The organism is Pantoea sp. BJ2, assembly GCF_040255075.1.
GTDB lineage: Bacteria > Pseudomonadota > Gammaproteobacteria > Enterobacterales > Enterobacteriaceae > Pantoea > Pantoea leporis.
In genome coordinates this window covers 2,013,563-2,128,905 of sequence record NZ_CP158292.1, presented here as the reverse complement: position 1 = coordinate 2,128,905, position 115,343 = coordinate 2,013,563, and the positions used below count along the sequence as shown (strand labels likewise).

Here is a 115,343-nt window from a genome sequence, read left to right as displayed (position 1 = left end):
CCTCCAAGCAGGGTAATATTTTTGGTATGAGCGGCATGGCGATTGCGCTGCTCGCTACCATTTTTGGCCCGAACACCGGGAACGTTGCCTGGATTCTGCTGGCGATGGTGATCGGCGGTGCGATTGGTTTGCGTCTGGCGAAGAAAGTCGAAATGACCGAAATGCCGGAACTGGTTGCCATTCTGCACAGCTTCGTGGGTTTGGCGGCGGTGTTAGTAGGCTTCAACAGCTACATCGATCACGCGCCGGGCCTCGCGCCGGTGATGGAAAATATCCATCTGACCGAAGTGTTCCTCGGCATTTTCATCGGTGCGGTGACCTTTACCGGTTCACTGGTGGCGTTTGGCAAACTGCGCGGCAAGATCTCCTCATCAGCGCTGATGCTGCCACATCGTCATAAAATGAACCTCGCGGCGCTGGTGATTTCCTTCCTGCTGATGCTGTGGTTCGTACAAACTGATAGCACCGGTGCGCAGGTGTTTGCGCTGCTGCTGATGACCGTCATTGCGCTGGTGTTTGGCTGGCATCTGGTGGCGTCAATTGGCGGCGCGGATATGCCGGTTGTGGTCTCGATGCTGAACTCTTACTCCGGTTGGGCGGCGGCGGCGGCAGGCTTCATGCTGAGCAATGATTTGCTGATCGTTACCGGTGCGCTGGTCGGTTCCTCGGGTGCCATCCTCTCTTACATCATGTGTAAAGCGATGAACCGCTCCTTTATTAGCGTGATCGCCGGTGGTTTTGGTACCGACGTAAGCGTGGGCGGCGAAAGCGATGAAGTGGGCGAGCACCGTGAAATTACGGCGGAAGAGACGGCAGAAATGCTGAAAGCCTCTTCTTCTGTAGTGATCACGCCGGGTTATGGCATGGCGGTGGCGCAGGCGCAGTATCCGGTAGCGGAGATTACCGAAAAGCTGCGCGCGCGCGGTATCAAAGTTCGCTTTGGTATTCATCCGGTTGCCGGTCGTTTGCCGGGTCACATGAACGTACTGCTGGCGGAAGCGAAAGTGCCTTACGATGTGGTGCTGGAAATGGACGAGATTAACGATGACTTCAGCGATACCGATACCGTTTTGGTGATCGGCGCGAATGACACCGTTAACCCAGCCGCACTGGAAGATCCGCGCAGTCCAATCGCTGGCATGCCGGTGCTGGAAGTGTGGAAAGCGCAGAACGTGATTGTATTTAAACGCTCGATGAGCACCGGATATGCGGGTGTCCAGAATCCGCTGTTCTTTAAAGACAATACGCAGATGCTGTTTGGCGATGCAAAAGCGAGCGTGGAAGGCATTCTGCGCGCGCTGTAAAAAAGCAGGGCGGTGATGTGATTCACCGCCCTGAGTAGAAATAAGTAGGGCGGCCATGGCGAGCCGCCCTTTTTTTAATCAATCGTCTTCATCTTCTTCGTCATCGTGATCAATCGGCGATTTGAAATCGTCTGGCTTGATCGCCAGCAAATCACAACGCAGATGATCAATCACCTGTTCCGCAGTGTTACCCAGGAACGCGGCTGACAAACCGGTACGGCCGATGGTGCCGAGCACCACAATGCCGGCGTCAAGATGCGAGGCAATATCCGGAATCACTTCCTCGGGCAAGCCTTTCGCCACGTGGGTGAACTCTTCACTGATGGAGAATTTTTGACGCAGCGCTTTCATCGCCACTAAATGCTGGCCGCGAATCGCGTCGTTGTAAACGCTGGGATCAAAGTCGGGCAGTTCGATAGCAATATTGATCGGGGTGATGGGGTAAGCGCCGACCAAATGCACTTCGGTGTGATTCACCATCTCGGCAAGCAGCGTGGTTTCACGAATCAGCTTCTGATTCAGCTCATCATGATGCGGCTCTTCGCTGGCTAAGTTGACCGCTACCACTGCTTTGCCGCCTTCGGGCCACGCCTGATCTTTCACCATCCATACCGGACATGGACATTTACGCAGCAGATGCCAATCCGTCGGGGTGAAGATGACCGCTTCGAGGCGATCGTGCTGGTGCGCCATTTTCAGCACTAAATCATGCTGATGTGCCAGAATTTCCTGGATGATGGCTTCATAGGGACGGTTATGCCAAACCACTTTGATTTCAATTTCAACGCCAGCCTCAATATATGCCTGGGCCTGTTGGCGGATCCATTCGGTACGTTGGCTGATCACCCCTTTGCGCATATTGGAGCGCTCGTCGGGCGACAGCAGCGTGGTCATTTCATATGAGAAGTCGTAAATAGGCAGGAAAGCTTTGATTTTTCCGCCAATACGTTGATTGAGATAAACCGCACGACGCAGCGCGGGCTGATCGTCCTGCTGGGCATCAATAGCCACCAGAATATTTTGGTACCGGGACATAAGCCGATCTCCTAAAACCAAAGCAAGTTGGGTTAAAGATAGCCTAAGTTTCGACAGGGCAGAAGCGGAAAAGTTGTTGCCGGATCAATAAAATAACTTTTATTAACCCGGCACAGAATCACGCGGCCTGTTCGGTCTGGCCAGCTAATTCTGCCAGCAGAGCGTGGTTCTCAATGGTGATATATTTGCCTTTTACGGCCAGCATGCCACTTTTCTGGAAGCGACCCAGCAGACGGCTGATTGTTTCTACGGTTAGTCCCAGATAGTTACCAATGTCGCCACGCGTCATGGTCAAACGGAATTCACGCTGTGAGAAGCCGCGCTGACCGAAACGACGCGACAGATTCCAGACAAATGCCGCCAAACGCTCTTCGGCATTTTTCTTCGACAGCAGCAGAATCATATCCTGATCGCCTTTGATTTCACCGCTCATCAAACGCATCATCTGCTGACGCAGCGCCGGCATTTTACCGGAGAGGTCGTCAAGCGTTTCAAACGGGATTTCGCACACCATCGCGGTTTCCAGCGCTTGCGCAAAGCTTGGATGTTTGGCACCAACAATGGCGTCAAAACCCACCAAATCGCCTGCCAAATGGAAGCCAGTAATTTGCTCGTCGCCTTGTTCAGTGATGGTGTAGCTTTTGATGGTGCCGGAGCGGATTGCGTAGAGAGATTTCAGTTCATCACCGGCTTTGAACAGCGTCTGGCCTTTCTGAATCGGCTTTTTGCGCTCAATGATGTTATCCAGCTGATCCAGTTCGTGCTCGTTCAGCGTGAAGGGAATACACAATTGGCTGATACTGCAATCCTGACAATGGATGGCACAACCGCCAGACTGAATACGTCGAATGCTGCGTTTTTCCTGGATCATATAGTTACGCTCGATGATTATTGACTGCGGTCAATTTTAACATTTTTCTAAGCGAAGGGAACTCATCCGAGCAGTAAATGTCCTTAAAACCCCACAAATGTCAGGTATTACGGGGTTTGCGCTGGTCTGATTGAAGCGCATTTATTGATCTGGAACGTTTTGTTGCCAGGTTTACAGCTATAGCGCGCTTAATACAGCGCAAAAAGTGACAGATGTTTTGCCCATAATCCTTTGCTACTCTTTTGCTTTAGCGTCGAATTGGACGCGCAGGCAAACACCAGGCGAGAGGAAACACCATGAACCTTGATGATGAAGACCTTTTCCGTGATGCCATGGGTGATGTGACACCATTAAAAAATTGCGCTAATACCCAATGGCTACGCGCACCTTCGCCTAAAGCGCCGCGTGCGCCGCAGGAAAGTGACGAGCAGGAAAATTTCCTCACGCGTGGCTATCTCGACATCGTTCCACTGACAACACCGCTGGAATTTAAAGTTGAAGGCGTACAGCAAGGCGTGCTGGATAAGCTGCGACTGGGCAAATATCCGCCTGAAGCCAGCCTTAATCTGTTGCGTCAGCCAGTGGAAACCTGTCGTCAGGCGCTGTTCAGTTTTATGCGGCAGGCCAATAAACATGGGTTGCGCAATCTATTGATTATTCATGGAAAAGGGCGCGACGATGAGTCGCACGCCAATATCGTGCGCAGCTATGTGGCGCGATGGTTGCCGGAGTTTGCAGAAGTGCAGACCTTTTGTACGGCGCAGCCGAAAGATGGTGGGGCGGGCGCGCTGTATGTTGGTTTACGAAAAACCGAACAGGCGCGCCTGGAGAACCGTGAGCGTCATGCAAAACACAGTCGCTAGCTGTGGAATTTGCGGATGGTCGCCATCAACACTTCGGCGCTCAGGCTTAATGGACTGCCGCTGCGCGTAATAATGCCCACCGGTTCGCCTGGCCCCGGCGAGGCGATCGGTAGCGCACACAACGCATCGTGATTCAAATCTTCTTTGATGGCGCCAGAAGGCACAAACCACACATAGTCGTAACGCAGTGCCAGCTGCCGCGCCAGCGATGTCGATGAGGTTTCAACGCAGTTTGCTGGCAAGGTACAACCTTGCTCATTCAGCATATGCTGCGCGATACGGCGCGGTGCGGTGCCTTCCGGCGAAATCACTACTGGCCACTGCATCGCGCGCGACAGCATAACGTTCTCGCTTAACAGCGGATGATCGGGGCGCACCACCAGTTTGAGTGATTCCAGAAACAGCAATTCATAAGTGAGTCCGGCCATCATATCGCTGTCCGCCATACGACCAATCCCGACATCAAACTCACCGGCACGTAAACCGGCCAACAACACGTTGTTATGCAATGTCGCAACCTGCACCGTGGTGTTAGGTTGCTGTTCATGGAAGCGATCGAGAATTTGCGGCAGCATGCCCATCGCCGCAGTCGTCAGCGCGCCGAGCCGAATCACCACCGGTCGGCCCGGCTGGGGCGCGTTGAAGCTCTGACCAGCATGATTAAGCGCATCCAGCACTTTCACCGCATGAACCAGAAACTGTTCGCCCAGCGTGGTGAGCTGCGCGCCGAGTCGTCCGCGCTCAAACAGTCGCGCGCCCGCCAACTCTTCCAGCTCATTCAGTGTTTTCGATAAAGCGGGCTGGCTCAGATTGAGCGTTTCAGCGGCACGACCGAGCGTTCCTTGCTGCGCCACCGCCACAAAGGTATGTAAATGACGCAAGCGAATGCGCTGATTGAAAAGGATATTTTTGTCCATACGCCCAACATAATGAGTTATGCCGAGGAGCAGCAATGAGGAAAAGTTAATTATGTTAACTTGCCTGCAAATTTATATTAACAAAAACACCGCTATGCAAGCTTTGCCGCTAACCTGATGTATTTATGGGTAAAGCTGAAAAAGACACTTTTTGCAGCATATTCGCGCGCTCTTAAATCAATAACATACAGCGTAAAAAGTTGAATAGTTCTCAATTACATTCAAAAAGAGTGCCTGTTATTGTTAACGATGAGCTATGATAAGCGCCGTTTTTTTTACTAAAACTGATGCCCTAAACGGTTAAAAGTGCAGGAGTCGTTACGTGACCAGCGTTGAAGCAGTAGACGTTCGCCAGCTTATCAATAAGAGTGCGCTTAGCAGCTGGCAGAAGCGCTTAATCGCGCTGTGCTTCGTGGTAGTGGCGCTGGACGGCATGGACATTGCGCTGATGGGCTTTATTGCGCCCACGCTGAAAGCCAGTTGGGGCGTCACGAATCATCAACTCGGCATGGTGATCAGCGCGGCGCTGATTGGTCTGGCATTGGGGGCGATGGTCGCTGGACCGCTGGCCGATCGCTATGGTCGCCGCGTGATGATCCTCATCAGCGTGCTGTTTTTCGGTCTGTGGACGCTGGCCACGGCGATGGCGCAAAACATCGAACAGATGATGCTGTTCCGCTTTCTCACCGGCTTAGGGCTTGGGGCCGCGATGCCCAACGTGGGCACGCTGGTTGCCGAATACGCGCCCGAACGTCGCCGCTCATTTATTATTACCGTGGTGTTCTGTGGCTTTACCTTTGGTGCCGCGACGGGAGGCTTTGCCGCTTCGTGGCTGCTGCCGCGCTATGACTGGCACTCCGTTATGCTGATGGGCGGCGTGCTGCCGCTGCTGGTGCTGCCTTTTTTAGTGCGCGGCTTACCGGAATCGGTACGTTTTCTGATTAGCCGTCGCGCGCCTGCCGCACGTATTCACGCCATCCTCGAACGTATGCTGCCCGGCAGCGTGCAGCCGGATAGCCATTATCAAAGCACTGAGTTGCCGACCGCGCGTAAAGGCTCGGTGGCGACCGTGGTGTCGCGCCGCTATCTGTTCGGCAGTTTGATGTTGTGGGGCGGCTACTTTATGGGGCTGTTCCTCGTTTACCTGATTGGCAGCTGGATGCCTTCATTGATCAGCACGCTCGGCATGTCGGTGACGGAAGCGGCGATTGTCACGGCGATGTATCAGGCCGGCGGAACCCTTGGCTCGCTGTTTGCGGGTTGGTTGATGGACCGCATCAACGCCAATCTGGCGCTGGCGGTAATCTATTTCTGCGGTGGCATTGCCATTGTGGCGCTGGGTTTTTCACCCGCGCAGGTCGGCTTAATGAGCGCCATCGCTTTCTGCAGCGGCTTCTGTTTTAACGGCGCCAATACCGGCATGAATGCGCTCTCCGCCAGTTATTACCCAACTCATGCGCGTGCCACCGGCTCCAGCTGGATGCACGGCATTGGTCGCATCGGCGCCATCATTAGCGCCTTTGTCGGTGCCGAGTTATTAACGCTTGGCTGGACGTTCAGTCAGATCTTCCTGCTGCTGGCGATTCCTGCCGTGTTAACCACCATCATGCTGGTGCTGAAATGTCGCTTTGGTGACCAGTCAAACCTCACCGAGTGACAAGGCGATCACAGTTCCACGAAATTGTTACCCGCCGCTAAAGGGTTGATCTACAGTAGCAACAACCCGTTAGCCCAAGGTGATGATGATGCCAAACTTTCTCAGCAGCGATGCCATCCGCACGCTGTTCTCGCAGGCAATGTCGACCCTGTATCAGCAGGAAGTGCCGCAATACGGCACGCTGACGCAGTTGGTCACCGCTGTTAATGAACGTACGCTGGAAGCCAATCCCGAGTTAAAAAACCGCTTGTCGGCCGCCGATGAACTGAGTCGCCTGAGCGTCGAGCGTCACGGTGCGATTCGCGTCGGAAAGGCTGATGAACTCAGCACGTTGCGCCAGATGTTCGCCGTGATGGGCATGGAAGCGGTGGGGTATTACGACCTGTCGCAAGCCGGTGTGCCGGTGCACTCCACGGCGTTTCGTCCGGTCAGCGATCGCGCGTTGCGCCATAATCCATTCCGCGTTTTCACTTCGTTGCTGCGTCTGGAACTGATTGATGATGCGGCGCTGCGCGAGAAGGCCGCTGCAATTCTCGCCGCGCGCGATATCTTTACGCCAGGTTGCCGCGCGTTGATCGCTAAGCATCATCAGCAGGGCGGTTTGAACGCCGCGGATGCCGCCACTTTCGTGCAGGAAGCGCTGGAAACCTTCCGCTGGCATGCGCACACCACCGTAGACAGCACCACTTATCGCGCACTGAGCCAGCAGCATCGTCTGATTGCCGATGTGGTGTGTTTCCGTGGTTGCCACATCAACCATTTGACGCCGCGCACGCTGGATATTGATCGGGTGCAAGCGCTGATGCCTTCACGCGGCATCGATCCCAAAACCCTGATTGAAGGCCCGCCGCAGCGTAAAGTACCGATTCTGCTGCGCCAGACCAGCTTCAAAGCGCTGGAAGAAGCGGTGCACTTTAACGATGGTACGCCGGGGACGCACACCGCGCGCTTTGGTGAGATCGAACAGCGCGGCGCGGCGCTCACCCCGAAAGGACGCGAACTTTACGATCGTCTGCTGGCCGAAGCCGGTACCGGCAGCGATAACCAGCATCACCAGCAACATCTTAGCGCGGTGTTTAGTGATTTCCCCGACGACGAAGAGTCTTTGCGCGAGCAGCAGCTGGCGTGGTTCCGCTATCGCCTGACCGAAAAAGGCGAGCATTTGCCGCCACGCGCGGGCGAAAGCGTGACGCAGTTGCTGGCTGAAGAGCGTTTGAGTGCCGAACCGATCGTTTACGAGGATTTCCTGCCGGTCAGTGCCGCGGGGATTTTCCAGTCGAATTTGGGCGACGTGGCGCAAACACGCAGCGCGGGTAATGCCAGCCGAGCGGATTTTGAAAGCGCGTTAGGTTGCGCGGTGCAGGATGAAATGGCGTTGTACCAGCAGATGCAGCAGCGCAGTCTGGATCGCTGCGGCGTAGCCTGAGGAGAAATGTTACAGCCGGCCTGAAATTCAGCAGACCGGCTGCTTTTCTTGTGGTTATTGCAAGCGCGCGTCACGCACCAGCGTGTACTTCCCGGCACCCAAAAACATAATGGCGAGCGCACCCAGCAGGTAAAGCGCTTCTGTCTCCAGCGCCCACGCACCGACGTCGGTGCGATGCCAGACAGCGCCCATTTTTACCAGCAGTGTCGCAACAATCATGTTCACCGCAATAATGAACGCCGCAGGGCGCGTCAAAAATCCGATGATCACCATTACAGGTGCCGCTATTTCCCCGATGTAAGCACCGTAAGCGATGAAACCTGGCATTCCTTTGACGGCGAGCATGTGCGCAATCCAACCCACGCCATGCACCACTTTGAACGCCCCATGAAACAGCAGCAATCCGCCAAACGTCAGGCGCAAAAGCAGTTTGCCAAGGTCCGGGTGATCGCACATCCGGTTGAACATTTGATTAATGCCACCAAACATGGTGTTTCTCCGTCGCGCCAGGTTAACTTACAACCTTAAAGCAAATGGCCTCGATGGGGTTAGCCAAAATATTTGATGGAGTTGTTCAAAGAATCGCGCCGCGTTTCGGCTTAATCTGCAAATGCTTTCAGAACATGGACATTCGTCCAAGGCCTGCAAATAATGGAACGATGCATTATCAGGGAACCCGAGATGAAAAATGAACGACGTCTGAGGATCATGACCGCAGAAGGGGAACTCAGAGGCCTGATGGACGAAGATCTTTTTGTCTTTAAAGGAATACCGTACGCAGCTGCACCTACTGGCGCTTTACGCTGGCGACCGCCGCAGCCGGTCCAGCCGTGGCAAGAGGTGCGTGATGCGACCGAATGGGGCGCAGCAAGCTGGCAAAATCGTGACTATTGCGTGGCCGCCGGCGGTGGCGATCCCGGTCGCTTTAGTGAGGATTGTCTCTACCTGAATATCTGGACGCCGGATGTTGAGCCTTCGCGGCCGTTGCCGGTGATGGTCTGGTTGCATGGCGGGGGATTTTCCATCGGCGCCGGTAATCTTGATCCTTATCGCGGTAAAGCGCTGGCGGCGCAAGGTGTGGTGGTGGTAACGCTCAATTATCGCCTTGGTCACTTCGGTTTCTTCTCTCATCCGGCGCTGGATGCGCAATACCCCGACGGGCGCGTGATCAACAACTTTGCCTTACTCGATCAAATTGCTGCTTTGCAGTGGATTCAGCGCAACATTCCTGCCTTTGGCGGCGATCGCCATAACGTGACGCTGTTTGGTGAATCCTCCGGTGCGCGTAGTGTGTTATCGCTGTGCTGCTCGCCGCTCTCCGAGGCGCTGTTTCACAAGGGCATCGTACAAAGCGCCTACAGCTTGCCCGACATCCCGCAAAAGCAGGCACAACAGATCGGTTTACAGGTCGCGGCGCATTTTGCGTTACCCGAAGATGCCAGCGCCGAGCAGCTGCGTGAGCTACCGGCCGAACAATTCTGGCCGTTAGAACGCCCGCTGGCGCTCGGCCCGGTGCCCATCAGCGGCGATGCGGTACTGCCGAAACCGATGTTAACCACGTTTATCTCCGGCAAGCAGCATCGCATTCCGTTAATGATCGGCAGCAACAGCGATGAAGCCAGCGTACTGGACTATTTTGGCGTGGATGCCACGGCAGTATTGCGACAGATGCGCAGCAAAAACCGCATCAGTTATCGCCTGATGAAGTGGCTGTACGACATTCATGATGATGCGCTGCTGGGACGTGCGGTGGCGCGCGATATGGCGTTCACGGTGTTACCGTTAATCATCGCTCAGGCGCAGCACAATATCGGCCTGCCCGCATGGCGTTACTGGTTCGATTACGTCTCCGAAAATGCGCGCGACCTCTATCCGCACGGAACATGGCACGGCAACGAAATTCCCTATGTCTTTAACACGCTGGATACGCTAGCGCCGCCAGCGGAACGCAGCTACAGCGAGCAGGATAAAGCGTTCGCCTCCACAGTCAGCGCTTATTGGGTCACCTTCGCGCGTGAAGCCAGCGAGTTCAGCTCGCACTTAGCGGGTGAAGTAGATTGGCCAGCCTGGCGACCGGGCGACGATCTGACGCTGGCGCTGGGCGATCAGGGCAAAGCCCAGGCGGTGGTGAAGGCGCGCTTTATGCGTGGACGGCTGCGTTTGTTCCGTTTGATGATGCGCAGCCACGTTAAGCTTTAATGAGCGTGCTAATGGTGTAATCTGGCAAATCAATTTATAAGGCAAATTTTCGCCTATCTTGCTGATAAATCTTAAAAGCGCATATTCCTCACCCGCGTCAGTAAGCAATTAATTAGCTTACAAAACCGTTACATTTTCCCAATCCGATGCCGATAAACGCAATATGCCCGATTTTATCGGGCCTCCTTCGCGTTTCACACCAAGGGATTATGTATGGGTATCTTAAAAAATTTCACCATCCGCGCCGTATTGCTCACCATTCTTGGGCTGTTTTGCCTGCTGTGGTGTGCCGTTGGGCTGTTTAGCGTCCACTCACTGAACGCCCTCGGCGAGGGCAACGAGATTGACCGCCAACTGGTCAATCAAATGACCATTTTAAGCAAAGGAAATGATCAATATTTTCGTGTGGTTACGCGTCTGTCTCGCGTGATGGAAGGCCGCGCCTCAGGCAGCGCAGTCGGTGCTGATGCTTTTACCCCGGTGCAACAAGCGCTCGACAATATGAAAACGCTGCTGGCGCAGTTTAAAACCATGGCGCCAGGTCCGATGGATGCGGAGACCGCCAATAGCGTCATCACCAACTGGCAAAAACTGCTCGATGAAGGCATCGCACCGCAGGTTTCGCTGGCGCAGCAGGGCACGCTTGAAGCCTATCGTGCGCAAGCCAATGACGTCACGCCGCCGCTTAGTCGTGCGTTTGGTGCCAGCGCGGAAGCTTTCAATAAAGCCGCAGGCAGCAAACTGGATGAGACGCGCGTCACCGTCGATAAGCTCACCAGCATCACTAAAGTCATTATTCTGGTGGCGGTGGTGATTGGCTTGTTTATCTTGCTGTTTACCGATCGCTATCTGGTGGCGATGCTGGTGAAACCACTGGAGCGTATCCGTAACCATTTCACGATTATTGCGCAGGGCGACCTCAGCCAGCCGGTGGAAGATTTTGGCCGTAACTGCGTCGGCAAACTGGTGCCGCTGCTGCGTGCCATGCAGGACAGCCTGCGCGAAGCGGTAAGCGCGATTCGCAGCGGCACTGAAAACATTTATCGCGGCGCAGCGGAGATCTCCTCCGGCAACAACGATCTCTCATCGCGTACCGAAGAGCAGGCGGCCGCGCTGGAGCAAACGGCGGCCAGCATGGAGCAGTTAACTGCCACCGTGAAGTTCAACGCCGACAACGCGCGTCAGGCCAGTTCGCTGGCCGAAACCGCTACCGGCACCGCACAGCAGGGCGGACGGTTGGTGGGCGAAGTGGTTACCACCATGCAAGGCATCTCCGGCAGCTCGAAGAAGATCGCTGAGATCACGAGCGTGATTAACAGCATCGCTTTCCAGACCAACATCCTGGCGCTGAACGCCGCGGTAGAAGCCGCACGCGCCGGTGAACAGGGCCGCGGTTTTGCCGTGGTGGCCAGTGAAGTGCGCAATCTGGCACAGCGCAGCGCCGGTGCGGCGAAAGAGATCGCCACATTGATCGAAGATTCCGTGCAGCGCGTGGAAAAAGGGTCGGCGCTGGTGAGCAGCGCGGGCAGCACCATGCACGACATTCTTAAGTCGGTGCAGGATGTAAATGAAATCATGAAGCACATCGCTGCGGCGTCAGAAGAGCAGAGCAAAGGGATTTCGCAGGTCGGTACCGCCGTCACCGAGATGGACAGCGTCACTCAGCAGAACGCCTCGCTGGTTGAGGAAGTTTCTGCCGCTGCCAGCGCGCTGGAGCGCCAGACGCAGGAGCTGCAGGCCTCGGTGGCGAAATTCCGTCTATCGGACAGCGCGCCGGTAAATAAGGCCGTGGTATCGCCAACCGCGCTGCGTCGGCCGGTGTTGACCGGCGCAGGCCTCGCACATCCGAAATCAGCCTCTGACGAATGGGTCTCGTTCTAAACCTCAGATAACCACGCCACCAGTTCCGGCAGGAACGGTGGCGCATCTTTTTCCGCCCGCTGTAACAGGCTGTAGCTTGCGCCGGTCGCCACACTGGTGGCAAACGGCGCAATCAGTCGCCCATTCACCACATCGTTCTGCACCAAGGTGACATCCGCCACCGTGACGCCAAATCCCTGAATCGCAGCGCTGATCGCGAGATCCATGGTGGCGAAATGCTGATTGCGCGTCATTGGCAACGCGGCATCCAGCCCGGCCAGCCAAAGCTGCCAGTCGCGTGAATCCGGCGTGGGATGCAGAAAAGTAAACTTCGCCAGTTCGCCAATCTGCGTGGGCGGCGTGACGCTGCTGGCCATCACCGGCGTTAAACGCTCCTCAAACAGGCAAATCGAACCGGCTGGCGACGGGCCAAACACAATTGCCGCGTCAAAGTTATCGAGCTGCGAGCCATGATCGAGTGTGGTGGTCAACGCTACGTGAATATCTGGCCGCTGCTGTTCCAGCGCCACCAGACGCGGCACCAGCCAGCGCATGGCGCAGGTAGGCGCTTTCAGACGAATCGAGGCGTTGCTGCGGCTGGCTTTTTCTGTGGCATTCACCAGCATGGCGAAACCTTGCTGCAATTCCGGCAGCAGCGCGGCACCTTGTTCGGTGAGATGCAGACCACGGGCGTGGCGGGTAAACAGCGCGAAGCCCAGCCAACTCTCCAGCGTGGCGATTTTACGGCTCACCGCGCCTTGGGTGATGCACAGCTCGCTGGCGGCACGCGTCAAATTGAGATGGCGCGCGGTGACCAGAAACGCGTGGATGGCATTGAGCGGCAGAGCAGAGCGGGACATAATAACCTCAAGCTATGATTTTTAATCATGGCTATTATGACAACAATTCGCTTGTCGACTCAAGCCGCACACCGTTGAATAGAAATCTACTTTCGATACGTGGTTATGCAACCTTACGAGGCACCGATGACCTTGAACAGCAGTGTTAACATCTCTTCCAAACAGCCCGATGTCGGCACGACGATTTTTAGCGTCATTGGCCAGCTGTCGGCGCAGCATAAAGCCATTAACCTGTCGCAAGGCGCACCCAACTTTCCGTGTGATCCCAAGCTGGTTGAGCTGGTCAGCCAGGCGATGCGTGACGGTCATAACCAATACGCTTCAATGACCGGCCTGCCGTCGCTGCGTGAAGCGCTGGCGGAGAAAGTTCACACGCTGTATGGCCAGCACTATGATGCCGGCAGCGAAGTGCTGATCACCGGCAGCGCCAGCCAGGGCATTTACATGGCGATTTCCGCGCTGGTCCACGCAGGCGATGAAGTGATCTTCTTCGAGCCGGCGTTTGACAGCTACGCGCCGGTGGTCCGTCTGCAGGGCGCTACGCCAATTGGCCTGAAGTTGCAGGTGCCGGATTTCGCCATCAATTGGGACGAACTGCGCGCCACCATTACGCCGCGCACCCGCATGATCATCATCAATACGCCGCACAACCCCAGCGCGCAGGTGCTGTCAGCTGCGGATCTGGATCAGTTAGCCGCGTTGACGCGCAACACCGATATTGTGGTGCTGTCTGACGAAGTCTATGAACACATCCTGTTTGATGGCCGTACGCACTGCGGCATGGCAACGCATCCGGAACTGGCGCAGCGCAGCGTGGTGGTTTCCTCCTTCGGTAAAACCTTCCATGTCACCGGCTGGCGCGTGGGTTATGCGCTGGCACCGGCAGCGCTGATGGAAGAGATCGTCAAAGTCCATCAGTTCATGATGTATGCCGCCGATACGCCGATGCAGGTCGGTTTTGCTCACTATCTGCAAAATCCGAAGAACTATCTGCAGCTGTCGCCGTTCTATCAGGAGAAGCGCGATCGCCTGCTGACCTTGATGCAGGATTCGCCGTTTAAACTGCTGCCGAGCGCCGGTTCGTTCTTTATGTTAGCCAGCTACGGACATTTCAGTGACGAAAGTGATAGCGAAATGGTAAAACGTCTCATCGTCGATCACGGTGTGGCCACCATTCCGTTGTCGGCGTTTTATATGGACGGCACTGACAATAAATTAATTCGCCTGTCATTCGCAAAAGACGACGCAACACTTCAGGCCGGTGCAGAAGCGCTCTGCCAGGTCAAAGGGTAACTTAGGGGTAAATATAATGAAAAAATTGAACGCACTGTTTGTCGCTTTGGGCATGCTGACTTCGGCGCACGCGCTGGCGCAGGAAACCTTACGCTATGGTCTTGAATCGCAGTATCCGCCATTTGAGAGCCGCAACGCGCAGGGCGAACTGGAAGGTTTCGATATCGAACTGGGTAAAGCGATTTGTCAGGTAGGCAACTTCGACTGTAAGTGGGTGGAAAGCAGCTTTGATGCGTTGATTCCGGCGCTGCAGGCGAAAAAATTTGATGCCATTAACTCTGCGATGAACATCACCGAAGCGCGGGCGAAAAGCATTGACTTCACTAAGCCGATCTACCGCATTCCGACTATGTTAATCGTGAAAGAGGGCGAGAAGCTGCTGCCAACCGCCGAATCACTGAAAGGGAAAAACATCGGGGTGCTGCAGGGTTCGATCCAGGAAACCTATGCCAAGAAACACTGGGAAGCGCAGGGCGTTACAGTGACCTCTTATCAGGATCAGAACCAGGTTTACAACGACATGGTTGCCGGTCGTCTTGACGGCACGCTGGTGATGTCAGCTGCCGGTCAATCGGGCTTCCTCGAAAAGCCGCAGGGTAAAGGTTTCGCCTTTGCCGGCAAGCCGGTAGAAGATGACACCATTCTCGGCACCGGTATCGGTTTTGGTCTGCGTAAAGGCGATGACAAATTGAAACAAGAGCTGGATGCGGCAATCACCAAGGTGCAAGCCGATGGCACCGTCACTAAGCTGGCGGCGAAATTCTTCCCTGGGATTGATGTTTCAGCGAGCAAATAACCTAAAAAAGGTCGCCATGAAGGGCGACCTTTTTTTATTTCGCGGCTAAATAACACAACGCTTCGGCCACCTGATACGACTTCACAAATGAGGGAACCGGCAAAAACTCAAAACGCGAATGGAAATTGTGCGCGCCGGTGAAGAAGTTCGGGGTCAATAATCCTTTCGCTGACAGCGCTGCACCGTCGGTGCCGCCGCGCATCGGGATCACCTTCGGTTCCACGCCCACTTGCTCTAACGCGGCAAAAATCAGGTCAATCGCACGACGATCTTCACCAATTGCATTACTGATATTGCTGTAAATATCGTTAATCGTCAGCGCTACATGGCCGGTGGGATAACGCGCGGCGATTTCATCGGCCACTTCCACCAGTTGCTGTTTCTTCGCATCAAAACCCTGCAAATCGAAATCACGAATCGAGGCTTTCAACACCGCGCGGCTGGCGTTGGCATTCATATCGTTGAACCAGATATAACCTTCGCGGCCTTCGGTATGTTCGGGGGTTTTTAAGCGATCGAAGCGGGAGATGAAGTCATGCGCCATCAGCAGCGGATTGACCAATACGCCTTTGCCCGACATCGGATGCGCCGGCACGCCGGTAAACACCAGCTCAGCGGCGGCAGCATTGAAGTTTTCATACACCACTTCACCCAGCTCGCAGCAGTCGATTGTCCAGGCGAAATCGACGTTAAAGCGCTGCTCCAGATCCAGCGCTTTAGCGCCGCGCAGGCCAATCTCTTCATCGGGCACAAACGCCACCACGATATCACCGTGATCGCCACGCAGGTTCTCCAGCAACGTCATCACCACCGTTACCGCCGCTTTGTTATCGGCGCCCAGCACGCTGGTGCCGTCGCTGAAGATAATCTCCTGCCCGAGATAAGGTTTGATCTCCGGATGTTCCGCCACGCGCAGCCAGATGTCCTGCGTGCTGTTAAGGCACAGATCTTCTCCGGTGAACCTGAGGGTTTGCGGGTGGATATCCGGCGACAAGCCAACATCCACGGTATCAATATGGGTGATAAAACCGATACGCGGCGCATCAGGGCGATTACCGGGTTTCACCGCAGTGACCGTGGCGTGCTGGTCAATCACGATATCCTGCAAACCCAGTTCGCCCAGCTCTTTTGCCAGTAACTCCGCCATCGCATGTTGGGACGGCGTACTCGGCAGCGTGGTTGATTTGGCATCGCTCTGGCTGGAAACCGCCAGATAACGGTAGAAACGCTGGGTCAATTGGCTGGCAAGTTGGTCTGTCATCACAATTCCTTATTAGCATTGCGGCGTCTGTAGTACGCGTGCTGGTTAAATCATGTTATTTATTAATCAGATGAACATTACATAACGAAGCAGACTCATGGAAGTCAATAAAAAGCGAGGATCATGATGAAAAAAATGATGGCAAATCTCACTCTCACTGCAATCGGTTTGGCGGTCGCGGGCGGGGTTTCGGCAAAAACGCTGGTGTACTGTTCAGAAGGATCGCCAGAGAACTTTAACCCGCAATTGTACACGTCGGGAACCAGCGTCGATGCCAGCGCGGTACCGATTTTTAACCGACTGGTGGACTTCACGCCCGGCACCACCGAACTGGTGCCGGGCCTCGCCGAGAGCTGGTATATCAGCCCGGATGGTAAGGTCTACACCTTCCATCTGCGCAAAGGGGTGAAATTCCAGAGCAACAAGCTGTTTAAGCCGTCGCGCGATTTTAACGCCGACGACGTAATCTTCTCGTTTATGCGCCAGATGGATGCCAAAAACCCCTACCACAATGTCTCCGGCGGTAACTATGCCAACTTCGAAAGCCTCGAGCTGGCGAAGCTGATCACCAGCATTGAGAAGGTCGATGACAATACCGTGCGCATCACCCTAGCTCACGCTGAAGCGCCATTCCTCGCCGACTTAGCCTGGTATTTTGCCTCGATCCATTCGGCTGAATACGCCGACCAGATGTTGAAAGCCGGCACGCCGGAGAAGGTCGATATGGAGCCGATTGGCACCGGGCCGTTTGAGCTGGTGCAGTATCAAAAAGATTCGCGCATTCTCTATAAAGCCTTCCCGGAATACTGGCAGGGCAAGGCGAAGCTCGATCGTATTGTCTTCTCGATCACGCCGGACGCCTCGGTGCGTTATGCCAAGCTGGAGAAAAACGAATGCCAGATTATGCCGTTCCCCAATCCGGCCGATCTGGAGAAGATGCGCACCAATCCCGATTTAACGCTGGAACAGAAATCGGGCCTGAATACCGGTTTTCTGTCGTTCAACACCACCAAAGCACCGCTGGATAACGTCAAGGTGCGTCAGGCGCTGGCGATGGCGATTAACAAACAGGCGATCATTGATGCCATCTTCAAAGGTACTGGCACGGTAGCGAAAAACATCCTGCCGCCGGACGTGTGGAGTGCGGATAAAGATCTGAAGGATTACGACTACGATCCGCAGAAAGCCAAAGCGCTGCTGCAGGAGGCGGGGATTAAGCCAGGCACCGAAATCGCCCTGTGGGCGATGCCAGTACAGCGACCGTATAACCCGAATGCGCGACGAATGGCAGAGATGATTCAGGCGGACTGGGCCAAAGTGGGTATCAAAGCCAATATCGTCAGTTATGAGTGGGGCGAATACCTCAAGCGCGTGAAAGGCGGTGAGCATCAGGCGGCGCTGATGGGCTGGACCACGGCGACCGGCGATCCGGATAACTTCTTCGGTCCGCTTTACAGCTGCACCTCGGCAAATGGCGGCTCCAACTCGTCGAAATGGTGTTATCAGCCGTTTGAGAAGATCATTACCGAAGCGCGCGCCGAGCAAAATCACGACAAACGCGTGGCGCTGTATCAGCAAGCGCAGCAGATTATGCATGATCAAATGCCAGCGGTGATGATTGCTCACTCAACCATCTTCGAGCCGGTGCGCAAATCGGTGACTGGTTATCAGGTCGATCCGTTCGGTAAACACATCTTCTACCCGGTGGATATCAAGAACTGAGTCACGGCTTCCAGCGCTGGCGCAGCGGTTCCTCTAACGCATCCAGCTGTTGCAGCAAAAAGGTGAGAAACACATTCAGGGCGGCACTGCGAGGTCGCCCTGATTGCGTCTGCAGCTGCAAGGTGCGCTGGCTCAGCTGATCGATGCCTACCGAGCGCAAAATCAAACCGTGCGTTTCCGCTTCCTGCAGCACGGTAAAGGCGCTGCAAATTGTCACCGCCTGCGGCGTGCGCAGCAGGAATTGAAACAACATCGAAAAGGTATCGCAGGTCATCACCGGCTCAACCAGGCTGCCATTCATATGGCTGGCGAGCTCAAACAGTTGCCGCACGGTGGTGTTTTGCTGCGGCAAGGCCAGCGGATAGTGACTGAGATCGGCGAGCGTGACCTGCGGCGCGTTGGCCAGCGGATGCGTTTGATGCATCACGATTAATACCGGTGCCGGCCACGAACCCATCACTTCCACACCGCGCTCAGCGTGAAGACTAAATTGCAGCGCCACGTCACACTCGCCGTTGCGCAGCGCTTCCGCCACGCCTTGCGTGCTGGCGACTTTCACATCAAACAGCACGCCCGGATTATCATTGCGAAAATCTGCGATCAAACGCGGTAGCAGCGTAAATGCCAGCCCATCGGTGCAGGCCACGCGAATCAACGTGCGGCGCACCGCTTTCAGTCCCTTAATTTCCGCCAGCGCATACTCCATATCCAGCAGGTTCTTTCGTACGTGATGTGCAAAAATTTCGCCCGCTTCGTTCAACACCATGCCGCGCGCGTGACGCGCAAACAGCGGCACGCCAACCTGATTTTCCAGCCGCTGAATTTGCCTGCTAATCGCCGACACCGCCACAAACAGCTGTTCGCTGGCGGCGCTGAGCGAGCCAGTATTAGCGACGGCGAGAAAATAGCGGATTTCACTGCTTAACATGCGGATGCCTCATGGTGGTGCATGCCTCGAAATCGGGCAGGCTAGCTTTGCTATAAAAGCAAATCTTACTCGATAAATTGATAATTGTGGCAAAGCAGTGTTTCCGCAAAGATGCCTTAACGACAAAACAATAAAAGACAGGGCAAACATGACAGCACAACGGGCGGTTCAACAAGCCACCGCTTATTTTGACAGCGGGGAGTTTCAACGAATTTTGGCGCGTCGCGTGGCGCAACGTACCGAAAGCCAGCGCGACGATCGTGACAACGAATTACAGCGCTATTTGCAGGATGAGATCGGTCCGCAGCTGATCGCTCTGGGCTTCACGTTGCATTTCATCGACAACGCGGAAGCCGCTAATCGACCGTTCCTCGTGGCGGTACGCATTGAAGATCCCATGCTGCCAACCTTGCTCAGCTATGGTCACGGCGATGTGGTGTTTGGTGATGATGAAAACTGGCGCGACGGCTTATCACCATGGCAGATGGTTGAAGAGGGCGATCGCTGGTATGCGCGTGGCAGCGCGGATAATAAGGGCCAGCACTGCGTTAATCTGGCGGCGCTGGAGCAGGTGTTTGCGTTGCGCGGCAGCAGCCTGGGCTTTAACTGCAAAATACTGTTTGAGATGGGTGAAGAGATCAGCTCGCCAGGGCTGGCGCAGTTGTGCCAGCAGCATGGCGAACTGCTACAAGCCGATCTGTTTATTGCTTCAGACGGTCCGCGCCTCAATGCAGTTCGTCCAACGCTGTTCCTGGGCTCACGCGGCGCGGTTAATTTCCGTTTGACCGTTAACGCGCGTGACAACGCCTATCACTCCGGCAACTGGGGCGGATTGTTGAGCAATCCGGGTACGCAGTTGGCCAACGCCATCGCCTCGCTGGTCAACGCGCAGGGCGTGTTGCAGGTTGAGGCGCTGAAACCCAACTCTTTGACGCCGCAGGTGCGCGATATTCTCGGCGATATCGAGGTGGGCGGCATGCCGGGCGATCCCGATATCGATGTGAACTGGGGCGAGCCGGGACTGACGCCAACCGAACGCCTGTATGGCTGGAACACGCTGGAAGTGTTGTCGTTTCTCACCGGCAATCCGGCGCGTCCGATGAATGCTATTCCGGGCAGCGCCACCGCCGTTTGTCAGCTGCGTTTTGTGGTGGGTACCGACTGGGAAAACCTCGCTCAGCATGTGCGCGCCCATCTGCATCAGCACGGTTTTGACTATGTGGAGGTGGAGTTTATGCGCGGATCGCCCGCGACACGCCTTGATCCCACCGATCCGCTGGTCAACTGGGTGCTGACCAGCATGGTGGAAACCAGCGGCAAGAAACCGGCGCTGCTGCCTAATCTTGGCGGCTCGCTGCCCAATGACGTGTTCTCCGACATTCTCGGTTTGCCAACCTTGTGGGTGCCGCACTCGTATCCAGCTTGCGGCCAGCATGGCGTCAACGAGCATATGTTGAAATCGATTGCCCGCGAAGGTTTGCAGATTATGACGCGTCTGCTGTGGGATCTCGGCGAGCAGGGAACGGAACTGGTGGCGCAGCATCGTGCGCACGTTGGAGGTGGCCAATGAGTACATTAAATACCACGATGCCGTTGAACGCAGCGAAGCCCAATCTGCACAAAACGCTGTTCGCGACCTGCATCGGTAACGCGCTGGAGTGGTTTGATATCGCCGTGTACGGCTTTTTTGCCAGCTACATTGCGCATGCCTTCTTTCCTACCAGCGATCCGTCGGTTTCAATGTTGCTCACCTTTGGCAGTTTTGGTGTGTCATTCCTGATTCGTCCGCTGGGCGCGATTGTGCTGGGCAACTATGCCGATCGTCACGGTCGAAAAAAAGCGCTGCTGTTATCGATCAACCTAATGATGCTCGGCGGCGCGGTCATCACCTTTATGCCGAGCTACAGCAGCATTGGCCTGATGGCACCGCTGCTGATTTTGCTGGCGCGTCTGGTGCAGGGTTTCTCTGCCGGGGGCGAATTTGGCAGCTCGACGGCGTTCCTGGTTGAGCATTTCCCGGAGCGCAAAGCCTTTATCGCCAGCTGGCAGTTCGCCACGCAGGGCGCCAGTACGTTGATGGCATCGGCGTTTGGCCTCGGACTGACGCAGATTCTCAGCGAAAGCCAGATTCAGGATTGGGGATGGCGTATTCCCTTCGCCTTCGGCCTGCTGATTGGCCCGCTGGGGATCTATATTCGACGTCACGTACATGAACCGGCGAGCTTTGCTGAGCACAAACCGGAAGCCGCGCCGCTGAAAAGCCTGTTTGGCCGCCAGAAGGAGTTGATGCTGTTGGCGATCGGCCTAATGGTGATTTCGACTGCGGTGAACTACATGCTGAACTATGTGCCGACTTACGCCACCAAAAATCTGCATCTGTCGGGCAGCGTGGCGTTTACTGCTACCTTGTTGGCGGGTGTGATTCTGACGGTGGTCACGCCCATTATGGGGTTATGGGCCGAGCGGGTGGGGCGCGTGCCGCTGATGTGGGGATCGTTGTTTTTGCTGATCGTCACCATCTATCCGGCGTTTAAGCTGGTGGTTGATCACACCACGCCGACTACGTTGATTTTGCTGGTGTGCTGGATGGCGCTGCTGAAGTCGATCTACTTCTCAACGGTGCCGTCGGTGATGGCGGATCTGTTCCCGATGGGTACGCGCGCCAGCGGCATGGCGATCAGCTATAACGTGGCGGTTACGGTGTTTGGTGGCTTTGCCCCGCTGATTTGTACACTGCTGATTAGCGTGACCGGCACCAGTCTGGCGCCCGGTTATTATCTGATGGCGATGTCCGTGTTAAGCGGCCTGGCGCTGCTGCGCAGCCAGAAGCGGGTTTCATAAAGGTTTCAGGGTTACAGGTCGCCACTTATGGCGTAATGCTTGTCCGTTAAGAAACCATTTTGCTTTAAATCTGGTGCGGGCTCTGACACATCTGCTGCGTCATGGGCCGTCCTCGCGCCGCTAACGCGGTGCCTTCGGCTTCCACGTCGTGCCAACGGACCGTTCGCGGATCGGCCGTCCTGGCCGCCCCGAACTGCCTCACGCATCCATGCGTGAGGCTCCTGGCCCAACGTAAAAGCCTCAGCGCTGCGGATAGCCCTTTTGCCGCAGCAGACGCGCCAGAGCCTCTGGCAAATGTGCCCTTTTCAGAAACACGCACTGAAGCTTTAAAGCAGGCCGGGGGCACTTTTGGGCAGGCAATCCGCAGCGCTGAACGAAGCGAGTAAGCCAGGAGAGCCCGCAGGACGCGGGCGAAAGGTGGAGCCGGGACAAGGACGTCCCGTCTCCACCGGTCCGTCAGGCAGACGAGCGAAGTGAAGGTACCGCGCTAGCGGCGCGAGGACCGCCGGACCAAAAGTGCCACCGGCCTGCGCCCTCGTCGTTGGCTTAATTGACAAGCATTACGCCATGAATGTCGATCCTACGAGAACTGCAAATATGCCACGTGCGTCTGCAAAAACTCTTCCAAACCGTGACGGCCATCAGCACCGCCAATGCCCGATTTACGCCAGCCCGCATGGAAACCTTGCATCGCCTCGAAGTTCTCGCGGTTGATATAGGTTTCACCAAACTTCAACTTACGCAGGGCAACCATCGCGGTGTTGAGGTTCTGAGTGTAAATCGATGAGGTCAGACCATATTCACAGTCATTCGCCAGCGCTATGGCTTCATCAAGGGTTTTAAAGGTCATCACTGGCAGCACTGGACCAAAAATCTCCTGCTGCATGATCTCCATATCCTGACGCACGCCCGTGATAATGGTTGGTTCAAAATAGAAGCCTTTGCTGCCTGCACGCTTCCCGCCTAGCACTACTTTGCCGCCATCCGCGACCGCGTTCGCCACTTTCTGCTCAACGCGTTCCAGCGCGGCCGCAGTGATTAGCGGCCCCATATCGATATCGTTTTGCTCGGCCGGATTACCAAACTTCACCTGCTGCATGGCGGTAGTCAGCGCGCTGATAAAGCGGTCGTAGATGCCTTCCTGCACGTAAACGCGCTCAGCACAGTTACACACCTGTCCGGTGTTGATCACGCGGGAGCTAACAATCGCTTTGACCGCCAGATCGAGATCGGCATCATCCATGACGATGGCTGGCGCTTTTCCGCCCAGTTCAAGCGAGACTTTGGTAACGTTTTTCGCTGCGGCTTCCATGGTGGCTATACCGGCGTTGACGCTGCCGGTCAGACTGACTAAGCCGACTTTCGGGTTGCCTGCCAGCTCCTGACCAATCTCCGGGCCATAGCCGTAAACAAAGTTGATCACGCCTTTCGGCAGACCAATTTCATGGATGATGTGCGCAAAAATCGCCGCATTGTTAGGCGTCAGCTCACTTGGCTTGATAACAATGGTATTGCCGGTTACCAGCGCGGGCGCGGCTTTACGTGCAATCAGGAAGAAGGGGAAGTTCCACGGCAGAATGCCGGTGGTGACGCCAATCGCTTTCCTGAACACAAAGATGTTTTCGTTGGGACGATCGCTATTAACGATCTCGCCATCATAACGGCGTGCCCATTCGGCCATGTACTCAAGATAATCAGCTGTAAACAGTACTTCAGTTTGCGCCAGACCCTGGGTTTTTCCGCCTTCGGCGACGATAGTGGCGGTCAATTCTGGTTCACGCTGACGAATAGCAGCGGCAATTTTGCGCAGCCAGTTGCCGCGTTCAACGGCGGGGAGCGCTTCCCAATCCGGCTGCGCCACTTCAGCAGCGTCGATGGCCTGCGCGGCGTCGTGTTTACTGCCTTCCGGCACGCGCGAAAGTAATGCCTCAGTTGCTGGGTTAATCACTTCTATCCACTTATCGTTCTGATCGGCAACAAACGCGCCATTAATATAATGTTGATGGTGTGTTGTCATGTGCAGGTTCTCCGCGATCGGTTTCGTTAAAGATTTGTGAATTGCAGAGTGAAACAGATCAGGGTGTAGCACCTTTTTGCTATTGCCAATGCGACTTGAGGGATGGCAAAGAAGGGAAGAACAGCACGACAGACGCAGCATTCCTGGCGAAATGCCGCGCTTTCAGCGGCTTAGTGGTGATTTAAGGTATGTTAAAAAATGTCAGGAACCTGGCATCGCCGCGCCGCTGACAATAAACCACGCCAAAAAACTGACGCCAGCAATGATGATGGCAATAGGGAAAAGCAGTCCGATTTTCATAGTCATCCCGAGAGTTAAGCGATCTGCACGATCGCGCGATGGGTTTTCATCATACTGAACAGCTGGAATTGCGTGGCGTCGTCGACCTGACGCAGATGCTCACCTTTCTGATAATGAATCGCATGAACGTGACCCAGCTGTCGCCACACCACAATCACCGAAGCCAGCAGGGCGCAATTCTCCTCGCTCTGCACGCAATCCAGCGTGGCGTAATGTGCTTCATCTAATCCATTAATAAAGACGTTCAGCGCCTGCGCCGGCACGATGGCCCGGATGTCATCCAGCATCACGCGGCTCACCGATTGTGACAGCAACAGCCGCAATCTTTTGGTATTCATCTCAATCCTTCGTCCTGATGATTTTCCCAACGTTATACGGATTAAACGCCTGCGGGGAAAGTCTGGTACGCGGCTTTGTGTGACTGCCATGTTAACTGTTGCAGTGGCAGTGAATCAAAAACTGTGCTGATCGGCACAGCATAATAGAAAAATATGTTGAAGAATAAGCCACTTATAAAAATCACCCCGTGACCTGCCTGCAAATGCGATTTTGTGATCCTTATGTTGACGACCCACCGAATTTTGCCAGCAACCTCCGCTTTCCGGCAGCCATCCAAAGGCTGACGAAAAGCTGCCCACCGTAGACTGCCGGTAATCGGGAAACCGCCGGTTTCCTGTTGGCCTCAACCTTACGAAGGAATAACAATGAACAGTGCCATCATTGCAGGTATTTTCTGGCATCTGGTGGGTGCCGCCAGTGCCGCCTGTTTTTATGCTCCATTTAAGCAGGTGAAAAAGTGGTCCTGGGAAACGATGTGGTCGGTAGGCGGCGTTATGTCGTGGCTGATTCTTCCCTGGGCAGTCAGTGCGGTATTACTGCCGAACTTCTGGGCGTATTACGGCAGCTTTAGTTTCTCTCAACTGATGCCAGTATTTCTGTTTGGTGCCATGTGGGGCATCGGTAACATCAACTATGGTTTGACCATGCGCTACCTCGGGATGTCGATGGGCATTGGTATTGCCATCGGTATCACGTTAGTGGTGGGAACCTTGATGACGCCGCTGCTGCAGGGCCGCTTTGTCGAGCTATTCAGCTCACCAGGCGGACGTATGACACTGCTCGGCGTGTTAGTTGCGCTGATCGGCGTAGGGATTGTATCGCGTGCCGGTCTGTTAAAAGAGCGGGCGCTGGGCATCAATGCCGAAGAGTTCAACCTGAAAAAAGGGCTGATTTTGGCCGTAATGTGCGGCATCTTTTCGGCCGGCATGTCGTTTGCGATGGATGCCGCCAAGCCGATGCATGAAGCTGCAGCCAATCTGGGTATCAATCCACTCTATGTTGCGTTGCCAAGCTATGTGGTGATCATGGGCGGTGGTGCGTTAATCAATCTGGCTTACTGCTTCATCCGTCTGGCGGTAAAAACCGATATTTCAGTACGCCGTGATTTCTCAGTCGCCAAACCAATGCTGCTGGCCAATATCGCGTTTGCCGTGCTGGGCGGCACCATGTGGTATCTGCAGTTCTTCTTCTATGCCTGGGGACACGCCAAAATTCCGGCACAGTATGACTTCATCAGCTGGATGCTGCATATGAGCCTCTACGTGCTGTGCGGTGGTTTGGTTGGTCTGGTACTAAAAGAGTGGAAATCGGCGGGTCAACGTCCGGTTCGCGTTCTCTCGCTGGGTTGTGTGGTGATTATCATTGCTGCCAACATCGTTGGATTAGGCATGGCAGCCTGATGTAAAGCCTGACGCCGCTACGGCACGTCAGGCCTTCACTTTCTCTGCTGAGAATTCACGCTGCGGCAGGAAACGCTGCCGCCACGCGCTCGGCGTTAAACCGGTTTCCCGCGTAAACACCACCGAAAAGTAGTTACTGTCATCGAAGCCGCAACGCGCGGCCACTTCACTGATTAAGCAATCCTGCGTCCGCAGCAGATATTTCGCCTGACACAGCTGTAGTTGCCGCAGATAGTGTCCCACGGTCATACCGGTTTGCTGGCGAAACAGTTGTTTCAACGCACGCTCGCTCAACTGATTCTGCTGGCAGAACACTGCCAAATCGAATGGACGGCTGATGGCACCTTGCAGCGCCGACATCAGCAGATCTAATTGTTCTCCTTCAGGTAATGCCCAGGGCCGATCGGCAGCATAACCGTGACGGCGCAGAATCAATGCTAATTGCAAAAACAGCGCCTCAGAGAGTTGAATCGATAGCGAATCACTTTTGCGGCTTTCGCGTTCCAGCTGGCTAATCACACCGCGCGCTAACGCCATCCCGCGGGTGGTCAAACGCCAGCAGCCCGGCGAATCTTCTTCTTGCGGCGGCAACAACTGACTCCAGTCAAGGCTAAGACGAAAGCGATCGCGGCAGTAAAGAATGTTATCCAGCGCCAGATCGTTGACGCTGTCATAGCTGTGGCAGTCGTTATCGTGAATGTAAAAAACGTCGCCGCAGGTTACCAACCATGGACGATCGTTCAACACATGCAGGCCGTTACCGCGCCAGACGATAACGATTTCACTGAATTCATGACGGTGCGGAGGAAAGGAGGGCTGCGGCATGCGCTCGGCCACCGTAATCGGCAGATTGGAGGCCGGAAAATAGTCTTCCCGCGTTAAGATCAGCGACATGAGGAAACGCTCCAGTTATAGCATCTGCTGGCGCTCCGCTCTGGGCGCACAGCCAAATTCCCGCCGGAACAGCGTGGAGAAGTGATTGCTGTCACCAAATCCACACTGGTAGGCGATGTCTGTTATGCGCATATCGCTATGACGCAGTAAATGCCGCGCCTGTAACAGGCGAAGCCGATTAAGGTAACGCTGCGGTGTATTACCGGTTTGCTGCTTCATCTGGCGGTGCAGAGTGCGCAGCGACAATGAAAAACGATCGGCTAATGCATCCCACACAATCTCTTCACTGTAGTGCTCATTGAGCCAGTCGAGCAACCGATGTAAGCGTGCTTCCTGATCCTGTAATTGATCGTTGTGAGCCGCTTCGCGCAACAACACCAGCAGTTGCAGAAAAAGTTGCTCCTGGCGTGCGTGACGTTCCAGTGACCACACATCTTGCTGCTTCATCTGTGTAACGATTTGCAGCGCCTGCGCCATCACCTTGTGATTAATGCGCCAGTGCGACGCGTAGTGATCCTCTTCTTCGCGCGGCAGGAGCGCCTGCAAACCCGAGAGAAAACGAAATGACGCCGGACTGCGATACAGCACGTTGGTCAGGCACAAATTTTCCGTTTGCTCATAAAGATGACGATCGTGATCGCGCACAAAGCATACGCATCCTGCGGATAAAGCTTGTGGCTGACCGTTAAACACATGAATGCCAGAACCGTGTTCCACCAACACGATTTCATGGAAATCATGATGGTGCTCCGGAAATGCCTGCTGCGGCACACGCGGCTCGATGGCGATGGCGTAATTCCCTTCAGGGAAGAAATCTGCGATATGTAGAACGGTCATGATTCGCCTCTTAATTAACTCAACCGTTGCCGAGTCTACGCAGGCGCCCCGCACCTTACCTTGAATTTTCATCTTAGTGACGCAGGAAAATGGCTAATTTTTCAAGATCTCACCGGCGATTGACAGAAATGCGGCAAGGCTCACATCTCGCCACTTGTGTGGTTCTGTGAGCTTTCTCACGAACTTCTTTGTCAGCCTGCCAGTGACTATTACGCACTGGCAGTAAGGGGAAGGTGGCAAAAAGCGGAGATTTCTAATCTGTAGTCATCTCATTACAGGAAGAACACGCCATGAGTATGCGTAACATTGTTGCCATTGATTTAGGCGCATCCAGCGGGCGCGTGATGCTCGCACAATGGAGTTCAGCGAATCAGCAGATCAGCCTGCGCGAAGTGCGTCGCTTCACCAATCAGCGTGTGCGCCGTGCAGATTATGATTGTTGGGATTTGGAGCGACTGGAGCAAGAGATTCGTTTAGGGCTGGCCCAGCTTGATGATGAAGGCATTGTGCCGGACAGCATTGGCATCGATACCTGGGGCGTTGATTTGGTGTTGCTGGATGCCAACGGTGAACGCGTCGGCGAGGCGGTAAGTTATCGCGATAAGCGTACAGAAGGGCACATGGCTCAGGCCATTAACGATCTCGGCAAAGGAGCAATCTATCAGCGCACCGGCATTCAATTCTTGCCGTTCAACACCCTTTATCAACTGCACGCACTGCATCAGCAGCAGCCAGATTGGCAGGAAAAAGTGCAGTATGCGCTGATGATTCCTGACTATCTGCACTATCGCCTTACCGGCCAGATGAACTGGGAATACACCAACGCCACCACCACACAACTGCTTAATATTCACAGCGGCGAATGGGACAGCGATTTGCTTGCGTGGGCTGGCGTGCCAGCTAAGTGGTTCGGCAAACCAACATCGCCAAGTAACACTGTCGGTTACTGGACCAGCGCCAGCGGCAACCACATTCCGGTGATCGCGGTTGCGACTCACGATACGGCGAGCGCGGTTTTGGCCACCCCGTTAATGCAGGATGATGCCGCTTATCTCAGCTCGGGAACCTGGTCACTGATGGGGATTGAGAGCTTGCAGCCTTGTGTCAGCACGGCGGCGCTCAATGCCAACGTAACCAATGAAGGTGGAGCAGAAGGCTACCGCGTTCTGAAAAACATTATGGGTTTGTGGCTGCTGCAACGTGTCTGCACTGAGCTGCAAATTACCGATCTCTGTTCGCTGATCAAAGAAGCCGCAAAAGAGCCCGCCTGTCGTGCGCTGGTTAACCCCAATCACAGCCGTTTTATCAATCCAGACAGCATGGTTCAGGAGATTCAAAACGCCTGCGCCGAACAGAACATGCCCGTACCGCAGACGCCGGCTGCGCTGGCTCGCACCATCTTCGACAGTCTGGCCTTGCTCTATCGCCAGGTGATTGGCGAACTTGGCACATTGCGCGCGGCACCGCTGCGTCAACTGCATGTGGTGGGCGGCGGCAGTCAGAACCCGCTGTTAAATCAATTGTGTGCCGATGCCTGCCAGCTGCCGGTATTGGCGGGGCCGATTGAAGCCTCGACGCTCGGCAACGTCGGCTGCCAGCTCATTGCTTTGGGCGAACTGCGTGACGTCAGCGATTTACGCCGCTGCATTAGCCAAAACTTCCCGTTAGAAAAATTTGAACCGTTGAACAACAGCGCCTTCGCTGCCCATCAGGCACGCTTTGCCGCGCTCAGCCAACCTGCTAAGGAACTTGCATATGACTAAGCTGATTGAACAGGCCTTCGAACTGGCCAAACAACGTTACGCCGCCATAGGTGTAGATGTGGAAAAGGTAATGGCGCAGCTGGATGGCATTCCGGTCTCGATGCACTGCTGGCAAGGTGATGACGTGCGCGGCTTCGAAAATCCGAACGGTGAACTGACCGGCGGTATTCAGGCTACCGGCAACTATCCGGGACGCGCCCGTAATGCTGATGAGCTGCGCTCTGATGTTGAAAAAGCGATGTCACTCATTCCGGGTGCTAAACGCCTCAACCTGCATGCGATTTATCTGGAGAGCGATAAGCCGGTCGATCGTGATGCGATTGAACCGAAACACTTCAGCAACTGGGTGGAATGGGCCAAAACGCACAAGTTGGGCCTCGATTTTAATCCAAGCTGTTTCTCCCATCCGCTGAGCGCCGATGGCTTTACGTTGTCACACGCCGACAAAGGGATTCGTCAGTTCTGGATTGAACACTGCAAGGCCAGCCGTCGTATCTCTGCACACTTTGGTGAGCATCTGGGTACCGCATCCGTCATGAATATCTGGGTGCCGGACGGAATGAAAGATCTCACCGTCGATCGTTTAGGACCGCGTCAACGCCTGGCGAGTGCGCTTGATGAAGTGATCAGTGAAAAACTCAATCCTGCGCACCACATTGATGCGGTAGAGAGCAAACTGTTTGGCATTGGCGCAGAGAGCTACACCGTGGGTTCCAATGAGTTCTGCCTGGGGTATGCCAGCAGCCGCCAGACCGCGTTGACTCTGGACGCCGGCCACTTCCATCCAACCGAAGTGATTTCCGACAAAATTTCCACGGCCATGCTCTATGTGCCGCGCCTGCTGCTGCACGTAAGCCGTCCGGTGCGCTGGGACAGCGATCACGTGGTGATTCTCGACGATGAAACCCAGGCCATCGCTACCGAGATCGCGCGCCACAAATTGTTCGACAAGGTGCACATCGGTCTCGACTTCTTCGATGCGTCGATCAACCGCATCGCGGCGTGGGTAATTGGGACACGCAATGCCAAAAAAGCGCTGCTGCGTGCTCTGCTGGAACCTACCGACCAGTTACGCAAGCTGGAGAGCGAAGGGGATTACACCGGCCGCCTGGCGATGCTGGAAGAACAAAAATCGTTGCCGTGGCAAGCGGTGTGGGAAGCCTGGTGTCTGCGCCACGATGTCCCTGCTGATGCCAGCTGGCTGAGCGAAGTCCGTCATTATGAACAACAAACACTGCGTCAACGTTAAGGGACACACCATGCAAAATATTCTCTCTTCCGCTTTTGTTCAGGGAATGGTTAAAGCGACCAGCGACATGTGGTTGAAGGGCTGGGATGAGCGTAATGGCGGCAACGTCAGCTTACGTTTACTGCCGGAAGAAGTTAAAGATTTCGCCGGTGATTTCTATGCCGAGCCGCGCTGTATTGAGCTAACCAAACCTGCTCCAGCACTGGCCAATGATTGGTTCCTGGTCACCGGGTCGGGTAAGTTTTTCCGTAACGTTCAGCTCGACCCGGCCGACTGTCTGGCGCTGCTTCAGGTGGATGACAAAGGCTTGTCATACAAAATCCATTGGGGTTTGAGTAACGGCGGCCTGCCAACATCAGAGTTGGCAGCTCACTTCCAGTCGCACAGCGTGCGCAAGCAGGTCTCAAACGGCGTTGATCGCGTCATCATGCATTGCCACGCCACCAACTTTATGGCGCTGAGCTATGTGGTCGATCTGGATTCCGCACGCTTCACACGCCTGTTGTGGGAAGGCAGCACCGAATGTCTGGTGGTGTTCCCGGATGGCGTAGGTATTCTGCCGTGGATGGTGCCCGGTACCGATGGAATTGGTCAGGCAACGGCAGACGCAATGGCAAATCACAGCATTGTGATGTGGCCGTTCCACGGCATCTTTGGCGCGGGTCCAAACCTCGACGAGACTTTCGGCCTGATCGATACGGCGGAGAAATCCTCCGAAGTGGTGGTAAAAGCGCTGTCAATGGGCGGTATTCGTCAAAGCATCACTACTGAGCAGCTGATCGCGCTGGGTGAACGCTTCAACGTTAAGCCGTGGCAAGCCGCGCTGCAGGCGGAGCGCAGCGATGTTGCGTAAAGCCTTTGTGATGCAGGTGCATGCACACTGCCACGATGAGTATCTGCGCCGTCATACGCCAATTTGGCCGGAGCTGGCTGAGACGCTAAAAGCGCATGGCGCGCACAATTACGCTATCTGGCTGGATGCTGAACGCAATCTGCTGTTTGCCAGCGTGGAAATTGAGTCTGAAGCGCGCTGGGAAGCAGTGGCAAAAACGGAAGTGTGTCAGCGCTGGTGGGCATCGATGAAGGATTTAATGCCATCGAATCCGGATAATAGTCCGGTGAGTGCAGCGTTGAAACCGATGTTTTTCCTGCCTTAACGCTCGCTCACCTCAGTATTTGTACGGAGGCAATAATTTTAGGCCGACACGGAAGTCGGCCTGAATTTTATTTGGTGCTCAATTCACAATATCCCGCCAGAGCGGGCCAGATTGCCATCTGCGTATCCACGATCTGGTCAAGGTCCTCACGATTAGCGCCTTCACGCGCACGCACCGACATTCCCTGCAGTAAACACGCCAGGTAGCGGGCTAACCTTGCACTATTGGCACATTGCGGTAACTCGCCGCGCTGCTGCCGGGTATCAAGAAATGCTTTTAACGCTGATTCCTGCGCGTGATGCTGTTGAGCCAGCATTTGCGCCACTTCTTCTGAGCCGGAAGAGAGCGCGCTCGAGGTACAAATAAAGAAACAGCCAGCAGGCTTATCACATGCGGTGAAGCATGCGGCGGTTGCGCGAAAATAGGCTTCAATGGCCGTTTTCACGTCTAAAGCATCATCATTTAGCACGGCGTTGCGTTGTGCGCTGAACGTTTCAATGTATCGCTGCATCGCCGCACGGAATAACCCTTCTTTATTTTCAAACTCAGCATAAAGGGTTGGGGCCTTAGCGCCGGTAGCGTTAACCAAATCGGATAGCGAAGTGCCTTCATAGCCATGCGCCCAGAACAACATCAATGCCTTGTCCAGGGCATCGTTGCGATCAAACACTTTCGGACGGCCGCGCGTTTTCCTGTTCACCACATCGATAACTTCTGTCATTGGGCACCTCAAAGCGTAGAAACACCCCATTAAATTACCGATCATTAAATAAATATGCAAGCGCAGCCCGGAATGAGTCTATCGTCTTTGCCCGTTTGTGCTTTTTGCTTGCGAAAGCACCCAAATGGATAAGTCAAAAAGGGCTGGGAAGCCCATAATCACGCCACTTCCGATTAAAATAATGATCGTTAATAAAATGATTGACGCGCGGGTCCATTCGGCAGTAGCATTTAATTAACGGTTGTTAACTTAATCGCGACCGACCCCAATTCACCCGTTTAAGAGAGCAAAATTATGAAAAGCATCAAACTGACTTTGGCCGCTGTAGCATTGTCTTCAATCGCGTTTGGTAGCATGGCTGCAGACTTAGTAAACGAAGCGCCGTTGAACCAACAACAGATTGGTGTGGTTAGCGCATCAGGTAGCACTAACCTGACATCGCTGGAGAATCAGCTAGCGGAAAAGGCCAGTGCTGCCGGAGCAAAGTCATTCCGCATCACTTCGACCTCTGGCAACAACAAGCTAAATGGCACAGCAGTAATTTATAACTAAGAGAATTGAGCGGAGGGCAATTAAGCATTCCGCAGGAAGTGAATAAAAGGCTTCAGAAGATAACCTTCTGAAGCCTTTTTTCTTATCCGTTAGAACGCAGCTGAGGATAGCGGCGGAAGATAGCGATACACCAGAACAGTGCGGCGAGGCCAATAATGCCGCCGACGTTACCGACATCCGACATTTGCATATGCAAACTGACCTGATTACCCAGCAGCGCACCCGCGCCGATACCGATGTTGTAGATACCCGAGAACAGCGACATCGCGACGTCGGTGGCATCCGGTGCCAGCGCCAAAACGCGCACCTGCATCGCCAGACCAATCATCATCATTGCCATGCCCCAAACGATGCACAACACGGTGATTGCAGCGGGACGTACTGCGGCAAACACCAGCAAGCCCATGCTTAGTGTGATCATCGCAATTGCAGCGATCAGCATCGCAGAAGGGAATCTATTGCCCAGCGTACTAAACAGCACGCTGCCGAGAATACCCGCTGATCCAAACAGCAGTAACAGCAGCGTGGTGAAATTATCATCGGCATTAGCCACCACCTGCATAAACGGTTCGATGTAGCTGTAAGCGGTGTAATGCGCCGTCACCACCACGGTAACCAGAACGTACATTGCCACCAGCGCCGGACGGCGGAATAGCATCGGAACGCTGCTCAGTGAACCCGTGTGCTCGCTCGGTAGACGCGGCAGTATGCGCATCAGCAAAATCAGCAACACCAAAGCAGACAAGCCGATCATGCCGAAAGTAGTGCGCCAGCCAAGATATTGACCGACGATACGCCCAATCGGCACGCCCAGCACCATCGCCAGCGCGGTACCGGTTGCCAGCATACTCAACGCCTGAGTTTTCTTGCCTGCAGGCGCCACGCGAATGGCCAGCGAAGCGGTAATTGACCAGAACACGGCGTGCGCTAAGGCAATACCGATGCGCGAGATAACCAGTGAGGTGAAATCCCATGCCAAAGACGAGAGCACATGGCTGGCAACAAACACAATGAACAACACCGCCAACAGCAGGCGACGCTCAATATTGCGCGTTAACAGCATCAACGGCAGTGACAATAGCGCGACAACCCACGCGTAGATGGTCAGCATAATGCCAACATCGGCAGTCTTCATGTCATAGCTGGCGGCGATATCCGACAGCAGACCGACAGGCACGAATTCTGTGGTGTTAAAGACAAAAGCAGCAATAGCCAGCAGTACAACGCGTAGCCAGGCCGTTTTACGGGAAACAGTAGTAGATTGCATGGAGTTCAAATCAGTCAGACGGCAAATGAAAGGGCAAAAAGCACCCCAGAAAGTGACCGGAGTCACAAATTGCCGCTATTGTGGAGCATTAATGAGCGGAGGGAAACCGTTTGTCGGGCTTTTATTACTGAATATTTTTTATCAAGAGTGGCGTAATTAATAGCCTGAGGTTTTTACGCTTTCTGTCATCAATACGAGAGCGAGCAAGATTAACAACGGGGGAGAAAGAGGCAACTGGACCTGACGCCACCTTGAGCGCCTTAAGGTCCAGTTATTATTACACTTAAATTTATAGTTATTATGAAACGCCGCAGTGCTGCTTAACAAAAGAGTTAGGTCTGCTGACCACTCTCACATCATGATTATCAGAGTCGCACCATGTGTTTTAGTGCCACACTATTTTGAGTTGTCATGTTTTTTTTTAACCCCACCGGACAGCAGTGCTCGCAGCCCAGCGCGCTGGCATAAAATTTACGCGCTTGCTGAATGGCGGCATTTGGCGTGTAGAAAGTCCCAAGGAAACGGCGTGCCTCATCGGCGGGTAGGTACGGGCATCCCGTTGCGTGTACTACATGGTTGTCGTTATAGCCGGCATGCTTATCGACGTAATAATAGAGTCCCATCTATCGTCCTCATTGCTGTGAAATAATAAAAGTCTAACTATTGTTGGAATGGAATGAATTATAGCGACGAATGGCCGTTTTGTTTTATCTGGGACTGTGAGATCACCGGATGGCGTGGACTTGATGAGAGAACGGGGCGCATTAGCCCCGTTTAACAGATGAAAGGTATTACAGTTTCCGGCACTGCAATCGCCAGCCGACCAGCAAAGCCATTAATAATAGCAAGCTAATGAATGCCGTAACGCCCATCCAGCCATAGCTGTGCCAGAACACGCCGCCCAATGTACCCGCCACGCTGGATCCAACGTAATAGCTAAACAGATAGAGTGACGATGCCTGGCCTTTAGCCCGACGCGCACGCGGGCCAATCCAGCCGCTGGCAACAGAGTGCGCCGCAAAGAATCCGGCGGTGAACAACATCATGCCGGGTAAAATCAGCCACAGTGAGTTAAACGCCGTCAGCAGCAATCCCGTCAGCATAATCGCAGTTGCGCCAATCATCACCGGACCGCGTCCAAAGCGGCTGGTCACCGCGCCGGCTTTCGGTGAACTCCAGGAGCCGGTCAGATAGACCACCGACAGCAATCCCACCACCGCCTGGCTCAGCGACCAGGGCGCACTCAGCAGGCGATAGCCGATGTAGTTGAACAGCGTGACGAACGCGCCCATCAGCAGGAAGCCCTCAGCGAACAGCAGCGGTAATCCTTTATCGCGCCAGTGCAAACGGAAGTTGATCAGCAAACTACGCGGACGCAGCGAAGCTGGACGGAAATGACGCGACGCAGGCAGGATTTTCCAAAACATCAGCGCGCCCGCCAACGCGAAACAGCCAATCACGCCCACCGCAACGCGCCACGAGAAGAAATCGGTCAATACGCCCGTCAACAGACGTCCGCTCATACCGCCAATTGAGTTACCACTGATGTACAGCCCCATGGAAAAGGCGATAACGCGTGGATGAATCTCTTCACTCAGATAGGTCATGCCAACCGCCGCTACCCCGCTCAGCGATAAGCCAATCAGCGCGCGCATCAGCAAAATCCCCTGCCAGCTGCTCATGGTGGCGGAAATCAAGGTACAGATAGCGGCGAGCAACAGCGCGGTAACCATCACCGATTTACGCCCAATCGCATCCGACAGCGGCCCGGTAAACAGCAATCCCAATGCCATTAAGCCGGTCGATAGCGAGAGAGAAATACTGCTTTGCGCTGGAGAAACACCAAACTGTTGCGATAACACCGGCAAAATGGGCTGCACGCAATACAGCAGGGCGAAAGTGGCAAGACCGGCAGAGAACAGCGCCAGCGTAACGCGCATAAACTGCGGCGATCCGCGTTCAATCCATTCTGAAGGGGTTGCAGCTGGAGCAGGCTTTACGGACAACTCGTCTTCATCGAGTATCACCGCCTGAGAAGAGCGACTCACGGAACATCCTCGTTTGAACAATCATGGCGTTACTGTAGGAAAGGGCGAATAGGTTGTACAATATATTAATAATCTCAAATGAGACGTTTAAAATATGAATGTTGAGTTGCGTCATTTACGCTATTTCATTGCCGTCGCGGAGGAGTTGCATTTTGGCCGCGCCGCGCAGCGCCTGAATATTTCGCAACCGCCGCTAAGCCAGCAGATTCAGCAGCTGGAGCAGGAAATTGGCGCGCAGCTGTTTACCCGCACCAATCGCAGCGTACAGATCACGCCCGCCGGCGCGCTGTTTTTGCAGGATGCGCGTGCCATTTTGTTACAGGTCGAACAGGCCGCCCGCCGCGCCGCACGCGTGCATAGCGGGCAGGAGGGCGAGTTGCGCATCGGCTTTACCTCCTCAGCGCCGTTTACCGGTCTGGTTTCTGACGCGCTGTACCAATTCCGCCAGCGTTGGCCAGAAGTACACATTCAGATGCAGGAGAACAACACGCGGCAGCAGCTTGCGCCACTTCATGATGCTCGACTCGATCTTGGTGTGATGCGCAATACGCCGCTGCCCAGCGATCTGCAGCACCGCGTGTTACTGCGTGAGCCGCTATGCGCGGTAGTGCATTGGGCGCATCCGCTGGCCGATGCAGAGTCGATTTCCATTCAGGCATTAGCCAACGAGCCGTTCGTATTTTTCGATCCGCAAGGCGGCACTGCGTTGTACGGTGAAATCCTGGCGCTGCTGCATCGCTATCAAATCAAACCTTTTATTACGCAGGAAGTGGGCGAGGCGATGACCATCCTTGGTCTGGTGGCGACCGGACTCGGCGTGTCGATTCTGCCGGCGTCATTCAGCCGTGCACGTCTGGCTGATGTGGTGTGGATCCCGTTGCAGGAGAGCGACGCGATTTCTGAAGTTTGGCTGGTCTGGTCAGCGACGCGAGAACCTACGGCGCAAATGACCAATATGATGTCGCTGATGCTGCAAAATGCAGAGAATTGAGTCCGCAGTTGAATGAGGGCCCAAACTTTATGTGCGATAAATCACATTTCTAATCAAATATTTGACGCTGCTGGTCAATCTGCATCACCATAGCTGCTGTTTATTTAGAAGCGCGAAAATAATGGGAGCTGGGCGTGAATCTGTACAGTCAACCTGGTCATATTGATCAGATAAAACAGACCAACGCAGGTGTGGTTTACCGACTGATTGACCTTTACGGCCCGATTTCGCGTATTGAGCTTTCTAAACGTGCCCAGTTAGCACCCGCCAGCATTACCAAAATCGTGCGTGAAATGCTCGATGCCCATCTGGTTCAGGAAACTGAATTTCAGGAGCCGGGCAGTCGCGGTCGTCCCGCGATTGGTTTGATCCTCGATACGCTCGCCTGGCACTATCTCGCCGTGCGCATTCAGCCCGGATTTATTACGCTGACGCTGCGCGATCTCAGCAGCCGCGCGCTGCAGGAAGATCGCCTGCCGCTGCACGCCAGCGCCGACAAACCACTGCTGCAAACCTTGCACGAGACAGTGAATGACTTCTTTATTCGCCACCAAAGCAAGCTGGAGCGTTTGACCGCCATCGCCATTACCTTGCCAGGATTGATCAACGCCGCTTCTGGCGTGGTCCATCGTATGCCGGGTTATGACGTGCAGGATATGCCGCTGGGAGAAACGCTGGCGCAGCGCACCGGTCTGCCGGTGTTCGTGCAGCATGATATTTCCGCCTGGACGTTAGCCGAAGCGCTGTTTGGCGCATCCAGTGGCGCGCAACATGTGATTCAGATTGTGATTGATGAAACCGTCGGCGCGGGCGTGATCAGCGGCGGACAACTGCTGCACAAAAATGGTCGTACGCTGGTGGAAATTGGTCATACGCAAATCGATCCTTACGGCCAGCAGTGTTATTGCGGCAATAATGGCTGTCTGGAAACCGTCGCCAGCATCGGAAGCCTGCTTACTCTCACCGCCCAGCGTTTGCCGTCGCAGCCGGACAGTGTATTGCATCAGACGCCGTTGACGATTGAGAGCTTATGCGCAGCCGCGCAGCAGGGCGATCGCCTGGCGCGTGATGTGATTGCGGGCGTCGGACACCATATTGGCCGTATGCTGGCGATGATGGTAAACATCTTTAATCCTCAACAAATCCTTATCGGTTCGCCGCTGAATCAGGCCGCCGATGTGCTGTTCCCTGCGGTGAGCAGTACCATTCGACAACAAGCCTTGCCCGCATATAGCAGTGAAATCCAGCTCACACCAACGGCTTTCAGCGATCCCGGCACCTTTGGCGGCGCCGCACTGATAAAAGACGCGCTCTATAGCGGCCATTTATTGGTAAAACTGTTGCAGGGATAATTACAGCTCACCTTAAGTTTGTCCTAACGCAATCTGCCCGTGAAAACATTTCCTTAAACTGCCTCCTTCGCACGTTACACATCGCTTTAATGAAGGAGGAGAATGGTGAAAACGCTTTTTGTCACCGGTACCGACACCGCGGTGGGTAAAACCGTGGTATCACGCGCGTTATTGCAATGCTTTGCCAAGGCGAATCTGTGCGCCGCAGGCTTCAAACCTGTCGCCAAAAGCGCGCAACTCACAACTGAAGGCTTACGTAATAAAGATGCCCTGTTATTACAGCAGGCTTCAGGTCTCGCTCTCGATTATTCCGCCGTCAACCCTATCGCCTTACAAGAGGATGAAATCAGCACCAGCGCGTCGCAGCGTATAGATTATCCGTTGCTCAGTCGCAGTCTAAACGATTTGCAGCAGCGCGCCGCGCGCGTGGTGGTGGAAGGCACCGGCGGCTGGCGCAGTTTAATGAACGACTTACAGCCTTTGTCCCACTGGGTGCGGCAGGAACATTTACCCGTTGTGTTGGTAGTCGGCATTAAAGAAGGTTGCATCAGCCACGCTTTACTGACCGCCGAGGCGATTGCGCAGGATGGATTGCGACTCGTGGGTTGGGTAGCCAACCGTATTAATCCCGGCCTGGCGCATTACGCTGAAATTATTGATGTTTTGAGAGAAAAGCTAGGCGCACCTTTACTAGGCGAGTTGCCTTATCTGCCGCGCGCAGAACAGCGGGAACTGAGTGGTTATCTGGATATTTCACTGCTCGATGAAAATATTACGCACGACAACAGTGCAAAGCCTGCGGCTTGATGAAACAAAAAGCCGCAAATGATCAATGGCTGAATCTAAGATTTCAGATTCAGCCCTCCTCTTTACTGAATTAATTGCCATAATATTCAATATCTTACTTGCAAATTTTAATAAACCCCTTGTTCTGGCGTGATTCATGCATCAGCAGCTCTGATGAATATCTTGCCGGAGCACCTGTATGTCGCAATCAGATGAGAAAGGTTTGTTGTATGGGCTGAATGACCGCATCGGTCCATTGCCTGCATTTTGTGCCGCACTGCAACATGTGCTGGCCAGCGTAGTGGGCATCATTACGCCGCCGCTGATTATTGGTTCCGTGTTGGGATTACAGGCATGGATCCCTTATCTGATCAGCATGTCGCTGCTCGTTTCCGGTCTCGGTACTTTCCTGCAGGCGCGCCGCTTTATGGGCATTGGCGCAGGCATGATCTGCCTGCAGGGCACCAGCTTTGCCTTTCTCGGGGTGATTCTGTCGGGCGGATTGATGGTCAAAGCGCGCGGCGGATCGCCAGAAGAGATCATGGCGATGATCTTTGGCTGCAACTTAGTAGCGGCGATGATTCCGATGTTGATCAGCCGCTGCATCGCGCCATTACGCAAAGTGTTGACGCCGGTGGTTACCGGCACCGTTATTACCTTAATTGGTATCAGCCTGATCAAAGTCAGCATCACCGATTGGGCTGGCGGCCATAACGCCAACGATTTTGGCGCGCCCGGCAATCTGGCGCTCGGTGCCTTGACGCTGCTGGTGATTATCGTACTTAACCGTTCGCAAAATCGCTGGACGCGGCTGGTTGCGGTGGTGGCCGGCATTGCTGCGGGCTGTATCGCCGCAGCGTTAACCGGCCATCTCACCCTTAAGCCAATGGATGATACGCCGTGGCTGGTAATGCCGGCGCTGTTCCGTTTTGGTTTTGCCTTTGACTGGACCATCTTTATTCCCATCGCGCTGGTATCGGTGATAGCCGTGATTGAAGCGGTGGGCGACCTCACGGCGAACTGCATGTTGTCGCAGCAGCCGATTGAAGGCGAAGCGTTTGAGCGCCGCATGCAGGGCGGTATTTTCGCTGATGGCATCAGCTGTTTGCTTGCCGCCCTGTTCTCTGCCTTTCCCAACACCACTTTTGCGCAAAATAATGGCGTCATCCAAATGACCGGCGTTGCCAGCCGTTATGTTGGCATGGTGATCGGCGTAATGCTGGTGCTGCTCGGTATGTTCCCGGCGATTGGCTATATGCTGCAGCAGATTCCACCGCCGGTACTGGGTGGCGCGACCATCGTGATGTTTGGGAGCGTGGTGGCGGCCGGCATCCGCGTGATGACGCAAACGCCACTTGGCCGTCGCGAGATGCTGATTGTTGCCGTGTCGTTTGGTATCGGTTTGGGCGTCGAAGCGGTACCTGAGGTGCTGAAACAGTTCCCGACGCTGATTAGCAACCTGTTTGGTCACGCAGTGACTACCGGCGGGATACTGGCGATTATTCTGAATGTCGTGCTGCCTTCTGAGCGCAGCGATGCAATGGCGGCAAAAACGGCTGAAGAGTCGCACTAACGTGCAGGGTGCATACGCAAGAAGAGGCGGCAGATCGTAAAGACGCCATAAACCATCCCTGGGGCTTGGCCCGCGCCATCCATGGCGCGGGACACTTTACTCCTCTGCCGCCTCTTCCTGCGTTTCAGGCATTGTGCGGTTTATGGATTCAACCGACGGCGCGTACGTCCAGAACTGAGATAATCGGCAATGTAATCCTGCGATATCTCGCCGCTATAACGACCTTCCTCATCGACGATCGGCATCCACACCGTGTTGTGCTCATACAGCTTCGACAGCACCACGCGTAGGTTTTCTTCCGCTTTGCCGGTCACTTTAAAGGTATGCAGCATCTCTTCGCAGCGGCCAGTGGCGCCGCGCGCTTCACGCCGCTTCACAAATCCCAGTGGCTTGCCATCTTCATCAACTACCGTCACCGAACGCATATCGTTATCGTCCATGGTGGCGAAGGCCTCCTGCAGTGGCGTATTACGCTGCACGGTGATGGTGGGCTGCTGATCGGTGACATCGCCGGCCTGCACCAGCAACAAACGTTTCAGCGTACGGTCCTGACCGACAAAGGAGCCAACAAAGTCGTTCGCCGGTTTGGCTAACAGCTCATCCGGGCTGGCGCACTGCACAATTTTCCCCTGACCAAACACCGCAATGCGGTCGCCGAGCTTCAGCGCTTCATCAATATCATGGCTAACCAGCATCACGGTCTTCTTTAACTGGCGCTGCATCTCAAGGAATTCGTTCTGAATCACTTCACGGTTGATTGGGTCGACCGCACCGAAAGGTTCATCCATCAGCAATACCGGTGGATCCGCAGCCAGCGCGCGAATCACGCCAATACGCTGCTGTTGACCGCCGGACATTTCGCGCGGATAGCGATGCAGGAACTTGGTCGGATCGAGCGCCACCATGCTCATCAATTCCGTGGCGCGTTCACGGCAGCGCTTCTTATCCCAACCCAACATGCGTGGCACCACGGTAATGTTCTCCTCGATGGTCATGTTTGGGAACAGACCAATCTGCTGGATGACATAGCCAATATTGCGGCGCAGGGTGACGGTATCTTGTCCGCTGGTGTCTTCACCGTTGATCAAAATCCTGCCGCTTGATGAAGGAATCAAACGGTTAATCATTTTCAGGGTGGTTGTTTTGCCACAACCCGATGGCCCGAGCAGCACGCACATCTCCCCGGCAGGCACTTCAAGGCTGACGTTGTCCACGGCATTGAGTGATGTGCCGTTCTTTTGCGTAAAGGTTTTCGTCAGGTTTTCCAGTTTTATCATTATCGAATCCCCTTAGGAGTCAGCGCCGACTGCAAACGGTGCAGCAGCCAATCAAGCACAATCGCGAGCAAACAAATCATTAAGGCACCGGCAATCAACATGCGCACATCGCTGCCGCTGATCCCGTCGAGCAGTTGCAGGCCCAAACCGCCCGCACCAATTACGGCGGCAATCGCCATCACGCCGACGTTCATCACCACCGCTGTACGAATACCGCCAAAAATCACTGGCAGCGCCATCGGAATTTCAACCCAGCGCAGACGCTGCCAGAAGGTCATGCCAATCCCGCGACCGGCTTCACGCAGTCCGGGAGACAAATTCTCCAGCGCGGTGTGGGTGTTACGCACAATCGGCAGCAGCGAGTAGAGGAACACGGCGGTGATAGCGGGAAGGGCGCCAATGCCCTGACCGATCATAGAAAACAATGGAATCATCAAACCAAACAACGCGATGGTGGGAATGGTTAACACAATGGTGGCGATGCCGAGCACCGGCGTGGCCAGCCACTTAAAGCGCACAATCAAAATGCCCAGCGGTACGCCAACGATAATGGCGAAACCGACTGCCACCAGCACCAGCCATGTGTGTTGCCAGGTGAGCGTTATCAAGGTGTGCCAGTTATTCATGATGTAATGCAAGGTATCCACAGCGCCTCCTTACAGCATGTTCTTGGATTGAAGGAAATCACGCGCCACCTGTTGCGGCGACTGATGATCAATATCGACACGCTTATTCATCTCGGTGATCGCTTCGTCATTAATCAACGCGGAAAGCTGATTAAGCGCCGTATCCAAACCCGGATGGCTCTCGAGCACATCCTGACGCACTACGGGCGTGACGTTGTAACTTGGGAAGAAGTGCTTATCATCTTCTAACACTTTGAGTTCGAACCCTTTCACGCGGCCATCGGTGGTGTAGATCAAACCGGCATCAACAAAGCCATCGCGAATCGCGTTGTAAACCAAGCCGGGATCCATCTGGCGAATCTGCGGACGATCGAGCGGCATGTTGTAGGCTTTCTGCAGTGGCTTAAGACCATCGGAGCGGCCCGAGAATTCCAGGTCCAAACCCAGTTTCCAGTTATGATCCGGATCGTTCTTGCGTACCTCTTCCAGCTTCGCCACCAGTTGCGACATGGTGTTGATGCCTTCTTTCTCCGCACGATCGCGTTGCATGGCAAACGCATAGGTATTGTTCATCGGTGCAGGATTGAGCCACACCAGCCCTAACTTCGCATCCAGCTGTTTTACCGTTTTGTACGCGTCTTCGGTCGACATCGGCTTATTGATGTGGTTAAAGATGATCAGCGAAGTACCGGTGTATTCCCATGTCATATCAATCTGTTTATTAATCATCGCGTTACGACCAATGGTGGTGGCGATGTTAGTCTTGGGAATCACCTGAAAACCTTTCTTCTGCAGCCAAATCACCGTCATCGCGGAGAGGATGTGCTGCTCCGTAAAGCTCTTAGTTGCCATGGTAATCGGTGTTGCAGCCGCGGCGCTTTGGCTGATTGCCAGCGTCGCGGTGAGTGCCAGCGCAGTACGTTTAACCCAGCGCGCCAGCTTATTGGCAGTGGCCATCACAAAACTCCTCGTGTTAAGCCGCAGAGTGCGGGCTGAGATAACGTCCCAATGCCGCGAGCAGCATGTCGAGCACCAGCGCAACCAGTGCGGTGGCCACAGCGCCGAGGATCAGCGTAGGGAAGTCGTTGAGGTAGATGCCGGGGAAAATCAGCTCACCAAAACTGCTGGCACCGATCAGGAACGCCAATGGCGCGGTACCGACGTTAATCGCCGTGGCGATGCGCACGCCTGCCAGAATCACCGGCAGCGCATTGGGAATTTCCACCTGACGCAAACGCTGAAACTTCGTCATACCTATACCGTTGGCGGCTTCAATCAGCGACGGCGGTACCGCGCTTAAACCGGCAAAAGTATTACGCACAATCGGCAGCAGCGAGGCGAGGAACAGAGCAATCAGCGCGGGACGATCGCCGATACCGACAATCACCATCGCGAGCGCCAATACCGCCAGCGGTGGCAGCGTGTTACCCACGTTGAAAATTTGCATCACGTATTCTGCCCAGCGACGGGCAAATGGACGGCTAAGCAGGATGCCGCTGGGAATGCCTACCAGCAGCGCAAAGAACATTGACCAAAACACCAAAAACAGATGCTGCTGCCCGAGATAAACCAAATCTTCCCGCCGGTCGCGCAGCGTGTTCAGCCCCAGCCCCCAAACCAGCAGGGCAAGCACCGCAACAATCGCGAGCAGAGCCAGCCCAGCGCGGCGGGCGAGCGATGCATTTTGCATAGCCAGTGTCTCCCTGATTCAAGAAATCGTTCGATAGGTAATGTCATTCCCAGGATGGCGGCGCAGTGTTAAAACGCACACATACGAAAATCCTTCACCCCGTTAAATTGCAGTTAAAATGACTGTTATCAGATGCTTTTTCAGTGAATATCTGGAAAGCACCGCTTAGACCTATAGCAATGCTTGTCGATAAGCGCTAGTTTTTGCGGCAAAATCAGACAGATAGAAATAATAAAAAACGCCATCTAACCCGCGTGGAATAAGGCATCATCCGACAATAAAAAATATTCATCGAAATAAGTGACGTCGTCACAGATAGGTCGCACGCAGAGGAAACTGGTCTGGCGAATTTTGAGCTAGCCTTGTTAGAAATTAAGGAGACGTATGACTGAAACTGCAGAATTGAACACGGAACATCGCCACTGGATTCTTATCGGCTGCATGCTCGCTATGTTTATGGCGGCGATTGAAGTCACCATCGTGGCCACCGCCATGCCGACCATTATTGCCGATCTTGGCGGCTTTTCGCAGTTTGGCTGGGTATTTTCAATCTATCTACTGACGCAAGCCGTCAGCGTGCCGCTGTATGGCCGACTGGCAGATATGTGGGGCCGCAAACGGCTATTGTTTATCGGTGTTTCGCTATTTTTACTGGGATCGATTCTGTGCGGATTTGCCCACAGCATGGCGTGGCTGATCCTGTTTCGCGCTTTTCAGGGGTTAGGTGCCGGGGCGATTATGCCGCTAACGTCCACCATTGTGGCGGACGTCTATTCGCCGCGCGAACGCGCCAACGTCCAGGGCTGGCTCTCCAGCGTCTGGGGCGTGGCGGCAATCATTGGTCCGCTGAGCGGCGCGTGGCTGGTGCAGCACTTTAGCTGGTCGGTGATTTTCTGGGTCAACGTGCCGATTGGCGCCATCGCCATACTGCTGCTGGCGCGTTTTCTTCCATCGCGCGAACAAAATCAGGCCACCACGCTCAATCTCACCGGCAGCTGCTGGCTGATGATCTGCGTAACGGCGTTGCTGGTCGCGCTGTTACAGGCAGAAGTGCTCGGTTTCTGGCTGGTGCCGTTCCTGCTGCTGGCGGTCATTGCTGCCTGGCGTTTAAAACAGCATGAACAGCGTGCTGATGCGCCGCTGTTCCCGCTGGAAATCTGGCGCAGCCGGCTTATCGTCGCTGGCAACATCGGCAACCTGATCATCGGTGCCAGTATGATGGGCATCAGCGCCTTTCTACCAACCTGGATTCAGGGCATCACCGGCGGCACGCCGCTGCAGGCCGGCAGCGCACTGGCGATGATGTCGATTGGCTGGCCGCTGGCCAGTACATTGAGCGGTAGGTTGATGCTTATCACCTCCTATCGCTTCACCGCGCAGTTGGGCGCGCTGCTGCTGATTGCGGGCAGCGCGTTGCTGCTGCTACTGCACAGCGACAGCTCAATCGTGCAGGCCGGATTCACCGCCTTTGTGATTGGCACCGGCATGGGCATGACCAGCACCACGTTTCTGGTATCGGTACAGAACCATGCGCATTACGATATTCGCGGCATTTGCACCGCCTCAATCATGTTCAGCCGCATGATCGGGTCGGCGATTGGTACCGCGTTATTGGGCGCGGTGCTGAACCTCAATTTGTCGCTGCGTCTGCCGCAGGCCGACGATCCGATGCAGAAAATCATGTCGCCTGAAAGCCGTCAGGCGCTGTCGGAGGCGACATTGCATGACTGGACCGGACAAATCGCCAGTTCTTTACATTGGGTGTTTGTAGTGTCGTTGCTGATTGCGCTGCTAACGTTGTGGGTGGCGTGGATAATGCCGCGGCAAAGGCCGGAAGTGGAGTAAAAGCAGGGCGGCCAGAGAGCCGCCCGAAAGTTTACTGCGCTGGCGTGTCCTGAGAGCTGCCCGCGCTGTCTGGCACAGTGCTGTCACCATCACGGCCATTTTTCTTGTAGACGATTTTCTGTGTGTCGTTCTCACAATGACCCACAACCTGGCCGCCGACCTGATCGGCTTGATCATTGGCCACGATATCCAGCGTGAAATCCGATTCGGCGACGCCGTTGTTAATGATTTTTTTGCTGATGTCCGCTTTGACGCTTTCACAAGAAGCTTGCGCCAATACCGGCAGCGACAACATCGCCATCAGCAGAACTGCATTACGTTTTTTCATCATTCACTCCTTTGGTCAGAAATCCTGTCAAAACTATAGCAGTGATAAACGATTAAGGTGCAATTGGACGTCCGGTGCGGCGGTCGAGGCAGCGCAGCGTATTCGGTTCCCAATAGGCGTTAACGTTGTAGCTCTTTTCGCAGGAATCGCGGGTATCAAAGGCTTTGTCCGCTTTATCGAACTCTTTCTCAACGCGCGTATTGACCTTATTACGCAGGTTTTTGGTATCGTTCCACTGCTCTTTGCTCTGGCGCGCGGCTTCATTACTGGAGGCGCTGCTGCCATCTTCAATAATCAGGCGATCGGTTTTGGCCGCAGCGATGGGCGCAGCCATTAACAGGCTCGACGTCACCACGGTAGCCAGCAGGGCGGAAAACAGTTTTTTCATCGTCATTTCCTTCAGTTAACACCAGCACAGCCGGGATCGCGGCTGTAACAACCATGGCCGCTAGTATATCATCGCTGCTTCTTTGCTCACCAGCGGTGAGCGCTTTGTTTAGCTTAGCGAGAGATTTTCTATGCTGGTCAAAACCGCCTTGCTGTTTTTTATCACTGCGATAGCGGAAATTGTTGGCTGTTTCCTGCCGTGGCTATGGTTGAAGAAGGGCATGACTGCGTGGCTGCTGGTGCCAGCCGCGGCAAGTCTGGCGCTATTTGTCTGGTTGTTGACGTTGCATCCCGCCGCGAGCGGGCGCGTTTATGCGGCCTATGGCGGCGTATATGTGCTGACGGCGCTAATCTGGCTGCGCGTGGTGGATGGCGTAAAACTGAGTACGTGGGATTGGGTCGGCGCGCTGGTCGCCTTGAGCGGCATGTTGATTATCGTAACCGGTTGGGGCCGCGCGTAATCATCGGCCACACCGGCGTGCGAGATCAGGGGAAACATCCCGATGCGGTCGTCGCGGCAAAAGCCGCCGGAGCGCCTCACAGGATGGTCGCCCCGGGTATTTCGATCAAACAGCGTGTAACCGCGATTAACCTTTATGCACCTTCAGTCCCGCGGTGGTTTGCGTCACCGGCATAATCTCCAGCGTATTGATGTTGACGTGCTTCGGCAGCGTCGTCACCCAATACACCGCTTCGGTGACATCTTCCGCCGTCAGCGCGGTGGTGCCTTCATAAACCTGGCCCGCTTTATCGTCATCGCCCTTAAAGCGCACGTTTGAGAACTCGGTTCCGCCCACCAAACCTGGCTCGATATCGGTCACGCGCAGCGCGGTGCCGTGCAGGTCGGTACGCAGATTCAGGCTGAACTGGCGCACGAACGCTTTGGTCGCGCCATACACGTTGCCACCCAAATAAGGCCAGCTACCGGCAATCGAACCGATATTCACGATATGACCAACATTGCGCTCAACCATTGCAGGCAGCACCGCACGCGTCATATACACCAAACCTTTATTGTTGGTGTCGATCATATTTTCCCAGTCTTCGATATTGGCTTTGTGCGCCGGTTCCACACCCAACGCCAGGCCAGCATTATTAACCAGCACATCAATATTGCGCCATTCAGCGGGCAGGGAGGCGATCGCTTCATCGATGGCGGCGCGATTACGCACGTCCAGCTGAACGGTATACAGATTGTCGCCCAACTCAACTTTCAGCTCTTTTAAACGCTCAGCGCGACGTCCGCTGGCGATCACTTTGTGACCTGTAGCAATGAAGCGGCGGGTGATACTTTGACCAAAACCAGCAGTTGCGCCAGTAACAAAAATAATCATCTCACTGTTCCTTAAACGATTTCAGGTTATCAGCCACACCTTAGCATTAACCTCGAACCCATGCTCATGAAAACCCAAAGCAGCGTGTTGCAGGATTTTTCCTGCACATTACGAGTGCAATGGCGCACCACAAAGACGCATCCCAACAGGCGATAATCACGCCATGCGCAGTAAAACTCGCCGCAATGTTAAATCGCAACCGTTTGCGATAGCAGGCAACCGGTTGCGCATACGTTTGCTCGTCAAGCTTGACACAAAAACGCATCGGAACAACCTATTATATTGAAAGTAAACAGTATTTTTTGTTCTTTGCATTGGCATGCGCTTTGCAAACTATCTTTAAGGCAATCACCTGCACTCATAAAAAAGCACCAAGGAACCATTATGCCTTACGCACCCGAAACGCTGCTGCGCGCCAGCTTCTTTGATTTCACCGCTCTGGCCGCGCAGCCAGACGACATCGCTGCCAATGCGCGCTATCTCGAAGATGGCTTGTTAACGCTGCGTGACGGCAAAGTGGTCAGCCTCGAAAGCTGGCAAATCGCGGAAGGGCGCGTTGATCCCACGCGCGTCACCGATCTGCGCGGCAAACTGATCGTGCCCGGCTTTATCGATACCCATATTCATTACCCGCAAACCGAGATGATCGGCGCCTTTGGCGAACAGCTGCTGGAGTGGCTCAACCAATATACCTTCCCGGTGGAGAGCCAATATCACTGTCCCGATCACGCGGCAAAAATGTCGGCGTTCTTCCTGCACCAGCTGCTGTCGAACGGCACCACCACCGCGCTGGTGTTCGGCACCGTGCATAAGCAGTCGGTCGACTCGCTGTTCAGCGCCGCGCAGCAGCTGGATATGCGACTGATCGCGGGCAAAGTGATGATGGATCGCAACGCGCCGGAATACCTGACCGAAACGCCGGAAGAGAGTTATCAGCACTCGCGTGAACTGATTGAGCGCTGGCATCAGCGCGGTCGCCTGAGCTATGCGCTCACGCCGCGCTTTGCTCCGACCTCGTCGCCGGAATTACTGGATACAGTGCGCCAGCTGCGCGAGGAGTTTCCTGATGTCTGGATGCACACGCACCTAAGTGAAAACCAGCAGGAGATCGCTTGGGTAAAAGCATTATTCCCGGAGCGCGCAGGTTATCTCGATGTTTATCATCATCACCAACTTACCGGCAAACGCAGCGTGTTCGCGCACTGCCTGCATCTGGAAGATCAAGAGTGGCAATGCCTGCATGACACCGATTCATCAATTGCCTTCTGCCCGACCTCAAACCTGTTCCTCGGCAGCGGATTATTCAACATCAAACGCTGCTGGCAGCAGGGCGTGCGCATGGGCATTGGCACCGACGTGGGCGCAGGCACCACCTTTAATCTGCTGCAAACGCTGGGCGAAGCCTACAAAGTCGGCCAGCTACAGCAATACAAACTCAGCGCTTGCGAAGCGTTTTATCACGCCACCTTAGGCGGCGCGCACGCGCTCGACCTGGATGACGTTATCGGCAACTTCAATCCCGGCAAAGAGGCCGATTTCGTGGTACTCGATGCGGCGGTGTCGCCGCTGCAGAAGCTGCGCAATGCCAACAGCAAAGACATCTGGGAGCGGCTGTTTGTAATGATGACGCTTGGCGACGACCGCAACATCGCGCAAACCTGGGTGAGCGGCAAGCCGGTTTGGCAACGCGAAAGTGAGGAACAAATCGCATGATCCAGTTCTTACTCAACGATCGTTTAATCACCGAACGTGAGCTTGATCCTAATCTCACCGTGCTTAACTACCTGCGCGGCCAGCAGCAGCGTCGCGGCACCAAAGAGGGCTGCGCGTCTGGCGATTGCGGTGCCTGCACCGTCACACTCGGTAAAGTGGTGGATGGACAGATGCAGTATCAGGCGGTGAATAGCTGTTTAACGCTGGTCAGCAGCCTGCAAGGCAAGCAACTGATTACCGTGGAAGATCTCAAACAGGGCCGCGAACTGCACAGCGTGCAGCAAGCGATGGTGGATTGCCACGGCTCGCAATGCGGCTACTGCACGCCGGGTTTCGTGATGTCGCTGTTTACTCTGCAGAAAAACAGCGCTGGCTGGGATCGACATCAGGCGGAACAGGCGCTGGCGGGTAATTTATGTCGTTGCACCGGCTATCGTCCGATCATGGATGCGGCGCAGCAGGCGTGTGAACAACCTGATGCAGATGCCTTCAGCGCCAATGCACCCGCACTAGTACAGCGTTTACAGGCGCTCAGCAACGATGAAGTACAGATCATCGAAGCCGCGGGCAGCCGCTGCTATCTGCCGAAAACAGTAGCGCAACTCGCCGAGCTCTATCAGCAATATCCTGAAGCCCGTCTGGTGGCTGGCGGTACCGATCTGACGCTGCAAATCACTCAGCAATATCAGCGCTTGCCGCTGCTGATCGCGCTGGAGCAGGTCGATGAGTTGAAGGTCTGCCACGAAGATGAAATGAATCTTTATCTCGGTGCTGCCGCCTCATTGCAGCATTGCTATCAGTTTTTAGCACAGCACATTCCAGCCTTTAGCAGCATGCTGGAGCGTTTTGCCTCATTGCAAATTCGTAATCAGGGCACGCTCGGCGGCAACATTGGTAACGCATCGCCGATTGGTGATTGCGCGCCGATGCTGCTGGCACTGAATGCGCATCTGGTTTTGCAGCAGGGCGACAAGCAGCGAGAAGTCCCGCTCGATCAATTCTTTACCGCCTATCGCCAAACGGTCTTGCTGCCGGGTGAATTCATTCGCAGCATCACCATCGCCAAAGTGACGGTGTCACCCAACTTTGCGGCGTGGAAAGTGGCTAAACGGCTGGATGATGATATTTCCGCGGTTTTCGCCGCTATCAATCTGCACATCGCGGAAGGGGTAATTGTGGAAGCGCGGCTCGCCTTTGGGGGTATGGCCGCCACGCCAAAACGCGCGCTGGCGGCTGAAGCACAACTGCTGGGCCAGCCGCTGCATCTCAGCGCCATCGAAAAAGCCTGCGCCGCGCTGAGTGTGGATTTCCAGCCGCTAAGCGACTTCCGCGCCAGCGCCGATTATCGCCTGCAGGTGGCGCGCAATCTGTTGCGCCGCTACTACGCACAAGCGTCTGGCGAGCTGACCATTACTGAGGTATCGCGCTATGTCTCATAACCGTCCGGAACTGAACGAAACGCTGCTGAAAGCCCAGTTTGCCACCGACATGCAAACGGGCGTCGGGCGCAGCAATAAACATGAAAGTGCCGACAAGCATGTCTCCGGTGAAGCGCTGTATATCGACGACAAGCCGGATCTGCCGGGATTGCTGCATCTCTGTCCGCGTCTGAGCGAGCATGCGCATGCGCGCATCACCAAACTGGATGTGCAGCCATGTTACGCGGTGCCGGGCGTAGTCAGCGTGCTGACGTGGCGCGATGTGCCGGGCCTCAACGATGTCGGTCCGCTCGAACCGGGCGATCCGCTGCTGGCGCAGGACACAATCGAATATTTCGGTCAAATCGTCATTGCCGTCGCCGCTGATTCACCAGAAGCGGCGCGTGCCGGCGCCGCAGCGGCGATCGTTGAGTACGAAGCGCTACCGGCGGTGCTCGACGTGCGTGAAGCGCTGGAACAGCGTTTCTTTGTGCAGCAGCCGCACATTCACCAACGCGGTGATGCTGACGCTGCGCTGGCGCGGGCGTCACGCCGTATTCAGGGCGAATTTCACATCGGCGGTCAGGAACATTTCTATCTGGAAACCCAGACGGCGCTGGTGATCCCCGGCGAAGATGACAGCTTGCAGGTGTTCTCTTCGACGCAAAACCCCACCGAAGTGCAGAAACTGGTGGCGGAAGTGATGGGCATCACCATGAACAAAGTCACCATTGATATGCGGCGCATGGGCGGTGGCTTTGGCGGCAAAGAGACGCAGGCGGCGGGCGTGGCGTGTTTGTGTGCCATCGCCGCGCGTCAGCTGCGAAAACCGGTAAAAATGCGTCTGGCGCGCCGCGACGATATGCAGATCACCGGCAAACGCCATCCGTTTTTTGTCCGCTACGATGTCGGCGTCGATGACAATGGTCGCTTCTGCGGCGTGAAGATCGATCTGGCCGGCAACTGCGGTTATTCACTCGATCTCAGCGGATCGATTGTCGATCGTGCGATGTTCCACGCCGATAACGCGTATTACCTCGGCGATGCACTGATTACCGGCTATCGCTGCCGCACACATACCGCCTCGAACACCGCGTACCGTGGCTTCGGCGGGCCGCAAGGCATGGTGGCGATTGAGCAGATCATGGATCACGTCGCGCGCGAAGTGGGAATAGATCCGCTCGAACTACGCAAACGTAACTATTACGGCAAAACCGATCGCAACATCACCCATTACCACCAGCAGGTGGAAGACAATCTGCTGGATGAGATGACGGAGCAATTGGAAACCAGCAGCGAATACGCCGCGCGGCGTCGTGACATCAGCGCATTTAACGCCAGCAACCGTTTTATGAAACGCGGACTGGCGCTGACGCCGGTGAAATTCGGCATCTCTTTTACCTCCAGCTTCCTCAATCAGGCCGGCGCGCTGATTTTGATTTACACCGATGGCACGGTGCAGCTCAATCACGGCGGCACCGAAATGGGCCAGGGCTTAAACACCAAAGTGGCGCAGATTGTGGCGGAAGTGCTGCAGATTGATATCAGCCAGATTCAGGTGACCGCCACCGATACCGGCAAAGTGCCCAACACCTCGCCAACCGCAGCGTCCAGCGGGGCCGATCTCAACGGCAAAGCGGCGCAAAATGCCGCACAAATCCTGCGCGATCGCCTTACCGAGATGCTGTGTCAGCAACATCAATGCGCGGCAGACGCGGTGCATTTCAGCAACGGAATCGTGCGAGTCGGCGAGAAACACTTCACCTTCGCCCAGGTTGCACAGCAAGCGTGGCTTAATCAGGTGCCGCTGTCGGCTACCGGTTTCTACAAAGTGCCGGGCATCCATTACGATCGCGCCGCCGGACGCGGCAAACCGTTCTATTACTTCTCGTACGGCGCGGCCTGCTGTGAAGTGCTGGTGGATACGCTGACCGGCGAATACCGTTTGCTGCGCGCCGACATTTTGCATGACGTGGGCGCGTCGCTGAATCCGGCGATTGATATCGGCCAGGTTGAGGGCGGTTTTGTGCAGGGCATGGGCTGGCTCACCTGCGAAGAACTGGTGTGGAACGACAAGGGCAAATTGCTCACCGATGGCCCGGCCAGCTACAAAATCCCGGCGATCAGCGATGTACCCAGTGATTTGCGCGTCACGCTGGTTGAGAACCGCAAAAACCCGCAGGACACGGTGTTCCACTCCAAAGCCGTCGGCGAACCGCCGTTCATGTTGGGCATCGCCGTGTGGTGCGCGCTACAGGATGCGGTTGCCAGCGTTGATAACTATCGTCGCCATCCGCAGCTGGACGCACCCGCCACGCCGGAGCGGGTATTCTGGGGGATTCAGCGCTTATCGGGAGCGGAACATGATTTATCATGACTGGATCGGCGTATTGCACAGCCTGCGGGAAAAACGCGAAAGCTGTGTACTGATTACCGTGCTCAGCGAGCGGGGCTCCGTGCCGCGCGATCGCGGTAGCAAGATGGTGGTCAGCGCCAGCGACACTTTTCTCACCATTGGCGGCGGCCATCTCGAATATCAATGCATTGCTCAGGCGCGAGAGATGCTGCAGCAGCGCTGCACTCAACCGCGCAGTGAAGAGTTTGCGCTGGCTGCACGTCTCGGCCAATGCTGCGGTGGTCACGCCACTTTGCTGTTTGAACCGCTGATGCAGCAGCAGCCGGAAATCCAGGTGTACGGTGCAGGTCATGTTGGCCAGGCGCTGGTGAATCTGCTTGCCACTTTGCCGTGCCGCATCACGTGGATTGATAGCCGCGCCGCGCAGTTTCGCGCCGTGCCGCCCGGCGTGACGGTGCGTCAGGTTGAGGATCCGATTGATTGCGTGCAGGAAGCCGCACCCGACAGCTATTTTGTGGTGATGACGCACGATCATCCACTCGATCTGGCGCTCAGCGAAGCGATCTTGCGCCGGGGCGATTTTCGCTATGCCGGTGTGATTGGTTCTGCCACTAAAGCCCAGCGCTTTCGCTATCGCTTAGAGGGCAAAGGCATTGCGGCAGATTCCCTCGCACGTTTGCGCTGCCCGATTGGTTTGGCGGATGTGAAGGGCAAGTTACCGGCGGAAATTGCCGTCGCGGTGGCGGGTGAAATCATCAGCGTCTATCAGCAGCAGGCGATAAGTTGTTGAGTGACGAGGAAACTGCCAGGATAGAACCATCCCGCCGCCACCGTGCGGCGTTGCTGATTATCAGGAGCGATAATGAATTCACGAGCCAATCCGTTTTTCACCGCCAGCACCTTGCCGTATCAAACCCCGCCATTTGACCAGATTCAGGAAGAGGATTTTCTGCCGGCGCTGGAGGCGGGGATTGAAGAGAAACGGCGCGAAGTGGCGGCGATCGCCAGCAATCCTGACGCGCCAACCTTCGCCAACACCTTTGAGGCGCTGGAGCGTAGCGGCCAGTTGCTGAAGCGCGTGAATCTGGTGTTTGGTGCCATGACTTCCGCCAACACCAGCGATCGCCTGCAGGAAATCGATGAACTGATTACCCCGCAACTCACCGCGCTCAATGATGAAATCTACCTGAACAGCCAACTATTTGCTCGCCTCGATACCGTTTACCAGCATCGCGGCTCGCAGTGCCCGGATGCCGAAGCGATGCGGCTTGCGGAAGTCACCTGGCAGCATTTCCAGCTGGCCGGTGCCAGCCTGAGCGACGCGGATAAAACCCAGCTGCGCGCCTGCAATCAGGAGCTGGCGAGCCTCAGCACCCGCTTCGGTAATAAGTTGCTGGCGGCCACCAAAGCCGGTGCTTATGTGGTGAGCAATGTTGCGGCGCTGGCCGGATTAAGCGAGGAAGAGTTGGCGCATGCCAAAGCGGCGGCCGAAGCACGCGGCTTGCACGGCGAATGGCTGATTGCACTGCAAAACACCACGCAGCAACCGGCGCTGCAGGCGCTGGAAGTGCGCGCCACGCGTGAAGCGCTGTTCCAGCAGGCGCTAACACGCAGCGAGCAGGGCGATGATAACGACACGCGCGACATCGTGTTACGCATGGCGCAACTGCGCGCGCAGCAGGCGAGTTTGCTCGGTTTCAAAACCTATGCCGAATGGAGCATGCAGGATCAGATGGCGAAAACGCCGGAGGCGGCTTTTGCCTTTATGCGCAATATTGTCCCTGCCGCGCGGGCTCGCGCTGAACGCGAAGCCGCCGACATTCAGCAGGCCATTGAAGCCGCGCATCACCGTTTTCCGCTGCGCGCCTGGGACTGGAGTTTTTATGCCGAGCAGGTGCGTAAAGCCCAATACGCGCTGGATGAGAGCCAAATCCGCCCGTACTTTGAGCTGAATAACGTGCTGGAAAAAGGTGTGTTCTGGTCGGCCAGCCAGCTTTTTGGCATTCGCTTTAGCCAGCGCCACGATCTGCCGGTTTATCATCCGGACGTTAACGTTTACGAGATTTTCGATGCCGACGACACGCCGCTGGCGCTGTTCTACACCGATTTCTTTAAGCGTGATAACAAAAGCGGCGGCGCGTGGATGAGTAATTTCGTCGACCAAACCACGCTGCTCGGCACCAAACCGGTAATCTACAACGTGTGCAACTACACCAAGCCGCAGGCAGGCCAGTCGGCGCTGCTGAGCTGGGATGAAGTGATCACGCTGTTCCACGAGTTTGGTCATGCGCTGCACGGTTTGTTCGCCACGCAACGCTATCCGAGCTTGTCGGGTACCGCCACGCCGCGCGACTTTGTCGAGTTCCCGTCGCAGATTAATGAGCATTGGGCCAGCAACGAAGCGGCATTTGCCAACTATGCGCGCCATTACAAAACCGGAGAGGCGATGCCGGCTGAGCTGCGTGACAAGATGGTGCGCGCCGCGAAGTTCAACAAAGGTTACGACATGACCGAACTGCTGGCCGCCGCGCTGCTGGATCTGCAGTGGCATTCACTGACCACGCACGACAATCCGCAGGACGTCAGCCACTTCGAGCTGCAGGCGCTGGCCGCCGAAAACATTGCGCTGCCGACGGTTCCGCCCCGTTATCGCTCCAGCTATTTCCGCCATATCTGGGGCGGCGGCTATGCAGCCGGTTATTACGCCTATATCTGGACGCAGATGCTCGCCGATGATGGCTATCAAGCCTTTGTTGAACGCGGTGGATTAACACGTGAAAACGGTCAGCAGTTCCGCGAACATATTCTGTCACGCGGTAACAGCACCGATTTGCAGCATCTGTGGCTGGCGTGGCGCGGCAAAGAGCCGGAGATCGGCCCAATGCTGAAAAATCGTGGATTAGAGTCGTAGAACCGCCATTGATGGCGACCTGGTTCAACCCAGCGGACCGCCTTCAATGGTATCGCACATGCCGGCCAGCACGCGCTCGCCGGTTTCGTTTTTCAAATCTGCATACCACGCCGCCGTCACTTCCGCGTCTTTAGCGTGGGTCACATCGCAGCGCTTACGGGCTTTCAACACCAAATCTTTGGTGCGATCCACACGACGGGCTTCATAGCGCAACAACGCATCCTCAATCCCTAAAGAGTGTGACGCCAGCGTCTGCGCCAGCACCACCGCATCTTCCATCGCCGCACAACCGCCTTGCCCGATATCCGGCGTGGTGCTGTGTGCGGCATCACCCAGCAACGCCACGCGACCTTTAACAAAACGGCTAAACGGTTCGATGTCGTGGATTTCCACACGGTTGGTGGTTTCCGGATTGAGGCGTTCAATCAGACGCTGCACCGGTTCGGCCCAGCCGCTGAAGTAGCCTTTGAGATCGTTTTTCAACGTTGCGCGATCTTCCGGCAAGCCTTTTGGCAGCGGAACATCAAAGAAGAAGTAGAAGCGGTTATCGCTGACCGGCATCAGCGACACGCGTTTGCCTTCGCCGACAAAAGTGGTCCATTGATCGGCGGGCGCAATCGCTTCATCAATTGTCACCAGGCCGTTCCAGTTGACGTAACCGGCGTAACGACGTTCCACGCTTTCACCCAGCACATAGTGGCGGATCACCGAGTGCGTACCATCGGCGGCAATCAGAAAATCACCTTCGGCCTGGCTACCGTCATCAAACCAGGCGGTGACGCCATGCTCGGTTTGCTCAACCTGCGTGACGCGTTTACCAAAGCTAATGCGCGAACGTCCGTAGGTATCGATCAGCATCGCCTGCAATTCGGCGCGCGCCACCGGATAGGGATATTCCCCCACCTGCTGCACCAGCGGTTTCATGCTGAAGCGGGTGAGCGTGCTGCCGCTGTGCGCATCGTTGTAGGCCATAAACGCCATGTTGCCGCCCAGTGCGCGCAGCGGCTCTTTCATGCCCAACGCGTTGAGACATTTCACGCCGTTGGGCCAGATAGAGATCGCCGCACCCACCGGCTTCATCTCTTTCACTGCTTCAAACACCGCGGTGTCAAAACCCGCTTTCTCCAGCGCAATCGCAGCACTCATACCGCCAATGCCCGCGCCAATCACAATCGCTTTCATATCCGTCTCCTTTGCTATGCATTGAAGACTGCAACTTTTGTACCAGGTTGGAAGATTAGCCGAATAGCGGCTAACTCATTGATTTAAAATCATCGAAGCAGCATCTGATCTTGCCGCTCTGCACTATAGTGGCGCACACCCATGCACTGCAGCAGAGCAACTTCTGCGAAAGAGTGAATCGATTGTTTCAGCATGGTAATTGGCACCGCAGCAGCCATACTCATTACACCCGTTCTGCGAGGACTCAATCATGAAATGGATAATGGCTTTTACCTTGCTGTTCAGCGCCAGCGTGCTGGCACAACCGCAATGGCAGCCGGAGCGAAAAGCACCGGTGGTGCAGCTGACGCCGATTGCCGCGAAGTGCGATGTTTCAGCCTGTCAGCAAAACTGCTATGTGCAGCAATCACAGTGTAAAAATGACAATAACGGCGGCTGCGGCTCGCTGGCACAAATTTGCGTACAAAACTGTGCCAGTCAGTGTCGTTAAATGAAATAAATCTGTCATAACCGAGTGCTAGCGTGTTTCCCCGGCAAGGTAATATTTTGATTACAGGGGAAAATAATGAAAACCCGCTTCACACTGATTGCAACGGTTATTCTGCTGGCACAGCAAGCACATGCGGTTTCACTGCCCGATGCGGCCGCATTGGCAGGCTTAACCTCTACCGGTTCCACCTCCGCTTATAGCGATCTCGAGCAGCAATCGCTACAGGCTGAACGTCAGGCGCTGCAAGGTGACAGCAGCACGTTGACGCGCGAGCAACTGGAAAAAGCCAAACAGACCGCGAAACAGGCAGACACGCAGTGGCTGAAAAACAGCGGCTACGATTTCAAAATGAAAGAGAACCAGCAGGCCGGAATTGCGCTGCTTTCAGGCTTTAGCACGTTGCCCGCTAGCGTGCTTGATGCCAGTCAAGCCACCGTTACCCACATCAATCTGAACGCCACGCTAAATGTGCGTCATCAGGCTCTGGCCGATGCAGAAGCCATCAGCTATCTCTATTTCCTCTCCGATGCGCTTGGTCCGCGCCTTGGCAAAGCCTTCCTCGCCGCTTACGACAAAGGTGAGATAGGTAAGGCCGCCGCGCTAATTAAAGCCAGTGAAGTCAGCACCAGCGCGGCGAAAAAGCACTTTAACTATCCGCGGCCGTTCCTGCGTGAAGGCAACAGCATCCATCTGGTGCCGGACGATGTAGCGGTGAAGGATAACGTGCGTTACACCGCCGACGGCGGCTCTTTCCCGAGTGGTCACACCAACACCGGTTATACCGATGCTTTGTTGCTGGCCGAAATGGTGCCGGAACGTTTTGAAGCATTGGTGACGCGCGGCGCACGCTACGGTTATTCGCGTTTAGTGTTGGGCGTGCATTACCCGCTGGATGTGATGGGTTCGCGCATGGTGGCGCAGCGCAACGTGGCGAATTATCTCAACGATGCGCGCTATCAGGCACTGTTTAGCGAAGCGCGTAATCAGTTGCGTGCCGCGCTGGAAAAAGAGTGCGGCACGTCGCTGGCAGAGTGTGCGCGCAGCAATGGCAAGGACGATCCGTATCGCTCACCGGCGATGAAGCAGTTCTATCGTTTCACTATGAGTTACAACCTGCCGAGAGCCAATGTGCAGAACGCGCCTGTCAAAGTCCCGCAGGGCGCGGAGATCCTGCTAAAAACCGCGTTGCCGCAGCTGTCTGATGCGCAGATTCGTAGCCTGATGGTGAAAAGCGCGCTGCCAAACGGCTATCCGCTGTCTGGCAATGATGCAGATCAGTCATTCTGGCAACGTGTGGATTTAACGGCGGCGTATGCTTTAGCGAAACCGGCGCGTTGATATTTTGCTTTAAATTCGGTGCGGGCGCAGACACATCTGCTGCGTCACGGGCCGTCCTCGCGCCGCTAGCGCGGTGCCTTCGGCTTCTACGTTGTGCCAACGGACCGTTCGGGGATCGGCCGTCCTGGCCGGCCCCGAACTGCCTCACGCATCCATGCGTGAGGCCCCTGGCCCAACGTAAAATCCTCAGCGCTGTGGATAGCCCTTTTGCCGCAGCAGACGCGCCAGCGCCTTTAGCAAATGTGTCCTTTTCAACAACTCGCACTGAAGCAATACCCTCGTCACGCTTTAATTCGGCGATCAAGCGCGAAGGGCGATGACGTGGCTTGTGCCAGAAGGGCCGCAGCGGCGGGGTGGTCGGGATTGAGAATGGCGTTGTCTTCGCCGGTCAAAATGCTGGGTACCGTTAATAGCAAAGGAAAGCCGCCTTGCACATCGAGGAATGCGGCGCCAATCGCCTGTGTCTCTTCTTGCTGCTGATACTTTTGCCAATCGTCGGGCAGTTTATTGCTGTCCAGCGCCATGATTTCGCTCTCAGGAATCGGCAGAGTAAAAATCACAAAGCGACTTTTCTCCAGCATCGCTTTACCGGCATGCACCACCAGTTCCAGCGTGGCGAGCGCCTTTGAACTGCTGAGGTAAACCGTCTTAATACCGGGCGGATTCCAGCGTCCGCCCCATTTTTCAGCGCCAGCGCCGCTAAATGCCTCGCTGGCGTACTCTTCTTTCACGAGTCGATAAAACAGCCGATAGGGAGCATCCGGTTCCTTCCGTTGCGTCATTACACAATTACTCCGTGTTCCAGGCGACCAATCAGCGTTAACACCGCATCACAACCCGCAGGCGTGCTCAGCATCTCCATCGGCAATGCATCATCCAGTGCCAACGCAGGTTGATACATCCAGTGCATGGCAGCGTCAACGTCACCGGCAAATAATTGCAATACGGCATCCAGAATTTCGAACACCTGATACACGCGCGCACCTTGCTCCACCGAAAGTTGCGATCCGGCTTTCTCGCGGCGGCGATAGGTATTGCGATCGATAGACACCATCTGGGCCACATCCAGCGGCGTTGCTTTCAGCACCGTGGCCGCGCGTTCAACGATGCCGACATCCAGACCTTCGGTGATCAACTGGTGCGCTTTCAGCGGATTACGCGGTAAGCCCATTTGATCCATAAACGATTGCTGAGCGTGCTGGATCAGCGTGGGATCGAAGACGCGTGCGGCATTGCCGTGATTGAATGGGGATGCAGTTGTCATAACAACCTCCTGAACAATGTTCATTTGAACATTTTGATAGCTCAAGTGTACATCACTGCGCAGGGGTTGTCATTTTTTATACGATCTTAAAACTAATGCATTGTTAATAAACAATAATCAACTGGCTTGCTGCCACATCTCGCGCATCGCCAGCTCCAGCTTTTTAAACACCCGATAACGTACGTCGTGAAACGCAACGCGCTCTGGTCGCGGCAACAATTTGCCGGGATTGATCTGCACCGCCTGCTTCGCGGCCTCGGCAAGATTGCGCCATGCGCCGACGCCCACACCGGCACACAAGGCGGCGCCCAGCGCGCCGGTCTCTTTGCACTCCGCCACGCGAATCGGTATGCCTAACACGTCAGCAAACATCTGCGGCCAGATGCAACTGCGCGCCGCGCCGCCCGACAAAATGGCCTGCGTAAAAGGGATGCCTGCCGCACGCAAGCGATCAATATGCGCCCGATGGGCAAAGGTCACGCCTTCAAACAGCGCAAACAGCATATCGGCGCGCGTATGCCAGCCGCCTAAGCCATAAAACCCGGCCTTGGCCGGTTCCGATTTGCGTCCGGAATAAAGATAAGGATGATAGAGCGGTAGCTGGGCATTGGGTTGCACGTGCGCCACGCTATCGCTGCTGCGCGCGGCGCCCTGACCGCCGCGACCATCGTCGAATTCGCGCAGGAACCAGTCGAGATTCGCCGCCGAGGTGGCGCTGGCCTCAATCGCCATATAACGGTCGGACTCAATAATGGAGTTCATAAATACCGGGCGCAGATAATCGGGTTTATCTACCACTACCTGATTGATGCTCCACGTACCGGCGACAATTGAGGCTTCACCGCTGTTCACCACGCCTGAACCCACGGCGCTGGCCACCACATCAAATATGCCCGCCACCACCGGAATGCCCGCCGGTAATCCGGTGAGCTGAGCAGCCCGGTCCGTGACATGGCCAACCACCTCGCAGGATTCATGCAGTGCGGGCAGCAGGGCGAGCGCGTCTTCGATGTCGTACAGCGCCATCAATTCACGGCTGTAGCTGCGCGCACGATAATCAATTAAGCCGGCACCGGCGGCATCTGAAAAATCAGCGCTAATCGCACCGCTGAGAAAATGGGCGATAACGTCTTTCGCTAGCAATAAATGTCCGATTTGCGCCCAGCGCTCGGGTTGATGTTGCTTAATCCAGCTGATCAATACCGGCGTTGCCGCAGGCCAGGGTTTTTGCAGCGAAATCTGGTAGATGCGCTTATCCGCGCCGCTCATTTCCAGCGCATGCACCTTGTCACAAGCTCGATGATCGATAGATTGAATACCAAACAGTGGCTGCTGATGCTTATCCAGCGCGTACAAACCGTTGCCGTGACCGGCCGCGCCAACCGCAATTACATCGCTGGCGGGCGTCTCCGCCTGCTGCAGACAACGGCTCACCGCATCGCTGACGCCATGCCAGATATCCGCCACCGGCCGTTCGGCGTAGCCTTCCTGCGGACGATGGGTTTCTCCCGCGCACTCGGCCACCGACAATACGCGACCGCTGAGATCAAACAGCACCGCTTTGATCATGGTGTTTCCGGCATCAATACCAACTATCTTCATATCCGACTCCGTGCAACTGGCGAAGACGGCGCACCGCTTAAGCGCCGGTGCAGGTAAGGCTTAACCCTGCTGATAGATTTCCAGGGCGTCCGCGCCGCTGGCGCCCTGATGAATAATCGCCATCAGCGCTTTCACCACGCGTGACGGATTATCGTGTTGATAAACATTGCGGCCATACACCATACCGCTGGCACCTTGCGCCATCAGCGCAGCACTTTTCGTCAGCACGCCAGCCAGTTCACCTTTGCCGCCGCCGCGCACCAGCGTGGGACAGCGCGCCGCTTCCACCACGCGATGAAAATCCTCCACGTTCTCAGTGGGATCGGCTTTGATGATATCGGCACCTAACTCACGCGCCAGCCGCACCAGCGGCACAATTTTCTCGACATCGCCGAGTGAGCCGTAAGCCGCGCCTTGTCCGGCGGGGGCCATCACAAGCGGCTCAATCATCAGCGGCATGGCGTAGCGATCGCAAGCCTGGCGCAAGCGGCCAATATTTTCGACGCACATGCGGAAAATGCCCGGTTCATCCGGGATCAGATAGAGGTTTACAACCACTGCGGCGGCGTCCATCTGCAATGCGGCAAGAATCGGTTCATCCGGATTGTGCAGCACCGCCCACATTTCCCGATGACGCGCCGCGTTGTAGGCATTGCCCACATCGGTGCGCAACACCAGCGCCGGTTTACGTCCCGCCACACGCTGCAGCAGATCGGCCTGACCGTAGTTGACCTGAATCGCATCCGGCTGCGCGGCGATCAGGTTATCCATCACGCCCTCAATATTCTCCAGTCCGATGAGAAAATCGGGCTCGTTGGCGATACCGTGATCAATGGCGACATCCAGACATTTACCGTGCTGAAACAGACGCTGCATGCGCACTTTATTGGTTACTAACATGTCGTGTTTCCTCCTGAAAAACCGTGGGGTAAAGGCCGGTAAGCCCGTGCAACCGTGCCAAATTGGCGCAACCGCGCTGCAGCTGCTGCGTGCGTTCGCTATCACTCCAGCCCAGCGTCGCGGCCATGATCTGCGCGATCTCCTGCACCAGCGGCGCGCTAAGTTCACCGCAAATCGCCAGCGAGGTGCGGCGCACCAGCAAATCCTCCAGCTGACAAACCTGCTCGTGCTCAATCAGATACCGCAATTCGACATCGCTGTAGGCGGCGTGATGCTGCAACATTTGCTCGCCGTGCTGCTGGATCAGCGCCAGCAGCGGCAGGGCGCGGCTGCCGTAACGTTTGGCGAGTTGCATTACGCGCGGCAGCGGCACGCCATAACGCTGCGCCAGTTGCGCCAGCCACGCGGTTTGTCCTGAAGGTTTGGGGAAATCACGTCCGCCGCCAATCGGCACATCACCGCTGGAGACCTGGCGTTTTTCGCCGAGCAGCCGCAGCACGCGATCCGCCGCCTCTTCACCAAACTGGCGGAAAGTGGTCCATTTGCCGCCGACTAAACAGAGCGTGCTCCAGGCGCGATTAGCGTCAGCCGGCAACACCACTAACGAGTGATTACGCGAGATTTGGCCGTTGAGTTTGGCCTCGCTGGCGGGCAGCGGACGCACGCCGCAGAAGGTGTAAACGATGGCGGAATCCGCCACCTCGATATGTGGGAAGACGAAGCGCAGTGACTCCAGGATATAACTCTTTTCCTCCTCTTCGCACACCACTGCATCGGGATCGTCCACGCGGATATCGGTGGAACCCACCAGCACCTTGCCAAACCACGGAAACATGATGCAGACGCGGCCTTCCTGGTTTTCGAAATAGACCATTTCGCCATCCAGCATCTGCAGCAATTCGGGATGGTCGAGGATCAGATGCGATCCTTTGGTGCCGCCAATCAGCTTGGGCAGATCGTTGCGTGAAGAGATGCGTTGGTTGAGCTGATCGATCCAGGCACCACCGGCATTCACCAGCACATGCGGTTGCAGGCTAAATCGCTCACCGCTCAACGCATCCTGCAAAATAACCGTTTCGCCCTCGGCGCTGACCAGCTGCAGATAATTGAGCGCCAGCGCCTCTGGACAGGCTTTTTCGGCATCATCAATCAGCTCAAATCCCAGCCGTTCCGGCGCGCTGATCCACGCATCGTAATAGCTGGCGCTGTATTTCACCCAGGGCGCGAATCCCGGCCAGCGGTCACGCGTGGCGGCTTCATTGCGCACCTGATGCTTCGGCATGGATCCATATTGGCGGGTGTAAATGTCATACAGGCTAAGCCCGGTTTTGATCAGCAACGCCCCGCGCCGCGTCGGTTTATCGCTCAGGCGTAGAAAACGGCGGGTAGCATTCACTAAACCGCCAGCGAGATTATCGATCGGCACCGTGGTGCGTAGGGGGAAAACATAGTGCGAAGCATTTCTCAGCAGGCGATCGCGCTCGGTGACCGACTCTTTGACCAGCGAAAATTCACCGGTTTCCAGATACCGCAAACCGCCGTGAATCATGCGCGACAGCGCACCGCTGGCGGCCTGACACCAGTCGCCTTTTTCCACCAGAATCGCCGGAATGCCCTGCAGCGCCAGCTCACGAAAAGTGCTGATGCCGTTGATGCCGCCGCCGACAATCAACACCGGTGTCGATGAACGCAGGCGCAGGGCGCTCAGGCGTTGTTCGCGGGTTTTAATGTTATCCATGAGATGCTCCAGTTCCAGTACGCCAGGATGAGATCGTAGTCGCTGGAGCCGCGCTGAAGGACGAAAGGTGAACGAATTGTTAATGGAAGGATTGAGAGTTGAGAGGTCGGTCACTTAACTCGTCTCTGAGAAACTGACAAATCTGTGTTAAGCGATGGCATTACTCGCTTTCAGAAGGAGAAGCGGGAAATAAGAGATTAAGGGCTGGCAACTTGAATTGCGTGAAGTTAACTTCACTCATCTTTATTTCATTTCAAGGAGATGGTTGATGCTTATCACGTTTAGTGGATTACCCGGCACCGGCAAAAGCACCATTGCGCGCTTATTAGCGCAGCAGATCGGCGCGGTGTATTTACGCGTCGATACTATCGAACAGGCGTTGCGATCGGGTGAAGAGAGCGAGAAAGCGATCGGGCCGGAAGGGTATTTTGTCATCTACGGATTGGCACGCGACAATTTGCTGCTCGGTTCCACCGTTATTACCGACTCGGTTAACGACCTGCAACTGATCCGCAACGCTTATCGCGATATCGCCTTGTTGAGCGGTGCGCCGCTGCTGGAAGTCGAAGTAATCTGTTCCGATCATAACAAACATCGCTTTCGCGTCGAAAATCGCGCTTCCGATATTAAAGGTTTGAAGCTGCCGGATTGGCAGGCAGTTGAACAGCGCGAATATCAAGCCTGGGAGCGCGATCATGTGCAGCTTGATAGCGCCTTACTCTCGGCGCAGCAGTCGGTGGATGCCATTCTGCAAGCGCTGCCTAAAACGTCACAATCCTGATCTTTCAGTGGTGGCGTAAAACGCGCCGCCACTTTCACCTGACACCCATTCTTCGATCTTAATGTGATCAACCTCCGGATTCGGCGGTTGCATTATTGTTTATTGCTGCGCATTTGTTATGAATGAAGTGTACTTTAGTTTCGAATGAAACGAGCAAGTTAACGAATCGGAGCATGTCATGAATCATACTTTCACTTCATTGCAACAACCTGATGATTTCAAACATAACGTTCGCCTGATGAAAAGGGTGTTAAGAGAGCAGATCGGCGATGTCGAAGGTCTGTTTGAACAAGTCAGAAGCAAAATCGTCAGCGAAATTGCCGCTGCTCGCGCGGAAGAGGCGCAAAATGGCAGCGCGTGGCCGCAGGTGAGTCAGCAGGATATTGCGGCGGGACGTATCACCGATGAGGTGAAGGATCATATTCGTCGACGCGGTTGTGTAGTGGTGAAGCAGACATTCCCGCGCGATCAGGCGCTGGCCTGGGATGAATCAATGCTCAAATACCTCGATGACAATGATTTCGACAACGTCTACCAAGGGCCGGGCGATAACTTCTTCGGCAATCTTGATGCGTCACGTCCGGAAATCTATCCGATTTACTGGAGCGATGCGCAGATGTCCGCGCGCCAGAGCGAGGCAATGGCCCAGACGCAATCTTTCCTCAATCGCTTGTGGACGTTTGAGTCGCGCGGCTCGCGCTGGTTTGATCCTGACGTCAGCATCATTTATCCCGATCGTATTCGTCGCCGCTTGCCGGGCACCACCTCCAAAGGTCTTGGCGCGCACACTGATTCAGGCGCATTGGAGCGTTGGTTACTGCCGGCGTATCAACAGGTGTTCAGCAAAATTTTCACCAACCAGTTTGATCAATACGATCCCTGGGATGCGGCGCATCGCACTGAAGTGAATGAGTATCAATCGGGGACTACCACCAAGTGCTCGGTATTCCGTACCTTCCAGGGCTGGACCGCGCTGTCGGATATGCAGATTGGTCAGGGCTTGCTGCATGTGGTGCCGGTGCCGGAAGCGATGGCCTATTTGTTACTGCGTCCGTTGTTGAAAGATGTACCGGAAGATGAGCTTTGCGGCGTTGCGCCGGGCAAAGTGCTGCCGGTTTCAGCGCAGTGGCATCCGGAACTGATTGAGGGCTTGTGTTCGATTCCCGCGCTGCAGGCGGGCGATTCGGTTTGGTGGCATTGTGATGTGATCCACTCGGTCGCGCCGGTAGAGGATCAGCAAGGCTGGGGCAATGTAATGTACATTCCCGCCGCACCGCTGTGTGAGAAAAATGCCGCCTACGCTACCAAAGTGGCGCAGGCGCTGGCCAGCGGTGCGTCGCCTGGCGATTTCCCGCAGGAGGATTATGAAACGCAGTGGCGCGATCGCTTCACCCTCGACGCGCTGAATGCCAATGGTCGCCGCAGTCTGGGATTGGGCTAAATTTCTGGTAAGCTTGACAAAAATTTCACAGCAGCGGGTGTTATGAACGCACGTCATCAGCAGATTATCCAATTGGTCAGCGAGCGCGGCAGCGTCAGCGTAAATGAGCTGGCGCACACCACCGGCGTCTCAGAAGTGACGGTGCGTCAGGATCTCAATCTTCTGGAGAAAGGCGGCTTTCTGCGCCGCGTGCACGGTTCCGCCGTGGCGCCAGAAAGTGATGATGTTGGCGCGCGTATGCAAACCCGCTTCGCGGTGAAGAAGCGTCTGGCCGAGTACGCGGCGTCGCTGGTGAACAGCGGTGAAACGGTGTTTATCGAAGGCGGCAGTACTAACGCTTTGCTGGCGCGTGAACTGAGTGAACGCAACGATATCACCATCATTACCGTGAGCCATTACATCGCCGGATTGCTGCGCGAAAAGGGCGGCGATGTGATCATCCTTGGCGGCCTGTTCCAGAAAAGCAGTGAATCGGTGGTGGGGCCGCTAACGCGTCTGTGTATTCAGCACCTCAATTTCCATAAGGCGTTTATCGGCATTGATGGCTGGGATGCGATCACCGGCTTTACCGGTCGCGATATGCTGCGCTGTGACGTGGTCAACGCCATCATGGAAAAACCTACACACACCATCGCGCTGACGGATTCCTCAAAGTTTGGCCAGATTCATCCGTTTGCGCTGGCACCGCTTCAGCCGTTTAACCAACTGATCACCGATGCCGAACTGGAGGCGAGCTATCAAAAAGCGCTGCGTGAGAAGGGCGTGGAAGTGAGTTTGGTCTAGCTCACGCAATCAGCTATTCAAGTGAAAAAGGATTGATGAACTGCCTGTGCCACAAGCTTTCCCGATCCACCTTGCTCAAATCGGCTTCATCACAAACATGATGCCAATAGGTTTCAATCGACGTTTTTAACAGCATGAAATGCGCATGCGCGTCAGCGCGACTCAAAGCAAAGTGATGAGCGGCATCCAGGCAGCTGCTTAAGCGACTAAGATTATTGTTGCCACTAATTAGCATCGCCTGTGAGGCTTCGTTGCCAGCACGACCTTGCGGGCAGATATCATAAGCAGGCGTAAGACTGAAGCTTTTACCATCCCAAAAGGCGGCATGATTGCGGGCATGGTCATCGGTGTTGCCGCTGAGAATATTGAAGCAAAGCCGTTTATACAGCTCTAGCAAAGTCTCTTTGGGCGAGGCAAAACGTTGACGAATAATTTCAGCGAGTGTTTCGTAGCTGGCATAGCGCGCCAGCATATCGTCGAGTTCAAATAGGGTCAGCGCCGAAAGCATCACTTTTCGCGTCCATCCATCGGCTTTATGTTCGCGGTCAAAGCGCTCAATCATGATCACATCGCGTCCGGCGGCTTTGACTAGCTTCACCGGAGCGACATGCAATCCTGCCAACTGCGCCAACCGCATCGCCAGGAATTCGCCTTTCACCACGTTCCAGATATCCGCACTGGCAGAAAATTTCGCGATGTATTTTTTTCCCTCGGCCTCGATCAGCGCTTTTGGCCGCGCGCCACCGATCGACGTCCCATGGAAAAGCGCCTGATCCAGTTCGGGTGTTAGCGGCACGCCTTTTTCAACCCGATCAGCCGACTCCAGTAATTCAGGAAGGGTGACATTCGCAGTTGAGCGCGGAATGTATTCCGTTGCCGAGTGCTGGAAATCCAGGGCACCAATGCGATCTGAACCGGACTCAATGAGATACGTCAGCTCATCGAGTATTCCGGTATCGACGTTGGCGCCTTTCCGTCCCATTCGACGGTTGATAATGACCCGGCGTCCCCAGGCATCAGGTGCGCTGTCACGGATACAGCCCGCAATGTTTAACCCATTCAGCGGCGGAATAACGCCAGTCCGCAGTGGAAGTTCATTGGGATTGAGCGGAATGCGGTTTTCTCGCTGCAGATAACTACGACCATAGTTGAAAAGCAGCGTACCGCCTTCAGCCTCAAGCCTGCCCGCCACCACTGGTGATGTTTCACCAGGCAGCCATATCCATACGTAAGCGTCTCTAAAACGCGCTTCAGAAGTCATCCTTCACCTTCCTGCTACTCTTTTTTTTACTGGTGTGTTTGGGTAACAGCTTGAGCTTTTCTTCAACACGATTTCGATGACTGACCAATGATGGCAAACTCACCTCTGCATCAAACAGGGGAATGCCCAATATGGCCGCAATCTCGAAATAACTGCCAATCTGACATTTCACGTCGCCTTGCTCAATGCGATGTAAAGTCCCACGCGAAATACCGGCTCTTTCTGCTAACTCGGATACTGGAATTTGCTTCTCGATACGTTCAGCACGAATCAAGGAAGCTAATAGGGCAATCGCTTCCTGAGCATAGCGTGAGGTGGGTGAAGTGAAAGAAGCCATGATTTGTTCCATACAGGGTACCAATAAACGTTATATGTACTATATATGGAACATCATAGCCTGGTGTGAAGGGTTTTATCAACGGCGCATCATGTCAGATATGTTCTCTATGTAATACCAATTACGCTTATTGGTATTACATAGAGAACATTTCATCACTATACTTCAATCCACTAATGCCTGTGCGGTGACCTCATCCGTGATCAAACCGGTCACCAGACCGCTGGCCAGCACTGCGCGAATCGCGGCGACCTTACTGGCGCCGCCCGCCAGGGCGACAATCTCTGCGCGATGCGAGAGATCGAGATCCACCGACAACGTGCGGGCTGTTAGGTTGGTGTGAATCATCTGTCCGTTGGCATCGAAGAAGTGGCCCAGCAGCTCGCCGACCGCGCCGGATGAGGAGATATCATTGATCTCCGCTTCATCAATCATGCCGGCTTCAACCAGCTGAGCCGCGGGTTCCACGGTGCCAATTCCCACCAGTTTGACTTCACTCTGCGCCGCCATGGCAAACACCTCGCTCACGCCGCGCTGCGCCAGTAACACTTCGCGATCTTCCTGGGTATTGGCAAAGAAAGGCACGGGCATCATGTAGGCCTGCGCACCGGTTTTCTCGGCGATGCGGTGCATAACGTCGTGAGGATTGAGCGCGTAGTTGCGGGTTAAACAGCCGAGCAGCGAGACAAAGCGCATATGCGGCGCATCAATACGTGGCAATTGATGGATGGCGGCGGAAAGGGTGCGACCATGCCCCAGACCTAAGGTGGTAGAAGGCGACGCGGTGATCAGGTTACGCAGGTAATCCGCGCCCGCCATGCCCAGCGTGCGCACCGGCAAGCCTTCTTCGCCGAGATCGGGTGCGACATGACAGAAGTTAAGCGCGAATTTCGCGCGCAGACGATCTTCTAATTGGACGCAGGCGACGATATCACCATCAATCGACACCTTCACCGCGCCTTCCGCCACCATGCGCGCAATCATGCGGTGCGTTTTCACCGACGGCAGCCCGAGTCGTTTCGCCACTTCCGCCTGCGTTAAACCGCCGACGTAGTGCAGCCAGGCGGCGCGCAGCGCCAGAGATTCGTCGCGTTCAGTCGAGGTTGGTGCCGGTTTCATGGGTTGTCCTTTGGTTTATATGGTGCGCTTAAGCCCTCATCCCAACCTTCTCCCACAAGTGGGAGAAGGGGCCGTTCGAGCAGCGTGCGCGGACAGTTCCCTCGCCCGCTTGCGGGAGAGGGTTAGGGTGAGGGGGAAACCGCGCCCCTCACTCCGCCAAATGCAGATCCTGCACGCCGGTATCAATGTGCCCGGCCCAGAAGGCGACGCTTTCGGCGATCTCCGCCACCACGTTGCTATCGGTTGGCTCGCGCTCTTTAAAGCTCAGCTCAAGGCAGATCTCATTATCCTGCGCTCCGCCGCGCGCCAGCGCGTCCAGCAGCGGCTGCGGCTGAATGCGGCCGCCGGCATTGTACTGCAATGTAAAAGGTCTGTGTCCGCCTTTATCCAGCATGCTCTGTTTAATATGGATAATCGGCGAGTAGCGCGGCACCGCTTCAGCCCACGCATAAGGATCGTAATCGCGCGGATCGGCGGAAGTGACATCTCCGTGATCGATATCCGCCATCATCCACATCGGCAGCGCCATTGGGGCAGCACTCAAACGCTGCTGCAGCGCCAGACAGGCCGGAATGGTTTCGCCGAACTCGCGGCCCACGCTCATGGGTTCCCAAAACAGGTATTTCAATCCGGCGGCTTTGGCGTGTTCGGCAACGTCGGCCCAGCAATCAATGGCAATGTCGATCAGTGCGTCGCGGCGCGCAACATCGTTGAAATCCTGCTGGGTAAAGATGGCGAACTGCGAACCTACCGCGTCGCCGCCCAGCTCGGCGGTGATATCAGCGAAGGTTTTAAACCAGCCAACATAATAGCGGCGTACTTCGACATCAGGATGACCAAAATGGTTGAGGCGACCATAGGGGCCGGTCATGCCGGAGGTCACGCGCACGCCGGTGGCGCGCAGCGCCTGCTGCATCTTGCGCGTCATGCGCGTGAGGGTCGCGGCAGGCCAGCCGGGATTGATAAATTCATGGGTGAGCTGCACATCACGGATGCGGATCTGCTGCGCCACGGTGGTAATCAAATCCTGCGGGTCGGCAAAGCGGTTCACCAACGGATTAGTATTCAGTGACAGCGTTAACGGCATGATTCACCTCTTATCCGGCATGCGCACGCAGCGGCGCGGGAGCAGCAAAGGTGGCGTTGAACCACAGGGTGAAAGCCTGTTGCTGCGCGTCATCGAGGTGCAACTTATGCTTGGTGCGGCGCCACAACACATCCTCGGCCTGCTGCGCCCACTCGTTTTCCACCAGATAACGCACCTCGGCTTCGTACAGCTGTCCACCAAAGTGGCGGCCAAGATCGCCCAGCGCATTGGCATGACCGATCAGCTTATCGATGCGTGTGCCATAAAGCCGCGCATAGTGTTTGCGCAGCGCCTGCGGTAGCCACGGCCAGCGCGCTTTGGCCTGCTCTAAGAAACTGTCGAAATCGGCATGTGGCATATCGCCGCCCGGTAAGGTGGCGCCCCGCGTCCAGTCCGCGCCCATGTTGGGGAAGAACGGCGCCAGTTTCTGTATCGCGTGTTCAGCCAGCTTGCGGAAAGTGGTGATCTTGCCGCCAAACACATGCAGCAGCGGGGCATTTTGTTGATCGTCGAGATCAAATACGTAATCACGCGTCACTGCCGACGGATTGCCTTTGCCGTCATCAAACAGCGGACGCACGCCGGAGAAGCGCGTGATCACATCACTGGCGCGCAGTTTCACCTTGAAGTAGCGATTCACCACGTCGATCAGGTATTGCTGCTCGCTGTCGTCGGCGGTAACCGCTTCCGCTTTGCCTTGCCACGGAATATCGGTGGTGCCGATCAGCGCTTTATCGCCTTCATACGGGTTGATAAAGATCACCCGCTTGTCGGTGTTCTGCACCAGATACGCCTGCTGACCTTCCCAGAATTTCGGCACGATGATGTGCGAGCCTTTGACCAGCCGCACGTTGCGACTGCTTTTGGTGTGTGTCACCTGATTAACGATATCCAGCACCCACGGCCCGGCGGCGTTGACCAACACTTTGGCAAACACGGTGCGTGAGGTACCGCTGGCATCCTGCAGGGTGATTTCCCACTTGCCGTTATGACGTGTCGCCGCTACGCAGCGGGTACGCGGCAGAATGGTGGCGCCGCGCTCGGCGGCATCCAGCGCATTCAGCGTCACCAGCCGCGCATCATCCACCCAGCAATCGGAGTACTCGAATCCTTTACTGTAACTGTCCAGCAGCGGCGCACCTTCAGGATCGCGGCGTAAATCCAGCGAACGCGTGCCCGGCAGTTTCTGACGGCCGCCAAGGTGGTCATATAAAAACAGGCCAAGGCGCACCAGCCACGCCGGGCGATCGGTGGGGCTATGCGGCAAGACAAACCGCATCGGCCAGATGATATGCGGTGCGGCGTTGAGCAGCACTTCGCGCTCGATCAGCGCCTCACGCACCAGTCGAAACTCGTAATACTCCAGATAACGCAGCCCGCCGTGCACCAGCTTGCCGGAGCGCGATGAGGTGCCCTGCGCGAGGTCATCTTTCTCGCACATCATCACCGACAATCCGCGACCGGCAGCGTCACGCGCGATACCGGCACCGTTGATACCGCCGCCAATCACAAACAGATCCAGCATGTGTTCACTCATGATTTACTCCTTAAAACTGTTTTAGCGCGTGCCAGGCGGCAGGAAGATCGTTACGCAGCTGCTGATAGGTGGGGAACAGCTGGTTGTAGCGCTGCATCAGTTCGCTCGCTGGCGCTTCGGGCGCATCCAGCAGCGGCATTACCCAGGTTTTGACGCAGCTCTCCATCGACGGATACGCGCCAATCGCCACCGCCGCCATCATCGCGGCACCGGCCGCTCCGGCTTCGTCGCGCTGGCTGATGCGCACCGGCGCACCAATGCAGGCAGATAAAATCTGGCGTAACGGCTGCGAACGCACCGCGCCGCCGGTTAAACGGATTTCTCCCGGCAAACTGCCCATCGCCTGATAGCAATCGCGCGCTGCAAAACCGATGCCTTCAATGACCGCCCGCACCAGATCGCCAAAATTGTGGGTGTAACTCAGGCCGGTAAAGCTGGCGCGCGCCTCGGCATTAACAAACGGTCCGCGCTCACCGGCAATCGAGATATACGGGTGATAGAGCAGGCTGCCGGGCTTCGCCGCATTGAGCCAGCGATCGATATGGCCCACCAAACGGGCATGATCGATTTCACAGCCAAAGCTGTTAAGCAGATCGCTGGCGAGATTCAGTAGCCAGTCAAGATTGAGCGTTGATGCCATATTGGTTTGCACCTGCGTGACATAGCCCGGCCACGGCAGCGGGATCACGTAGCCGGTTTGTGCCGGATTCAGCCACACCTCATCAATGGCGACGCTGCGCAGATGCACGCCGGTCGAGCCAACAATCGAGCAGGCGGTATTGGCTTCGCCGGTGTGCACGCCAGCGCCAAGCGCGGTCATCGCCATATCGACATAGCCGAGGCAGATTGGCGTGCCAGCCCGTAAACCGGTGGCCTGCGCGGCTTCCGCGGTTAACGGATGCGTGGTGTCTGTGCCTTCAATGATCTCCGGCAGCAGATGACGATGCTGTTCCAGGCCTAGCGCGGCAATCACCTGATCGTCATAGCGCTGGTGGCGGAAGTTGCCAAAGGTAAAGCTGGCCTCAGAAGGATCAGTGGCGCGGATGCCGGTGAGATTGAGGTAGAGCCAATCTTTGCAGTGCAGCGCCACTTCGCTGTTAGCTAACAGCTCGGGATAAAAGTGATCCATGTGCGCCAACTGCGATCCCTGCTGACAGGTGTTGAGTCCGGTGCCGGTAGCGCGAAAGCGGGCGGCGGCTAACGGGTGCTGATTGAGTTTTTCAACCGTTGGTGCCGCGCGCGCATCCAGCCAGATCCAGGCATCGCCGACCGGCTGATTGTTGGCACCCACCAGCCAGCTGCCGTCGCCTTGCGCGGTGACGGCCACGGCAACCACCCGCGCGGCCAGGTTGTCGACACGCTCGCCCAGTTTGCGTATCGCTGTGACCGCATCCTGCCAGGTTTGGCTCATTGACTGCTGCGCTGCGCCGCCTTCGCTGCGGTAATAACGGTTACGCACCGATGCGCATGCCAGTTGCGTGCCTTCCAGATCAAACGCCACCGCTTTAACCACCGAGGTGCCGGAATCCAGACCCAGAATGATATCGCCACTGTCCACATACACCTCCGAAAGAAGAAGAGTTCAATTCATCGCCGCCAACACCGAAAGGTGTTAACGGGATGTGATGAATTTGCTAAATAATGTCTTACACCACTTCTCACTGAGATAACATATCAACTGTATTATTTTTCGATAAAACCAATAAATTTCACCTGAAATAGCGATTGTGATCACGAATCAGGCGTCAAAACCTTACAGGTAGAAATGAGATAACACGGCGAACAGGCTGATAAGGCGGGGTTTATTGCGCTTTGTGATGGGGCCGACATCAATTAAGCGATCCAGATCGCTCTCCTGAAAAAATTGCGCGTCACCTGTTGACAATTTAGTCACATCAGCACAATCCTCATCACACAAGTTATCACATTTATAACATTATCGGCGCGATTATCGCAGCTGATGTCAGTGAGAGGTCACGTTATGTCCGATGTCTCAATCCAGGCCCAGCAAATTTCCCGCAAGCGCGTCCAGCGTTACGCCACCCTCGGCGTGGTGGTGATTGCGCTGATCGCGGCGATGGCGCTCGACACCAAGGTGGTAAAAATTGGCTCCGCCGATGATGCGCAGGAGCAAGGCTTCTCGCCCGAGAGTTACGGCCAGAAAACCTTCCCGACCATCCAGCAGGATGTGGCATCACGCGCAGTAGACGCCAAAACGTTAGCCGATGCGCTGCAAACTAATCAGCAGGAAGCGGTGCAGAAATATGGCGTTGGCGCACCGCTGCCGGTCTTTGCCGTCAAGTTCTCCGGCGTGGTGCAAGCCGGGCAGATGGGCATCTTCCCGCTGAAAATCGATGGATTAGCAGGTGATATGCAGGTGCGGCTGCAAACCGGTCCAGCGATCACTGGTACCGATCTGCGTGACGCTAACGGCAAGATCCAGTTCGGTGATTTCACGAACCAAATCGAATATCAAAATGCCGGTTCCGCCATCAATCGTGCGATGAAAAGCGCGGTGCTCGACAAGCTGGATCGTGATGCGTTGCCGGGAAAAACCGTGCAGGTGGTTGGCGTGTTCCGCTTACTCAACGCGAAAAACTGGATGGTGACGCCGGTCAGCATGGAGGTGAAATGAAACCGTTCAACCTCAATCCCGCCTTGCTGAAAGGCGAAGTGATCCTGCAAGCGCGCAACGTCAGCAAAGTGTACGGCTCCACGCACGCGCTGAAGGGCGTCAATTTCGAAATTCGTCGTGGCGAAGTGACCACGCTGTTTGGTGAAAACGGCGCGGGTAAATCGACGCTGATGAAAATTTTGTCTGGTGTGATTACGCCAACAACCGGGGAAATCTTGCTACACGGCGAGGAGAAGACCTTTCGATCCGCCACCGAAGCGCGTGACTGTGGCATCTCGATTATCCATCAGGAGCTGAATCTCGCGCCGAATATGAACGTGCGCGACAACATCTTTATGGGCCGCGAAATCATGAAGCCGGGCGGCGTCGATTATGCCGAAGAGGCGCGCGTGACGGCGCACCTGATGGCGGCGCTGGAGGAGGAGATCGATCCGCTGACGCCGGTGGAAAACCTGCGTCTGGGACAGCAGCAGATTGTGGAGATTGCCCGCGCGCTGTCGGTGAATTCGCAGATTTTGATCATGGATGAACCGACCTCGGCACTGAGCGCGGCGGAAGTGGCGGTGCTGTTTCAGGTCATCCGTGATTTAACCAGCCAGGGCGTCGCGATTGTCTATATCTCGCATCATCTGGAGGAGGCGCTGGAGATTACCGATCGGGCGGTGGTGCTACGCGATGGCGTAATGACCGCCTATGCCAAACGCGATGAGATCGATCTCGAATGGATCGTGCGCAACATGGTGGGCGATCACTTTGATCTGGGAACGCCGCCGCAGGGCTACGACTTCGGGCTGCCGGCGCTGACGGTGAAAGATCTGACGCTGAAAAGTAAAACCGGCATTCGGCTGGTGGACAACTTATCGCTGGCGGTGCAAGCCGGGGAGATTGTCTGCATTTACGGGCTGATGGGCGCGGGGCGCACCGAGCTGCTGGAGTGCATCGCCGGACGTCTGCAGCAAAGCAGCGGTCACATTCTATTGCAGGACACCGATATCTCCGCGCTTACCATCTCACAACGCATTCAAATTGGGCTGGCGCTGGTGCCGGAAGATCGGCAGCGCGATGGCCTGGTACAAACCATGTCGGTGGGTGAAAACCTGTCGCTGGCCAGCATCGGCGACTTTGTACGCGGACTGGTGCTCTCCAGAAGCCGGGAAAAACAGCTGGTCAACGACAGCATTCGTAACGTGACGGTGAAAACCGCTGGTGGCGATGCGGCGATTGGATCGCTCTCCGGCGGCAATCAACAAAAAGTGGTGATCGGCAAAATGCTCGCCACCCGTCCCAAAGTGATACTGCTGGATGAGCCGAGCCGCGGCATCGACATCGGCGCTAAAGCGGAAGTGTTTCGCCTGCTGGCGGAGAACGCCAAAAAGGGGCTGGCGGTGGTGTATACCACCTCGGAAGTGGGCGAATGCCTGAGTATTGCCCATCGCATTGTGGTGATGAGCAAAGGGCGCATCTCCGCCATCTTCGACGCAAGCGTCAGTAAAGAACGCATTATGGCCGCTTCAGGCGAGTCTCTGGTGGCATGACATGAAAAGTGGAGCAAAAGGTATGACTGACAGAACCCAAACGCTGGACACGCCGCCGGTGGTCAACAAGAAAAAAAGCGACAAGCAGCTGAATGTAACGCGTCTGCTGCTGGAAGGGCGCGCGTTTATCGCGCTGCTGGTGATTATTGCTACCTTCTCCATGTTGTCGCCCAACTACTTTACCGGCGCTAACTTTCTCACCATGGCGTCGCACGTGGCGATCTTCGGTTTGCCGGCGATCGGCATGCTGCTGGTGATCCTCAACGGTGGCATTGATTTATCGGTGGGCTCCACGCTGGGTCTCGCTGGAGTGATGGCCGGATTTATGATGCAGGGCATCAACCTCGAAGCGCTCGGCGTGGTGCTCTATCTGCCGGTGTGGGCGGTGGCGATTTTGACGCTGGTGGTGGGCGCGCTGGTGGGATTAGTCAACGGCGTGCTTATCGCCTGGTTCCGCGTTCCGGCCTTCGTCGCCACGCTCGGCACCATGTATGTGGCGCGCGGCATTGCGCTGCTGATCACTAATGGTCTGACCTACAACAAACTCTCCGGCAGCGAAGCGCTAGGGAATACCGGCTTCGACTGGCTCGGTTTTAATCGCCTCTTCAATATCCCGGTTGGCGTGCTGGTGCTGGGCGTGGTGGCGCTGGCGTGTGGTTTCCTGCTTAGCCGCTCAGCGTTTGGTCGCTGGCTGTACGCGTCGGGTGGTAACGAACGTGCGGCCGATCTGTCAGGTGTGCCGGTGAAGCGCATCAAAATCAGCGTCTATGTGTTGTCTGGCGTCTGCGCGGCACTCGCCGGGCTGGTGCTCTCCTCACAGCTCACCTCGGCCGGCCCAACTGCTGGTACCACTTATGAACTGACTGCGATTGCGGCAGTGGTGATTGGTGGTGCGGCCCTGACCGGTGGACGCGGCAACGTGCGCGGCACGCTGCTTGGCGCGTTCGTGATTGGTTTTCTCTCTGATGGCCTGGTGATTATCGGCGTCTCTGCTTACTGGCAGACGGTGTTCACTGGTGCCGTGATCGTGCTGGCGGTATTGCTCAACACCTTGCAATACGGACGACGCGCTCGCTAACTCACGCGTGCTGTTTCAGCAGCGCGCGGATATCCGTAAAACCTGTACCCCAAATAATAACGGAGCACCAACTATGTTCACTAAACGTCTCTTCATCGCGGCTGCGGCTATGGCTATCACCACTTTTGCTGCACCCACCTGGGCAGATAACGGGTTAATGACCATCATCGTTAACGATCCTTCCAACCCTTACTGGCTAACGGAAGGCCAGGTAGCGCAGAAAGCGGCGGAAAAGCTGGGCTACAGCGCCAAAGTCAGTGCGCACAAAGGCGATACCAATACCGAAAGTCAGCTGATTGATACGGCGATCACCAATAAATCGAAGGCGATTATTCTCGATCCGGCGAACGCCGATGGTTCGGTCGGCTCGGTGAAAAAGGCCATCGCCGCCAATATTCCGGTATTTATCATCAATGCCGAACTGAACCAGAGCGGGCTCGCCAAAGCGCAGTTGGTTTCTAACAACGCGCAGGGCGCGGCGGTTGGCGCAATGGAGTGGGTGAAGCAGGTGGGCGATAGTGCGAACTATGTCGAGCTGGTCGGCCCGCCGTCAGATAATAACGCCGCTACCCGCGCCAACGGTTTTGATACGGTGCTGTCGCAATATCCCACGCTGAAGAAAGTCGGTCAGGAAGTGGCTAACTGGGATCGCACACAAGGCTTCAACAAAATGCAGTCACTGCTGCAAGCCAATCCCAACATTAAAGGCGTGATCAGCGGCAACGACGAAATGGCGCTGGGCGCGATCGCTGCGTTGAAAGAAGCTGGCAAGCTGAATCAGATCAAAGTCGGCGGTTTTGACGGTTCACCGGATGCGGTTGACGCTGTGAAAGCCGGTACGCTGGCCTACACTGTGATGCAGCCGGTGGCGCAGTTCGCGCAGAAAGCGGTAGAGCAGGCGGATAGCTTCTTGAAAACCGGTAAGACCGGTGCGGCCTCGGAGAAGCAGCTGTTTGACTGCATCCTGATCACTAAAGAGAACGCCGGTAACTTTGCTTCACCGTTTGTTCTGAAGCAGTAAAAGTTGCGCAATAAATTGCGCCACTACGCTATGTGCGTTTTTTATAACAACCACCTTTGAAACGCACGTATCTGTAGCGGCGCGATTTATCACGCAGTGTAACGTTACCCGCAATTTGCCAAAATCCGTATTAAACGCTGTAATGAGTGCCGAAAACGCTTCTCGCTTCACTTTCCCGGATGAAATATGGCGCATAACCCGCAGGACTCTTCACTTGGCGTATTTATGGCCGAAACCTTACCCAGCGATAGCCGCCAGGCGCGTCAACTGGCCCGTCGCCAGTTAATCGCCGAAGCGGTGATGGCAGAAGGGGCGATCCGCATCGAAGACATCACCGATCGCTTCGGCATTAGTTTGATGACCGCCCATCGTGATATCGACGAAATGGTTGAGCGCGGCCTGCTGCATAAATCACGCGGCGTGGTGTCCGCGACGCCAACTAGTCTGGTTGAATCCAGCGATATCTATCGCGCCACGCGTCAGCTGGAAGAGAAACAGGCGATTGCCGATGTCGCCGCGACCTACCTCGAACCGGGACAGGCGATTTTCCTCGATGATTCCACCACCGTGCAGCAGATGGCGCGGCTGCTCTCGGCGCGCGCGCCGCTGACGGTGATCACCAACTCCCTGACCCTCATGAACGAGCTGCGCAATGGCCGCGATATCACTTTGATGGGCCTCGGCGGACAGTTCTATCACTGGTGCAATGCTTTTATGGGCCGCATGACGCGGGATGAAATTGCCAGCCTGCGCGCCGACGTGTTTTTCGTCAGCATGTCAGCGATTATCGATGATGCAGTGTTCCACCAATCCGCCGAAACGGTGGAGACTAAGCGCGCGATGTTTGATGCCGCGCAGAAGCGCATTCTGATGATGGATAACACCAAGTTTGAACGCCGGGCGCTGCACCGTTTTGCGCATCTGAGTGAATTCGATGTGGTAATTGTTAATCAGGGCACACCGGTGCCTATTTTGCGGCGGATGCAGGATTTAGGCGTAAATGTGGTGGTCGCCCCGATGAAAATAAATCATTCGGTTAATTCGTGAAAAGGCGGGTACCCTAAATGGCGACCTTTATATGGCATGCCAATCTTTACATTAATTTAAATATATCCCGCCTCGTTGATTTTTTTTACTTTCTTTAATCTGCTCAGCGTCTTATTCGGGGATTTCCTGGTTATGTACGCTGCGTAGTGCTCTATGGTTATTATTCGGCCCTGGTTCAGAATAATGAGGTATCTGATGCTGATTAAACTTAAACGCACACGAACGCATGATGAGGACAGGAATCTGGCAATGTGGCTTGCCACGGCCGCCGGCGTGCTCAATGCAATCGCCCTGGGGGCGTTTGGCTTTTTCCCCTCGCATATGTCAGGTAATACCTCTCAATTATCCAGTGAAGTATCGAACGTTAATTTCCGTGATATCACCTTTTTAGCCACCATCCTGTTTGCCTTTGTTTGTGGTGCGGTCACGGCGAGAATGGTGGTGATCAGCGGATTAGCCAATGGCAATCGCATTATATTCTGCCAAATATTGTGGGTTGAAGGGCTGGCCTTAATAGCGTTATCGCTGTTTGAAATGTTCTTTTATTCGTCGGCCAACAACCGGGAAGTTATTGTCATTCTGGGCTTCCTGATGGGCGTGCATAATTCAACCTCTACGCAGTTATCCAATGGCCGCGTACGTTCAACCCATATTACCGGCACGCTGACCGATGCAGGAATTTCGCTGGCATCGGTATTAGCCGCGCTGTTCCGCCGCGATCCGTCGAAACAGCTGTCGGGTCAGAAACGTCAGCTGTGGACGCATCTGACCACGATATTTTCCTTCCTGATCGGCGGGATTGTCGGCCTGATGATGTTTAAACATCTAGGTTTTAAAGCCATGTCGATGGTCGGCGGCATACTGCTGATTGTTGCCACATTGGCGATGGTGAGAACGGTGGCACGGGTAAAGCGAGCGGCTTCCTGACATGATGGAGCGTGTGCAAGGCGGCGACTTTTTCGCCGCCTCGCTAGTGCCACCCGCAAATAAGAATTTTTACCTTCCGTCTCATCATAAAACACCTTAAATTCACGCCGACGAGCAGTGCCAGTCACAACAGATTGGGTATTTTAACAACAATCAAATAAACACTTTTGCATGCCATCTATTCATGGCAGTGAGGCTTTGTATGCTTTTAAAACGCAGCTGTAATATTGCTATTGTCGTACTGGTCATGTTTTCTGTTACCGCGTGTGGCATGTCGCATCGTGGCAGAAATACCGCGATTGGTGCTGGTGTTGGTGCGGTAGGCGGTGCGGTACTTACCGGTGGTAGCACCTTCGGTACATTGGGTGGCGCGGCGATCGGTGGTTTAATCGGGCACGAAGTTAGCAGGTAAGGCAATATTCTCGCGTAACTATGAACTTTATTTCACTCTCATTTATGCTGCATAGGATATCAATACTGTTCCTACCGCAAAAAGAGGTGATGACATGGAGTTCCACCGTAAAAACTGGCATGAGAAAGCCTTCGATTTAGCGAATCGAGGTATTTCACTTGGTTCGCTGGGTGAGCATCAGGCTGCAGCCTGTTCATGGGGTGCAGCCGCTGAATTAGCCAAAGCGCATCTGCGAGATGACGATATCTATTTCTGGATTATGAGCGGCTATGGCGCAATATTAATCCAGTGTCAGCGCTATCAAGAAGCAATTGAAGCGGCGAAAGAAGCCCTCGATTGGGAAGCGCAACAAAACCAAATACTTTCCCGAATGACGCTTGCGCGTGCGCTCTATGCTCTGGGCGCAGTTGATGGCGCAAAATTTTATTTTCAGCAAATTTATGACATGCAAGGTGATGGCATTTTTGCTGCATTACCCGAATTCGAGCACGCCACCCTGAAGGATTTAGTCCGTTTCAGGAAATAACCGGAGAGGCTTTCTCTCCGGTTATCCTTCAGAAAACCAGCTGGACTTTAGCCGCACGCTCTTTATCCGCCGCCAGCTCCAGCGCGAATGCGGCATCCTGCATGGGCATTTCGGCTGAAAGCAGCGGCAGCGGATTGATTTTACCTTGCTCAAGCCAGCGTACTGCGGTGGTGAATTCGCTGGTGAAGCGGAAGGATCCGCGTAGCTGTATCTCTTTGACCAGCAACGGCCCGATGGGATAGTTTACCTCTGCCGCGCCCATGCCAAGCTGCACGATAATGCCGCCCGGACGGGTAAAGGCGACCAGCGAAGCCACCGCCGCGCCTGCGCCGGAAGCTTCAAAACAGACATCAAAATTGCCGCCATTTTCTGCCCAGCGCGCAATTTGCTGTTCGTCACGCGGATCCAGCGCCGCGCTGGCACCCATATTGATCGCCAACTGACGACAACGTTCGCTGATGTCGGTAGCCACCACTTCGGTGGCACCCGAAGCCAGTGCCGCCGCGATGACCAGACAACCGATTGGTCCGGCGCCGGTGACCAGCACGCGCTTGCCGGTCAGATCGCCTGCCTGGCGTACCGCATGAATACACACCGCCAGCGGTTCGGCAAAGGCCATCACTTTGGCATCCGCGCCATCGCTGTACGGTACGCACTGCACGGGATTAACCGCCACATATTGGGCAAATCCGCCGTTAACATGCGGGAAAAACTGCGCGCTGCCCATAAAGCGCATTGAGCGACAAAGATTCTGTTTTCCTTCCTGACACAGCGCGCACAGCTGGCACGGTTGGGAAGGATTGATCGCCACGCGCTGGCCAACCTTTAGGTCGCTGTTTTCTGGCACTTGCTCGATGATGCCAACAAATTCATGGCCTAAAATCATCGGCGCTTTCAGTACCGACATGCCCGCGCGGCCATGCTGGAAATAGTGAATATCCGAGCCACAAATCCCGCCACGCTCAACTTTGACTAACACTTGCTGCGCGTTCCACTCAATTTCCCGCGACTCACAGCGCACATCATGTGCGGCATTGACGATCACCGCGTTCACTGTTTTCTGCTGCATTATGCTTCTCTCTATGCGTTTGAAGGGGTTTCAAATTTCTTTTTATTTTCAGCCGGTTGTTGGCCGGGCGGCGTCATCACTTCAATTTTGCCAACCAGCAGCAGGTAGGCCAAAAAGCCCATCAGTGCGACGGCAGCGATGTACCACATCGCGTATTGGAAGTTGTGGGTGCGCTGCAAAATAACGCCGATGATGATCGGACTGACAATGCCGGAGAGATTGCCAAAAATATTCAGAAAGCCGCCGATGGTGCCGATTAAGTGGCGCGGAATCACATCGCTGCACACCACCCAGCCGAGATTAGAGAAGGCGTTGGCGAAGAAGGCGATAGAGAGAATAGCGATGGCAATTACCGGGCTGTCCTGGAAGAAATTCACTAGCGCAATCGAACAGGTGAGCAACATCCCCAGCATTACCGGCAGCTTGCGTGCAAAGGTGCGGCTGCGGCCACGCTTGAGCAGGAAATCACTCAGCGTTCCGCCGCACAGCACGCCAGCCATCGCCATTATATAAGGGAACATTGCGCCAATCCCCGCTTTATCGATCGACAGATGCAGCCCTTTTTCCAGATAGACAATAAACCAGGTCAGGAAGAAGTAGAGCGTCGATGAGGCCGCGAACTGCGCGATAAACAAACCCCAGGTGGTGCGCTGGCGCAGAATGTATTTTACCGACAGCCAGTTAACCTTGCCGTTTCCGGTTTGCTGATTCACTGAACCGTGGCCGCCGCCTTTGCGGATGATATCGAGTTCCGCATCATTCACTTTGCTGCTGTGCTGCGGGTCGCGATAGACAATCAGCCAGTAAATGCCGAACACAATGCCCACCAGGCCAGAGAGATAAAATGACATCTCCCAACCCCATTGAGAGACGATAAACGACAGCACTGGCGTCAGCAGCGCCAGACCAATGTATTGCGCGCTGGAATAGGTTGCCGTTGCACGCGCACGTTCATGGTCGGGAAACCAGGTGGCGATGATTTTGGTGTTGGAGGGAAAAGAGGGCGCTTCTGCTACGCCAATTAGCGCGCGGCACACCAACAGCATCATAAATGACGCGGTGGCGGTGGTGAAAAAGTGATGCGACGCCAATCCCATTAGCAGGGTAAACAGGCTCCACAGCACAATTGCGCTGCCGTACAGCCAGCGCGAACCAATACGGTCAAGCAGATAGCCGAGCGGAATCTGGCTCAGAGCATAAAACCAGGTAAACATCGAAAACAGTAAACCTAACTGCGTGGCGGATAAGAAAAACTCGCCCTGAATATGGGAACCGGCTACCGCCAGGTTAGCGCGATCCATATAGTTGATAGCGGTGACAATAAACAGCATGAATAAAACGCTTAAACGCGTGCGCGTGGGTTTCATGGTCATGACTTCATTCTCTATGAGTGTGCAGAGCGGGTTTGTGCCGTTGGCGTGCTCAGGCTACTAAAGGTGGTCAGTGCGGTGAGTAATACCGCCACAACCAGCGATCCGCCCATAAATACATAAGAGGCCGCTGGGCTGCCGGTCAGGCCATTGAGATAGCCCACAATCCATGCGCCGACGAAGGATCCCAACGCACCGAAGCAGACCACGAAGGACATCGCGCCCGCCACAACATTGCGTGGCAGCATCTCAGGGATCGCAGCGAAGAAGGGCCCGTACGGCGTGTACATCGCACCGCCCGCGATCACCAGCAGCACCCATGAGAGCCAGAAGTGCGTCGCACCGAGCGTAAAGGAAGCAATGAAGCACACCGCGCCCAGCCCAAGGAAAAGCAGCACGATGTTTTTACGCTGCTGGTATTTATCGGAGAACCAGGATGCGGTCAGCATCAGCGGCACGGCGAGCAGATAGGGCGCGGCTGAGAGCCAGCCGGTCGCGACAATACCCATGCCGGACGCGCTCTTCAGCATGGAAGGCAGCCACATGATGAAACCGTACATGCCGATATTCCAGAAGAAGTGGATAAACGCCAGCGCCAGCACTTTAGGCGAGCGGAAAGCTTCACGGTAATTCTTAACCGGTTTGATCGACTGCTGCTCTGCCGCCAGCGCGTTTTCCACCGCACGCTTTTCGGCCTCGTTCAGCCATTTGGCATCACGCGGTCGGTCGGCATAAATTTTCCACCAGATGAACGCCCATAAGATGGCAGGCACGCCTTCAATAATGAACATGCCGCGCCAGCCAAAGGCGTTCACCAGATAGCCGGAGAGAATCGACATCCACAACACGGTAATCGGATTGCCGAGGAACAGAAAGGTGTTGGCTTTGGAACGCTCCGCGCGCGTGAACCAGTGGCTGAGGAAGATCAGCATCGCCGGCATCACCACACTTTCTGCGACGCCGAGCAGGAAGCGGATCACCGCCAGCAACGCCACGCTGTGCACCATGCCGGTGGCGGTGGCCAATGCGCCCCACAGGATCAGGCTCCAGAAAATCAGCTTCTTCGCCGAGTGCTTTTCAGCGTAAATGCCGCCCGGCACCTGGAAACAGAAATAACCGAGGAAAAACAGTGCGCCAAGTAATGCCGAAATGGCGGGCGTGATATTGAGATCTTCAGCCAGACCTGCGGCGGCACCAAAACCGTAGTTGGCACGATCGAGGTAGGCGAGGCTATAGGTAATAAAGGCAATCGGGATGAGTTTTCCCCACCGACTAGCCGGTAAAATCCCTGCAATATTCTGGTTCATGCTATGACCTCAGGTCGCTTGAGTAGGATACAGCTGAGTCTTGATGCCCAGCTTAGGTCGTTTAAATCAGCCCGTTATAAGGTGGCGAGCCAGCCGCCATCCACGTAAATCATCTGGCCATTGACGTAATCGGAAGCAGAGGACGCCAGATAGATGGCGGTACCAACCAGTTCGTCGGGTTTTCCCCAGCGACCAGAAGGATTACTGCTGCAGACCCATTTGTTGAACTCTTCGTTTTCGACCAGCGCTTCGTTCATATCCGTTAGGATATAGCCCGGCCCAATGCCGTTGGTCTGGATATTGAACGGCGCCCATTCAGCCGCCATCGATTTGGTTAACAGCTTGATGCCGCCTTTTGCCGCAGTGTAGGGCGCGACGGTAGGGCGCGCGGCTTCGCTGGTCAGCGATCCGATATTGATAATTTTCCCACCGCGCTGGCGTTCCACCATGCGTTTGGCTGCAGCACGTGAGACGAGGAACGCGCTGGTGAGATTGATATCCAGCACCCGCTGCCAGTCGCTCAATGCCAGTTCCAGCATCGGTTTGCGGAACTGAATGCCTGCGTTGTTGATCACAATGTCGACGTGAATGTTCTCTTCATCAAGCTGCTGGAATACCGCTTCAATCGCGGCTTCATCTGCCACATTGAACAGAAATCCTCGGGCATCAAATCCTTGTAGCTGTAATTGCTCCAGCGCCTTATCCATGTGCTCCTGACGCGTGCCATTCAGGAGCACTTTTGCGCCGGCCTGCGCCAGGCCTTGTGCATAAGCAAATCCCAAACCGCGCGTTGAGCCGGTAATCAGGGCGGTTTTCCCGGAGAGGTTAAATAAGGTCTGCATAACAAAACGTCCTTCATGTAACATGACTAACAAGTTGGATGAGTTACTTTTACGTTATGCGCAGAAAGGCAGCAATTGGCAGGCGAGAGATTTGTAAGATATCTCACAAATTATTAATGTCATCATCAGAAGGTAATTATCTACCTTTGATGATTAACTTAATGAAAGTAATAGTTAAATTTCGGGGTTTTGCAGTATCGCTTTTGCTGCGCGAAAAATTGCTGCTTGTGTTGCAAGCAGTGACGCGTTAAAAAGCGGTAGACATGTAGGACAAGTGAGTAAAGCCGTGGCGCTGGAAAGTATCCAAAAACATAATGTGGTTGATGTCATCTACGAGCAGATGAAGCAGAACATTCAGGATGGTCTGTGGGAGCCGGGCTGTAAGTTGCCGTCAGAAGCGGAATTGACCGCAACCTTTCAGGTGAGCCGCGTCAGCGTGCGGAGTGCCGTGCAGAAGCTGCGAGACCTTGGCGTGGTGGTGACGCATCAAGGGAAGGGTACCTATGTTACCCGCGAAGTGGCGCGCTACGGATCGTTCAGCGATAACCAGCCCATTCTGCACCTTTCGCAGGAAGAGTTTGATGATATGCGGGTTTTCCGTCAGACCGTCGAGTTCAAATGTATGGAGCTGGCAGTGCAGAACGCCACCGATGAGGATGTCAAAGTGCTGGAAAGCGCCCTAAATCGCATGCTGGTGAGTAAAGATGACTACAAGAAGTACTCGCTGGCGGACTACGATTTCCATCTGGCGATTGTGAAAGCCTCGCACAACAAAGTGTTCATCCACGTCATGGAATCCCTCAAGGGGATTTATGTGCATTACCTCGAAGAGTTGAACCGCGTATTGGGCATTACGCTGGAAAGCGTTGAAGCCCACATTAAAGTCTTTATGGCGTTGAAAAACCGCGATGCCTCGCTGGCAGCCGAGACGCTTAATAGCGCGATGACACATAACGTGCACGCCATCGAGGATGTACTCCATAACTGAATAACCAAAAGCCCTGCACAGGGCTTTTTAATACACATAACATGTAGGACATCATACAGCATGTTATCCAGATACTGTGAGGATCATGATGAGTAACCTGAAAATTACCGATGTAAAAACCATCCTTACCGCGCCAGGCGGCATCGATTTGGTGGTGGTAAAAATCGAAACCAGCGAACCCGGTTTATACGGTTTGGGCTGCGCCACCTTTACTCAGCGTATCTACGCGGTCGCCGCCGCGATTGAAAACTACATGAAGCCGTTTTTGATCGGCAAAGACCCGGCGCGTATCGAAGACATCTGGCAATCGGCGGCGGTCAGCGGTTACTGGCGTAACGGTCCGGTGATGAATAATGCGCTCTCCGGTGTGGATATGGCGCTGTGGGACCTGAAGGGTAAAGTTGCCGACCTGCCGGTGTATGAGCTGCTTGGCGGCAAATGTCGTGATGGCGTGCCGCTTTATCGCCACTGCGACGGTGCCGATGAGATAGAAGTTGAAGACAACATCCGCGCGCGCATGGAGGAGGGCTATCAATATGTGCGCTGTCAGATGGGCATGTATGGCGGCGCGGGTACCGATGATTTGCGTTTGATCGCCGGCAAGCTGGCTAAGGCGCGCAATATCCAGCCGAAGGTGTCACCGCGTAATCCTACTCACGGCATCTATTTCGATCCGGATGCTTATGCGCGTGCCGTACCGCGCCTGTTTGATCATCTGCGCAACAAGCTCGGTTTTGGCGTTGAGTTTATTCATGATGTGCACGAACGCATCACGCCAATCGCTTCGATTCAGCTGGCAAAATCTCTCGAACCGTATCAGCTGTTTTTCCTTGAGGATCCGGTTGCGCCAGAAAATATCGACTGGCTGAGCAAATTACGCAGCCAAAGCAGCACACCAATTGCCATGGGCGAGCTGTTTACGCAAATCAACGAGTGGAAGCCATTAATTCAAAACCAGCTGATCGATTATATTCGCTGCCATGTCAGTACCATTGGCGGCATTACACCGGCGAAGAAGCTGGCGACTTTTGCGGAACTGTTTGGCGTGCGCACTGCGTGGCACGGTCCGGGCGATATCTCACCGATTGGTGTGGCGGCAAACCTGCATATTGATTTGAGCATCACCAATCTTGGCATTCAGGAGTACACGCCAGTGAATGAGGCGCTGCAGGAAGTGTTCCCAGGTTGTCCGGAGATTGATCGCGGTTATGCCTACCTCAGCGATCGTCCGGGGTTGGGCGTGGATATCGATCTGAAAGAGGCGGCAAAATATCCGGTATCGGGCGGTATTCCAGACTGGACTAACGCGCGTCTGCCAGATGGCACGGCGGCACGTCCGTAAACGTATTTAAGATTGGAGAGGAACCACTGATTAGTTCCTCTTTTATTTAGTTTTCAAAACGTCCTGAGGTTGCTTCGAATCGAACGTTTCCGCAAAGGCATCCGCAGGTGAAATGGCTCATGAATTTTATCCGTAATGATGATGTTGAGGCGAATATCCGAATTTAGCCGTTACAAACCAAAGGGCGCATAATGTATATTATGTTAAATGAAGTATCTCATTGCGCACTTCAACCATTATCCGCTCATCACCTGCCTTCTTTCACCTCCGTCACCAACAATCCGTAACCCGCGATCATCCCGGCGACGGATTGTTGAACGCACGTTGCCGTTATCTGCGCCCTTTAATCACCGACGCCTTCCAGTTGAAATCACTGACTTCGCTCTCTTTCAACGATTCAGGTTTCTTCCTGCGCGTTGGCGTTTTCTTTGACTTTTCAGCCAGCGCTTTCTCTTTGGCCAGTTTCGTCGTCATAATCTGCTGCCGGGCTTCCGCAGTGAACTCTTTCTCTTTCTTTGCATCCGGCTCTTTGCCAGTGCGCTGGCGATACTTCTCCATCAATCCCTTAAACGCTTCTTCTACTGCAACGCGTTCACTGAGATTGAACTGATCGATGGAAATCATTTTCTTGTCGTTCATAGCGTACCGTCCAATAGTGATTTTCTGGCAACAAGTGTACAGCATTTACCGGCAATGACGATCGCACCATTGCCGCTCGCGTGGCTTTCTTGTAACCTTTGCCGTCAACATTTTAAGGATTTCCTATGAACGATCATCGCTCCAAAGATCCCTTGCACGGCGTCACGCTTGAGATGCAAATTAATGCGCTGGTCGCCCATTATGGCTGGGCCGAACTGGGTAAGCTCATTAATATCAACTGCTTCAAAAGCGATCCAAGCGTTAAATCGAGCCTGAAGTTTTTACGCCGCACACCCTGGGCACGCGCTGAGGTTGAAGCACTGTATCTGGATTCACTGGATGATTTTGCTGCGGATAAGGCAGATGATTCCGCGCCAAATCCCTGGACTATGGGCAAAGATCAGTAATTTCTGGCGACAAAACCGGCAGCGCTACGTGAATTCTCGGCAACTTCCACCCTGCTCTTTTTGCAGAATTCACGTAGCGACGTCATATCAACTCCTCCTTTCTCTCCATTTCATAGCTTCCCAACCTTGCCCGCGTCATCACATTTTCCAATGACCGATCGTATTGTAAGTTTCCATGCTGCATGACAATATCGCTACATGTATATACATGTACCACCAAGAGAAACCACATCATACTAACAATAATTTCCCATCTTTAGCCGTTTTAGCGAGGAAACTATGTCAGCCGAATCACCTGCAGCAGATTACGCCGGCGCAGAGAAACAGCGCCTGTCAGAAACGCGATCCATTGATTACATTCCTCCGAGCGAACGCCACGGACATCCATTCAGCCAGTTCACCTTGTGGTTTGGTGGCAATTTGCAGATCACCGCCATCGTAACCGGCGCGCTGGCCGTGGTGTTGGGCGGCGATGTGGTGTGGTCGATCATCGGCTTGCTGGTTGGGCAAGTTGTGGGCGCGGCGATCATGTCACTGCATGCCATTCAGGGACCGCGTCTCGGATTGCCGCAAATGATTACCAGCCGCATGCAGTTTGGCGTATACGGTGCGGTGATTCCGTTGGTGTTGGTGTGCATCATGTATGTCGGATTCTCTGCCAGCGGCACGGTGTTGGCCGGACAGGCGCTCGCCAAACTGATTAATACCAGCAATGCGTCAGGCATGATCCTGTTCAGTGCGATTATCGTCGTCATCGCGGTGCTGGGATATCGCGTGATTCACAAGCTCGGTAAAGTAGCCAGCGTGATTGGCGTGCTTGCCTTTGTTTACCTGTTTATCACGCTGCTCTCAACCCATGATCTGTCCGCGGTGTGGCAGAACCAGCATTTCACGGTCGCTAACTTCCTGCTTGCGGTTTCGTTGTCGTCGTCATGGCAGATTGCATTTTGCCCGTATGTTTCTGACTATTCGCGCTATTTACCGGCTAACGTCTCAGCCAAAAAACTTTTCAGCTGCGTTTTCTTCGGCACGGTTTTAGGAACGCAGGCTTCAATGACGTTGGGTGTAATTGTCGCGGCGATTGCCGGAAAGGCTTTCTCTGGCAACGAGGTTGGCTATATTGTCAGTTTAGGCAGCAGCGCTACGATGGCGATGGTGATCTATTTTGCGATCTGCTTCGGCAAAATCACTTTCACCACGCTGAATGCTTACGGCAGCTTTATGTCACTCACCACCATCGTTTCTGGCTTCCGTCAGAAAACCGCATTAAGTCGTGGCGGCCGCATTCTGTTTGTGGTGTTGATGGTGACGGTTTCTTGTGTGATTGCGCTGATTAGCGAACCCGCTTTCCTGAAATCATTCACCCATTTCCTGCTGTTTTTACTGGCCTTTTTTGTGCCGTGGAGCGCAATCAGCCTGACCGATTTCTACCTGATCACCAAAGGTAAAGTCGATGTACCGGCACTCTCCCAGCCCAACGGACGTTACGGTCGCTGGAACTGGGCGGGCATAATTGTCTACTTCTGCGGCGTGCTGGTACAGTTGCCGTTCATTGATAATCCACTGCATCACGGTTCGTTAACCTGGATTTTTGCCGGTAATGATGTGTCGTGGATTATTGGCTGGATTGTCACCGCACTGTTGTGGTTAGCCGCAAGAAAGGTCGATCGTCGAGGGACATTGTCGCACTCTGCTTACCCCAATCAGTGACATTGTCACGCATGTCATATTAATGAATCGCGCTCACAAGTGCTTGCAACTTTGAGCGCATTATCATTCAGCCAGCCCACCGCTACACTTTAACCAATGAGAAATATAAGCAACTGTAAGGCGCACCTGGTCGCCATTAATGGCAATCCTTAGGGATTATTTGTAACTCACCACCGTCACCCAATTGGCATCACCGCCAGCCGGTGCTTCGCCAACGCGCTTCAGCGCCCCGCTTTCTTGATCAATGGCATAGCTGCCGGTCACCGCACTCTTTTCGCCGCTGGCAATCAACCAACGTCCGTCAGCGGTGATCGCGATGCCGCGCGGCTGTTTCTCAACTTGCCAGCTATCAATCAGCGTCAGTTTGCCGTCTGCTTTGTTAATCCGGTATCCGCTGATGGTGCTGCTGGTCCGCTCGCTGACATAGAGAAAACGGCCATCCGGCGTCAGACGAATATCGGCCGCCCAGATGCGCGGCGTGGTGTCGCTGTAGCCCGGCGGTCGCTCTTTGCCGTGTTGCAGCTGATATTTTTCCGCTACCGCATTTGGCGTCTCCGCCACTTTCACCAGCTCACCGCTGGCTTCACGACGAAACTGCGTAATGATGCCGCCCATCTCGCCGATGTTGTAGAGATAGCGATTATCCGGCGACAACACCGAATGGCGCGGTCCGTTTTCTGTCGCCGTTTTAACATAGCCGTTGCCTAACCCCGAAAGCTCTCCCTCGGCGCTCAGTTTCAATTGCAGCACGCGATCGGTGCCGAGATTGCCGACATAAGCCTGCTCGCCGCTCGCATCAACAATCACCGAGTGCGCGGCATGTCCGGTTTTGTAACTCCCGACCGGCGGCGCAATCAGCTTGCCGTCGCTATTGAGTCGATAAACGTGCACCACATCGCCATCATAGGAAGCGCCCAGCAGAAAACGACCCTGCGGATCCGTGCTGATGTAGGGATAACTGGCCGCAGCGGATACGCTATTCAACGGGCTGAGATCGCCCGTTTTGCTGTCGATGTTCCAGCTCACCAGTTGCAGCGGTTTACTGCGAATCGCGGCGTACAGATGTTTATGATCGGCGCTCAACGCCATCGGCATCACTTTGCCGCCGACCTGAGTGCGTCCTAATAGTTGCAATGCACCGGTTTGCTCATTCAGCGCGTAGCGCGCGATGGTGCCATCATCGGCTTCTGAAACGTAGACAAAAGTCTGCGCCAGCAACGGCGCGCTGGCGGCCAACGATGCTAAAAGCGTCGCCGCGCGTAATAGGTTCTTCATGCTGCTTCCTTAGCGTACCAATGACGGACGTTTGGCGTCATAGCGCCAGTTATCGATCAAAAACTGCATCCCCAGCGCATCGTTGCGATTTTTATCCGGCAGCGCGTTATATAGCGCATGCGCCTGTTCGATGCGATCCATATCCAGCTCGATGCCCAATCCCGGCCCCGGCGGTAACTCCAGATAACCATCGCGGATCTGCGGCGGTTGCTGCGTGAGCTGCTGACCGTCCTGCCAAATCCAGTGCGTGTCAAAGGCGGTTTGACGATCGCCCGGAGCGGCTGCACCAAGGTGCGCCACCATCGCCAGCGAAATATCAAAATGGTTATTGGAGTGGCAGCCGGTTGTCAGCCCCCATTCGTTGCATAGCTGCGCCACCACGTTGGCGTTACGCATCGTCCAGAAGTGCGGATCGGCGAGCGGAATATCAATGGCATTCAGTTGCAGCGCATGATGCAGCTGGCGCCAGTCGTTGGCGATCATATTAGTCGCGACCGGCACACCGGTGGCGCGGCGAAACTCGGCCAGCGTTTCCCGACCGGAATAGCCTTGTTCAGCGCCACAAGGATCTTCCAGATACGGCACCTTTCCCGCCAGCTGTTTGCCAAAGCGAATCGCCTCATCCAGCGACCAGCTGGCGTTAGGATCGACGGTGACGCGTGCTTCAGGGAAGCGCGACAGTAGCGCTTCCACCGTTGCCACTTCCACTTCGCCTGCCTGCACGCCGCCTTTGAGCTTGAAGTCGCGGAAGCCATATTGCTCAACTGCCGCTTCGGCCAGTCGCACCACGGCATCGCTGTCCATCGCCGCTTCATGACGCAGACGGAACCAGCCTTCTTGCTCATGCTCCCCTGATCGATAGTGCATATTGGTGCGCTTGCGATCGGCGATGTAGAACAAATAGCCCAGCACCGGAATGCGATCGCGCTGTTTACCGCTGGCAAGCAGATCCGCCACCGGCAGGTTAAACAGCTTGCCTTGCAGGTCCAGCAGCGCCGCTTCAATGGCGGCGGCGGCGTTATAAAACTTCTCCGGATTCATCTGCGGGATATGAATGTCGTTGGTGTGAGAGGTTTGTTGCTGACGTGCCTCGCTGCTGAACAGCTGGCTGAGTGTCGCGTTGAGACGCAGCAGCGAACTGCCTTCTATCAGCGGGCGAAACTGTTCCAGCAGCTGCAAGGTGGATGCATGACACGGCGTTTCGCCAACGCCGGTATGTCCGGCGGAATCGGTCAATATCACGATGATGCGCGTGAAGTAGCAGTTATGGGCGCCGCCAATGTTCAATAACATGCTGTCGTAGCCGGCAACCGGCACGATGCGCATCGATTTAATGACTGGACTGTCTGACATGGTTTCTCTCCGTGTGACCGAAAGCGGGTGGAACAGGTTTGCGACGCAGCAGCAAATAGAGTCCGGTAACCACAGACACGCTGGTTAGCGCGTAAAGTCCGCCGGTGGTGCTGCCGGTGTGCATTTCGAGGTAGCCGAATACCGTGGGCGCAAAGAAGCCGCCGAGGTTGCCAATCGAGTTGATTAGCGCAATGCCGGGCGCGGCAATCGAGGCGGGTAATTCACTTTGCGGCATCGGCCAGAAGAACGCCGCGCTCACTTTGGATCCGATGCAGGCCACAATCATCGCCACAAAGCCAAACCATGGTGTTCCCAGCGTGGCCATAAAGGTGCCGCACGCGGCGATCAGCATGGCGATGCCGAGCCCTTTGTCCAGTTTATCGCGATAGCGGTCGGTAGCTTTGCCGAGCAGAAACAGCGCGACGATAGCGAACAGCCACGGCACGGCGGTCAGCAATCCGGTTTCAAAGCTGTTGAAGCCCTGAATACGCTGAATGATTTGCGGCAGCCAGAACACTAACGTGTAGCCGGTCATGGTCATGGTGAAGAAGATCAGGCAGTAAGACAAAAGGCTGCGATCGCTGATCAAGCCCCAGCGGCCGTGTTTCACCGCGTGCTCTTCGCGCGCATCATCTTCCAGCGCTAACTGCTGCGCCAGCGCCTGTTTCTCGGCATCGCTCAACCATTTCGCGCCTTGCGGTTTGGATACCAGCACAAAGGCGGCCAGCAAGCCGATCACCATCGATCCGCCGCCTTCCACAAACATCACCCATTTCCAGCCCGCGATGCCGCCAACATCATGCATCATCAGAATGGCACCGGTGAGCGGACCGGAGAACAGAAAAGCGCTGGCGGTAGCGCTTAACACCATCGCGGTGGCGCGTCCGCGCCACGCATTCGGCACCCATTGACGAAAATAGAACAGCACGCCAGGGAAGAAGCCGGCTTCCGCCACGCCGAGCAGGAAACGCAGCAGATAGAAATGCAGCGGCGTACTCACAAAACCGGTAAGCACCACCACCATGCCCCACGTAATCATGATGCGCGTCAGCCACACGCGTGCGCCGAGTTTCTTCAGCATCATGTTGCTCGGCACTTCAAACAGCGCATAACCGATAAAGAACAGCCCCGCGCCTAAGCCGAAGGCGGCCGCACTAATGCCTGCATCCGTTTGCAGTTCGGCTTTTACGAAGCCAATGTTAGCCCGGTCAATCTGGTTCACAATTAACATCAGCGCCAGCATCGGAATGATGCGGCGGAAGAACTTGCCGATAGCCGAGGCGATATGCGCGTCATGATCGGGCGATAATACGTATTGTTGTTGTGTCATGCGTCACCTGTAGGGAGAAAAGCATCGCTATAGGTATACGCAGCAGAGTGTGGCCAGGTGTATGTGGCATTGCCCGAGACCGCTTAGGCAAATGCCCTATGATTGTTAAAATTCATGGTGTTATATTAATTCGCGTCGAAAAGTTTACGCTTGGTTTGTGCGCTGGCTCACTGGTATTTTACCAGGTGCGCATTAATGCGCACCCTACAGATGTTTCGTAAGGTCGCCATTAATGGCGACCTTACCCTCAAACTTGCCTTTTCCTCGTCTACACTTGCCTCACGTGGAAACGCTAATAGAGGTAAAAATGTCGCAATCTACTCAACGTAATCAAGCTTGGCTATTAGCTTCACGCCCGCATGGCGAACCGGTAAAAGAGAATTTCCGCCTGGTGGAGCAGCCCATTCCTGACGTGAAGGACGGCCAAATCCTGCTGCGCACGCTCTATTTGTCGCTTGACCCCTATATGCGCGGGCGCATGGATGACAGCAAATCTTATGCTGCACCTGCTGAACTCGACCAACCGATGGTTGGCGGCACGGTGAGCGAAGTGGTGGAATCTAAACACGCGGATTTCCAGCAAGGGGATGTGGTCCTCGCGCAAAGCGGCTGGCAAAGCTATGCGGTTTCGGACGGAAACGGCGTGGCGAAATTGGGCGATCTGCCCCATCCTTCCTGGGCGCTGGGCATTCTCGGTATGCCGGGCTTTACGGCCTATATGGGCTTGATGGATATCGGCCAGCCAAAACAGGGTGAAACCCTGGTGGTCGCGGCGGCTACCGGCCCGGTCGGTGCAACGGTGGGTCAGCTTGGGAAACTCCAAGGCTGCCATGTCGTCGGCGTTGCGGGGGGTGAAGAGAAGTGTCGTTATGCGATTGAGAAGCTCGGTTTCTCCGCCTGTATCGATCACCATCGTGACGACTTTGCGGAACAACTGGCGGCTGCCTGCCCAGACGGCATTGATATCTACTTCGAAAACGTTGGCGGCAAAGTGTTTGATGCCGTATTCCCGTTGCTGAACACCGCGGCGCGCGTGCCGGTGTGTGGCCTGGTTTCTGGTTACAGCAGCCGCGAATTACCGCCGGGACCGGATCGCACCCCGCAAATCATGGGCGGCATTCTTAAACGTCGTATTCGCATGCAGGGCTTTATCATCTTCCAGGATTACGGCGATCGTTATCCTGAATTCCTCAAAGCGATGACGCCGCTGGTGGAGCAGCAAAAAATCCACTACCGCGAGCACATGATCGACGGGCTGGAAAATGCCCCGCAGGCGTTTTTCGATATGCTGAAAGGCAAAAACTTCGGTAAAACCGTGGTGAAAGTCGCGCAGTAAACCGTTGTGTTAACGCTATTTTTCACTTTGCATAGCCGCAATTGAGATATGGCGCGCGCTGAGCGCATGAGAAGATATTTTCCCTACATCGTCATTATCGGGAGTTCTCATGTCGCTCAGCCAAACCCACATCCTGAAGGTCAATTCCCAACAGCCTGAAGCACCCGTTCCCTTACCTGCTGAACCGGCGCATATCATTCGTGATGATGCCGAAGCCATTGAGATTGCTCAACGTCTGGCCACAGAGTTTGCGCGTGACGCCGCACTGCGCGACCGCGAAGGCATCTTGCCGCTCAACGAATTGGATGCGTTCTCACAAAGTGGCTTGTGGGCGATGGCGATCCCTAAAATCTATGGCGGCGCGGGCGTATCCTGGGTGACGGTGGCGAAAGTCATCGCCATCATTTCGGCGGCAGATTCCGCGCTCGGTCAGCTACCGCAGAACCATTTAGCCGGCGTGGCGCATCTGGTGGCGGATGGCAGCGAGGCGCAGAAACAAGAACTGCTGGGCGAAGTGCTGGTTGGCTTGCGCTGGGGCAACGCTTTCTCCGAGAAGAATTCGCGCACCGTCGCCGATTTCCAGACGCGTTTTCAGCGTGAAGGTGATGACGTGGTGATCAACGGCGAGAAATTCTACGCCACCGGCGCACTGCTGGCGCATCGAATTCACGCAGTGGCGCTCGACGATCAGGATCGCGCGCATCTGATTGTGCTGGATCGCAACACGCCGGGCGTGACCATCATTAACAATTGGTCGAGCTTTGGTCAGCGCACCACGGCATCGGGCACCGTGCTGCTGGAGAACGTGCGCGCCCCGCTATCCCGCGTGATCCCGGCTTATCAGGCGTTTGAGCGCCCGACTGCCGCCGGTCCGATTTCGCAGATTATTCAGGCGGCGGTGGATGTGGGCATTGCTCGCGGCACTGTTGAAGACACGCTGCATTTTGTGCGCGAGCGGTCACGTCCGTGGATTGATAGCGGCCAGGAGCGCGCATCCGATGATCACTTTACGCTGGCGGCAGTCGGGGATTTGAAAATTCGCCTGCACGCCGCTGAAGCCTTACTGTGGCGCGCTGGCGAAGCGATTGATCTGGCGCTGCGGCAACCCGATGAAAGCACGGTGGCTGCGGCAACGGTCGCTACCGCTGAAGCCAAAGTGTTAACTACCGAAATCGCTATTCTGGCAGGTAACAAGCTGTTCGAACTGGCGGGTACACGCTCAACGCTGCAGGAGTTCAACCTCGATCGCCACTGGCGCAATGCGCGCACCCACACCTTGCACGATCCGGTGCGCTGGAAGTATTACCACGTCGGCAATTATTACCTAAATGGCACCCCGCCGCCGCGCCATGCATGGAATTAACGGTGGCGAAAACGTGCCGCTGGATGGTCAGCCGTGAGTCGCGGCTGACCAAACAACCGTTCGCGCAACGTCACGGCTTGCGCGGGCGTTTCACGGATAAGCCCTCGGCTACGCAGCACCGGCATCACATGCTGGATAAAATCCTCAAAGCTGCCGGGACTAATCGCCCACGCCAGATTGAAGCCATCAACACCTGACTCCGCGGCAAACTGTTCCAGCTGATCGGCGATACTCTCCGGACCGCCGATCAGCAGCGGATGCAATCCGCCAATGCCGATGTAGCGCGCCGCATCACGCAGCGTCCAGCGTTTTTGATCGTCAATGCGCGTCAGGCTGGCTAAGGCTGAGCGACAGGCATCGGTTTCACGAAACGCTAGCGGCGTATCCAAATCCTCCTGTGAACAGTCGATACCGGTCCACGCAGAGAACAGCGCCAGCGCGGCCTCTTCGCTGATGTACTGCTGATAATCGCGATATTTAGCCTGCGCGGCTTCATCACTCTCTGCGGTGATCACCGTGATAGCCGTGACGAAACGCAGCGAAGCCGCATTGCGCCCTTCTGCTGCGGCTAACTGGCGAATACGTTGGATATCCGCAGCAATGGCCTGCGGCGTAACGCCGCCGAGAAAAATTACTTCCGCGTTGCGTGCAGCGAATTGCGCCCCGCGACTGGAGGTTCCCGCCTGAAACAGCACCGGCGTGCGCTGCGGACTGGGCTCGCTTAGGTGCGCATCCGGTACCTGATACCAGCGCCCGGCATGTTTGATAGCGTGCACTTTGGCCGGATCGCTATACACGCTGTTTTGCTTATCGCGCCGCACCGCGTCCTCTTCCCACGATCCTTCCCACAACTTGCCGGTGATATCGAGAAACTCCTGCGCGCGATCGTAGCGTTCATCGTGCGGAATTTGCTGCGTCAGCCCCAGATTACGTGCCGCTGAATCCAGCATTGACGTCACCACATTCCAGGCGATGCGCCCGTTGCTCAGGTGATCAAGCGTGGTGAATTTGCGCGCAAGCAGATACGGCTGTTCGTAGGTGGTAGAAACGGTGATGCCAAAGCCCAGATGTTGCGTCACCGCTGCCATTGCAGAAACCAGCAATAGTGGATCGTTAACCGGCATTTGTGTCGCCAGACGCAACGCCGCGTCCGGCTTGTTTTGCCACACGTCCAACTGACCCAGCGCATCGGCGATGAACAGCGCATCAAACCCGGCGCGATCCAGCTGTTGGGCAATATCGGTCCAGTAACGCAATTCGGTATAGCGATGAGCCTGATCCTGCGGATGCCGCCACAATCCTGCGGAGATGTGGCCCGGCACATTCATCATAAAACCAAACAGTAAAAACGGTGCCCGGCTCATCTTTGACCTCTCTCAGCTGTGATGACGCGCGCGCAGAGCCCCGACGGCCAGCACAATGAAAATTAATCCGCCGGTGGCGACCTGTTGCCAGTAAAAATTCCAGCCGACCAGCAGCAAGCCGTTGGCGATAAAGCTCAGCAGCACCACGCCAAGCAGCGTGCCTAACACATTGGGCCGACGTGATGGCGCGAAGGTGGCGCCAATAAAACTGGCACCAATCGCATTCAGCAGATAGGCATTGCCCGACAGCGGCACCCAGGCTTTGACGTTGGCCGCCAGAATCAAACCGACGATACCGGCAATCAACGCCGCGAGAATAAACGCCAGCGCAGTGAGTCGTTTCACTGGCACGCCCGAATGCTGCGCAACGCTGTACTGCTCGCCCATTACCCGCAATGAACGGCCGGTGGCGCTGCGATGCAGCAACTGATAGAGCGCCAGCGCTACCAGGAACAATAGCCACAACGGCAGCGGAATGCCGAGCAGCGCGCCGTGACCTATCGCCGAAAAACCATCGGGCAGTTTCTGGCTCAGCAGATAAACCGGTTGTCCGCCATTTGACGACAGCTGCTGCACGCTTTGTCCGATAAACAGCGTGCCAAGCGTGGCGAGAAACGGCTCCACGCCTAACTGTGTCACCAAAAAGGCGTTAAACACGCCAACCAGCAGCGCGGCAATTAATGCCGCGAACAGCGCCACTGGCAAACTGACCTGATGCAGCACCAGTGTCACCAAAACCAGACAGGCAATATCGATCGCCGTGCCCACCGAGAGATCAATCGCGCCAATGCGTGTCACCAACGTCATCGCCAGGGCGACGATCGCCAGCGGCGCGACGTTATTGAGCAACACACTGCGAATATTGGAGACAGTGGCAAAAGCGGGCACCGCGATAATAAAGAACACGAGCAGCGCTACAAAGGTCAGCACGATGATGGCGCGCAGCCAGCCGGTCTGGCGCGGGCGTGGCGCGACAGGTGATAACAAAGAGTCAGACACCTTGCGTTCTCCTTGACTGGCGACGACGTAACAGCGCGGTTAACGCCACCACTAATAGGATCAACACGCCTTCGACGCCGTTTATCCAGTAACTTGAGACATTGATCAGCTGAAAGCCGTTGGCAATCAGGCTGAGAAATAGCGCGCTAATCAGTGCGCCGCCAAGTGTCGGCACCAGACGACGGGAAAACACCACGCCCAATAGCGCCGCCGCGATCACCATCAACAGATTGTCGTTGGCGCCAGGCGAACTGCCGCTTAGTAGCGACACCGACGCAATTGCCGCGATAGCCGCGCTGACGCCACACAACACGTAGCTCAAACCCTGATAGCGTTTAACGCCGATGCCCGCCGCATTCGCCGCCTGCGGATGGCTGCCCACCGCCTGCAAGCGCAGGCCAAAGGACGTCAGGCGGCTCAAGGCGATCATGCCAAACGCCAGCAGCAGAAACGACCAGCCCAGCCACGACACCGCTAAAGGGCCGTTGCTTAACAACAGATTTTGCAGATCGCTGCTGGCCGACACCGAGGCGTTGCTGGTCAGCACCATTTCCAGGCCGATAGCGATATTCATGCTGGTGAGCGTTGCCAGCAGCGGCAAAATCCCCAGCCAGACAATCGCCAGCGCGTTAAACAAACCCACAGCCGCACCGGTTAACAGCGTCAGCAGCAAGGCAATCGCGATGGGCTGACCGGCGTTGAGCTGGCTGGCAAACACCGCCGCACTTAGGCCAAGGTTGGCGGCAATCGACAGATCAATGCCGCCGGTAATACCCTGCAAGCCGCCGCCGCTTAAAACCAGTGTTAAGCCAAGCGCCAGCGTGCCAACCACCGCAGTCTGCTGCAGCACGTTGCCAAGATTCATCACCGTAAGAAAAATCGGCGACAACCAGGCAAAGACGGCTAAAACCAGCACAATAATCAGCAGCGAAACGTGTTGCAGCCACTGCTGACCACGCACGCTGCGCGGTGCTACAAGCGGTGCAGATTGGGTAACATCACTCATGAAGCACGCTCCGTTAACGCGCCGGTGCCCGAAGCCCAGGAGAGAATTTCCTGATGGCTGGTGTGCTGTGCCTCCAGCGTGGCGACATGTTCGCCGCGCGCCAACACCATAATGCGATCGGCCAGCGTTTGCAGTTCGAGTAAATCGGTGGAGAACACCAGAATCAGGGCGCCGTCATCAGCCAACTGCTGCAATGTGTGATAAATCGCCGCCTTAGCCGCAATATCAACGCCCACCGTGGGCTCATCCAGCAAATACAGACGCGCACCGGTGTTTAACCATTTGGCCAGCACCGCTTTCTGTTGGTTGCCGCCCGAAAGCTGACGCAGCGCCGCCAGCTGCCCCGGCGTGCGGATATCCAGTTGCTGAATGTTCTTCGCCACCAACTCGCTCTCCGCCTGACGCGAAACGCCGCCCCAGCGCAGCAAGCGCTGCACCGTGGTTAAGGTGACATTGTCACGCAATGACAAATTTAACGCGACGCCGTTGGCGCGGCGATCCTCCGGTACAAAGGCGATACCGCGCTTCACTGCGGCATGTGGAGAAGCCGGCACGCCGCTCACTTCGCCCAGCGTAACCTTGCCGCTAACGCCGTTTTCCAGCCCGAACAGCGCGCGAATCAGCGCTTTACCGCCGGAACCTAACAAGCCGGTGATGCCGATGATCTCGCCTTGTCGGCCGGTGAACGACACACTGTGAAAACTGCCGGGCGCGCTGAGCGCAGTAACCTGCAGTACTTGCGCACCGGCGCGGCGCGACTGACGCGGTGCCAGTTCATGACGCGCGTCGCCTACCATCGCCGCGATCAGTGCCGCCGGTGATAGTTGATCTGCGTTGAACTGCGCCACGTCTTTGCCGTCACGCAGCACCGTGACGCGTTGACACAGTTCCTGAATTTCATCGAGATAGTGCGAAACATAAAGCAGCGCGATGCCCTGCTGGCGCATGCGTTCAATTACCCGGAACAGAGCATGCACTTCATGGCGCGCCAGCGCGGCGGTCGGTTCATCCAGCACCACCACGCGCGGCGCGTTTTGCAGCACGCGACAGATTTGCACCAGTTGCTGCTCCGCCACGCTCAGCGTGGCGATCAACGCATCAGGATCGAGTTGCAAACCAAAGTGCTGCTGCAGCTGCTGCTCTGCCTGCTGGCGCATACGACGTCGCAGGATAAACGGCGTACCGGCTAAGCGCGGTTCGTTGCCAAGCCACAGCGCTTCCGCCACCGTTAGCGAGCCGGGCAACAATCGCTCCTGATGCACGATGGCGATGCCCTGGCGTTGCGCCTGCGCGGGCGTAGTGAGCGTAAGCGGCTGGCCATCCAGCTCGATGCTGCCGCGATCGGCGGCGTGAATGCCGCCTAACACTTTGATCAGCGTCGATTTACCCGCACCGTTATGGCCAATCAAGCCGTGTACTTCACCGGCATGCACGCTGAGCGACACCGATTGCAGCGCAGGCACGCCATCAAAAGCTTTGCTGATGGCGTGCAGTTGCAACAGCGGCGCGTTATTTACCATCCGTTTGACCCAGGGTTTTCTGCGCTTCGGCAGCGTTCTCTTTAGTCACCAGAATCGACGGCACATAGGTTGCGGGCGGCAACGAACGATCGCCAGCGAGGTATTTCGCTACGTTCTGCACCGCCGTTTGGCCAATCACATACGGCTGCTGCGCCACCACCGCTGCCGCGCTGGATTTGGGATCTTTAACCAGCGACACCACATCCGGACTGCCATCCACCGCGTACGTTTTGATTTCGTTGCGTCCGGCAGCGTCTACCGCCTGCGTGGCACCGATTTGCGGCACATCCCACGCCGCCCAAATCGCCTGCACTGAACCTTTCGGATATTTATTCAGTAATTGACTGATTTGCGCATACGCATCCTGCACGGTATTCGGGATGACATCGCGCAATTCAGGTTGGATAATTTTAATTTTCGGATACCACTTCAGCACGGCTTTTAACTGGTCGTAGCGCATTGCTACTACCGGCACGCCATAGAAACCGTTAAATACCAAAATATTGCCTTCGCCGCGCAGGTCGTTTACCAGTTTTAATGCTAACTGTTCGCCAATATAAAAATTATCCGATGTGGTGACGTTAATACTGGATGGGCTGGCGGTATCAACGGTAAATAAAGGAATGCCCGCTTCGCGGATTTTTTTCAGCCAGGGTTCCAGCACCGACGCTGTGCCGAGTGTTTCAATGATGGCATCCGGTTTTTGCGCAATAAGCGTCTGAATCTGCGCAATTTGCTGCGACTCTTTACGCCCGCCATCCAGCGCAATCGGCGTTCCGCCAAGGCGCTTCACCTCATCGATTTGTCCCTGATAAGCTTTCAAATCCCAGTAGTGATCGGTACCCGCGACGGTAATGCCAATGCGTTTACCCGCCAGCGACGGAATCAGTTGATCCTCGGCGTGCGCCATTCCTGATAATAGTGATAGAGAAGCCAATAACAGACCTGCCAGGCGGTGCTTTTTCATTCTTAATATCCCTGGAAACAATAAAATAATGTTGTGTGACGCCTGTTATCTGGCGTGTGAAATAAAAATTATCACAGCCATTTTTTATCCATAATGCTATTTTCTCCTTAGGCTAGCTGGCGATTGGTAATAGCCAATACGCACTAGTTCGGTGCGTTTTTTCCCGCTGCGCTTTGTCGGTTTTTTATGCACAGTTACGTAAAGATACTGGTAATCCATACAGATAAGGTTCAGGATGGTCACTCATCCTGGATTAGCACCCACGGCCATTCACCCTCTATCTGAGGGCTCGTAATGAACTTTTATTCAACTGAAACCGTTTGCGCCATTACCGGTGCCAACCGCGCCAATTTACGTCGCTGGTTGCGCGGTGGATTAATTTCTGAGAATCACGTCAATAAGGATTGGAGCCGACATCAGGTTGATGAAGTGCTCGCCATGATGGCATTGACCTCGGGTGGCGCCACGCTGTGGCAAATCTATCAAGGCCGACACTGCGGGCTCGATTACTCTTCGTCTGGTTGGGTGGCACGCCGCGGCGATCTGTTACGGCAGCTGGAGTTAGGCTCTGATCGAGAACTGGCGCGTACTGTGCGCAATCTGGCGGGCGATTACAGCAGCGACGATTTCGTCAATGTGCTGATGAAACCGCTCAACCGCTGGCTGCGTGATGATACGCGTCGCGGGGCATCACGCAGGTTAACGCGCTTTCATGAAGCGATCGTTCATCACAGCGACTGTGTAAAACGCGCTTCAGCCCGTCAGCAGCAGATGCCACTGTTACTGGAAGTGGTCAGCACCGGCGATGAAACGGAAGTGTGGCTGGAAGCCATTCGCCTTACCGGACAAGGGTTCTGCGTCGAGGTAGATCAAACCTCACAACCGATGCTGTACAGTTCAGAAAGCCGCCACGATCATCACCTGTTGTGGTGCGGTGCCGGGATCAGCCATGAACGCATGACCCAGTTCCAGCGCGGATTACGTTCCGGTAAACCGGTGATGCTGAGCGGACCCGATCGCAGCGTTCATCCGGCTGTCGCTGAAGCCAGAGTCGCTTAGCCGGTGCTTTATGCACCGGTCTCATCGCTTATCCCATTCCGCACTTTGCTTATTCAAAAGAAGTAGTTAGCCACGGCAACAACGGTTAAGTCACATCACTCTCTCTTCTGCTACGCTCTCGCCTCCCAATCAGGAGGATCCATGAGTTCATTAATCGATATTTTCACCAGTCATAAAAGCGATCGCAGTTTTACCGACCTTCCCGTTGCGGATGCGGTGCTGGATCGCATCATTTCGGCCGCCTATCGCGCGCCAACCTCGGTGAACTCGCAGCAGGTCTCTTTGGTGGTGACGCGCGATGCTGAAAGACGCGCACAAATCTCCCAGATTGCTGGCGGTCAGCCGTGGATTGCCAAAGCGCCGGTGTTTATTACCTTGGTGCTGGATATGCATAAATCGCGTCTGGCGATGAACGCTATCGACCGCGAGCAGATCGCGCAGCAGAGCATCGAAAGCATTGTGTCGGGCTCAACCGATGTGGGTATTGCGTTGGGTTCTATCATGGCGGCAGCGCGTGCAGAAGGTTTGGGCATTGTGCCGATTGGCGGTATTCGTCGCGATGCGCAGGCGTTAATCCGCTTACTGGATTTGCCGGAATATACTTTCCCGGTGGCGGGCGTGGTGATTGGCCATGTCGATCAGCCTGCGCATCAGAAGCCGCGTCTGCCGCTGGCCACCTTCCGTCATGAAGAGCGCTATCAACGTGATGGACTGGAGCAACACATCGCTGCCTACAATCAGGAGATGGTGCAGCACTGGAAAAATACCGGACGTGAGGATGGCGAGAGCTGGAGTGAAAGCGTTAGCGGTTATTATCACAAGATTTACTTCCCGCACGTGCTGGACGCGCTGAAGAAGCAAGGGTTTGGCAACGACAAGTGACGGTTTTTCCCCGCGCGCTGTGCGCGGGGAAAGAAAATTAACGCCCTTTCTTCTTACGACCTGGCTGGGCGAAACGCTGGCGATTAGCCGGTTTTGCCCCCGCTTTCTCACCCGGTTTAGCGCCAACCGTCGCGGGCTTTTTCGCCGCGCTGGCGGGTTTCTTTTTCGCCTGCGTCTTCTGCGTTTTTTGATCTTCGGATGATGAGTCTTCAATCAGTTTGAACAGATCGATCAGCTCGTCATCGGTCAAATCGCGCCACTCGCCGAGCGGAATCCCTTTCAGGCTGACGTTCATGATGCGCGTACGTTCAAGCTTGGTCACTTCAAAGCCGAAGTGCTTGGTCATTCGACGAATCTGACGATTCAGCCCCTGAACCAGAATGATGCGGAAGACAAAGGTCGACTCTTTTTTAACTTTGCACTTTTTGGTGACGGTGCCGAGCATCGGTACGCCCGCGCCCATTCCGGCAATAAATTCATCGGTGATCGGTTTATCAACGGTGACCACATACTCTTTTTCGTGGTTATTACCGGCACGCAGGATTTTATTCACCAGATCGCCGTGGTTGGTGAGGAAAATCAGTCCCTGCGAATCTTTATCAAGGCGACCAATCGGGAACACGCGCTTGCTGTGATTAACGAAATCACCAATGTTGTCACGCTCACCCTCTTCCATGGTGGTGATGATGCCCACCGGTTTGTTCAGCGCAATCAGCACTAAATCTTCTTCGTCACGCGGCTCAATCAGCTGCCCGTTCACTTTGACTTCATCCCCTGCAAACACCTGCGCACCGACGGCAGCGCGTTTACCGTTAATGAAAACGTTGCCTTGCTCGATGTAACGATCGGCATCGCGGCGTGAGCAGATTCCGCTCTCGCTGATGTATTTGTTCAGGCGTGTGGATGAGTTAGGCAGCATGGTTCCTCCGAAAAAAAACGGACTATACAGCAACCTTAGGCGTTGGTTAAGCCTCGCGACAATCATCAGCATTTCTCTTACCACGATATAACAGCACACTAACAATGTGGTTGTTGTCAGCGGATCGATCAGCGACAATTCGCACCCATCGTTTTTTCTTATGACAGAGTGATTTCGTAATGACAAATCAGCCATCGGTGACGTGGATAACCTCCGTGCGCACCTTTCTGGCCCGCCTTTGGCCTCATCCGTTACCGGGAGGCAGAAAGCAGATGGTCATCGCCAGCATTGGCGCGGGATTGGGTTTAATGATGACCAGCCTGACCAGCCACTGGCTGCTGGGTGGAGTGAATCTGTGGTTTGTCGCGCCGATGGGCGCTTCAGCGGTATTACTGTTTGGTCTGCCGAACAGTCCGCTGGCGCAGCCGTGGTCAATTGTCGGCGGCAATTTGGTGGCGGGCGTTGTTGGCGTCACCACCGCGCTGTGGGTTCCCCATCCCGCGCTGGCGTGTGGTATCGCGGCCTGTGTGACGATCGCGTTGATGTTTCAACTGCGCTGTTTGCATCCACCGAGCGGCGCGGTGGCGCTGACCGCAATTTTGGGCGGTAACGGCGTCCAGCAGCTGGGTTACCACTTTATTCTGACGCCGGTGCTGTTGAACTCGGTTTGCCTCGCGCTGCTGGCGTTGCTGTTTAACAATCTCGCCGGACGTCGTTATCCGCATCCGCTGGCGGCAACGGAAACCAAAGCGCCGCCTGTGGTGATCGACGTAGCGATTACGCGTGAAGACCTGCATCAGGCGCTGGAAAGCGGTGAAGTGCTGGATATCGATGAGGATGATTTGCAGCAGTTGCTGCAACGCGCCGAAGAGATTGCGACTCTTCGTCAGCGCGGGCAGATGCCGGCATCATCATGAGTGGTCGCCATAAATGGCGACTCGACACCATATTCTTTCACGATAACTTCATCGCCCTCAATTTCAACCACCGCAAACGGCACCTCTTCTGCCCCATCCAGCATCCCTTTGAGCGTATAGAAGCCTGTTTGACCGATGCGCGCAAAGCCGCCGCGATGATCGTGTCCAGAGAAACAGCATAGTATGTTGTAACTAGAAAGCAGCTCTGCCAGCGTGCTGCCGTTGAGTAAGTTGTGGCTGTTATGCGGCGCCAGCGGATAATGCCCAAACACCACCACTTTCTCCTCTTGCTGGCGGGCTTGCTGCAACTGCTGCTCAATCCACGCCAGTTGCTGCGTTCCTACCGCACCGTTCCAGGGTTTCGCCTGCGGCTGCTGGCGCGCGGTGAGGTCCACCAGCATCGCCTCCGCCTGCTTGCGATCGTCACCGTTCTGCGTGTTGCAATAGAGGCTGATGTCGTTGCCGTCATAAACAATAAAACGCCAGCCCTGCAGCCCAAAGGCGTAATAGCTTTTGGGTAGCGCAGCGGCTTCGTTGAGATGCTGCGCGATGGTCTGCGCATCGTGATTACCCAGCACCACCGCATGTGGATGTTCGAGGCGATCGTAAATCGGCAATATCGCCGCGTAGCTGTTCCAGTCGCGATCGACTAAATCCCCCAGCGTAACGACAAAATCCAGCGGCTGCTGATTCAACACCGCAATCGCCTGCGGCAGCTTATGCAGCGCGTGACGATAGTAGAGATTTTTCGCCATATCGGCGTCGATGTCGGCATATTGCGGATCGGCAATCAAACCAAAACGCAGCGTGCTGCTCAGCGGCGCGGAACGCACATCGGGCAAGGCATAGAGCTCGGCGACATCGCCCAGCAGTTCACGCTGCAGTTCAGTCAGCGGATGCGGATAAGACACGAAAATCACTCCTTAGCGAATACCAGCACGCATAAACGATTGAATAAACTGACGCTGGAAGATCAGGAACAGCACTAACAGCGGCAACGTCGTCATTAACGTAGCAGCGCCAATCAACGCCCATTGCACGCCCTGCTCCGGCGCCGAGAACAGTTGCAGGCCCACGGTGAGCGGCCGCACGTTGACGGAATCGGTGATCACCAGCGGCCAGAGGAAATCATTCCAGTGGAAGCTGATCGACACCAGCGCAAACGCCACATAAATCGGCTTCGCCAGCGGAATATAAATCTTGCGCAGAATGTAAAAGCGGCTGGCACCTTCCACAATCGCCGCCTCTTCCAATACCAGCGGAATACTTTTAAAGGTCTGGCGCAGCAGAAAGATGGCGAAGGCCGAGGAGAAATACGGCAGCGCGATACCGGTTAGCGTATCGCGGAAACCCAGCGCGCCGATGGTTTTGTAGTTATTCAGAATCAGCACGTCGGGGCTGATCATCAGCTGCAGCAGAATCAGCGCGAAGATCGCGCCGGAGAATTTCAGGCGGAAGCGCACTAATGCGTAAGCGGCCATGGTCGCCAGAATCAGCTGCACCACCACAATCATCAGCACCAGCAAGCTGGTATTGAGGAAGTAGCGACCAAAGGGCGCGGCGTGCCAGGCATTAACGAAGTTCTGCAAGGTCAGCGGCGAAAAAAGCGAAAAGCTCGCCTGATCGGATGCCGGATGAATCGCCACCCAGATCGCCACCAGAATCGGTAAAAACCACAGCAACGCGGCAAGCCCAATGCCCATATTCAGACACAGGCGACCAAACGTGATTGTCGGCTTCATTGGTAATGGGCTCGCTTGTCCAGCAGGTTGAATTTAAGCAGTGCAATCGTGGCGAGGATCACTAGCAGTACCACCGTCATTGCCGCTGCGGCGGGCATATCCCAGAAGCTGAAGGCAGTGCGATAGATGTAGAACAGCAGCAGGCTACTGCTGTTATTCGGCCCGCCGTTGGTCATCGCGATCACCTGATCGACGATGCGAAACGCATTCATCGAGGCATTGATCAGCACAAACAGCGTGGTGGGCATCAGCAGCGGCCACTGCACGCGGCGGAAGAAATAGCGGCGTGACGCCCCTTCTATCTGCGCGGCTTCGCTCAGGCGCGGATCGATCTGCTGCAAAGCGGCGAGATAAAAGATCATAAAGAAGCCCGCTTCGCGCCATACCGATACCGCCATCAAACAGTACAAGGCGCTACCCGGTTCGCCGAGCCAGTTCATCGCTGGCAGCGAAAACAGCGCCAGCAGCTTATTCAGCAAACCCAGCTGCGGCGTGTAGAAGAACAGCCACAGATTGGCGATGGCGATCATCGGCAGCAGCGAAGGAATAAAGAACGCAGTGCGCACCAGCGCATTGGCACGCATGTGACGATTGACCGCCAGCGCCATCAGCAGCGCCAGCGTGACCGCCAGCGGAATGGTGATCAACGCATACAGCAGGTTATTCCACAGCGACTGAATGAAGATGTCGTCATCCAGCAGCGCAAGATAGTTATCCAGCCCAACAAAATGGGCTGGACGACCGTTACGTGCTGCGCTGAACAGGCTTTCCCATACGGTCGCAACCGCCGGATAGTGCGTAAACAGCAGTAAAAAACTCAGTGCCGGTAAAATCAGCAGGTAGCCATACAGCTGCATCGACCATAACCGGGGACGACGAACCGGCGCGACGGTGAGAATCGTGCTCGTCATTATTGATAAGACTTCAGCAGACGATCGGCTTGCTTCTGCGCGTCTTCCAGCGCTTCGGCTGGCGTTTTCGCCTGCGTCACCGCCGCTTCTACCGCGTGATTGAGCGCATCCTGAATCTGCACGCTGTTGTAAGTCGAGAGTTCTGGCTGCGCATACTTCAGCTGTTCACGCGCCACCAATGCCTGAGGAACCTCTTTAACGTAATCCTTCATCACCGTGGTATCCCATGCCGCCGGAGAGGTCGCTACATAACCGGTGGCGATGCTCCAGCGCGCCGCCTGCTCGGGGGAGGTTACCCAACGGATAAACTCCATCGCCGCTTTCTGCTGTTCTGGCGAGGCATTTTTAAAGACATACAGGTTGCCGCCGCCGGTTGGGCTGCCGCGCTGGGTTTTCTCCGGCAGCATCGCCACACCGAACGGGAATTTCGCGTTATCACGCACGTTGGTCAGGTTGCCGGTGGTGGTCACCATCATGGCAGTTTTGCCGCTGATGAAGTCCTGCGGCGTGGTGCCCCACGCAATGGCACCCTTTGGCGACACGTCCTCTTTCTGGCCGAGATCGGTCAACCACTGCAGCGTTTCCACGTTGCCCGGCGTATTGAAGTGCACCGCTGTGCCTTTGCCGTTATCCAGGCGACCACCGTTGGTGGCGGACAAGCCCTGGAAGTTCCAGTAGCCGTTTGGTGTGGACGGAATCTCGATGCCCCATTGGCTGACGCCGTTGGCATCTTTGATCGTGAGTTTCTTACTGAACTCGACCACCTGCTGCCAGTTGGCCGGTGGCGTATCGGCATTCAAACCGGCTTTCTCAAACGCCTGTTTGTTCCAGTACATCACCACGGTTGAACGCTGGAACGGTACGCCCCACACTTTGCCGTCAATGTGACGCAGAAACGCCGGGTAGAAACCGTCGATCCATTTTTTGCCTTCCTCGCCCTGCGCTAAATCGCTGGCCGCCACAATCGCACCGGCATCAATCAGTGAATACGCTTCGATATCGCCGATCACCGCCAGCTGCGGTGCGTTGCCACCCCGAAAGGCGGTCAGCGCTTTGGTCACGGTGGTGGCGTAGTCACCGGTATACACCGGCTGAATACTCACGTCCGGATGCACTTTCTGGAAATCCGCCACCAGCGAATCCACGGTGTGGCTCACTTTGCCGCCCACCGCAATCGGGTAATACATTTGCAGCTTGACCGGTTCAGCCGCAAAAGCTGAGGTGGTGACGGCGAGAACTAATGCAGAAAGACGTGAATAACGAATCGCAGACATGATTTTCCCTTGAGCAAATGACAACGGTTAAACGGCGTATTTTTTCTGTGAAGCAAACATCTGTTGTTCGGCTGGCACGCAGCGCTTACCGCTCTCGCGATGAAACAGATATTGCCGCGCGGCGGACCACTGCAATCCCACTTCACTGCCATCGGTGAAGCGCTGCATGCCCGGCACTTTAATGGTCAGCGGTTCGCTGATGCCAGCAAGCAGGCACACCAGCAAGGTATCAGCGCCCATATATTCAGAACTGATCACCCGCGCGGTCAGCGCCGCCTGTTCTGCAGCGATCGGCTGGATATCTTCGGCACGCAATCCAAGGCTCAGCGGCGCGTCGCGGTATTCCACTACCGGCGCGGTGAGATGCAGCAGATAGTGATGCGCGCCATTGCGCTGCAGCGGCAGGATGTTCATCGGCGGTGCGCCAATGAACTGTGCGGCAAACACGCTGGCGGGATTGTTGTAGAGATCGTCTGGCGTGCCGTGCTGTTCAATGTGGCCATCGTTGAGCAGGATAATGCTGTCGGCCATGCTCATCGCTTCAGTCTGATCGTGCGTGACGTACAGCATGGTCAAACCGAGTTTTTTCTGCAGCGCGCGGATTTCACGGCGCATGCTTTGCCGCAGCCTGGCGTCGAGGTTCGACAGCGGCTCATCCATTAAACACAGCGTGTTATTGGCGATCACCGCACGGCCCAGCGCCACGCGCTGCTGTTGTCCGCCGGAGAGCTGTGATGGCAAACGATCCAGCAGCTTATCCAGCTCCATTAGCTTGCTGACATTATCCAGGCGGGCAGCAAACGACTGTTTCTCCTCGCCGCGCGCTTTCAAACCAAACAGCAGGTTTTCACGCACGTTGAGGTGGGGAAACAGCGCGTAAGATTGAAACACCATCGATAGCTTGCGTTGCGACGGCGGCAGATGGGTGATATCGACATGATTAAAGTGGATCGCCCCGCGATCGGCTGTTTCCAGCCCGGCGATGGTACGCAGCAGCGTCGATTTACCGCAGCCCGACGGACCGAGCAGCGCGACAAACGCGCCTTCTGCCGCGTCGAAGCTGATGTCGTCCAGGGCGATTTTCTCGCCCCAGGCTTTAGTGATGTGGTGAAGCGAAAGGTGGCTCATGCATCCGCAATCCAGAAATCAGAATGGCGGTAAGCTAGCGGAAGGAAATGAAGGTTTTATGTCATTGCGGTGACCGCGCGGTTAAAGGCCACCGAAGGGTCATCATTAATGACGACCTTCAAACATGAATCACTGATTAAAATAATGTTGATGCAAAATCGCAGCCCCATCATCAATCGCTTTCATCAATATCTTTTCACTGGTGACCGCATCGCCGGCCTGTAACGCTTCCAGCAGGTGATCATAGTTATGATGCCCATTCACCACCTCGGCCGGCTGCGGATAGAGATAGTTAAAGCACGGACCGATCTGCACCCAAAGCTGTTCGATCAGCGCCTCCAGCGTTGGCATTTGCGCATAGCCATAGAGCGTAAAACGGAACGCGCGATTGGCTTCTAACGCCGCCTCGGCATCACCGCTTTGTTTGGCTTGCATAAAGCGCGCGCAGAGTTTTTTCAGCTCGGAAATCTGTTTTTTTCCCAAAAATGGCGTCGCCGCCCTCACCGCTAAACCTTCAAGCTGCTTACGAATCAGCGTAATCTCATCAAAGCGCTGGCGCGTCATTTCCGGAACCAGAAACGCCGCAGCTGGCGTGGCGTCTAATGCTCCGGCAGAAACCAGTCGCAACAAGGCTTCACGCACCGGCGTGATGCTGGTACCCAATTGAGCCGCCAAATCGCGCGTCACCAGCCGTGCGCCAGGTTTTAACTTGCCAACAATCAGCGCGCTGCGCAGTGACGATTCGACCTGCGCGGTCAAACTCATGCGCTGCGCTTTATCCATTTCGATCATACGTTGAGGGCCTTCTACTGAATTTCGCAAATGGTAAGTTATTTTTAATGTTTTATTGCCAACTTGCCAGATTATAGGATATATCATGTATTACAAATAAGCACAGTCTTGATTCTGGCAGTATCCACTCTTTTCACTACCTTGCCGTTGGCAATTTTGGGAAACGTTATGAGATTACCTGCAGTGAAGTTTGCCACCACCGCGTTGCTATTTGCTCTGATGCCAGCCGTACAGGCAGCGGAATTGACCATTGGCCAACCCACGTCTGCCACGGCGATGGATCCCGGCTTTCTTAAAGAATCTGCCACCTTAGTCGACAACCTCTTCGATACCTTAGTGCGCCGCGCCGATGACATGTCATTACAGCCGGGCTTAGCCACTGAGTGGAAAGCGATTAACGACACCACCTGGCAATTTACCCTGCGCCAGGGCGTGAAATTTACCGATGGCGAGCCGGTGAACGCCGAAGCGGTGAAGTTCTCCATCGATCGTATTTTAGACCCCGCCAATCACGCACCGACGATTTC

Annotated in this window: 106 protein-coding genes (2 of these 106 running past the window's edge); 51 read left to right on the top strand and 55 right to left on the bottom strand. The window is 55.3% G+C overall.

Annotated elements, in window-relative coordinates; translation table 11 throughout:
* Nucleotides 1-1,304, top strand: the 3' portion of a protein-coding gene (pntB, locus tag AAF463_RS09820; RefSeq protein ID WP_137385846.1) for a Re/Si-specific NAD(P)(+) transhydrogenase subunit beta. Its footprint begins 85 nt before the window's first position; only the last 1,304 of its 1,389 coding nucleotides appear in the window; its start codon lies off the left edge, out of view; its stop codon occupies nt 1,302-1,304.
* Nucleotides 1,305-1,382: 78 nt separating this feature from the next.
* Here pntB and uspE read toward each other — a convergent pair whose 3' ends face one another.
* Together uspE and AAF463_RS09810 are read right to left on the bottom strand one after the other, a co-directional pair.
* Nucleotides 1,383-2,339 carry a universal stress protein UspE gene (gene uspE, locus AAF463_RS09815; protein WP_101764321.1) on the bottom strand — a complete coding sequence of 319 codons (957 nt, stop codon included), beginning with the start codon at nt 2,337-2,339 and terminating at the stop codon, nt 1,383-1,385.
* Nucleotides 2,340-2,457: 118 nt separating this feature from the next.
* On the bottom strand, nt 2,458-3,210 hold the full coding sequence (locus tag AAF463_RS09810; protein ID WP_008106391.1) for an FNR family transcription factor: 753 nt from the start codon (nt 3,208-3,210) through the stop codon (nt 2,458-2,460).
* A 296-nt stretch (nt 3,211-3,506) separates the two neighbouring features.
* On the opposite strand from AAF463_RS09810, the gene smrA reads away from it, so the two are divergent.
* Nucleotides 3,507-4,073 carry a DNA endonuclease SmrA gene (gene smrA, locus AAF463_RS09805; RefSeq protein WP_101764322.1) on the top strand — a complete coding sequence of 189 codons (567 nt, stop codon included), beginning with the start codon at nt 3,507-3,509 and terminating at the stop codon, nt 4,071-4,073.
* Here the strand turns inward: smrA and AAF463_RS09800 are convergent.
* Nucleotides 4,070-4,990: a LysR substrate-binding domain-containing protein gene (locus tag AAF463_RS09800; RefSeq protein ID WP_101764323.1), complete on the bottom strand. Its 921-nt coding sequence runs from the start codon at nt 4,988-4,990 to the stop codon at nt 4,070-4,072. The two genes, smrA and AAF463_RS09800, sit on opposite strands and share 4 nt — an antisense overlap.
* Before the next feature lie 322 nt (nt 4,991-5,312).
* On the opposite strand from AAF463_RS09800, the gene AAF463_RS09795 reads away from it, so the two are divergent.
* Both AAF463_RS09795 and AAF463_RS09790 read left to right on the top strand, forming a co-directional pair.
* Nucleotides 5,313-6,647, top strand: coding sequence for an aromatic acid/H+ symport family MFS transporter (locus AAF463_RS09795; protein ID WP_101764324.1), 1,335 nt, complete (start codon nt 5,313-5,315; stop codon nt 6,645-6,647).
* An 88-nt stretch (nt 6,648-6,735) separates the two neighbouring features.
* Nucleotides 6,736-8,073: a VOC family protein gene (locus AAF463_RS09790; protein ID WP_350260657.1), complete on the top strand. Its 1,338-nt coding sequence runs from the start codon at nt 6,736-6,738 to the stop codon at nt 8,071-8,073.
* Nucleotides 8,074-8,127: 54 nt separating this feature from the next.
* Here the strand turns inward: AAF463_RS09790 and AAF463_RS09785 are convergent, their stop codons facing one another.
* Nucleotides 8,128-8,562: a DoxX family protein gene (locus AAF463_RS09785; RefSeq protein ID WP_101764325.1), complete on the bottom strand. Its 435-nt coding sequence runs from the start codon at nt 8,560-8,562 to the stop codon at nt 8,128-8,130.
* 192 nt (nt 8,563-8,754) lie between these two features.
* Here AAF463_RS09785 and AAF463_RS09780 point away from each other — a divergent pair, with 192 nt between their 5' ends.
* Both AAF463_RS09780 and AAF463_RS09775 read left to right on the top strand, forming a co-directional pair.
* Nucleotides 8,755-10,272 carry a carboxylesterase/lipase family protein gene (locus tag AAF463_RS09780; protein WP_101764326.1) on the top strand — a complete coding sequence of 506 codons (1,518 nt, stop codon included), beginning with the start codon at nt 8,755-8,757 and terminating at the stop codon, nt 10,270-10,272.
* Between the two features lie 213 nt (nt 10,273-10,485).
* Nucleotides 10,486-12,153: a methyl-accepting chemotaxis protein gene (locus tag AAF463_RS09775; RefSeq protein ID WP_350260656.1), complete on the top strand. Its 1,668-nt coding sequence runs from the start codon at nt 10,486-10,488 to the stop codon at nt 12,151-12,153.
* On the opposite strand, the gene AAF463_RS09770 is transcribed toward AAF463_RS09775, so the two are convergent.
* On the bottom strand, nt 12,150-12,992 hold the full coding sequence (locus AAF463_RS09770; protein WP_210080703.1) for a LysR substrate-binding domain-containing protein: 843 nt from the start codon (nt 12,990-12,992) through the stop codon (nt 12,150-12,152). The genes AAF463_RS09775 and AAF463_RS09770 overlap by 4 nt on opposite strands.
* A 126-nt stretch (nt 12,993-13,118) precedes the next feature.
* Here AAF463_RS09770 and AAF463_RS09765 point away from each other — a divergent pair, with 126 nt between their 5' ends.
* Both AAF463_RS09765 and AAF463_RS09760 read left to right on the top strand, forming a co-directional pair.
* Nucleotides 13,119-14,285 (top strand): methionine aminotransferase, encoded by a 1,167-nt coding sequence (locus tag AAF463_RS09765; protein ID WP_350260655.1) that lies wholly within the window; start codon nt 13,119-13,121, stop codon nt 14,283-14,285.
* Nucleotides 14,286-14,301: 16 nt separating this feature from the next.
* The gene (locus AAF463_RS09760; protein WP_110866208.1) at nt 14,302-15,081 is read left to right on the top strand and encodes a transporter substrate-binding domain-containing protein; all 780 of its coding nucleotides are present in this window, start codon (nt 14,302-14,304) and stop codon (nt 15,079-15,081) included.
* 34 nt (nt 15,082-15,115) lie between these two features.
* On the opposite strand, the gene pepT is transcribed toward AAF463_RS09760, so the two are convergent.
* Nucleotides 15,116-16,342, bottom strand: coding sequence for a peptidase T (gene pepT, locus AAF463_RS09755; RefSeq protein ID WP_101764331.1), 1,227 nt, complete (start codon nt 16,340-16,342; stop codon nt 15,116-15,118).
* 126 nt (nt 16,343-16,468) lie between these two features.
* Between pepT and AAF463_RS09750 the strand changes: the two genes are divergently transcribed.
* Nucleotides 16,469-18,064 (top strand): ABC transporter substrate-binding protein, encoded by a 1,596-nt coding sequence (locus AAF463_RS09750; protein ID WP_350261988.1) that lies wholly within the window; start codon nt 16,469-16,471, stop codon nt 18,062-18,064.
* 1 nt (nt 18,065) lies between these two features.
* Here AAF463_RS09750 and AAF463_RS09745 read toward each other — a convergent pair whose 3' ends face one another.
* Nucleotides 18,066-18,992, bottom strand: coding sequence for a LysR family transcriptional regulator (locus tag AAF463_RS09745; protein WP_192233930.1), 927 nt, complete (start codon nt 18,990-18,992; stop codon nt 18,066-18,068).
* A 148-nt stretch (nt 18,993-19,140) separates the two neighbouring features.
* Between AAF463_RS09745 and AAF463_RS09740 the strand changes: the two genes are divergently transcribed.
* Together AAF463_RS09740 and AAF463_RS09735 are read left to right on the top strand one after the other, a co-directional pair.
* Nucleotides 19,141-20,562, top strand: a complete 1,422-nt coding sequence (locus AAF463_RS09740; protein WP_350261967.1) for a M20 family metallopeptidase — start codon at nt 19,141-19,143, stop codon at nt 20,560-20,562.
* Nucleotides 20,559-21,833, top strand: coding sequence for an MFS transporter (locus AAF463_RS09735; protein ID WP_350261966.1), 1,275 nt, complete (start codon nt 20,559-20,561; stop codon nt 21,831-21,833). Before AAF463_RS09740 ends, AAF463_RS09735 begins: the two co-directional genes overlap by 4 nt.
* Before the next feature lie 580 nt (nt 21,834-22,413).
* Here the strand turns inward: AAF463_RS09735 and aldA are convergent.
* The 3 genes from aldA to AAF463_RS09720 form a co-directional block, all read right to left on the bottom strand.
* Nucleotides 22,414-23,850, bottom strand: a complete 1,437-nt coding sequence (aldA, locus tag AAF463_RS09730) for an aldehyde dehydrogenase (RefSeq protein ID WP_217546558.1) — start codon at nt 23,848-23,850, stop codon at nt 22,414-22,416.
* A gap of 201 nt (nt 23,851-24,051) precedes the next feature.
* Entirely contained in the window at nt 24,052-24,150 is a 99-nt protein-coding gene (locus AAF463_RS09725; RefSeq protein WP_137385834.1) for a YoaK family small membrane protein, read from the bottom strand.
* Nucleotides 24,151-24,164: 14 nt separating this feature from the next.
* Complete coding sequence (locus AAF463_RS09720; protein WP_101764337.1) at nt 24,165-24,488, bottom strand: hypothetical protein; 324 nt, start codon at nt 24,486-24,488, stop codon at nt 24,165-24,167.
* 366 nt (nt 24,489-24,854) lie between these two features.
* Between AAF463_RS09720 and rhaT the strand changes: the two genes are divergently transcribed.
* On the top strand, nt 24,855-25,889 hold the full coding sequence (gene rhaT / locus AAF463_RS09715; RefSeq protein WP_101764338.1) for an L-rhamnose/proton symporter RhaT: 1,035 nt from the start codon (nt 24,855-24,857) through the stop codon (nt 25,887-25,889).
* 27 nt (nt 25,890-25,916) lie between these two features.
* On the opposite strand, the gene rhaR is transcribed toward rhaT, so the two are convergent.
* A complete protein-coding gene (gene rhaR, locus AAF463_RS09710) occupies nt 25,917-26,783 on the bottom strand; it encodes an HTH-type transcriptional activator RhaR (RefSeq protein WP_350261965.1) in 867 nt (288 codons plus the stop codon).
* A gap of 15 nt (nt 26,784-26,798) precedes the next feature.
* Complete coding sequence (gene rhaS, locus AAF463_RS09705) at nt 26,799-27,620, bottom strand: HTH-type transcriptional activator RhaS (protein ID WP_101764340.1); 822 nt, start codon at nt 27,618-27,620, stop codon at nt 26,799-26,801.
* A gap of 290 nt (nt 27,621-27,910) precedes the next feature.
* Here rhaS and rhaB point away from each other — a divergent pair, with 290 nt between their 5' ends.
* Genes rhaB through rhaM form a run of 4 tightly spaced genes read left to right on the top strand, consistent with a single transcriptional unit; the run spans nt 27,911 to nt 31,789 of the window.
* The gene (gene rhaB, locus AAF463_RS09700; protein WP_350261964.1) at nt 27,911-29,383 is read left to right on the top strand and encodes a rhamnulokinase; all 1,473 of its coding nucleotides are present in this window, start codon (nt 27,911-27,913) and stop codon (nt 29,381-29,383) included.
* Nucleotides 29,376-30,632, top strand: a complete 1,257-nt coding sequence (locus AAF463_RS09695; protein ID WP_350261963.1) for an L-rhamnose isomerase — start codon at nt 29,376-29,378, stop codon at nt 30,630-30,632. Before rhaB ends, AAF463_RS09695 begins: the two co-directional genes overlap by 8 nt.
* Before the next feature lie 10 nt (nt 30,633-30,642).
* Nucleotides 30,643-31,485, top strand: coding sequence for a rhamnulose-1-phosphate aldolase (rhaD, locus tag AAF463_RS09690; RefSeq protein ID WP_110866196.1), 843 nt, complete (start codon nt 30,643-30,645; stop codon nt 31,483-31,485).
* Nucleotides 31,475-31,789, top strand: a complete 315-nt coding sequence (gene rhaM / locus AAF463_RS09685; RefSeq protein WP_008108878.1) for an L-rhamnose mutarotase — start codon at nt 31,475-31,477, stop codon at nt 31,787-31,789. The genes rhaD and rhaM overlap by 11 nt, the downstream gene beginning before the upstream one ends.
* A gap of 67 nt (nt 31,790-31,856) precedes the next feature.
* Here the strand turns inward: rhaM and AAF463_RS09680 are convergent, their stop codons facing one another.
* Nucleotides 31,857-32,510, bottom strand: coding sequence for a TetR/AcrR family transcriptional regulator (locus tag AAF463_RS09680; protein WP_192411802.1), 654 nt, complete (start codon nt 32,508-32,510; stop codon nt 31,857-31,859).
* Nucleotides 32,511-32,804: 294 nt separating this feature from the next.
* Here AAF463_RS09680 and AAF463_RS09675 point away from each other — a divergent pair, with 294 nt between their 5' ends.
* The gene (locus AAF463_RS09675; RefSeq protein ID WP_101764345.1) at nt 32,805-33,062 is read left to right on the top strand and encodes a YdgH/BhsA/McbA-like domain containing protein; all 258 of its coding nucleotides are present in this window, start codon (nt 32,805-32,807) and stop codon (nt 33,060-33,062) included.
* Between the two features lie 82 nt (nt 33,063-33,144).
* Here AAF463_RS09675 and AAF463_RS09670 read toward each other — a convergent pair whose 3' ends face one another.
* The 3 genes from AAF463_RS09670 to AAF463_RS09660 all read right to left on the bottom strand — a co-directional run bounded on the left by AAF463_RS09670 (nt 33,145) and on the right by AAF463_RS09660 (nt 36,377).
* Nucleotides 33,145-34,329 carry a sugar transporter gene (locus AAF463_RS09670; RefSeq protein ID WP_101764346.1) on the bottom strand — a complete coding sequence of 395 codons (1,185 nt, stop codon included), beginning with the start codon at nt 34,327-34,329 and terminating at the stop codon, nt 33,145-33,147.
* 365 nt (nt 34,330-34,694) lie between these two features.
* Nucleotides 34,695-34,952, bottom strand: a complete 258-nt coding sequence (locus AAF463_RS09665; protein ID WP_101764347.1) for a hypothetical protein — start codon at nt 34,950-34,952, stop codon at nt 34,695-34,697.
* A gap of 168 nt (nt 34,953-35,120) precedes the next feature.
* Entirely contained in the window at nt 35,121-36,377 is a 1,257-nt protein-coding gene (locus AAF463_RS09660; protein ID WP_222233406.1) for an MFS transporter, read from the bottom strand.
* 94 nt (nt 36,378-36,471) lie between these two features.
* Between AAF463_RS09660 and AAF463_RS09655 the strand changes: the two genes are divergently transcribed.
* The 4 genes from AAF463_RS09655 (at nt 36,472) to AAF463_RS09640 (ending at nt 41,079) form a co-directional block, all read left to right on the top strand.
* Nucleotides 36,472-37,368, top strand: coding sequence for a LysR family transcriptional regulator (locus AAF463_RS09655; RefSeq protein WP_222233407.1), 897 nt, complete (start codon nt 36,472-36,474; stop codon nt 37,366-37,368).
* Nucleotides 37,369-37,502: 134 nt separating this feature from the next.
* Nucleotides 37,503-38,720, top strand: coding sequence for an ROK family protein (locus AAF463_RS09650; RefSeq protein WP_137385823.1), 1,218 nt, complete (start codon nt 37,503-37,505; stop codon nt 38,718-38,720).
* A gap of 102 nt (nt 38,721-38,822) precedes the next feature.
* Entirely contained in the window at nt 38,823-39,527 is a 705-nt protein-coding gene (gene bioD / locus AAF463_RS09645) for a dethiobiotin synthase (RefSeq protein WP_350261962.1), read from the top strand.
* A gap of 178 nt (nt 39,528-39,705) precedes the next feature.
* Nucleotides 39,706-41,079, top strand: a complete 1,374-nt coding sequence (locus AAF463_RS09640; protein ID WP_350261961.1) for a nucleobase:cation symporter-2 family protein — start codon at nt 39,706-39,708, stop codon at nt 41,077-41,079.
* Nucleotides 41,080-41,219: 140 nt separating this feature from the next.
* On the opposite strand, the gene osmV is transcribed toward AAF463_RS09640, so the two are convergent.
* Genes osmV through AAF463_RS09620 form a run of 4 tightly spaced genes read right to left on the bottom strand, consistent with a single transcriptional unit; the run spans nt 41,220 to nt 44,672 of the window.
* Nucleotides 41,220-42,356, bottom strand: coding sequence for an osmoprotectant ABC transporter ATP-binding protein OsmV (osmV, locus tag AAF463_RS09635; protein ID WP_101764353.1), 1,137 nt, complete (start codon nt 42,354-42,356; stop codon nt 41,220-41,222).
* Nucleotides 42,356-43,003 carry an osmoprotectant ABC transporter permease OsmW gene (osmW, locus tag AAF463_RS09630; protein ID WP_210080689.1) on the bottom strand — a complete coding sequence of 216 codons (648 nt, stop codon included), beginning with the start codon at nt 43,001-43,003 and terminating at the stop codon, nt 42,356-42,358. Before osmW ends, osmV begins: the two co-directional genes overlap by 1 nt.
* Before the next feature lie 9 nt (nt 43,004-43,012).
* Nucleotides 43,013-43,939 (bottom strand): glycine betaine ABC transporter substrate-binding protein, encoded by a 927-nt coding sequence (locus AAF463_RS09625; protein ID WP_008108905.1) that lies wholly within the window; start codon nt 43,937-43,939, stop codon nt 43,013-43,015.
* Nucleotides 43,940-43,955: 16 nt separating this feature from the next.
* A complete protein-coding gene (locus AAF463_RS09620) occupies nt 43,956-44,672 on the bottom strand; it encodes an ABC transporter permease (protein WP_222182139.1) in 717 nt (238 codons plus the stop codon).
* Between the two features lie 384 nt (nt 44,673-45,056).
* Between AAF463_RS09620 and AAF463_RS09615 the strand changes: the two genes are divergently transcribed.
* A complete protein-coding gene (locus tag AAF463_RS09615; protein ID WP_217546583.1) occupies nt 45,057-46,517 on the top strand; it encodes an MDR family MFS transporter in 1,461 nt (486 codons plus the stop codon).
* 31 nt (nt 46,518-46,548) lie between these two features.
* Here AAF463_RS09615 and AAF463_RS09610 read toward each other — a convergent pair whose 3' ends face one another.
* Together AAF463_RS09610 and AAF463_RS09605 are read right to left on the bottom strand one after the other, a co-directional pair.
* Nucleotides 46,549-46,845, bottom strand: coding sequence for a DUF1161 domain-containing protein (locus AAF463_RS09610; protein ID WP_110866185.1), 297 nt, complete (start codon nt 46,843-46,845; stop codon nt 46,549-46,551).
* 52 nt (nt 46,846-46,897) lie between these two features.
* Entirely contained in the window at nt 46,898-47,233 is a 336-nt protein-coding gene (locus AAF463_RS09605; RefSeq protein ID WP_101764357.1) for a DUF1283 family protein, read from the bottom strand.
* A gap of 130 nt (nt 47,234-47,363) precedes the next feature.
* Between AAF463_RS09605 and AAF463_RS09600 the strand changes: the two genes are divergently transcribed.
* Entirely contained in the window at nt 47,364-47,693 is a 330-nt protein-coding gene (locus AAF463_RS09600; RefSeq protein ID WP_192233901.1) for a YnfA family protein, read from the top strand.
* A 126-nt stretch (nt 47,694-47,819) separates the two neighbouring features.
* Here AAF463_RS09600 and ydfG read toward each other — a convergent pair whose 3' ends face one another.
* The gene (ydfG, locus tag AAF463_RS09595; protein WP_350261960.1) at nt 47,820-48,566 is read right to left on the bottom strand and encodes a bifunctional NADP-dependent 3-hydroxy acid dehydrogenase/3-hydroxypropionate dehydrogenase YdfG; all 747 of its coding nucleotides are present in this window, start codon (nt 48,564-48,566) and stop codon (nt 47,820-47,822) included.
* Between the two features lie 384 nt (nt 48,567-48,950).
* Here ydfG and guaD point away from each other — a divergent pair, with 384 nt between their 5' ends.
* The 5 genes from guaD to dcp all read left to right on the top strand — a co-directional run bounded on the left by guaD (nt 48,951) and on the right by dcp (nt 56,964).
* Nucleotides 48,951-50,279 (top strand): guanine deaminase, encoded by a 1,329-nt coding sequence (gene guaD / locus AAF463_RS09590; RefSeq protein WP_350261959.1) that lies wholly within the window; start codon nt 48,951-48,953, stop codon nt 50,277-50,279.
* On the top strand, nt 50,276-51,718 hold the full coding sequence (gene xdhA / locus AAF463_RS09585; protein WP_350261958.1) for a xanthine dehydrogenase small subunit: 1,443 nt from the start codon (nt 50,276-50,278) through the stop codon (nt 51,716-51,718). The genes guaD and xdhA overlap by 4 nt, the downstream gene beginning before the upstream one ends.
* Nucleotides 51,708-54,074, top strand: coding sequence for a xanthine dehydrogenase molybdopterin binding subunit (gene xdhB, locus AAF463_RS09580; RefSeq protein ID WP_350261957.1), 2,367 nt, complete (start codon nt 51,708-51,710; stop codon nt 54,072-54,074). Before xdhA ends, xdhB begins: the two co-directional genes overlap by 11 nt.
* A complete protein-coding gene (xdhC, locus tag AAF463_RS09575) occupies nt 54,061-54,843 on the top strand; it encodes a xanthine dehydrogenase accessory protein XdhC (RefSeq protein ID WP_350261956.1) in 783 nt (260 codons plus the stop codon). The genes xdhB and xdhC overlap by 14 nt, the downstream gene beginning before the upstream one ends.
* A 72-nt stretch (nt 54,844-54,915) precedes the next feature.
* Nucleotides 54,916-56,964, top strand: a complete 2,049-nt coding sequence (gene dcp / locus AAF463_RS09570) for a peptidyl-dipeptidase Dcp (protein WP_350261955.1) — start codon at nt 54,916-54,918, stop codon at nt 56,962-56,964.
* Between the two features lie 24 nt (nt 56,965-56,988).
* On the opposite strand, the gene hpxO is transcribed toward dcp, so the two are convergent.
* Nucleotides 56,989-58,146, bottom strand: a complete 1,158-nt coding sequence (hpxO, locus tag AAF463_RS09565; protein ID WP_110866178.1) for an FAD-dependent urate hydroxylase HpxO — start codon at nt 58,144-58,146, stop codon at nt 56,989-56,991.
* Nucleotides 58,147-58,396: 250 nt separating this feature from the next.
* On the opposite strand from hpxO, the gene AAF463_RS09560 reads away from it, so the two are divergent.
* Both AAF463_RS09560 and AAF463_RS09555 read left to right on the top strand, forming a co-directional pair.
* Nucleotides 58,397-58,636, top strand: a complete 240-nt coding sequence (locus AAF463_RS09560; protein WP_101764365.1) for a hypothetical protein — start codon at nt 58,397-58,399, stop codon at nt 58,634-58,636.
* 75 nt (nt 58,637-58,711) lie between these two features.
* The gene (locus tag AAF463_RS09555; protein ID WP_350261954.1) at nt 58,712-59,974 is read left to right on the top strand and encodes a phosphatase PAP2 family protein; all 1,263 of its coding nucleotides are present in this window, start codon (nt 58,712-58,714) and stop codon (nt 59,972-59,974) included.
* A gap of 281 nt (nt 59,975-60,255) precedes the next feature.
* Here AAF463_RS09555 and AAF463_RS09550 read toward each other — a convergent pair whose 3' ends face one another.
* From AAF463_RS09550 to AAF463_RS09530, 5 genes are all read right to left on the bottom strand, one after another.
* On the bottom strand, nt 60,256-60,756 hold the full coding sequence (locus AAF463_RS09550) for an RES family NAD+ phosphorylase (protein WP_350261953.1): 501 nt from the start codon (nt 60,754-60,756) through the stop codon (nt 60,256-60,258).
* Nucleotides 60,756-61,238 (bottom strand): antitoxin Xre/MbcA/ParS toxin-binding domain-containing protein, encoded by a 483-nt coding sequence (locus AAF463_RS09545; protein ID WP_154193487.1) that lies wholly within the window; start codon nt 61,236-61,238, stop codon nt 60,756-60,758. The genes AAF463_RS09550 and AAF463_RS09545 overlap by 1 nt, the downstream gene beginning before the upstream one ends.
* Before the next feature lie 117 nt (nt 61,239-61,355).
* A complete protein-coding gene (locus AAF463_RS09540) occupies nt 61,356-62,840 on the bottom strand; it encodes an FGGY-family carbohydrate kinase (protein WP_350261952.1) in 1,485 nt (494 codons plus the stop codon).
* 60 nt (nt 62,841-62,900) lie between these two features.
* Nucleotides 62,901-63,740, bottom strand: coding sequence for an aldolase (locus AAF463_RS09535; protein WP_350261951.1), 840 nt, complete (start codon nt 63,738-63,740; stop codon nt 62,901-62,903).
* Nucleotides 63,724-65,478 carry a glycerol-3-phosphate dehydrogenase/oxidase gene (locus AAF463_RS09530; protein WP_350261950.1) on the bottom strand — a complete coding sequence of 585 codons (1,755 nt, stop codon included), beginning with the start codon at nt 65,476-65,478 and terminating at the stop codon, nt 63,724-63,726. Before AAF463_RS09530 ends, AAF463_RS09535 begins: the two co-directional genes overlap by 17 nt.
* 268 nt (nt 65,479-65,746) lie before the next feature.
* Here AAF463_RS09530 and AAF463_RS09525 point away from each other — a divergent pair, with 268 nt between their 5' ends.
* From AAF463_RS09525 to AAF463_RS09515, 3 genes are all read left to right on the top strand, one after another.
* On the top strand, nt 65,747-66,259 hold the full coding sequence (locus tag AAF463_RS09525) for an AAA family ATPase (protein WP_350261949.1): 513 nt from the start codon (nt 65,747-65,749) through the stop codon (nt 66,257-66,259).
* 178 nt (nt 66,260-66,437) lie between these two features.
* Nucleotides 66,438-67,700 (top strand): DUF1479 domain-containing protein, encoded by a 1,263-nt coding sequence (locus tag AAF463_RS09520; RefSeq protein ID WP_192233879.1) that lies wholly within the window; start codon nt 66,438-66,440, stop codon nt 67,698-67,700.
* 42 nt (nt 67,701-67,742) lie between these two features.
* Nucleotides 67,743-68,483: a DNA-binding transcriptional regulator YciT gene (locus AAF463_RS09515; protein ID WP_350261948.1), complete on the top strand. Its 741-nt coding sequence runs from the start codon at nt 67,743-67,745 to the stop codon at nt 68,481-68,483.
* A gap of 13 nt (nt 68,484-68,496) precedes the next feature.
* Here the strand turns inward: AAF463_RS09515 and AAF463_RS09510 are convergent, their stop codons facing one another.
* The 6 genes from AAF463_RS09510 to AAF463_RS09485 form a co-directional block, all read right to left on the bottom strand.
* Nucleotides 68,497-69,744 carry a type II toxin-antitoxin system HipA family toxin gene (locus AAF463_RS09510; protein ID WP_350261947.1) on the bottom strand — a complete coding sequence of 416 codons (1,248 nt, stop codon included), beginning with the start codon at nt 69,742-69,744 and terminating at the stop codon, nt 68,497-68,499.
* A complete protein-coding gene (locus AAF463_RS09505) occupies nt 69,734-70,081 on the bottom strand; it encodes a helix-turn-helix transcriptional regulator (protein WP_192233872.1) in 348 nt (115 codons plus the stop codon). The genes AAF463_RS09510 and AAF463_RS09505 overlap by 11 nt, the downstream gene beginning before the upstream one ends.
* Before the next feature lie 165 nt (nt 70,082-70,246).
* Nucleotides 70,247-71,200: a sugar-binding transcriptional regulator gene (locus AAF463_RS09500; protein ID WP_350261946.1), complete on the bottom strand. Its 954-nt coding sequence runs from the start codon at nt 71,198-71,200 to the stop codon at nt 70,247-70,249.
* Nucleotides 71,201-71,348: 148 nt separating this feature from the next.
* Complete coding sequence (locus tag AAF463_RS09495) at nt 71,349-72,287, bottom strand: TIM barrel protein (RefSeq protein WP_350261945.1); 939 nt, start codon at nt 72,285-72,287, stop codon at nt 71,349-71,351.
* 10 nt (nt 72,288-72,297) lie between these two features.
* The gene (locus AAF463_RS09490) at nt 72,298-73,824 is read right to left on the bottom strand and encodes a glycerol-3-phosphate dehydrogenase (protein ID WP_350261944.1); all 1,527 of its coding nucleotides are present in this window, start codon (nt 73,822-73,824) and stop codon (nt 72,298-72,300) included.
* 10 nt (nt 73,825-73,834) lie between these two features.
* Complete coding sequence (locus AAF463_RS09485) at nt 73,835-75,382, bottom strand: FGGY-family carbohydrate kinase (protein ID WP_350261943.1); 1,548 nt, start codon at nt 75,380-75,382, stop codon at nt 73,835-73,837.
* Nucleotides 75,383-75,805: 423 nt separating this feature from the next.
* Here AAF463_RS09485 and AAF463_RS09480 point away from each other — a divergent pair, with 423 nt between their 5' ends.
* From AAF463_RS09480 to AAF463_RS09445, 8 genes are all read left to right on the top strand, one after another.
* Nucleotides 75,806-76,459, top strand: coding sequence for a DUF2291 domain-containing protein (locus AAF463_RS09480; RefSeq protein ID WP_217546620.1), 654 nt, complete (start codon nt 75,806-75,808; stop codon nt 76,457-76,459).
* Complete coding sequence (locus AAF463_RS09475) at nt 76,456-77,994, top strand: sugar ABC transporter ATP-binding protein (RefSeq protein ID WP_350261942.1); 1,539 nt, start codon at nt 76,456-76,458, stop codon at nt 77,992-77,994. Before AAF463_RS09480 ends, AAF463_RS09475 begins: the two co-directional genes overlap by 4 nt.
* A gap of 22 nt (nt 77,995-78,016) precedes the next feature.
* Nucleotides 78,017-79,072, top strand: coding sequence for an ABC transporter permease (locus AAF463_RS09470; protein ID WP_350261941.1), 1,056 nt, complete (start codon nt 78,017-78,019; stop codon nt 79,070-79,072).
* 73 nt (nt 79,073-79,145) lie between these two features.
* Nucleotides 79,146-80,093, top strand: a complete 948-nt coding sequence (locus AAF463_RS09465; protein WP_101764388.1) for a D-ribose ABC transporter substrate-binding protein — start codon at nt 79,146-79,148, stop codon at nt 80,091-80,093.
* Nucleotides 80,094-80,279: 186 nt separating this feature from the next.
* Entirely contained in the window at nt 80,280-81,140 is an 861-nt protein-coding gene (locus AAF463_RS09460; protein WP_101764389.1) for a DeoR/GlpR family DNA-binding transcription regulator, read from the top strand.
* Nucleotides 81,141-81,335: 195 nt separating this feature from the next.
* A complete protein-coding gene (locus tag AAF463_RS09455; protein ID WP_192411833.1) occupies nt 81,336-82,067 on the top strand; it encodes a YoaK family protein in 732 nt (243 codons plus the stop codon).
* A 202-nt stretch (nt 82,068-82,269) separates the two neighbouring features.
* Nucleotides 82,270-82,479, top strand: a complete 210-nt coding sequence (locus AAF463_RS09450; protein WP_061718879.1) for a glycine zipper 2TM domain-containing protein — start codon at nt 82,270-82,272, stop codon at nt 82,477-82,479.
* A gap of 94 nt (nt 82,480-82,573) precedes the next feature.
* Nucleotides 82,574-83,005 carry a hypothetical protein gene (locus AAF463_RS09445; RefSeq protein ID WP_110866155.1) on the top strand — a complete coding sequence of 144 codons (432 nt, stop codon included), beginning with the start codon at nt 82,574-82,576 and terminating at the stop codon, nt 83,003-83,005.
* Nucleotides 83,006-83,033: 28 nt separating this feature from the next.
* On the opposite strand, the gene idnD is transcribed toward AAF463_RS09445, so the two are convergent.
* From idnD to AAF463_RS09425, 4 genes are all read right to left on the bottom strand, one after another.
* The gene (idnD, locus tag AAF463_RS09440) at nt 83,034-84,074 is read right to left on the bottom strand and encodes an L-idonate 5-dehydrogenase (RefSeq protein ID WP_336767563.1); all 1,041 of its coding nucleotides are present in this window, start codon (nt 84,072-84,074) and stop codon (nt 83,034-83,036) included.
* 11 nt (nt 84,075-84,085) lie between these two features.
* Entirely contained in the window at nt 84,086-85,441 is a 1,356-nt protein-coding gene (locus AAF463_RS09435) for an MFS transporter (protein WP_350261987.1), read from the bottom strand.
* Nucleotides 85,442-85,458: 17 nt separating this feature from the next.
* Nucleotides 85,459-86,751 carry an MFS transporter gene (locus AAF463_RS09430; protein ID WP_350261940.1) on the bottom strand — a complete coding sequence of 431 codons (1,293 nt, stop codon included), beginning with the start codon at nt 86,749-86,751 and terminating at the stop codon, nt 85,459-85,461.
* 74 nt (nt 86,752-86,825) lie between these two features.
* Nucleotides 86,826-87,593 (bottom strand): SDR family oxidoreductase, encoded by a 768-nt coding sequence (locus tag AAF463_RS09425; RefSeq protein ID WP_350261939.1) that lies wholly within the window; start codon nt 87,591-87,593, stop codon nt 86,826-86,828.
* 286 nt (nt 87,594-87,879) lie between these two features.
* Between AAF463_RS09425 and AAF463_RS09420 the strand changes: the two genes are divergently transcribed.
* Nucleotides 87,880-88,581 carry a FadR/GntR family transcriptional regulator gene (locus AAF463_RS09420; protein ID WP_217547532.1) on the top strand — a complete coding sequence of 234 codons (702 nt, stop codon included), beginning with the start codon at nt 87,880-87,882 and terminating at the stop codon, nt 88,579-88,581.
* A gap of 88 nt (nt 88,582-88,669) precedes the next feature.
* Entirely contained in the window at nt 88,670-89,923 is a 1,254-nt protein-coding gene (locus AAF463_RS09415; protein WP_008104104.1) for an enolase C-terminal domain-like protein, read from the top strand.
* 330 nt (nt 89,924-90,253) lie between these two features.
* Here AAF463_RS09415 and AAF463_RS09410 read toward each other — a convergent pair whose 3' ends face one another.
* Nucleotides 90,254-90,562 (bottom strand): hypothetical protein, encoded by a 309-nt coding sequence (locus AAF463_RS09410; RefSeq protein WP_101764396.1) that lies wholly within the window; start codon nt 90,560-90,562, stop codon nt 90,254-90,256.
* A 125-nt stretch (nt 90,563-90,687) separates the two neighbouring features.
* Between AAF463_RS09410 and AAF463_RS09405 the strand changes: the two genes are divergently transcribed.
* The gene (locus AAF463_RS09405) at nt 90,688-90,969 is read left to right on the top strand and encodes a VF530 family protein (RefSeq protein WP_110866150.1); all 282 of its coding nucleotides are present in this window, start codon (nt 90,688-90,690) and stop codon (nt 90,967-90,969) included.
* 279 nt (nt 90,970-91,248) lie between these two features.
* Nucleotides 91,249-92,679 (top strand): cytosine permease, encoded by a 1,431-nt coding sequence (locus AAF463_RS09400; protein WP_350261938.1) that lies wholly within the window; start codon nt 91,249-91,251, stop codon nt 92,677-92,679.
* A 156-nt stretch (nt 92,680-92,835) separates the two neighbouring features.
* Here the strand turns inward: AAF463_RS09400 and AAF463_RS09395 are convergent, their stop codons facing one another.
* From AAF463_RS09395 to AAF463_RS09385, 3 genes are read right to left on the bottom strand one after another with little or no spacing between them, the layout of a single operon-like run.
* Nucleotides 92,836-93,954, bottom strand: coding sequence for a beta-propeller fold lactonase family protein (locus AAF463_RS09395; protein WP_192233847.1), 1,119 nt, complete (start codon nt 93,952-93,954; stop codon nt 92,836-92,838).
* A gap of 9 nt (nt 93,955-93,963) precedes the next feature.
* Entirely contained in the window at nt 93,964-95,307 is a 1,344-nt protein-coding gene (locus AAF463_RS09390) for an enolase C-terminal domain-like protein (protein ID WP_350261937.1), read from the bottom strand.
* Nucleotides 95,285-96,637, bottom strand: a complete 1,353-nt coding sequence (locus AAF463_RS09385; protein ID WP_110866146.1) for an MFS transporter — start codon at nt 96,635-96,637, stop codon at nt 95,285-95,287. Before AAF463_RS09385 ends, AAF463_RS09390 begins: the two co-directional genes overlap by 23 nt.
* 307 nt (nt 96,638-96,944) lie before the next feature.
* Here AAF463_RS09385 and AAF463_RS09380 point away from each other — a divergent pair, with 307 nt between their 5' ends.
* Nucleotides 96,945-97,973, top strand: a complete 1,029-nt coding sequence (locus AAF463_RS09380; protein ID WP_101764403.1) for an NADP-dependent oxidoreductase — start codon at nt 96,945-96,947, stop codon at nt 97,971-97,973.
* A 109-nt stretch (nt 97,974-98,082) separates the two neighbouring features.
* On the top strand, nt 98,083-99,336 hold the full coding sequence (locus AAF463_RS09375; RefSeq protein WP_350261935.1) for an SfnB family sulfur acquisition oxidoreductase: 1,254 nt from the start codon (nt 98,083-98,085) through the stop codon (nt 99,334-99,336).
* Here the strand turns inward: AAF463_RS09375 and AAF463_RS09370 are convergent.
* From AAF463_RS09370 to AAF463_RS09350, 5 genes are read right to left on the bottom strand one after another with little or no spacing between them, the layout of a single operon-like run.
* Nucleotides 99,333-100,700, bottom strand: a complete 1,368-nt coding sequence (locus AAF463_RS09370) for an LLM class flavin-dependent oxidoreductase (RefSeq protein WP_350261934.1) — start codon at nt 100,698-100,700, stop codon at nt 99,333-99,335. The two genes, AAF463_RS09375 and AAF463_RS09370, sit on opposite strands and share 4 nt — an antisense overlap.
* 12 nt (nt 100,701-100,712) lie before the next feature.
* Nucleotides 100,713-101,699, bottom strand: a complete 987-nt coding sequence (locus AAF463_RS09365; RefSeq protein ID WP_271459791.1) for an ABC transporter permease — start codon at nt 101,697-101,699, stop codon at nt 100,713-100,715.
* A complete protein-coding gene (locus AAF463_RS09360; protein ID WP_350261932.1) occupies nt 101,692-102,705 on the bottom strand; it encodes an ABC transporter permease in 1,014 nt (337 codons plus the stop codon). Before AAF463_RS09360 ends, AAF463_RS09365 begins: the two co-directional genes overlap by 8 nt.
* Nucleotides 102,702-104,225 carry a sugar ABC transporter ATP-binding protein gene (locus AAF463_RS09355; RefSeq protein ID WP_350261931.1) on the bottom strand — a complete coding sequence of 508 codons (1,524 nt, stop codon included), beginning with the start codon at nt 104,223-104,225 and terminating at the stop codon, nt 102,702-102,704. Before AAF463_RS09355 ends, AAF463_RS09360 begins: the two co-directional genes overlap by 4 nt.
* Nucleotides 104,215-105,192: a sugar ABC transporter substrate-binding protein gene (locus AAF463_RS09350; RefSeq protein WP_350261930.1), complete on the bottom strand. Its 978-nt coding sequence runs from the start codon at nt 105,190-105,192 to the stop codon at nt 104,215-104,217. The genes AAF463_RS09355 and AAF463_RS09350 overlap by 11 nt, the downstream gene beginning before the upstream one ends.
* A 294-nt stretch (nt 105,193-105,486) precedes the next feature.
* Here AAF463_RS09350 and AAF463_RS09345 point away from each other — a divergent pair, with 294 nt between their 5' ends.
* Nucleotides 105,487-106,251 (top strand): hypothetical protein, encoded by a 765-nt coding sequence (locus AAF463_RS09345; RefSeq protein WP_110866144.1) that lies wholly within the window; start codon nt 105,487-105,489, stop codon nt 106,249-106,251.
* Nucleotides 106,252-106,392: 141 nt separating this feature from the next.
* Nucleotides 106,393-107,133, top strand: coding sequence for a nitroreductase family protein (locus AAF463_RS09340; RefSeq protein ID WP_101764410.1), 741 nt, complete (start codon nt 106,393-106,395; stop codon nt 107,131-107,133).
* A 37-nt stretch (nt 107,134-107,170) separates the two neighbouring features.
* Here AAF463_RS09340 and rluF read toward each other — a convergent pair whose 3' ends face one another.
* Complete coding sequence (gene rluF, locus AAF463_RS09335; protein ID WP_101764411.1) at nt 107,171-108,052, bottom strand: 23S rRNA pseudouridine(2604) synthase RluF; 882 nt, start codon at nt 108,050-108,052, stop codon at nt 107,171-107,173.
* 179 nt (nt 108,053-108,231) lie between these two features.
* Here rluF and AAF463_RS09330 point away from each other — a divergent pair, with 179 nt between their 5' ends.
* Nucleotides 108,232-108,969 (top strand): HPP family protein, encoded by a 738-nt coding sequence (locus tag AAF463_RS09330; RefSeq protein WP_350261929.1) that lies wholly within the window; start codon nt 108,232-108,234, stop codon nt 108,967-108,969.
* Here the strand turns inward: AAF463_RS09330 and AAF463_RS09325 are convergent.
* The 6 genes from AAF463_RS09325 to AAF463_RS09300 all read right to left on the bottom strand — a co-directional run bounded on the left by AAF463_RS09325 (nt 108,939) and on the right by AAF463_RS09300 (nt 114,816).
* On the bottom strand, nt 108,939-109,880 hold the full coding sequence (locus tag AAF463_RS09325; protein ID WP_350261928.1) for a metallophosphoesterase: 942 nt from the start codon (nt 109,878-109,880) through the stop codon (nt 108,939-108,941). The two genes, AAF463_RS09330 and AAF463_RS09325, sit on opposite strands and share 31 nt — an antisense overlap.
* Nucleotides 109,881-109,892: 12 nt before the next feature.
* Nucleotides 109,893-110,711 (bottom strand): carbohydrate ABC transporter permease, encoded by an 819-nt coding sequence (locus AAF463_RS09320; RefSeq protein WP_110866140.1) that lies wholly within the window; start codon nt 110,709-110,711, stop codon nt 109,893-109,895.
* Nucleotides 110,708-111,622: a sugar ABC transporter permease gene (locus AAF463_RS09315; protein WP_350261927.1), complete on the bottom strand. Its 915-nt coding sequence runs from the start codon at nt 111,620-111,622 to the stop codon at nt 110,708-110,710. Before AAF463_RS09315 ends, AAF463_RS09320 begins: the two co-directional genes overlap by 4 nt.
* A complete protein-coding gene (locus AAF463_RS09310) occupies nt 111,622-112,896 on the bottom strand; it encodes an ABC transporter substrate-binding protein (RefSeq protein WP_336767550.1) in 1,275 nt (424 codons plus the stop codon). Before AAF463_RS09310 ends, AAF463_RS09315 begins: the two co-directional genes overlap by 1 nt.
* A gap of 27 nt (nt 112,897-112,923) precedes the next feature.
* Entirely contained in the window at nt 112,924-114,024 is a 1,101-nt protein-coding gene (locus tag AAF463_RS09305; RefSeq protein ID WP_350261926.1) for an ABC transporter ATP-binding protein, read from the bottom strand.
* Between the two features lie 129 nt (nt 114,025-114,153).
* Nucleotides 114,154-114,816: a GntR family transcriptional regulator gene (locus AAF463_RS09300; protein ID WP_101764418.1), complete on the bottom strand. Its 663-nt coding sequence runs from the start codon at nt 114,814-114,816 to the stop codon at nt 114,154-114,156.
* Nucleotides 114,817-114,984: 168 nt separating this feature from the next.
* On the opposite strand from AAF463_RS09300, the gene AAF463_RS09295 reads away from it, so the two are divergent.
* A protein-coding gene (locus tag AAF463_RS09295; RefSeq protein WP_110866135.1) for an ABC transporter substrate-binding protein crosses the window boundary here: on the top strand, nt 114,985-115,343 show its beginning. It continues 1,132 nt past the right edge of the window; 359 of the gene's 1,491 nt are visible here — the first part of the coding sequence; its start codon is at nt 114,985-114,987; its stop codon lies off the right edge, out of view.

Excerpts from the sequence above, each read along its gene's own strand:
- uspE (WP_101764321.1), bottom strand. The coding sequence starts at position 2,339 with ATGTCCCGGTACCAAAATATTCTGGTGGCTATTGATGCCCAGCAGGAC.
- AAF463_RS09810 (WP_008106391.1), bottom strand. The coding sequence starts at position 3,210 with ATGATCCAGGAAAAACGCAGCATTCGACGTATTCAGTCTGGCGGTTGT.
- smrA (WP_101764322.1), top strand. The coding sequence starts at position 3,507 with ATGAACCTTGATGATGAAGACCTTTTCCGTGATGCCATGGGTGATGTG.
- AAF463_RS09800 (WP_101764323.1), bottom strand. The coding sequence starts at position 4,990 with ATGGACAAAAATATCCTTTTCAATCAGCGCATTCGCTTGCGTCATTTA.
- AAF463_RS09790 (WP_350260657.1), top strand. The coding sequence starts at position 6,736 with ATGCCAAACTTTCTCAGCAGCGATGCCATCCGCACGCTGTTCTCGCAG.
- AAF463_RS09785 (WP_101764325.1), bottom strand. The coding sequence starts at position 8,562 with ATGTTTGGTGGCATTAATCAAATGTTCAACCGGATGTGCGATCACCCG.
- AAF463_RS09780 (WP_101764326.1), top strand. The coding sequence starts at position 8,755 with ATGAAAAATGAACGACGTCTGAGGATCATGACCGCAGAAGGGGAACTC.
- AAF463_RS09775 (WP_350260656.1), top strand. The coding sequence starts at position 10,486 with ATGGGTATCTTAAAAAATTTCACCATCCGCGCCGTATTGCTCACCATT.
- AAF463_RS09770 (WP_210080703.1), bottom strand. The coding sequence starts at position 12,992 with ATGTCCCGCTCTGCTCTGCCGCTCAATGCCATCCACGCGTTTCTGGTC.
- AAF463_RS09765 (WP_350260655.1), top strand. The coding sequence starts at position 13,119 with ATGACCTTGAACAGCAGTGTTAACATCTCTTCCAAACAGCCCGATGTC.
- AAF463_RS09760 (WP_110866208.1), top strand. The coding sequence starts at position 14,302 with ATGAAAAAATTGAACGCACTGTTTGTCGCTTTGGGCATGCTGACTTCG.
- pepT (WP_101764331.1), bottom strand. The coding sequence starts at position 16,342 with ATGACAGACCAACTTGCCAGCCAATTGACCCAGCGTTTCTACCGTTAT.
- AAF463_RS09750 (WP_350261988.1), top strand. The coding sequence starts at position 16,469 with ATGAAAAAAATGATGGCAAATCTCACTCTCACTGCAATCGGTTTGGCG.
- AAF463_RS09745 (WP_192233930.1), bottom strand. The coding sequence starts at position 18,992 with ATGTTAAGCAGTGAAATCCGCTATTTTCTCGCCGTCGCTAATACTGGC.
- AAF463_RS09740 (WP_350261967.1), top strand. The coding sequence starts at position 19,141 with ATGACAGCACAACGGGCGGTTCAACAAGCCACCGCTTATTTTGACAGC.
- AAF463_RS09735 (WP_350261966.1), top strand. The coding sequence starts at position 20,559 with ATGAGTACATTAAATACCACGATGCCGTTGAACGCAGCGAAGCCCAAT.
- aldA (WP_217546558.1), bottom strand. The coding sequence starts at position 23,850 with ATGACAACACACCATCAACATTATATTAATGGCGCGTTTGTTGCCGAT.
- AAF463_RS09725 (WP_137385834.1), bottom strand. The coding sequence starts at position 24,150 with ATGAAAATCGGACTGCTTTTCCCTATTGCCATCATCATTGCTGGCGTC.
- AAF463_RS09720 (WP_101764337.1), bottom strand. The coding sequence starts at position 24,488 with ATGAATACCAAAAGATTGCGGCTGTTGCTGTCACAATCGGTGAGCCGC.
- rhaT (WP_101764338.1), top strand. The coding sequence starts at position 24,855 with ATGAACAGTGCCATCATTGCAGGTATTTTCTGGCATCTGGTGGGTGCC.
- rhaR (WP_350261965.1), bottom strand. The coding sequence starts at position 26,783 with ATGTCGCTGATCTTAACGCGGGAAGACTATTTTCCGGCCTCCAATCTG.
- rhaS (WP_101764340.1), bottom strand. The coding sequence starts at position 27,620 with ATGACCGTTCTACATATCGCAGATTTCTTCCCTGAAGGGAATTACGCC.
- rhaB (WP_350261964.1), top strand. The coding sequence starts at position 27,911 with ATGAGTATGCGTAACATTGTTGCCATTGATTTAGGCGCATCCAGCGGG.
- AAF463_RS09695 (WP_350261963.1), top strand. The coding sequence starts at position 29,376 with ATGACTAAGCTGATTGAACAGGCCTTCGAACTGGCCAAACAACGTTAC.
- rhaD (WP_110866196.1), top strand. The coding sequence starts at position 30,643 with ATGCAAAATATTCTCTCTTCCGCTTTTGTTCAGGGAATGGTTAAAGCG.
- rhaM (WP_008108878.1), top strand. The coding sequence starts at position 31,475 with ATGTTGCGTAAAGCCTTTGTGATGCAGGTGCATGCACACTGCCACGAT.
- AAF463_RS09680 (WP_192411802.1), bottom strand. The coding sequence starts at position 32,510 with ATGACAGAAGTTATCGATGTGGTGAACAGGAAAACGCGCGGCCGTCCG.
- AAF463_RS09675 (WP_101764345.1), top strand. The coding sequence starts at position 32,805 with ATGAAAAGCATCAAACTGACTTTGGCCGCTGTAGCATTGTCTTCAATC.
- AAF463_RS09670 (WP_101764346.1), bottom strand. The coding sequence starts at position 34,329 with ATGCAATCTACTACTGTTTCCCGTAAAACGGCCTGGCTACGCGTTGTA.
- AAF463_RS09665 (WP_101764347.1), bottom strand. The coding sequence starts at position 34,952 with ATGGGACTCTATTATTACGTCGATAAGCATGCCGGCTATAACGACAAC.
- AAF463_RS09655 (WP_222233407.1), top strand. The coding sequence starts at position 36,472 with ATGAATGTTGAGTTGCGTCATTTACGCTATTTCATTGCCGTCGCGGAG.
- bioD (WP_350261962.1), top strand. The coding sequence starts at position 38,823 with ATGGTGAAAACGCTTTTTGTCACCGGTACCGACACCGCGGTGGGTAAA.
- AAF463_RS09640 (WP_350261961.1), top strand. The coding sequence starts at position 39,706 with ATGTCGCAATCAGATGAGAAAGGTTTGTTGTATGGGCTGAATGACCGC.
- osmV (WP_101764353.1), bottom strand. The coding sequence starts at position 42,356 with ATGATAAAACTGGAAAACCTGACGAAAACCTTTACGCAAAAGAACGGC.
- AAF463_RS09625 (WP_008108905.1), bottom strand. The coding sequence starts at position 43,939 with ATGGCCACTGCCAATAAGCTGGCGCGCTGGGTTAAACGTACTGCGCTG.
- AAF463_RS09620 (WP_222182139.1), bottom strand. The coding sequence starts at position 44,672 with ATGCAAAATGCATCGCTCGCCCGCCGCGCTGGGCTGGCTCTGCTCGCG.
- AAF463_RS09615 (WP_217546583.1), top strand. The coding sequence starts at position 45,057 with ATGACTGAAACTGCAGAATTGAACACGGAACATCGCCACTGGATTCTT.
- AAF463_RS09610 (WP_110866185.1), bottom strand. The coding sequence starts at position 46,845 with ATGAAAAAACGTAATGCAGTTCTGCTGATGGCGATGTTGTCGCTGCCG.
- AAF463_RS09605 (WP_101764357.1), bottom strand. The coding sequence starts at position 47,233 with ATGAAAAAACTGTTTTCCGCCCTGCTGGCTACCGTGGTGACGTCGAGC.
- AAF463_RS09600 (WP_192233901.1), top strand. The coding sequence starts at position 47,364 with ATGCTGGTCAAAACCGCCTTGCTGTTTTTTATCACTGCGATAGCGGAA.
- ydfG (WP_350261960.1), bottom strand. The coding sequence starts at position 48,566 with ATGATTATTTTTGTTACTGGCGCAACTGCTGGTTTTGGTCAAAGTATC.
- guaD (WP_350261959.1), top strand. The coding sequence starts at position 48,951 with ATGCCTTACGCACCCGAAACGCTGCTGCGCGCCAGCTTCTTTGATTTC.
- xdhA (WP_350261958.1), top strand. The coding sequence starts at position 50,276 with ATGATCCAGTTCTTACTCAACGATCGTTTAATCACCGAACGTGAGCTT.
- xdhB (WP_350261957.1), top strand. The coding sequence starts at position 51,708 with ATGTCTCATAACCGTCCGGAACTGAACGAAACGCTGCTGAAAGCCCAG.
- xdhC (WP_350261956.1), top strand. The coding sequence starts at position 54,061 with ATGATTTATCATGACTGGATCGGCGTATTGCACAGCCTGCGGGAAAAA.
- dcp (WP_350261955.1), top strand. The coding sequence starts at position 54,916 with ATGAATTCACGAGCCAATCCGTTTTTCACCGCCAGCACCTTGCCGTAT.
- hpxO (WP_110866178.1), bottom strand. The coding sequence starts at position 58,146 with ATGAAAGCGATTGTGATTGGCGCGGGCATTGGCGGTATGAGTGCTGCG.
- AAF463_RS09560 (WP_101764365.1), top strand. The coding sequence starts at position 58,397 with ATGAAATGGATAATGGCTTTTACCTTGCTGTTCAGCGCCAGCGTGCTG.
- AAF463_RS09555 (WP_350261954.1), top strand. The coding sequence starts at position 58,712 with ATGAAAACCCGCTTCACACTGATTGCAACGGTTATTCTGCTGGCACAG.
- AAF463_RS09550 (WP_350261953.1), bottom strand. The coding sequence starts at position 60,756 with ATGACGCAACGGAAGGAACCGGATGCTCCCTATCGGCTGTTTTATCGA.
- AAF463_RS09545 (WP_154193487.1), bottom strand. The coding sequence starts at position 61,238 with ATGACAACTGCATCCCCATTCAATCACGGCAATGCCGCACGCGTCTTC.
- AAF463_RS09540 (WP_350261952.1), bottom strand. The coding sequence starts at position 62,840 with ATGAAGATAGTTGGTATTGATGCCGGAAACACCATGATCAAAGCGGTG.
- AAF463_RS09535 (WP_350261951.1), bottom strand. The coding sequence starts at position 63,740 with ATGTTAGTAACCAATAAAGTGCGCATGCAGCGTCTGTTTCAGCACGGT.
- AAF463_RS09530 (WP_350261950.1), bottom strand. The coding sequence starts at position 65,478 with ATGGATAACATTAAAACCCGCGAACAACGCCTGAGCGCCCTGCGCCTG.
- AAF463_RS09525 (WP_350261949.1), top strand. The coding sequence starts at position 65,747 with ATGCTTATCACGTTTAGTGGATTACCCGGCACCGGCAAAAGCACCATT.
- AAF463_RS09520 (WP_192233879.1), top strand. The coding sequence starts at position 66,438 with ATGAATCATACTTTCACTTCATTGCAACAACCTGATGATTTCAAACAT.
- AAF463_RS09515 (WP_350261948.1), top strand. The coding sequence starts at position 67,743 with ATGAACGCACGTCATCAGCAGATTATCCAATTGGTCAGCGAGCGCGGC.
- AAF463_RS09510 (WP_350261947.1), bottom strand. The coding sequence starts at position 69,744 with ATGACTTCTGAAGCGCGTTTTAGAGACGCTTACGTATGGATATGGCTG.
- AAF463_RS09505 (WP_192233872.1), bottom strand. The coding sequence starts at position 70,081 with ATGGCTTCTTTCACTTCACCCACCTCACGCTATGCTCAGGAAGCGATT.
- AAF463_RS09500 (WP_350261946.1), bottom strand. The coding sequence starts at position 71,200 with ATGAAACCGGCACCAACCTCGACTGAACGCGACGAATCTCTGGCGCTG.
- AAF463_RS09495 (WP_350261945.1), bottom strand. The coding sequence starts at position 72,287 with ATGCCGTTAACGCTGTCACTGAATACTAATCCGTTGGTGAACCGCTTT.
- AAF463_RS09490 (WP_350261944.1), bottom strand. The coding sequence starts at position 73,824 with ATGAGTGAACACATGCTGGATCTGTTTGTGATTGGCGGCGGTATCAAC.
- AAF463_RS09480 (WP_217546620.1), top strand. The coding sequence starts at position 75,806 with ATGTCCGATGTCTCAATCCAGGCCCAGCAAATTTCCCGCAAGCGCGTC.
- AAF463_RS09475 (WP_350261942.1), top strand. The coding sequence starts at position 76,456 with ATGAAACCGTTCAACCTCAATCCCGCCTTGCTGAAAGGCGAAGTGATC.
- AAF463_RS09470 (WP_350261941.1), top strand. The coding sequence starts at position 78,017 with ATGACTGACAGAACCCAAACGCTGGACACGCCGCCGGTGGTCAACAAG.
- AAF463_RS09465 (WP_101764388.1), top strand. The coding sequence starts at position 79,146 with ATGTTCACTAAACGTCTCTTCATCGCGGCTGCGGCTATGGCTATCACC.
- AAF463_RS09460 (WP_101764389.1), top strand. The coding sequence starts at position 80,280 with ATGGCGCATAACCCGCAGGACTCTTCACTTGGCGTATTTATGGCCGAA.
- AAF463_RS09455 (WP_192411833.1), top strand. The coding sequence starts at position 81,336 with ATGCTGATTAAACTTAAACGCACACGAACGCATGATGAGGACAGGAAT.
- AAF463_RS09450 (WP_061718879.1), top strand. The coding sequence starts at position 82,270 with ATGCTTTTAAAACGCAGCTGTAATATTGCTATTGTCGTACTGGTCATG.
- AAF463_RS09445 (WP_110866155.1), top strand. The coding sequence starts at position 82,574 with ATGGAGTTCCACCGTAAAAACTGGCATGAGAAAGCCTTCGATTTAGCG.
- idnD (WP_336767563.1), bottom strand. The coding sequence starts at position 84,074 with ATGCAGCAGAAAACAGTGAACGCGGTGATCGTCAATGCCGCACATGAT.
- AAF463_RS09435 (WP_350261987.1), bottom strand. The coding sequence starts at position 85,441 with ATGAAACCCACGCGCACGCGTTTAAGCGTTTTATTCATGCTGTTTATT.
- AAF463_RS09430 (WP_350261940.1), bottom strand. The coding sequence starts at position 86,751 with ATGAACCAGAATATTGCAGGGATTTTACCGGCTAGTCGGTGGGGAAAA.
- AAF463_RS09425 (WP_350261939.1), bottom strand. The coding sequence starts at position 87,593 with ATGCAGACCTTATTTAACCTCTCCGGGAAAACCGCCCTGATTACCGGC.
- AAF463_RS09415 (WP_008104104.1), top strand. The coding sequence starts at position 88,670 with ATGAGTAACCTGAAAATTACCGATGTAAAAACCATCCTTACCGCGCCA.
- AAF463_RS09410 (WP_101764396.1), bottom strand. The coding sequence starts at position 90,562 with ATGAACGACAAGAAAATGATTTCCATCGATCAGTTCAATCTCAGTGAA.
- AAF463_RS09405 (WP_110866150.1), top strand. The coding sequence starts at position 90,688 with ATGAACGATCATCGCTCCAAAGATCCCTTGCACGGCGTCACGCTTGAG.
- AAF463_RS09400 (WP_350261938.1), top strand. The coding sequence starts at position 91,249 with ATGTCAGCCGAATCACCTGCAGCAGATTACGCCGGCGCAGAGAAACAG.
- AAF463_RS09395 (WP_192233847.1), bottom strand. The coding sequence starts at position 93,954 with ATGAAGAACCTATTACGCGCGGCGACGCTTTTAGCATCGTTGGCCGCC.
- AAF463_RS09390 (WP_350261937.1), bottom strand. The coding sequence starts at position 95,307 with ATGTCAGACAGTCCAGTCATTAAATCGATGCGCATCGTGCCGGTTGCC.
- AAF463_RS09385 (WP_110866146.1), bottom strand. The coding sequence starts at position 96,637 with ATGACACAACAACAATACGTATTATCGCCCGATCATGACGCGCATATC.
- AAF463_RS09380 (WP_101764403.1), top strand. The coding sequence starts at position 96,945 with ATGTCGCAATCTACTCAACGTAATCAAGCTTGGCTATTAGCTTCACGC.
- AAF463_RS09375 (WP_350261935.1), top strand. The coding sequence starts at position 98,083 with ATGTCGCTCAGCCAAACCCACATCCTGAAGGTCAATTCCCAACAGCCT.
- AAF463_RS09370 (WP_350261934.1), bottom strand. The coding sequence starts at position 100,700 with ATGAGCCGGGCACCGTTTTTACTGTTTGGTTTTATGATGAATGTGCCG.
- AAF463_RS09360 (WP_350261932.1), bottom strand. The coding sequence starts at position 102,705 with ATGAGTGATGTTACCCAATCTGCACCGCTTGTAGCACCGCGCAGCGTG.
- AAF463_RS09355 (WP_350261931.1), bottom strand. The coding sequence starts at position 104,225 with ATGGTAAATAACGCGCCGCTGTTGCAACTGCACGCCATCAGCAAAGCT.
- AAF463_RS09350 (WP_350261930.1), bottom strand. The coding sequence starts at position 105,192 with ATGAAAAAGCACCGCCTGGCAGGTCTGTTATTGGCTTCTCTATCACTA.
- AAF463_RS09345 (WP_110866144.1), top strand. The coding sequence starts at position 105,487 with ATGAACTTTTATTCAACTGAAACCGTTTGCGCCATTACCGGTGCCAAC.
- AAF463_RS09340 (WP_101764410.1), top strand. The coding sequence starts at position 106,393 with ATGAGTTCATTAATCGATATTTTCACCAGTCATAAAAGCGATCGCAGT.
- rluF (WP_101764411.1), bottom strand. The coding sequence starts at position 108,052 with ATGCTGCCTAACTCATCCACACGCCTGAACAAATACATCAGCGAGAGC.
- AAF463_RS09330 (WP_350261929.1), top strand. The coding sequence starts at position 108,232 with ATGACAAATCAGCCATCGGTGACGTGGATAACCTCCGTGCGCACCTTT.
- AAF463_RS09320 (WP_110866140.1), bottom strand. The coding sequence starts at position 110,711 with ATGAAGCCGACAATCACGTTTGGTCGCCTGTGTCTGAATATGGGCATT.
- AAF463_RS09315 (WP_350261927.1), bottom strand. The coding sequence starts at position 111,622 with ATGACGAGCACGATTCTCACCGTCGCGCCGGTTCGTCGTCCCCGGTTA.
- AAF463_RS09310 (WP_336767550.1), bottom strand. The coding sequence starts at position 112,896 with ATGTCTGCGATTCGTTATTCACGTCTTTCTGCATTAGTTCTCGCCGTC.
- AAF463_RS09305 (WP_350261926.1), bottom strand. The coding sequence starts at position 114,024 with ATGAGCCACCTTTCGCTTCACCACATCACTAAAGCCTGGGGCGAGAAA.
- AAF463_RS09300 (WP_101764418.1), bottom strand. The coding sequence starts at position 114,816 with ATGATCGAAATGGATAAAGCGCAGCGCATGAGTTTGACCGCGCAGGTC.